Raw genomic sequence first — 88,546 nt, 5'->3', positions numbered from 1 at the left:
GTGGTGGCCTGGGGCCACCACCCCGCAGCCGGGATCTGGAGGAGGTCAGTTCACTTGGTGTCGGTCGCGGTGAGGGTGAACGGGACCGCGGCGCCCAGCCACAGTTGGGTGAGGACATATCGGGTGCCGCTGGGGATGGTGCCGGACTCGTCGGCGGCCGAGGAGGCCGCTGCGCCGAGCAGGCTGCACGATTCGTCGTAGAAGTAGAGGTCGAAGTCGTACGGGGCAACGCTGTCGCTGCTCACCTGCACCTCGTGGGCGCCGTCACCGAAGCTGTCCGGCAACTGGGTGACCCAACCGTCGGCGCCCTGAGCCGGTGCCGCCGGGACCACGCAGGCCGTCTTGAAGGCGGTGGCGGTGACGCCGGTGGCATCGTCAACGGTTCCGGTGGACGGGTTGCCCGTGACGATCACCCCGGTCTCGGTCACCGGGGCGTCCGGCGGCGACGGCGGCAGCGGCTCCACCCCGGTGGCGGTCTGGGAGAAGACCTGCAGTTCGGCGGTCTGCACGTCCGTCTTGGTCTCGCCCAGCGCGCGGTCGGTCCAGAACCGCACGTACTGCGCCTGCACCGGCTGCGGCAGGGTGAACTGCTTGTAGTGCAGGTCAGGGGCGGTCGGCCGAGGCGGCTGGTAGCTGAAGGCGTCCGCCTTGGTCAGGGCGGTCTGCCAGTTCACGCCGTCGGTGGAGGTCTGCAGGGTGAACCCCCGCAGTCCCTCGAATCGGGCCGTGGCGAAGGCGCTGACCTGGATCGACGAGATCTGCGCCGGGGCGGCCAGTTTGACCACCGCGTTCCCGGTTCCCGGGGAGGTCTTCCAGGTGCTGGCCTCGGTGTCGTCGATCAGGCGGGCGGCGCCGGTGGTGGTGGCGGACACGATGGTGGCGCCGTTGGCGGCGGAGGCCAGGTTGGGGGTCAGGGCGAACCGCAGTGCCGAGGTCCTGCCGGCGCTGACCTTGACGCTCGGGAAGGTCCGGGCGCCGAAGCCGTCGGCCGCGATGGTCACCGGATAGGTGCCAGCGGTGATCGGCGCGGAGAAGCCGCCGTCTGCGGACGAGGTTCGCAGCGGCGTGACCCTGGCCTCGAAGACGCCGAACATGATCCGGGCACCGGGGATGGGCTTGCCGGTGGCGGCGTTGACGACGGTGCCGGTCAGGGTGCCGTTGCGGGCCGGGTTCACGTGCTCGTAGGAGGGGATGGGGTCGGTGTCGTCGCCGCCGTCGCTGACGGCGTGCAGGCCGAGGCCCCGCTTGGCGAACGCGCCGAAGACGACGTCCACGAGCGCCGCGTAGTCGGAGCGGCTGTGGTAGCGGTTGTCCAGGGCGGTACGGATGGCGTCGCGCATATCGATGAATGACGGGTCCGCCGGGGACAGCGGCATCGCGTCGGTGATCAGCCGTGCGGCCATCTCACCGCCGGCGGTGTCGCCGTAGCGGTCGGCGAGGGCCTTGCGCATGTCCCACAGGACGGTGGTCCAGATCTCTCCGTCAGAGTGGACCTCGGGGCCGCCGAGGTCGTAGCCGATGTCGCCGTAGCCGGTGGGGTTCTGGTCGTAGCTCCAGTTGCGGATGCCGCGTGCGGTGTTGCCGGTGACGTGCTGGCCGACCACGGCGGTGGTGGCGAGCTTGTTGGCGTAGAGGTAGTTCAGCGCGTACCAGTCGCCCCAGCCCTCGCCCATGGATCCGGACTGGTGGGTGTTGAGCGCATTGTCCTCGCCGCTGACGTACCGGTTGGACAGCCCGTGCGCGTACTCGTGTTCGATGACCGAGGCGTCGAAGTTGCCGTCGGAGTACGGCCCTTCGAAGCTGTCGTTGATCGGTTCCCACAGGAACATGCCGCTCCAGGCGGGGATCCCGTCGGGCAGGGTGAGCATGTAGGCGTTGTCCCGGCCGGTGTAGGTCGGCGCACCGCCGGTGGCCGCACCGGCATGGACCAGCCCCAGCACCGGATCGCCGCCCTGCCCGCCGTTCCCGCCGTTGTTGACCTGGAAGTTGCCTGCGGACTCGGTGAACCCCAGCGCCCGGAACTCGTCGTGGATGCGGTTGTGGTGCCAGAACAGGTTCGTCGCCGCCGGGTTGAGATCCAGGGCGTAGGACGGCGGCACGGACTGACCGTTGCTGCGGGCCCAGTTCGCGGCGTACGCGTAGTTGAACTGCCCGGTGAGGCTCACCGGCCGCGGCCCCTGATCGGCGGGGACCAGGAAGTTCGAGTAGTTGGCGTACGTGTTGGCGTTGTTACCCGCCGTCGTCGGGCCCGCCAGACCCACCAGCCCGGTCGGGTCGACGTAACCCGAGGGGGACTGGGCGGTCGGCCCGAACGACTTGACCACCGGGGCGCCGCCGGCCGGGGCTCCGGGGTAGTTCTCGTAGACGGTGCCTTCGGCGTCGTGCGCCACCAGAGACGCCTGGTACAACGTTTCCCCGGTCGCCGCGTCGACGACGGTGTCCCAGGCCGCGTCAAGGGCCTTGATGAAGAGCACCCGGTAGGCGGGCCGGGCACCGCCCCGGGTCGGGAAAGCCGCCTTCTGCACGTAGGATTCGCCAGCGAACGGCCCCTTGGCGAACACCTGGAAACCGGCACGGTCACCGGCCGGCAGAGCGGTGAAGGCCACCCCAGGTGCGAGCTTGCCGGCCACGCCCTCCAGCGCCTTTGCCGCGGAGAGTTCGTGCGTGCCCAGCAGGCCGCCGCTACGAGCGGAGTTGCCGGCGTAGGAGAGAACCTTGCCATCGCTGGTCACGGCCACGCCGAGGCGGCCACCACGCACCGCCGGCAGGCCCGCGTACGTCTGCGCGAAGTTCACCACGTGCGTGCCGGTACCGACGAGTTCGTGGTTCCGCACCACCGCCAGCGACGCGACGTCCGCCGCGGTGAGGCCGAAGGCGTCACGGTTCGCGTCGATGAACGACCGGGCCACCGAAACGGGATCTCCCGAACGAGGCCCGGTGAGCCAGCCGCCGTCCTTGCGGATCGTCCGAGGCGTACCGAACCGCCCGTCCCAGCTGACCCGCGTACCGGCACCAGCGGCCGTGACCAACTCGCGCGCCGCGCTGAGCTGCCCGTCCGTGGGCCGCACGGACTGCCCGGTACGCCGGACATCAAGCCTGTCGATGGCCGGCGAGCCGATGTCGACGACGGCCGAGGCGGCCGAGGGACTGAGTGTGAGAACCAAGGCGACTGCCGCCCCGAGCGCGAGCGGTCGACGAATACCCATCGGGACTCCTTTGCGGGTTCTTCCTGCCTGCGCCCGTGCCGGTGCTGGCTGCTGTCGCTCTTGACATCGACGGGGACGGCTCGAGCGCAACAGGGACAGACACTGGCGCCGGCACCAACCGCCACTGTCACCAGAATCGTCCCTTCATCGCCGGTTGCTCTGCGTAGGGTCAGGACGACAGTCCGCGGTACGTCTGCCAACGGGGTGATCATGCTGGGAAGGGACAGCGCCCGAGAAGTCACGCCACCAACTGCTGATCCGGACGTGCCACCTGGAGACGGCGGCGAACGCCATCCTGTACCGGCGCGACGGGTGAGCGCGCCACGCAGTTGGGGCTACCCCCTGGTCCTCACGGGCGTGCCGGCGGCGATGCTGGCGGTCTTCGCGTTGGTGGAATCGCTCGACGTACCCCTGCTGACGGATCCGTCCCCGCTGCTAGGCACGGCGGGGCCGGCCGCAGCTGTGGCCTCGGTGGCCCTGCTGCTGGTGGACGTGGCGATGCCTGTGCCCTCGAGCCTGATCATGGTGGCTAACGGAACGATGTTCGGCGTGCTTCCCGGAGCATTGCTGTCCATGATCGGCGGACTCGGGGCCACGCTCATCGCCTTTGGCATCGGCAGACGCGGCCGTGGCATGCTGACCCGGATCACCACAGCCGGACAGCGCGCCCGCGCTGAGGCATTGCTCGAACGCTACGGGCTCCTCGCGGTGCTGCTCACCCGGCCGGTACCGGTACTTGCCGAGACCGTCGCCATGCTTGCCGGCACGTCCAACCTCGGCTGGGGCCGCGTCACGCTCGCCGGGGCCGCAGGAGCCCTCCCGGCCTCGCTCTTGTTCGCCGTCGCTGGCGCTGCCGGGCAGGGAGGCGGGCACAACCTGGTCCTCGGCGGGCTGCTCGGCCTCGCGGCGGCGCCGCTCTGCGCTCGCCTGCTGCGCGCCCACGGCATGCGCGGCCGCCGTAGTGACACGGCAGCAGGTGATGAGCGCCGATGACCCCGGGCGGGCAGCCCGGGACAGGGGCCACAGTCCTGTCGACCACCCACCAGGGGTCGACGACGTAGGGCGCTGGACGCGGGAACCCTCCGCCCTCAGGCGGCAGAGGATGTCAAAGGTCGGCGTGGTAGAGGATGGCCTTCGGCGCCATTTCCAGCAGGTACTCCTGCAGCAGCAGCTGGTCCGTGGTCTTCTCGCGGATCAACGGGAACGTGATGGCGATCGCGTCGCGCAGGCCCACGGCGAGGGCCAACTGCTCCGTGACGGCGAACGCGCCGATCGCGTCCTGGTTGGCCAGGAGCAGTTCACGAAGCTTGCGGTAGCCCCGGCCGCGGGCGCCACCGACGAGACCCTGGGCGGCGCCGGCGAGGGCCCGCCCGGCCGCGGTCACCCGTCCCATCGTGGTACCGCCCGGTCTTTGGCCCCCGGGCCCACCGAACGCGGCGAGCAGATCGGGGATGCAGTCGTGGTGGCGTTGTGCCTGGGCGCGCATGTCGGTCAGGTACCGGCGGATGTGTGGCTCGCCGATCTCCCCGATCGCGCTGTCGAGCAGCGCGCAGAACGCGGACTGGCTGGCCTCGGTCAGGGTGAGCCAGTGGCGTGCGCGGTCGAGGTGTGTGCCCCAGGTCTGCTGGTCGATGTCGATGAGCACGATGCTGTCGGTGGTCATCGGACCGCCTCCCGCGTGATTCGCCACAGGACGCCGGTGCGGGCCACCGACATCATGTAGCCCTCGGTGATCAGGGACACGCCGAAGTCCAGCAGGTAGAGGCTGCGACCGTCGGGGCTGAATTTGCAGGCCACCGGCCTTTCGATGCCGCCACTGCCCTGGCTGGAGGCGGGCCCGGGCTTGTCGTTGGTGACGAAGTCCTCCGCGGTGCCCGCCTGCACGTCGACGGCGATGACCTTGAACCCGTGGTCGAGGTCCTCCGGGTTCGGAGAGTTCAGCGGCGCGAGGGTTCCCCATTCGCAGGCGAACAGTTTCCCGGCGTAGCCGAACGTGCTGGAGGTGCAGAAGTCGATGCCGGTCATGCAGGAGTGGGGTTTCTCCAGGAACGCCGCGGGGCCGGCCCACGCTGGCGGATTCTCGATCAGCGGCTCGGCCGCCTTGCCCTTGCTGGGCAGGTGGTCCGGATGCCAGGCGGGCAGGCCGTCCGCGCAGATCTCCGGGAAGCCGTACCAGTCGGGGGTGGTGACGCTGCCGTGGGGGGTGCGGGCGTTCCGGATGCACCAGATGCGGTCCGGGTCGTTGGCCACGGCCCGTTCGCCCTTCTCCTCCAGGTCGTTGTCGGAGACGTAGAGGTCCCCGTCCGGCGAGAAGGCCATCCCGTACGGGTTGCGCACCCCCCAGGCCAGTAGTTCGATGTCGCTGCCGTCCGGCCGGGCCCGCCAGATGCCGGAACTGCACATCAGCTCACCCCGCACCACCTCGGCGGACTCCGCCGGCACGCCGAACGGTTTGAACGGTCCGGTCCGGGTCAGGAACGGGTACGGCGCCAGCGGATCGCGGCTCCACACGTTGTTCCCGGTCAACACCACATCCTGTCCCGGCACGTCGTGGGCGCGCGGGTGCTTGGCGAGATCGACCGTGAAGCCCTGCGGCAGGACGACCCCGTTCTGCGACACCGAGCCCTGACCGAAGTACATCAGCCCGTCGGGGCCGAACACCGGTCCGCCCGGCTCGTGCCATCCGCCATCGGGCAGGCCGTCGACGATGACCCGCCGTTCGCCGCTGTCGAGGTCGTACCGGACTATCCGGCTGGTGTAGCCGCCCTTGTCCGACACGTACAGGGCACCGTCGTGCCAGGCGACTCCGCGCGGGCCGCCGAGGGTCTCCTCGCCGATCTCGTCGACCTCGCCATCGGGTCGCAGGCGCAGGATCCGCGCCGGTAGGTAGGGGCGCGTTGGCCAGGTGCTGCCCCCCTCCAGGACGAACACGGTGTCGTCGTCGGTCACGTCCAGCCCCGTGGGGAAGGAGAGTCCACACATCACCACCTCGACCCGGAATCCCGGCGGCACCCGGACATCCGCCGGATCCACCCGGGGCCGGGCGGGTGTCACCAGCCGATCCAGCACGTCGCGGGGAGCCGGCGTCGCCGTAACCGTCATCAACATCTCCAGTCGGAATCAATGCCATGCAGGTCCGCCCGCGGTGGGATGAAGAGCCTCAGCTCACCAGCGCCTGAGGGGAGAGCTCCTTGAGCTTGGCGTTGGCCCATCGGGCCTGGCGCAGCGTCTCGGGGTGACAGCGTTGGGCCAGGGCGAGCAGTTGCCGGTCCTTGGCCGCCTGGGCCGCCTGTCCGAGCAGTTCCCAGTCGAGGGAGACCCCGGAGGCGTCGCGGTAGAGCTTTCGCAGCTCGATCAGGAGGAGCAGCGCGGGCTCAGGGCGCCGCCTCAGCAACTTGGCCGTCTTCTGCTGCACCGTGGCGAGCAGGCCGGGCTTACCGTCCACGTCTCGGTCGAGGTTGAGGTCGTAGCGGCGGCCGGTCTCGGCGAGCTGTGTCACGTGCTCCTGCGACCAGCGGGACAGGTCCCGGGCCAGATGGTAGATCTCGTGGTCGCTGGCGTACCGGTCCGACATCCCCATCAGGTCGTGGCCGAGGTCGCTCTCCGACCGGTGCAGTTCTCGGATGACCATCCGTAGTTTGTTCATCGGGACACCCGGCTCACCGTCGTCGCGGTCCGCTCGTCCGCCAGGGCGGCGTCGCCGCCGACGGTCGCCGGCACGTGATCGCCAACGACCGGACGGGAGCCCGTGGTGGTGGGCGCCGACGCGGGAGCGCCGGTACCGCGTCGGACCAGCGCCGCCGCCGCGACGGCGGTCTTGAACAGGGGCTGCTTCGATACCGGGTCCCAGTCCGTGATCGTCAGCTCGTTGGCGGCTCGGCCCTGGCCCTTGCGCGGTCGGGAGCCACCGGCGGTGTCCCAGTAGCCGTAGTGGAAGGGCAGGAACAGCACTCCGGGGCGGATGCCGCTGATGCGCAGCTGGGCCTGGACTGCCCCGCGTGGGGTGGTGATCTCCAGCAGGTCTCCCTCGCCCAGACCCCGATCGGCGGCGTCGCCGGCCGACATCTCGACCCACACCTGCGGTGCCGCAGCCTGCAGTTGGGGAGCGCGCGCGGTTTTGGTGCGGGTGTGGAAGTGGTAGAGCGTCCGGCCGGTGATCAGCTGGAACGGGTACTCGGGACTCGGCAGCTCGTGCGGCGGCAGATACTCGGCTGCCTTGAGGATCGCCTTGCCGTACGGGTTCATCGCCCGGTATTCGGTGGACTCCAGCGGTGCACCGGTCACCAGGTCGCGCCCGTAGCTCTCGCAGTAGTCCGGATCGCCGAAGAAGCGGCCGTCGGCGTAGAGCCGCTCGGTGCCGTTCGGCTGCGCCTCGGTGCAGGGCCACTGGATCCCGCTGCCGTTCCGCAGCTTCGCGTAGCTCAGTCCCGAGTAGTCGCACGGCCGGCCGGCCGAGCACCTCTTCCAGGCCTCGAACGCCGACTCCGGGTCGCTCCACGTGACCAACGGCGCACCGTCGGCGTCGCGCAGCTCGAGCCGCCGCGCGTAGTCGAGGAGAATGTCCAGGTCGGGCCGGGCCTCCCCGGGGGGATCCACCGCCTTCTCCGACAGGTGCACCGTGCGGTCGGCGTTGGTAAAGGTCCCGGTCTTCTCACCCCAGGTAGCGGCGGGCAGCACGACGTCGGCGAGCTGAGCGGTCTCGGACAGGAAGATGTCCTGCACCACGAGAAAGAGTCGCTTCTGGGTGAGGACCGAGCGGATGCGGGCCAACTCCGGTAGCGAGACCGCCGGGTTGGTGCAGGTCACCCAGAGGAAGCGCAGCGAACCCTCCTCCGCGAAGCGCATCATCTGCATGATGTGGCTCGCCGGCGCGTAATGCGGGATGCGGATCGGGTCGACGTTCCACACCCGGGCCAGGTCCTGCACGTGCTGCTTGTTCTCCCAGTTGCGGAATCCGGGCAGGTCGCCGGCGGCCCCGCATTCGCGGGTGTTCTCCGCAGTGGGCTGCCCGTTCATCTGCAACACGCCGCAGCCCGGCCGACCCAGCATGCCGCGGACGATGTGGATGTTGTTCACCTGGACAGCTGCGGCGGTGGCCTGATGCGACTGGTAGAAGCCCTGCAGCACGGTGGAGACCAGGCGCTTCGCGGTGCCGAGCAACTGGGCGGCGCGCCGGATCTCCTCCACTGCGACGTCGCACACGCTGGCGGCCCGCTCCGGCGGGTACTCGCTGACCCGCTGCTGGAGTTCGTCGAAGCCCACCGCGTGCGCCGCGACGTACTCCCGATCCACCCAGCCGTGCTTGATGATCTCATGCAGGAGCGCGTTCATCAGCATCACGTTGGTGCCCGGTCGGGGCGCCAGGTGCACGGTCGCCGCCCGCGCCACCGGCGTCTGACGGGGGTCGACGGCGATGATCGCCGGTGGGTTCGGGCCGGCCAAGCGGTCCAGCACCCTCGCCCAGAGCACGACCTGGGTCTCCGCCATGTTGTGCCCGTACAGGGCGATCACGTCGGCGTGGTCGATGTCGGCGTACGATCCCGGCTGGCCGTCGCAGCCGAACGACTCCTTCAACGCCTCGGCAGCGGTCGCCGTACAGAGCCGGGTGTTGCCGTCGATGTGGTTGGTGCCGATTCCAGCGTGCGCGATCAGGGCGAGGGTGTAGTACTCCTCGAGGAACAGCTGGCCGGTGGTGTAGAAGCCGATGGCGCTGGGCCCCCGTTCGGCGAGGAGTTCGCGGGTCCGCTCGACCACGAGGCCCATGGCGGTGTCCCAGTCGGTCTCCCGGAGCTTCCCGCGCTTGCGCACCAGCGGCCGGCGCAGCCGGTCCGGCGAACCGTTGGCCTGCCAGCCGAAGAGGTCCTTGGGGTCCAGTCGCCCGTGGTTCACCCGGTCGCCGGCTCTGCCCCGCACCCCCACGATTCGGCCGTCGGAGACCGCGATGTCCATGGCGTCGCCGTTGGAATGCAGCAGGCTGGCCGACTGCACCCACCGGTCGACCTGGTCGGGGTCGATCCCGTCGGACAGATAGGTGTCCACCCGGACCGGCCAGGCTTCGCCCGGGCCGTACGGGGTCCGCTCGCCCCACGGTTGCGCGATGCGGTCGACTGCCGCCATGAGGCCACCCGTTCCTTCGTATTGGCGGTGTTTCGTCAGGAAATGTAGCCGTACCGCTGTGAGGGTTGGGGCGTTACGGACGTTTTACTCCCTTTCGCGACGCTTCTGTGCCTATCTCCGGTTTGATCTTCCACGGCTGTCGCCACCCCGCTGGCCGAGTGGGTCGAGGCGCTCGCCCGCAGTGGAGTTCCGCCCGGCTCGCCGCCTCGGCCCACCATGCCCTCGGCCGCCGCCGAGAAGAAGATCCGGCCCCTGCCGGACGGAGGGACGCGGGCTGAGGTAGCCGAAGCGATCTCGGATCCCGGCCGCCCCTACTCCGCGCGTCTCCTGGCGTGCCGGTACGGGTGGGGGTGTGGCATCGGCTGGACGGGCCGTGAGCCGGGTCTGGCGCTCCGTCGTGGCCGCGACGAGGCGGCATAACGCCACACGGGGCGTCCGGCTGCATGACGAAGCCGCCCTGGAGGGCTGCGGGTCGGTCCTGGCGGGCTTGCTCGGATCAACTGACTATGGTTGGTGGCATGATTCTTCGCCACGTGACCATCGACTGCGCCGAGCCGTACGAGCTGGCGAAGTTCTGGAGCGAGGTGACCGGGTGGCCGGTGTCCGATGTGGATGCGCCGGGTGACGACGAGGTGCTCGTCGAGGCACCCTCGCCCGTACCTGGCCTCCTGTTCATCCGGGTTCCTGAGGGTAAGACGGTGAAGAACCGGATTCACTTCGACTGGATGCCGACCGAGCGGACCCGCGACGAAGAGGTGGAGCGCATCATCGCCCTCGGCGCGAAGGTGTACGAGGATCACCGCACCGCTGATGGGCGCGGCTGGGTCACGTTGTCCGACCCTGAGGGCAACGAATTCTGCGTTGAGCGCGGTGAGGCCGAGCGCGGTAGCTGACTGCCCTTCGCCGCCAACTGGTTCGGGGTCGGGTCCTGGCGGTGGGGCCGTTGAGGTAGCGGCCGCAGGATCGCGAAGCCCCGCCTGCTGGCTGAGCCGGCGTAGCGCAGTCGGCACAGCGGCAGTGCCGCAGCCAGCCAGCCGGCCCTCGACGTAGGCGAAGATGCCGTGGTAACGAACGGGTACGGCGGCCAGGGCCGGCCAGTGAGCACGCCTCGCGCGGTCCGTCGTCGTGCGTCCAGCGCCCGGCCTGCCCGGCCGTCCTGGTAGCGACCCTGACAACACCCGTCACGCACGCTTTCGTCGGGGCGGTGGTGCAGGTCGAAGAACATTCCTCGATGCGGTCGAGGACGTCCACCGTGACCACGACGTAGCCGTGACCGCCCTCGCGCAGGACCTTCACCACCTCGTTGACCTGCGCTCTGCCATCCGAACGCACCAGGTGGCACCAATATGACGCCCACCGTGAGCCAAGATGACTTGCCGGCGTGCCACGAGCGTGCCAAGATGGCACCATGGACCTGACCACGTATGTGAGCAACCTCGGACGTGAGTTCGCCACGCTTGCCGAAGCTGGCGGTGAGGAGGCGCGTGCGCTGGTCGAGCGCCTGACCGGGCCGCTCGAGTCGGCGATCCGGATGACGCTGCTGGACGCGCTGTCGGCCGCCGCCGACGAGATCACCCGCGAGCTGGCTCCGGGTTCGGTGGAGCTGCGCCTACGCGGCCGCGATCCGAACTTCGTCGTGACTCCGCCGCCCGCCGAGCCGCTTGAGGTCGCGGCCGGGGACGCTGCGGCGACGATCGTCGGCGCGCCGGACAGCGATCTGCTGTTCGCCGAGGACGGCCCCGCCGCGCGGATCAACGTACGCATGCCCGAGCAGCTCAAGGCCGCGATCGAGGAGGCCGCGGCCAAGGAGGGGCGCTCGGTCAACGCCTGGCTGGTCCGGGCGGCCGCCGCCGGCCTGCAGCGGTCCGATCGCGATCAGCGTCCCGAGCCACGCGGTAGCACGAAACGGACCAAGCAGGGCTTCACCGGCTGGGTGCGCTAGCCGCACCGCACGCTGTTCTCCCACCGTGTCCCCGACCTGCGGGGATGAATCACCTACCCAACCCATGATGCGGGGACAACCATGCCAAAGTACGAGACGCCCGAACCGATTTCCGTCACCCTCGAACTCGGCGTCGGCTACGTGTCGATCGCCGCGAGCGACCGCACCGACACCGTCGTCGAGGTCCGCCCGAGCGACGAGGCCGACGAGTCCGACGTGCAGGCCGCTGCGCAGGTCCGTGTCGACTACACCAACGGCATGCTTCAGGTCACCGGCCCGAAGCGCGTTTTCGACTTCTCCCGCAAGACCAGGTCGGTCGACGTGTCCATCGAACTCCCCAGCGGTTCCCAGCTCTCCGCTCACCTGCAGATGGGCGACGTGCGCTGTGTCGGCCGGCTCGGGGAGTGCCGGCTCAAGACCACCGGCAACGTCCGGCTCGAACGAACCGGCCCGCTGCACCTGCACACGGGGTTCGGTCACATCACAGCTGACCGCATCACGGGCGACGCCGAGATCTCCACCGGCTCCGGCAAGATCCAGATCGGCGAGGTCGACGGCGCTGTGGTGGTCAAGAACTCCAACGGCGACACCACGATCGACGCGGTCGCCGGCGATGTGCGGGTGCGCAACGCCAACGGCGCCATCGACGTCCAGCGGGCCGGCGCCGGCGTCGACGCGAAAACCTCCAACGGCAGCATCCGCCTCGGCGAGGTGGTCCGGGGCTCGGTCGTCCTGGGCACCGCCGCGGGCGACCTGGACATCGGCATCGCCGAGGGCACCGCCGCCTGGCTCGAGGTCAACACCGGGTACGGGCACGTACGCAACCTGCTGGAGAACGCCACCCGGCCCGACGAGACCGACCAGACCGTCGAGGTGCGCGGGCGCACCTCCTACGGCGACATCACCATCCACCGCTCCTGATCCACGTCCGGCCCTGGAGAAAGGGAAACCATGGACATCCAGCAATCCCGGCCGGCGATCGCCGCGACCGGGCTACGGAAGTCGTTCGGCGACCACGTCGTGCTCGACGGTCTCGATCTGCACGTGCCACGGGGAACGGTCTTCTCGCTGCTCGGCGCGAACGGCGCCGGGAAGACCACCGCGGTCAAGATTCTGTCCACTTTGCTCAGCGCCGACGCCGGTGACGTGACGGTCGCCGGGCACGACCTCGCCCGCGAGCCGGACGCGGTGCGCGCCGCGATCGGCGTCACCGGTCAGTTCTCCGCGGTCGACAAGCTGCTCACCGGCGAGGAGAACCTGCGGCTGATGGCGGATCTGCACCACCTCGCCCGGGGCGAAGGCCGGCGGCGCGCCGCCCAGCTGCTCGAACAGTTCGACCTGACCGAGGCGGCCAGGAAGCCGGCCTCGACCTACTCCGGGGGCATGCTGCGGCGACTCGACCTGGCGATGACCCTGGTCGGCAGCCCGCAAGTGATCTTCCTCGACGAGCCGACCACCGGACTGGACCCGCGCAGCCGCCGGGGCATGTGGCAGATCGTCCGCGACCTGGTGGCCGGTGGGGTCACCATCTTCCTCACCACGCAGTACCTGGAGGAGGCCGACGAACTGGCCGACCGGATCGCGGTCCTCGACCACGGTCGGGTGGTCGCCGAGGGAACCGCGGAGGAACTGAAGCGCCGCATCCCCGGTGGACACGTCCGCCTACGGTTCGCCGACCAGCAGGGCCTCGACGCGGCCGTGCGCGTGCTGGGTCAGGCCTCGCGCGACAACGACGCGCTCGCCCTGCGGGTGCCCAGCGACGGCAGCCTGCGCTCGCTGAAGACCCTGATCGGACAGCTCGACGACCGGGCCATCGAGGTCGACGAGCTGTCCGTGCACACCCCCGATCTCGACGACGTCTTCCTCGCCCTCACCGGCAACCCCACCAACGAGAAGGTGACGGCTCGATGAGCACCCCCACCCTCACCGGCCCGGCTCCGGCAAGCCTCAGGTTCCATCCGCTCCGCGACTCGGCGACGATGCTGCGCCGCAACCTCAAGCGCATGCTGCGGTACCCGTCGATGACCGTGACCCTCGTCGGGATGCCCGTCGTCTTCCTGCTGCTGTTCGTCTACGTGCTCGGCGGCACGCTGGGCGCCGGGCTCGGCGGGCCGGTACCCGGCGACGCGGCAGACGGGCGCGCCGCGTACGCCAACTACGTGGCGCCCGCGATCATCCTGATGACCGTGACGGCCACGGTCCAGGGGACCGCGATCTCGATCGCCATGGACATGACCGAAGGCATCATCACCCGGTTCCGCACCATGCACATCGCCCGCGTCTCGGTGCTGACCGGACACGTCCTGGGCAGCATGATCCAGGCGGTGATCAGCCTGGCGGCCGTGATCGGCGTGGCGCTGCTGGTCGGCTTCCGGCCCACCGCCGGGCCGGGCGAGTGGCTGGCCGCGGCCGGTTTCCTGGTGGCGGTGACCTTCGCACTCGTCTGGTTGTCCGTCGCGCTCGGTCAGGCGAGCGGGACCGTCGAGACCGCGAGCAACCTGCCCATGCCGCTCATTCTGCTGCCCTTCCTCGGCAGCGGGTTCGTCCCCACCGACTCCATGCCGGCCGGTCTGCGCTGGTTCGCCGAGTACCAGCCGTTCACGCCGATCATCGAAACCCTGCGTGGCCTGCTGATGGACAAGCCGATCGGGAACAACGCGTGGACCGCGCTCGCCTGGTGCGCCGTCATCGCGCTCGGCGGCTACCTCTGGTCGAAACGACTGTTCAACCGCGAGTCCTGAGCAAGCACCACCCTCCATCGGGCTGGCCCAGATCAACGCGCGGCTGTCGGCCTACCGGGACGCCCTCGGCATGGACGTTGGCCCGGCACCACGCCGCCGGTGGCGGCACCTGGAACCGCTACCTCGGAGGCCGTAACGCCGAACCGTAACTCACCTGCTCATGACGACTTCGATCGCTTACTGTCACGACGTGCCTGCGCCTGAGCTGACCGCTGACGACGACCTCCACGTGATGATCCGCTGCCATGACAACCCGGGAGTGTGCGTCCGGCTGCACAGCCGTTCCTTTCCCGACGAGTACGGCATCGGTTTCGCGGTCGAGGCCCACGCAGAGGGCCTGCACGCCGAACTGCCTGGCGTTGAGGTATGGGTCTGGGACGACGCCTGGCTTCCTGACTTCATCAGTCAGCTCGCCGCCGACTACCGCGGCTGGGCCGGCGAGCGGACCTGGCAGACCAACCACCTCACCGTCCGCGCCACCTTCCACTCCCGCGGTCACGTGGCACTCAGCTGGGACCTTCAACCCTGGGTATCCCGCTCCGACGCCTGGCGAGCGTCGATCACCACCTGGCTCGAAGCCGGGGAGCAGATGAGCAATCTCGCTGCGGACCTCGGCGAGTTCCTACCCATCCCACGCCCGGCCAAGTAGCCGCCTCGGCGTCACCGCGCCGACGACCACGTCATTCTTTGAGCGCCCTTGAAAGTAAGCGAGCGTTCGCTTACTTTATCGCCATGGGAACGCCTCCAGGGCAGGAAGGTCGACGGCGGATGGGGCGTCCTCCGGCCGCCGAGTCCGGCGATACCCGTGCGGCGGTGCTGGACGCCGCGCTGGCGCTGTTCGCACGTCATGGCTTTGCCGGCACCTCGGTTCGGGCGATCGCGCGCGCCGTCGGCCTGAGCGACGCAGCGCTCTACCGACATTTCCCGAGTAAGCAAGCCATTTTCGATGAGGTGCTGCGGCAGGCGGGCGCCGGGCTACTGACCAGCACGCTGGCCGGGATCGATGCCGCACTTGCCGAGCAGGACCCGCCAGCGCTTCTGCGCGCGGTCGCCGAGGCGCTGATCCGGGCCTGGGATGAGCCACGGGCCCGGCAGATAGCCAGCGTTGTCGCGCGGGCGCTCGGCGACACCCACGTCGAAACCATCACCGCGACCATGCAGGTCCGGGACCAACTCGCCGCGCTGTTCCGTCGCTGGATCGACCAAGGGCACGTCGCCTCGGCCAAGGGCTCGCCGGACCAACTGGCCTGGGAGTTGTTCGCGCCGAGCGCGTATGTGCGGCTGCTCTACCTGCACGCCGAAGCGGACGCCGCCACCCGCCTCGCGGGTCACGAACTCGTCCGCCGTCATCTGGAGTTCTTCATCGACACCGTATTCAACGGCACTGATGACAAGGAGACTCGATGAAGGTGTTGGTCTTCGGCGCGTCGGGATCGACCGGCCGACGATTGGTCGATGCCGCTGTCGGACGCCGCCACAGTGTCACGGCGTTCGTGCGAAACCCTGCGGCGTTCCAGAATGGCCAGGGCATCGAGGTGTTCCGCGGCGACGTCGCCGACCGCCATGCCGTCGCCCGGGCAATGCCGGGCCAAGCAGCGGTGCTCTGCGTGCTCGGCGCCGCAACCCCGCTACGCCGCGATCCGACCCTCGTCGCGGGCGTGCGGCACATTACCGAGGCGATGGTCGACGCCGGCGTGCGCCGACTGGTGTACCTGTCGTTTCTTGGCGTACCCGCAGGACGCCACCAACTCAGCGCACTCGGACGGATCGTGGTAGCTCCAGTGCTGCTGCGCAAGGTCGCCGCCGACCACGCCGAGAAGGAGGAGATCATCCAGCGCAGCGGGCTGGACTGGACGATCGTTCGTCCGCCGCGCCTGACCAACGGGCCCAGGACCGGGACCTACCGGCATGGAGAGGCCATACACGCCAGCCAGATCGTGCTGCGGATCTCGCGCGCCGACATCGTGGACTTCATGCTCAGGCAACTCGATGACCTGACCTACCTGCACCGCGCGCCGGCGGTGATGCCGTAGGAGGGCCTAGATATAGCCCTCACCGGGTGCCGCTACGCCGGTGGGCGGGCGGGCGCGGGGGAGGGTGGCTGCGCGTACGAGGGCGTACCGCGTTCGTACTTGGTCAAGGGCTGGGCCTGAAAGGCCCAGCCCTTGACCGTCTCTCCGGACGGCAATCTTGACGCCTGCCGTGAACCTGTCGTCGGGGTTCGAGCCGGAACTACCTGCTCAGCGAAGCGGGATCCCGGCTCGACGAGCGGCTTGCTGACCGCCGAGCACCGGCAGGGAGAGGTGACTGACCTGGGTGTTGACCGTGATGGTCGGTCGCGATGCCAGCGTTTCGGCCGAGTAGCTGCGGTAGCTGCCGACGAGGATGACGCCGATCCGGTTGCCGGCGGAGAAGACGTAGTCCTCCGGCAGCAGGGGAATGCTGATCTCGTACATCTGGCCGGGTGTCATGGGCTCGGGCGCCGCGACCGAGTTGCGGTTCTGCCCGTCGCGGATCCCCTTGGTCACCCGCCATTGCGTGACGTTGGTCGGCCGGTACGCGACGGGCCGGTAGCACCCGTCGTCGAACGGGCTCGACTCGCCGTAGCACTCCTCGGGCAGCGTCGTCTGGAGGATTCCGTCGCCGGTTCGATTGTTCTGCGTGCTCGGTCCATACTCGACGAGCATCGCGCCGAAGTAGGCCCCGTCGAGGCTCGACGACGCGGTCAGGTTGATTTCGGGGGTGCCGGAGATACGCAGGTCCTCGGCCAGCGGCGGGGACAGGAAGGCCAGGCGATTCCCGTTCGGCTGGTCCGGGTTGTTGATCATCGCGGTTTCGAGTTGGCTGGGGTTGTCGACGAATGAACGGGTCGTCGGCGCGCCCCCGGCGGGGGTGAGTGCGAGTTGCCCGGCACTGTCGGCGCCGGGACGCAACCACATGTTGACGTTCCCCGTACGCGGGATCGGCCAGTCGGCGTGCTGCTCCCAGACGCCGACGGACGGTTCCACATCGACCTTCGGCTCATCCATGATTCCGTTGCTGATGCCGTGGAGCCAGTAGTCGAACCAGCGGTGGAGCGTGTCGACCCACACGTCCCGGCGGAAGTCGAACGGATCGATGTGACCGACCCGGCCGACCCACAGCTTGCGCGGGATGTCGTACGTCTTCAGCGCCTGCCAGAACTTGCTGAAGTGGTCGGCCCGGACGTTGTCGTCCTGGATGCCGTGGACGAGGAACACGCTGGCTTTGACGTTCGCGGCGTCGTCCAGGTAGTTCCGCTCGTGCCAGAATGGCGTGTAGTCGCCGTGCTCGTCCCCGTCGTTGGCGCCAATCTCATTCCAGACCGGCGCACACCTGGCTTGACGGGCCGGGTCGTCAGCCGTGATGGTCCGGGCGAGCGACCCGAGGTAGTTGTTGCCACGCGTGACGATGCCGTTGCCGCGGGTGTAGTCGTAGTAGTTGTACGGCCCGGCGATGGGAACAACGGTGGACAGGCCGTCAACGCCGGACACCGCTGCGGCCATCGCCAGCGACCCGTCGTACGACTTCCCGATCATCCCCGACTTGCCGTTGTGCCAGTCGACCACGACCGGATCGCCGTTGGAGTCGTGCGCGTTGCGCCGGCCGTTGAGCCAGTCGATGACTGCCGGTCCGGAGGCGTTCTCGTTTGCGCCCTGAATCGTCGGGCAGCCGGTGGAACCGGCCGTGCCGCTCATGTCGACGAGTGCGACGGCGTAGCCACGGGGCACGAAGTAGTTGTCGTAGAACAGCGGCCAGCGGTCGAGAAGGCCATCACCATCGATATCGGCCTTGAGTTCGGATTCGTTCCCCCGCCCCAAGGTGGCGTAGTACGGACTGTTGTCGATGATGACGGGCACCTTCAGGCCCTGCTCGGTGGCAGCTGGGCGGATGAGGTCGACACGGATGACGTCCTTGACGCCGTCCCGATCGCTGTCGAAGTCGGTATCGACCCAGATCCGTTCGCGGATCGCATCAGCGTAGCCGAACGCCGGCTGGGTGACTCCGCCTTCCACGACGATCGTCGGTGTCTCGACCCGCTCGGCGGCCGCCGGCGCCGTCACGGCTAGCAGCGTAATCGCTGCGCCGACCGAAACGATCGCCCTCATGTTTTCCCTCCTCATCCGGCCCGTGGGCAGCACTCACCCGGCGCGCCGACTCGATTAATATCCGCACGCTACGAAAAGGCCGATTGATCGTCATCAGGCAGATGCACGAAGTCCGTGGCGCGCCGCATAGACATCTGCCGAGACAGGTTGTGGCTCGAAGAAGTCGGCGGCGAGGAGAGCCTCGGCCTGGCAGCGCAGGACGCCGTCCGGCTGTCTGACGTCCGCTCGGGTGCCGGGTCGATGCCGGCGTCGGCGCGGATCTCCAGGGCCGTCGATGCGCCGGTGTCCCATGAGCTGTGCTCCGGTGTCCTACCGCGGCCCCACTATCCTGTGCCGGTGATCAGCACCAGGGTGCGTGTGGCGGTGGCGGCCTTCACGGCCGGGGCAGCATTGGCCGGATGCGCCCGCGAGGGGTCGGACCGCCCGGCGGCCGAATGGAAGCCCCCGGCCGCGACGACGTCGAGCGCCACGGCATCGCCGAGCGCCACCGAGCCGGGCGTGGCCCCGCCGGTCGAGCTGCGGCTGGCTTTCGCAGGCGACGTACACTTCACCGGCCGCACGCTGCGTCTGCTCGACGACCCGCAGACGGCCTTCGGCCGCATCGCGTCGGTGCTCGGCGACGCCGACCTCACCGTGGTCAACCTCGAGACGGCGGTGACGAACCGCGGCACTCCGCAGCCCAAACGCTATCAATTTCGATCGCCGGAAACCGCATACTCGGCGCTCCGCGCCGCGGGGATCGACGCGGCGTCGATCGCCAACAACCACACCCTCGACTACGGCCAGGTGGGGCTGCTGGACACCCTCGACGCGGCGGCGGACGCGAACTTCCCGGTGTTCGGCGCGGGGCGCAACGCCGATGCGGCGTACGCACCGTGGCTGAGCACCGTGAAGGGTGTGCGGATCGCGGTGCTGGGGATGTCGCAGGTGCACGAGCTGGCCACGCAGTGGAAAGCAACGGAAACCCGGCCGGGAATCGCGATGGCCTTCGACGAGGCTCGGGCCGTCGCCGCCGTGCGAGCAGCCCACGATCAGGCCGACCTGGTGATCGTCTTCATGCACTGGGGCGCCGAGGGCAACTCCTGCCCGACGGGGGAGATGAAGACGTTCGCCCGCCAGATCGCCGCCGCCGGGGCGGACATCGTGATCGGAACCCACGCGCACACCCTGCTCGCCGACGGTTGGCTGGGTAAGGCCTACGTGCACTACGGGCTCGGCAACTTCCTCTGGTACGGCGACTCGCACAGCACCGACTCCGGGGTCCTGCGGCTGACCGTGCTCGGACGGACGGTGACCCGCACCGAGTTCCTGCCAGCGACCGTGTCGGGCACCGGGCAGCCCGTGCTCGTGTCCGGCGCCGCCCGGCAGCGGATCGAGGACAAGATCGCCACGGCGAAGAAGTGCACCGGCCTCACGACGAAGCGGCCTTGACGCCGTCACCAAGTCTGCTCCGGCGATTACCACCCAGCGGCGCTCGCCGTGTTGCGTGGGCCGCCGCCGGGTGCACGATCGCCGTCAGTTCCGGGTACAGGTCTTCGCCAGCCGGCAGGCCGCCTCCTCGGCAACGCGCCGCTGCGACTCGGCGAGCTGGGCGTCGGTCAGTGACGCCAGGTCACCCGAAGGCAGCGGCGCGGGCGTGGCGGGAGCCCCCGGGCCGTACTGGGTGCCGACGCCGTTGCCGTTGACGCCGGCGAGGGTGCCCCAGCGGTACGTCGAACCGTCCGCGCGTTGCAGGCAGGGCGGCTTTTCCCCCTTGAGGTCGCCCGTCCCGGCGGCCCGGTAGAGGATGTTCTGGCCGGTGCCCAGCATCGCCACCCAGGCGTTCGGCCCGGGGGATCACCTCGTACACGTTGATGGCCTGCCAGTTCGGGATGTCCTGGTAGCAACTCCACCCGAAGTCGATGGACCCCTCACCCGGAGACCTGTGGCACAGGACACGATCGTCGGCTTGCCGCCCCAACTGCGTGATCATGTAGCCTGACCTGCGTGAACACTGCGCCGTTGCTGGACCGGACCCCGCTCGCGGTCCGTGTCGTCGCCGCGCGCCGTATCTGTTGTTGTTGACGGTCTGACCCCCCGGCCCGCGCCCGTGGCTGCTGCGCCACGCTGCCCGCGCGACGTCATCAACGTCTGATCTGCCCTCATTTGTGAGCCTCAATCACCGCGTCCCGCGCTCGCGCGACGCAGGTTTCGTCTGCCTGGAGCAAGGACATGACCACTCACCGCAGGCCCTCGCCTGGCCTACCCTTCGCCCGCCGGTTGCGCCCGCTCGGCGCGCTCGCGGCCATCATCTCCCTCGCGGTGCTGCTCGCCGCCTGCGGCTCGTCGACGAGCCCCGGGTCGACGGGCGCCGCCGACCCGGACGCGACGATCACGGTCGGTTCGCTGAACGAGCCGACGACGCTCAACACGGTCAAGGGCGGCAACACCGGGCACGCCCAGGTGCTGCTGCGCAACGTCGTCGAGGGGCTCACCGTGCTGACCGACGAGGGCACGGTCGAGCCGCTGCTGGCCGAGTCGTGGGACGTGTCGCCGGACGGCACGGTGTACACGTTCCACCTGCAGCCCGGCGTGACCTTCTCCGACGGCACCCCGCTGAAGGCCAGCGACGTGGTGGCCGCGCTCAAGCGGGTGACGTCCGACGAGTCGACCAGCGCCCGCAAGAAGAACCTCTCGATCATGAAGACGGTCGAGGCGCCCGACGACGCCACCGTCAAGGTCACCCTGTCGACGCGGTCGCAGTCGTTCCTGTTCTACCTCACCAGCACCGGCGCGGCTGTCACCAAGCCCGACGCCGGCAACCCGGAGACGACGGTGATCGGCACCGGCCCCTACACCCTGACCTCCTGGAAGCAGGGTGACTCCATCACGCTGACCCGCAACGACAGGTACTGGGGCACGAAGGCCAGCAACAAGCAGGTGGTGTACCGCTTCTTCAAGGACGCCACCGCCGAGAACAACGCGCTGCTCGCCGGCCAACTCGACCTGGTGACCCAGGTGTCCTCGCCGGATGTGCTCACCCAGTTCGAGAACCGGCCGCAGTTCTCCATCGTGGAAGGCACTTCGACGACGAAGGAACTGTTCAACTTCAACGACGCCGTCGCCCCGTTCAACAACCCCGACGTACGGCACGCCATCCGGCAGGCCATCGACCGCAAGGCGCTACTGACGGCGGTGTGGGCCGACCGGGGCCAGGTCATCGGCTCGATGGTGCCGCCCACGGACCCCTGGTACGAGGACCTGACCAGCATCGACGACCACAACGTGGCCGGCGCCAAGCAGCTGTTGGCCAAGGCCGGGTACGCGAACGGTCTGTCCTTCACCGTCGACTACGTACCGTCGGACGCGGTCACCATCATCGCGCAGGGGCTGAAGGGCCAGCTCGCCCAGGCCGGCATCACCATCACGCTGAACCCCGTCGACGACGCGACCTGGACCGACAAGGTCTACAAGAACCACAACTTCCAGGCCACCATCATGACCCACGTCAACCAGCGCGACCTGGTCTGGTACGGCGATCCGACGTTCTACTGGCAGTACGACAACCCGCAGGTGCAGCAGTGGGTCAGGGACTCCGAGACCGCCGCGACGCCCGACGAGCAGACCGCCCTGCTGAAGAAGGTGGCACGGCAGATCTCCGAGGACGCGGCGAGCGCCTGGCTGTTCCTCGACCCGGCCATCAAGGTCGCCAGCACCTCGGTCAGCGGCTACCAGAAGAACAACACCACGGACAGCTTCCATGTCGCGCCGATCACCAAGCGCTAGGCGATAAGCGTGTTCAGCTACCTCATCCGTCGGGCCGCCTGGCTGATCGGTTCGCTGTTCGTCGCGGGCTCGGCGGTGTTCTTCCTGCTCCGGGTCCTACCGGGTGACCCGGCCGTCACGCTGCTGGCGGTCGGGTCCTCCCCGGACCAGATCGACGCGATCCGGCACCAGCTCGGCACCGACCGGCCGGTGCTGGCGCAGTACGGCCACTGGCTGGGCGACCTGGTGACCGGGAACCTCGGGGAGAGCCTGTTCACCCAGCTGCCGGTGCTCGATCAGATCGCCGGCCGGCTCCCGGTCACCGTACCGCTGGCGCTGAGCGCGTTCGTGCTGTCGATCGTCGTGGCCGTACCGATCGGGGTGTTCGCGGCGGTACGGCGGCGGGGCCTGCTCGGGGTGGCGGTGTCGACGCTGGCGCAGCTGGGCATCGCGCTGCCCGTCTTCTGGGTCGGGATCGTGGTGGTCTGGCTGGTCGCGGTGCAGTGGCGGGCGCTGCCGCCGGGCGGGTTTCCCCGCACCGGCTGGGAGGACCCGGGAGCCGCGCTTCAGTCTCTGGTCCTGCCGGTGGCGACGCTGACCATCGCGCAGGGGTCGGTGCTGGTGCGCTACGTACGCTCGGCGACGCTCGACGTGCTGAGCCAGGAGTACGTGCGCACCGCCCGCTCCCTCGGCTACAGCCTGCCGCGGGCGCTGTGGCGGCACGGACCACGCAACGGCGCCGCAACCGTGGTCCAGATCCTGGGCATCCTGCTGGCCAGCTCACTGCTGGGCACCGTGGTCATCGAGAGCGTCTTCGCCCTGCCCGGCCTGGGCTCCCTGCTGCTGGCCGGCGTGCAGGCCCGCGATCTGCCGATCGTGCAGGGCACGGTCTTCCTCATGACCGCGACCGTGCTCGTGACGGGGCTCGTCGTGGACGTCGTGCAGCGGCTGGTCGACCCGAGACTGAGAGCACGGACATGAGCACACCCTTGGTCGAAGCGGTCGAAACGATCGAGGCGCTCGACACCCCCGCCCGGCGACGCCGAGGCTGGCGCTCGCCGTCGTTCGTGGTCGGCGCGGCGCTGCTGTTGGCGGTTCTCGCCCTGGCGCTGGTGTCGCTGGTCTGGTCCCCGTACGGGCCGGACCACACCGACCCGGCGGCCCGGCTGGCCGGCCCGTCCGTACAGCACTGGGCGGGCACCGACCGGCTGGGCCGCGACCAGTTCACCCAACTGATGCTCGGCGCGCGTACCGCGATGTGGATCGGGCTGGCCTCGGTCGCGGTGGCGTTCGTCATCGGCGTCCCGTTGGGCCTGCTCGCGGCGGCCGCCGGCCGGTTCGCCGAGAACGCCGTCGTCGGCGTGATCGACATCGTGATCGCCTTCCCGACCCTGCTGTTGGCGATGCTGCTGGTCACCGTGTACGGCGCGTCGACCGCGGTCGCGATCAGCGCGATCGGGATCGGCGTCTCCGCCGAGGTGGCCCGGCTGACCCGGATCTCGGCGAGCCGGGTGTTCACCCAGGACTACGTACTCGCGGCGCGTACCTGCGGCACCGGGCCACTGATGATCCTGGTCCGGCACGTCCTGCCCAACATCTGGCACACCCTGCTGGTGCAGGCCGCCCTCGCCTTCGGCATCGCGGTCATCGCCGAGGCGTCGCTGTCGTACCTGGGGCTCGGCACACCGCCGCCCGCGCCGTCGTGGGGCCGCATGCTGCAGGAGGCGCAGTCGACGGTGAGCGTGGCCCCGTGGAACGTCCTGCTGCCCGGCCTCGCCGTCGCCGTCACGGTCGTCGGGGTCAACCTGCTCGGTGACGGCCTGCGGGAAGTCCTCGACCCGCAGCTACGGCAGGAAAGGCAGGCAGCGGACCGATGACCGTCCTGGAGACCACCGGGCTGACCATCACGCTCGACGGGCAGCCGCTCGTTCGCGACGTCTCGTTCGGCCTCGCCGCCCGCGACCGGGTCGGCCTCATCGGCGAATCCGGCTCGGGCAAATCGCTGACCGCGTTGGCACTGCTGGGACTGCTACCGCCGGGCATGCGCACGAGCGGCCGCATCCTCATCGACGGCGACGACCACCTCGGCGCGCCGGACCGGCAGTGGCGCCGGGTCCGCGGCCGCACCGTCAGCATCGTGTTCCAGGAGCCCCTGACCGCCCTGGACCCGCTGATGCCGGTCGGCCGCCAGATCGCCGGGCCGCTGCGGCTGCACCAGGGCCTCAACCGCAGCGACGCCGAGCGCCGCGCGATCGAGTGGTGCGACCGGGTGCACCTGCCCGACCCGGCCCGGCTGGCGCGGGCCCTGCCGCACGAACTCTCCGGCGGCCAACGACAGCGGGTGGCCCTGGCGATGGCCCTCGCCTGCCGGCCCCGGGTGCTCATCGCCGACGAGCCGACGACCGCGCTGGACGTGACCGTACAGGCGCAGATCCTCACCCTGCTCGACGAGCTGATCGAGGAGACCGGCGTGGGACTGCTGTTCATCAGCCACGACCTGCCGGTCGTCGCCGGACTGGCCCGCCACCTCCTGGTCATGCGCACGGGCCGGTTGGTCGAATCCGGCCCGGTCGACGACGTGCTGCGCCGGCCCCGCTCCGACTACGCCCGGCAGCTCGTCGCGAGCGCCGCCAGGGTGACCCGGCTGGCCCGGCCCAGCGTACGCAGGGAGGACCGATGAGCGAACCGATTCTCAGCGGGCATCAGCTCACCCGATGGTTCCCGGGCCGCACCCACCCGGCGCTCGACGGAGTGGACGTCACCGTGCGGCGGGGGACCAGCCTCGGGATCGTCGGCGAGTCGGGCGCCGGGAAGTCCACCCTGCTGCGGCAGCTGCTCGGCGTGGACCGTCCGACCTCGGGCGAGATCCGCTTCGCCGGCCAACCCCTCGACCGGGTCCGACACCGCGCGTTCCGTCGACAGGTCCAGGTCGTCTTCCAGGACCCCCGGTCGTCGCTGAACCCCCGCATGTCGGTCGCGTCGATCGTCGCCGAGCCGCTGCGCTCGCTGCGCATCGGTACGGACCGGGCGGCCCGCGCCGAGCGGGTCGCCGAGGTGCTCACCGCGGTGGGGCTGCGCCCGGAAGACGGACGGCGCTACCCGCACGAGTTCTCCGGCGGCCAGCGTCAGCGCATCGCCATCGCGCGGGCGCTCGCACCGGCCCCGCGGATCCTGCTCGCCGACGAGCCCGTCAGCGCCCTCGACGTCTCGGTCCGGCTGCAGATCATCGACCTGCTCAAGGATCTCGTCGACCGGCTCGGGCTCACGCTGGTGCTGGTCTCGCATGACCTGGCGATCGTCAGCCAGCTGTGCCAGGAGGTGCTCGTCATGCGCCACGGCCGCGTCGTCGAGCGCGGCCCGACCGCGGACGTGCTGACCAACCCCGCCGCCGAGTACACCCGTGCCCTGCTGGCGGCCATCCCGCAACTGCCGCTCGACCTGTTGGAGGAACCGTGACCTTTGTTGATCAGTGGCGGACCTGGCACGCCGAACGCGAGGCGGCCGTGTCGGCGCCGGGCGGGGACCTCTCGCTGACCGGCACTCACTGGCTGGCGGGGCGCACCCAGATCGACGGGATACCCGGCACCTGGTGGACCGACGGAACCGACGTACGGGTGTCCGGCGTCGAAGGCCTGCTCGTCGACGGCGTACCGGTCGCCGACGGCGTGCTGCGCCCCGACCAGCGACTCATGGCGGGCGACGTCGAGCTGAAGATCATCCGCCGCGGCGGCGACCTGGCGGTACGGACGTACGACCCGCACGCGCCGGCGGTGCGCCGGTTCGCCGGCATCGACGCGTACCTCCCCGACCCCGCCTGGGCGGTGACCGCCGAGTTCACCCCGGCCGGCGCCGACCGGACGGTGCGCACCGAACACAGCCACTCCGACCGGCTGGCGGACTACCCGATCGTCGGCACGTTCACCTTCACCGTTGACGGCCAGCACGCCGAGTTGGTCGCGCTGTACACCGGCCACGAGGGCGAAGCGCACATCACGTTCCGGGACGCCACCAGCGGACGCGAGAGCTACGGCGCGGCCCGGTTTCTGTTTCTGCCGCTGCCGGCGACGGCGGGCCCGGTGACGCTGGACTTCAACCGCGTCACGTTGCCGCCGTGTGCGTTCTCCGATGCCTTCATCTGCCCGCTGCCGCCCCCGGGGAACGTGCTGCCGTTCGCCGTCCGGGCCGGCGAGAAGGCAGTGCGTGATCAGCCAGCCGGCCAGGCGCCCCTTTCGGACAGCTGACGAAGGCGGTCGGAGGATCGAGCCGGCCTGTCACCGGTGTTCACGAGTACATCAGGTGCAGCGTCATCCCGGCGTCGGCGTGCGCCAGGTTGTGGCAGTGGTTGGCCCACATTCCGGGGTTGTCGGCCAGGAAAGCCACCTCCCAGACGTCGCCGGGGCGTACGTCGAAGGAGTCCAGCCACAACGGACTCCCGGTCGCCGGCTCTCCGTTGCGGGACAGCACCAGGACGTGATGGCCGTGCAGATGCCACGGGTGCACCACGAGGGATCGGTTCACGATCGTGAACGTGACGATGTCGTCGAGGCGTACGACCTGGGGCGGGATGTCCGGGTCGGCGGCGCCGTTGACGGTGTGGGCGTACCGGGGAAACAGTCCGTGCAGGTCGAGGCCGCGGTCGAGGACGAGGGTGAACTCCCGGTCGAACCGGGACCACGGCACCGGAGAGGCGACGCCGTAGGTGAGCGGATCCAGCACCGGCCACGCGCCGGTCGCCGCCGACACCGCTCCGGTCGAGTAGACGGCCCGTCCGTCGACGAACAGCGCCACCGGCGTGGCGGGCGCGGTGAACACCAGGTCGTAGCGTCCCCCGGCCGGGATCAGCACGGCGGTGTCCACCAGCGGCGTCGGGCCGTTCAGGTCGGATCCGTCGATCGCGGCGACCCGGAACCGGGTCCCGGCCAGGGCGTACCGGTGGGTGGTGCTGTCGGTGTTGATCAGCCGCAGCCGCACGGGCACCCCGGCCCCGACGGGTTCCGTCCTCGGTGTGGGCAGCGGACGGCCGGAAAGGGTGTGCACCGGCACCGTGATGTCGACCCCGGTCACCGGTGCCGGACGCACCACCAGCACACCGTAGAGCCCCATCCGCACGCCGACGTCGGACACCGCATGCGTGTGGTACCAGTACGTGCCGGCCTGATCGGCGCGGAACCGGTAGACGAACTCCTGTCCGGGCAGCACCGCCGACTGCGTCACGCCGGGCACCCCGTCCTGGCTGTTCGGCACGTCGTACCCGTGCCAGTGCAACGTGACGCCCCGCGCGATGTCCCGGTTGCGCAGCGTCACCTCCAGGACGTCGCCGACGGTGGCGGTCAGCTCCGGCCCGGGAACCTGCCCGTTGAACGCCCACGCCGCGACGTCACGGCCGCTCACGCGCACCGTGGTGGTCCCGGCCGTCAGGGTGAACCGCCTGGTCGCTTCGCCCGCGGTCCGCGCATCCCCGGGCTGGTGATCATGCGGTACGGCGGGAGCGGCGCCCGGGGCGGCGGCCAGCCCGGTTCCGGTCACCAGCGCCGCGACCGCCACCACGACGGCCGCCCGGAACACCACCCGGGACGGGCGCGCGCCGAGGACCCGCCACGAGACGGCGGTCGCCGCGACGACCCCGGCCACCGCGAGCAGTCCCGCGCCCGCCGACGCCGGGTAGCCATGCAGGACCGTCACGAGCAGGGCGCCGCTCTCGGCGTACCCGGCGAAGAGAAGCGGGACCGCGACGGACCGGATGTCGGCCCTCGACCACTCCAGCTCGGCGCGTCTGACGCCGCGCCGCGACCTGGAGCAGTCGCCCCGCAGCAGCCGCGGCCCGGCGACGACCACCGCCGCGAGCGACAGTGGGGCGGCGATGAGGACCTTCTCCGCCGCGAACCACCAGCCGGCCCGGGCGAGCGCGGTGATCGTGATCGCGCGGGCGAACGTGGCGAGCAGCGCGAAGGCGGCCAGCCCCAGGGCGAGCCGGCGGTGCCGGGCGGCCGACGCGGCGCCGCCGCCCAGCCACCCGGCGACCTCGAGGACCGCGATCACCAGGTCGGCCGCGAGCAGCGACCCGACGGTCATACCGGCTCTCCTTCCCGGACGGCCACCTGGGTGACGCCGGCCGGCGCCGGTTGGGCCAGCTTCCGCGCCGCCTGGTGGACGCTGACCACGACGTGCACCGCGATGATGCCGTTGAGCGCGTGCAGCCCGGCGATCGTCAGACCGAACGGAGTGCTGACACCCGCCGCGTCGGTGGACGCGTTCGCGAGCATGGCGATGAGCGCCTGCAGGACGACGAGGCCGAGCGGCAGGATCGCCAGCCCGACGAGCCGGCCCGGCGCCTTGGCCAGCACGGCGAACAGGGCGGTGAGCAGGGTGAGAACAGGGATGACCGCCATCCCGGTGACGCTGTGCAGGGCAAACGCGCCCTCACCCGCGGGTTTGGTGAACGCGCCCACGGCGGCGAAGACGAACTGCAGGACGAACGCGACGAGCAGCACAGTGGTGACGATGACGAGGGCCTTGCGCATGGTGACCTCCTACAGATGAGCGGGGGACAGGGCCTGGGCGACGTGATCGGTGGCCGTGATCGCCCCGTACGCGACGAGCCGCACGAGGTCGGCGTCGTCCGGATGGGACAGCCGCCACAGGGCGACGTCGCCCGCCCGGATCGCGCTGGGCGCGAACGCCGCCAGCAGCGCGATCCGCGTCCCGACGCGGTCCGTGCCGGGCAGGTCCCGGATCAGATCGGTGGCCCACTCCGCGGGCCGGGCCGGGTACCGTCCGTCCTCCCATCGCACGGTGGCCGTCACGGTCTGGCGCGCCACGTCGCCCAGGAGCTCGCCGCCCTGCATGGCGGCCCTTTTCAAAGACGCGTACGCGACGCCGACCGGGCTGTCCCCGGCCCAACCCGGTGGCGCCGCCCTGCCGGGGCCGAGGAGCGGGAGGCTGCGGCCGGCCTCCTTCGGCTCCCGAGCCGTCCTCGCGTAGAGCCGGCCCCCGACCGACCGCACCACCGCAGAGCGCTGCAGCCCGCCGGGCAGCAGGTCCGGGTCGAGCAACGCCGAGACGATCCGGTTGACGAAGTGGAAGGCGAGCAGGGTGCCGGTGACCTCAGGCCCGTGCGGGCTGGACCAGTCGGCGGCTACGGGGCTGCGGCTTGCCTCGGCCCAGGCGGCGAGCTCGGCGTACCTCGGCTCCGATGGGGCCTCGCCCCGGGCGATGACCTCGGCCAGCTCGTGCTCGCCGAGCGCGTGCAGCAGCATCACGTGGGCGTCGACGCAGAACCGGCAGCGGTTGGCCCGGGACACCGCCGACGCGACGAGCTCGCGGTCGACCCGGGACACCTCCCCGGCGAGCAGAGCTTCGCGCATCAGCGCCCAGGTCGCGGCCAGCACCTCCGGAACGGCCGAGAGCGCCTGGAAGGTGGGCACCGGCCCGAGGAACTCGTCCCGCAGCTGCCGGTACACCTCCGACGTGAGACCGGTCGCCGCCGACGCCCTCGCGGGAGTGAAGAAGCGGTATGTCATGGGCTCGATGCTCGCCTCGGCGGACGGAGAAAACGTCGTGCCGCCGCAGGCACTTGCCCAACCGCCGATACCGCATCCGCAGTACGCCCCAGCTACCGCAAACGCGGGATGCTCCCTGGCGACGGCCGTTCTACAGTGCGATCATGCGCCGCGATCTGCCGTACGCCCTCAGCGGCCTCGCCCTCGGCGTCCTGCTGCTCGGCAACGCCGCGCTCGCTCCGGACGCCGCACCGGTCCGGGCGACCGACGTCGCCCTGGTCCTGGTCATGGCCGCGGCCCTGGCGGTCTGCCGCCGGAACCCGGTGGTGGCGCTGAGCGTGGTGACCGCCGCCATGCTCGCCGTCCACGTCCGGGTGCACCCCGGGGTGTCCGCCGCGTTCCCCGTCCTCGGCGCGGTCTACGTCGCCGCCTGGCGCGGGCACAGATCGGCCCCCGCCCTGGCCAGCCTCGTCTTCCTCGGCGGCTTCCTGGCCCGCGACATCTCGGTCGCGTCCGCCGACCGGCCCGACCAGCAGATCGCCGAGCGGACCGCCCTGCTGCTGGGCTGGTTTCTGGCGGCCAACGTCGCCGGGCTCGTCGCACGGCAACGCCGGGCGTACCTGAGACAGGTCGAGCAGCGGGCGATCGAGGCCGAACGCACCCGCGAGGAGATGGCGCTGCGCCGCGCCGGAGAGGAGCGCCTGCGCATCGCCCGCGACCTGCACGACTCGCTGACCCACAGCATCTCGGTGATCAAGGTGCAGGCCGGGATCGCCGTGCACCTGGCCCGCAAGCACGGCGAGGAACCGTCGGCCGCGCTGCTCGCGATCCAGGAGGCCAGCAGCGCCGCCATGCGGGAACTACGGGCGACGCTGGGCGTCCTGCGCTCACCCTCCGACAGGGACAGCGTCGGGCTGGCCCGGGTGGGCGAGCTCGCCGAGCGGACCCGGGCGGCCGGCGTACCGGTGCACCTGACCGTCACCGGTCAGCCCCGGGACCTGCCCGTCGAGGTCGACCAGGCCGGGTATCGCGTCGTCCAGGAGGCCCTGACCAACGTTGCCCGCCACGCCGGCCCCGCCACCGCGCAGATCCACATCGAATACGCCCCGGCACAGCTGACCGTCTCGGTGACCGACGACGGCCGGACGTCGCCGGCCCGGCCGGTGACACCCGGGGTGGGCCTGCGCGGCATGCGGGAACGAGTCACCGGACTGGGCGGCACGCTGCATGCCGCCGGCCGCGACGGCGGCGGGTTCGCGGTACGGGCCACGTTCCCACTGGACGGTGCGGCATGACCGAGCGCTTGCGTGAGGTCCAGCCAGCTCAGTCCGCCACGGATCGTGGCGGCTCCGACCGCAGGGAGGAGCCGGCATGATCCGGGTTCTGCTCGCCGACGACCAGGCTCTGATGCGGGCCGGATTCCGGGCCCTGCTCGACGCCGAGGACGACCTGGAGGTCGCCGGCGAGGCCGCCGACGGCGCTTCGGCCGTCGAGCTGTCGCGCCGCCTGCGGCCCGACGTCGTGCTGATGGACGTGCAGATGCCGGGACTCGACGGCATCGAAGCCACCCGACGCATCGCCGCCGATCCCGACCTCGCCGCGGTGCGTGTCCTCATCCTCACCAACTACGGGCTCGACTCGTACGTCTTCGCCGCGCTCCGCGCGGGTGCCAGCGGCTTCCTCCTCAAGGACGCCGACCCCGCCGACCTGCTGCAGGCCATCGCCGTCGTGGCTCGCGGCGATGCGCTGCTCGCCCCGGCGGTCACGCGTACGCTCATCAGCGAGTTCGTCGCCGGACCGCCGCCGGCCGACCGGGCGGCCGGACGCGATGTGCTGACCGCCCGCGAACAGGAGATCGTCGAGCTCGTCGCCCGGGGGTTGGGCAACGACGAGATCGCCGAGCGCATGGTGATCAGCCCGTTGACCGCCAAGACACACGTCAACCGGGCGATGACGAAGCTGCACTGCCGCGACCGTGCCCAGCTGGTCGTGTGGGCGTACGAGTCGGGCCTGGTCACGCCGCGTCGCCGGTGACACCACCTCGCCGTGCGCGGACGACAGCGGGCGTGCCCGGGGTCGGCGCACCATCGACCAGGGCGCTCAATCGGGCGGCGGACTCGTCGGTCAGACGGTAGACGCCCTGGAGGCTGACGGCGCGTTCGAGACGGCCGTTTACGACGTACTTCAAGGTGCGTTCTTCTCCGCGTCGGTTGCGCCAGGTCAGCGTGCCGAGCAGGTCGCCGGGAACGGCGACGTCGAAGCGGACCGGTGTCGCCTCGACATGTACCGGGCTCGCCCCGCATCCACCGGAGCCGAGCATCGCCCACGCGTCGTGGCCCGGATAGGCCGGATCACGCCATGTTGCTGGAGCGGGGCCGCAACAGTCACGCTGGTGCTTGTCGACGACGCGGAGACGGCTCACCACGTAGACCACGCACCGGTTGACGTGCAGCGCGAAGACATCGTCGCCGACACCGACGCTGGTCCAGCTGGGCAGAGACTGGTGCACTCCGCTGAATGCCACCGGGGGGCGTTCGCCGACACGATGTCTGCGGAGCTCCCGGCAGACGTCGTGGGTCCACAATGTGGTGAAGGCAGCCGACATGGCCGTGATCATAGAAGCGACGACTGACAGCCCCGATCCATCGCACGGCGTGCTGCGGCGACGGGATTTGAACCGCGGAAAACCCACCCGCTGCCTGGCGCGTTTTCTGGAGCTCGGTTGGCAATGCACGTGGCGGCCCGGCGAGGTGCGACGCGAGATGAGGGCAGGCACCTGTGTGATCCAGGTCACCGCCTCGCCTCTCACTGGGCCACCCGCCCGACCGTCCACTGTGCGAGTGAGCTGGCCGGATCTGCGACTCCGGCAGTCCGGAGTTTCTCGTCCCGCCGGCCCCGGTCCCGGTGCGCCCACCGCCCGCCTGCCGACGGGGGCCGGTCGTGTCGGTCACTACTGTTAGCGTGCGCTGCGTTGTTGATCGTGGCCAATTCGTCACGATATCTGGCTCTTGCCACTGCGGAGGGTATTCCTGATGGGCTGGCTGCCGGTGGGAGACTCGCACGAGATCTCTCTCGTGGACGGAAAGGTGGCGGCCCGGTCCACCGGCCCACGGGCCACCGGTCGTCCACTGAAGACGCTGCCGAAGGTGCTGCGGGACAACCCCGAGGTGGACCGGTTGCGCCAGCTCGCCCAGTGGCTGGACCGGCACACCGCGGAGTGCCTGGCCAAAGTCGACGCCTGGGTGGTGTCCTCGCTACCGGTGCCGACCGGGCTGCTGGCCCGGATCTGGCCGGATCCGGCCTGGCGGGACGCGCTGCGCGACCTCGTGGTGCTCGGCGACGACCCGGCCGAACCGGGCTTCCTCCGGGACGTCACCGCCTCCGGTGACCTGCGCATGGTCAACCTCGACGGGGAAACCGTCCGGCTCTCGCCGGCCAGCGCCACGCTGCCCCACCCGGTGCGCCTGCCCGACCTCGTCGACCTGCGCGAGTTCGCCGACGAACTGGACGTCACCCAGCGGGTCGAGCAACTGCACCGAGGCACCTGGGGCAAACCCGCCGACCTGAAGGAGCGTGACACCACGATCACCGACTTCCGCGGCACCACCGTCCCCAACCGGCTGGCCGCCCGGGCCGCCACGCTCGGCTTCCGGGTCTCCGGCTCGCGGATCAGGTGCCGGGTCTGGGAGGCCGGCCGCACAGTCGAGGCCGCCATGTGGTTCGACGAGGACTACTGGGACTCGGAGGCGACTCTGGGCGTCCTCTCGTGGTCGGTCGTGGACGGACCGACGCTGCGGTTGACCGAGGTCGGGCCGGTGGCCTGGTCGGAAGGAATGCGGATGGCGACGGCCCTGTCCGGCGCCGTGACCGGAACGGGGAAGAAGGCGTGACCGGGATGACGACCATGTCGGGCGAGGACTCCGCCGAGAGCCTGCTGGCCGCCGGCGCGGTGCTGCCGATCGACACCGCCGGAGCCGGCGACCGGGCGGTGCCCCTCACCGCCCGCACCTACCGGCACCCGGCCCTCGACGACCGGCCGGTGGTCCGCCTGGTCGACGCCGCCCTCGGCGAGGGCGAGGACATCGCCGTCGGGTTCCTCGGCCTGGCACCGGATGCGGAGCCGGCCGTCGTCGGGCTGGGCCAGCGCCGCCCGTTGGCCTTCCCCGAGTGGGTGCTGGTACACCACCCGGCGGACGGCCGGCACGCGTTGGCGGTGGTGCCGGAGTTGCAGAAGCTGGCCAAGCAGGTACGGTCGCGGCCGAAGGCCGCCCTGGACGGGCACCAGAGAGTCGCCGACCGGTTCGCCCGTACGCTGCCGCACTTCCTGCCGACGTTCTTCGAGCAGGCGGCGCGGGTGTTCCTGGCCGCCGGGCAGGACACCTACGCGACGCAGCTGTTCAACAAGGCGCGTAAGGCGGAGGCGCAGCACGGCCTGCCGGTCGACCTGAACCGGCTGGACGAGGTCTACGTGGAGTTCGCGTCGGCCAAGGTGGTGTCCGCGACCGCGTTGGCCGGCTACGCGAAGGAACTGTCCGCCCAGTTGTCGGCCGACGAGGCGCTCGACCGGTTCTGCCGGCTGGCGCTGCGGGCCGCGGCCGCCGGCGTCGTTCCGTCCACCCAGTCAGGGAGCGCGGTGAACCGGCTGGTCCGGACGGCCACCAAGGCCGCCGGCAAGGCCGGCGCCGCCGCCGTCGCCGACCGCGAGGCCGCCTACCTGGCCGAGCTGCTCCGGCTGCCGGTGGCCGCCGAGGCGCCGGCCGGCTGGTGGAAGGCGCACCTGCCGGCGGTGACGGCACTGGCCGGCCGCGACCCGGCGATCCGCGGCAGCCTGCTCGACCTGATGCCCACCGACCGGGACAACCTGGTCACCTGGCTGGGCCTGTTGACCGACACCGGTGCGCTCGCCGGACTGTTCGACCCACACGTCCCGGGCCCGGCCCGCCCACAGGACGGCTCCGTCGGCTGGCTGCGCCGCTTCGTGAGCCGCGCCAACTCCGGCCACTACCGCCGCCGGGTGCCGGAGCTGTATCCACTCGTCGAGCGGATGGCCGACCGGCTACGCGCCGAACTGACCGGCAGCGGCGAGACCCTCGCCGCCGACGGCGACCTGGACCTGCTCGACCTGCTGCTCGCCCTCGACCTGCCGGTGGCCCCGCCGAAGGAACGCGACGCCCTGGACCTGGCGCACTGGGTCGAGGTCGAGGGCGACCGGGACCTGCTCGCCGTGGCCGGCGACGACCGGTTCACCGCGGCCCTGCGCCGGGGCCTCGACCAACTCGACGACCAGCCGCCCGCCCTGCGCCGGATCGTCGAGACGCCGGGCATCCGGCCGTTGCTCACCGACTGGCTGCGGGCCCGGATCCGCGACCGGTTCGCCACCGGGCTGCCCTACCTGCCCGAGTCGGTGGACTGGTTGGGCCGGCTCCCGGTCGAGGCGCTGCGCCTGGTGTTCGACGACCTCGACCGCTCCGGTGACCCCGGCCGGGGCGGCGACCTCGGGCAGACTCTCGGCGTTGACCTCACCGAGCACGTCGCCCGCAGCCTGCGCGGCGGGATCATCGAGGAACTGGGCTGGCCGGACTGGGAGCTGGCCTGGCAGGAGGTGACCGGCGGCGACCACCGGGTGGAGGTGACCCGGCAGGAAGCCTGGCCGTACCTGATCGTGGGCGGGCCGACCAGGGTGCGCGTGCTCGGCGCCGAGGGCATCGTGCTCCGCCACGACCTGCGCATCCCGGCCGGTGACCTGTGGGGCCAGCCGGGCTACCACTACGTCGACGGCCAGTTGCTGGTCTACTGGGAGTCCCGGGCGCTCAGTTACAACCTGCGCGGCTACTGGCACTCGTCGCCCGGCGAGCCGCAGCCCATCCTCGGCGACACCCGCGGCCTCCAACGGCGCCGGAACGAGATCACCCTGCCGCTGCCCGCCGGCGGGCGGACCACCGGCGGCGGCGTGGTGCACGCCGGTGACAGCGCGGTCCCGTCCGAGCTGCCGGTCATCACCGACGGCACCTCCTACTGGGTCTACCGCCACAACGAGGACGACGGCAACTACGGCTGGCACGAGTACGACCCCGCCAGCAACACCCACGGCCGGCGCAGCCTGCCCGGCTTCCTCGGCGACCTCCCGGCCGACGGAAGCCACCTTCAGGAGTCGGCGAGCTGGCTGCGGCCAGCCCTGTCCGGCCGGGCCACACCGGCCGCCGTTCCGGTGGACGGTCTGCTCGGTTGGCGGGTGGTCACCCTGCCGGACGGCTCGGTACGCGGCGAGGACCTGGCCGGCCGTACCGTCACCGTGGCCGCAGGGCAGGAGCCGATCGCGGCGCTGGTGCTGCCCGGCGACGACCGACCGCGAGCCGTCCTCAAGGGGTTCGTCCTGGTTGACCCGGACGGGGTGGTGACGGCTGCCGACGGACCCCCGTCCAGCCGGGCCTACACCCCCGGCATGGTCCCGCTGCCGGGAGAGAAGTTCCTCGGCAACATGCTGCCCCGGGACCCGGCCGGCTCCGCCGCCCTGCGCCGGATGGACCGGGACACCGTCGCCGCGCTGCTCAAGGTAGCCGTCGACGAACGCCTCGCCGTCCTGGCCGAGAAGGCCGCGCGGGCCGCAGCCCGGGCGACGACCCGATCGGGTCTGACCGCGGCCACGCAGGCCATCACCGGCCTGCCCGTCGCCGTCCCGGCGCACCTGGTCGGCGTACCGGCCGGCTCCGCCGGCTCCGGCGCATCCACCACCGGTGCCACCGACGACGAAGACGACAAGGACGCACTGGTCGAGCTGGTCCGCTCGACGTTGCCGGCGGTCAGCCACGACGCGGTGCTGGCCGGGGTGGCCGGGGCGCTGCGGCTGGCCGCCCGGGTCCGCACCGACCTGGACGCGGTGACCGAGCGGCTCACCAGATCGCTGTCCGCCCCGAAGACGGTTTCGCCGGCGGCCACCGCGGCCGGGCCCACCGACAAGCAGCTCACCGGGGCGCTGGACGGCCTGCGCGGCTCGGCCTACGGGGGGAGCAACTCGCCCCAGGTCTTCACCCAGTTCCAGGCGTTCGCCGCCCAGCGGTCCGCCATCACCGGGCACGAACCCGGCGTACGGCTGCACCTCGACGGACCGTCGCTGCCGAACGCTCTGGACTGGTGGCCCCTGCTCGGCGGCGTCGCCGCGGTCGCCTACCGGGCCGTCGCGGCGGTCACCCTCGACGAACACCGGGAGACGCTGCGCGCCCTGCTCACGGAGCTGGACCGGCTCGACCTGAGCACGGCGGCAGAGCCGACCCGGTGGCGCCGGTTCACGCTGCACCTGCTGGACGACGACCTGAACAACCCCGACGGCACTCGCCGGTACCCCAGGCCGGGCATCCTGCCGCTGCCCGACGGGGCGTTCATCGCCGTCCTCAATTCCAGTGGCACGGCCACCGGCTACCTCTTCGACGCGCTGTACCACGACCCGGCCGGCGTGTTCGCCGTGCCCGAGCCATACACGGTGCAGTCCTCGGCTCCGGTCGGCGACGAGCGGCCGGCCGGCTGGCTGGCCGGCTTCCTCACCGAATGGGCGGAGCGCGGCCCGCTGCCCTGGCGGCCGGACACGGCCGAGCGGTTCGCCGAGCTGACCGGCGTCACCGCCACCGCCGCGAAGCTGGTGCTGGCCGGCCTGCCGTACGTGGACTCGGCGCAGACCATCCCGACCGAGCTGCGCAAGGCGCTCGGAGTCAAGCAGGTCGCCGAGGTCAAGGTGGCCTTCGGGATGCTGAACGAGGCCCGCCCGGGGGTCCGGCGGGCCGTGGTCTCGGCGCTGCTGCCGGACGACCCGGCCCGGCTGTGGGCCGACGGCCCGGACGTGGCCGCCGCCGCGGCGGTCTGGAACACCGCCCTGGGGCGCCGGGTGGTGGTGCCCGAACAGCTGCTCACCGAGGCGGTGCGCGCGATCCGGACCGGCTGGGGACCCGCGAAGGCGTTGCCGGCGCTGCTCGACCCGGCCCGTTCGGTCGAGCTGAGCACCGACCTCGCCTTCCAGATCAGGGGCGACCGGGCCCGGCAGGTCGACGGCCGCGCGACGGGCTTCACCGGTGAGGTGCTGCGCTCCACGGTCGCCCTGGCGGCCTGGGTGGCCCACCACACGCCGGTCGGCGACCCGTGCCGGGCCGCGCTGCCGGCCGCGTTGGCCGCGATCCGGGACCGGCTGACCAACCCCGGCCTGCTGCTCGACCTCGACCAGTACGTCTCCCTGCCCACCTTCCGCCAGGTGGCGGGCACCCCGTCGGAGACCGGCCCTGGCTGGGAACGGTACGGCGCCATCGTCCTGGCCACCTCCGACAACCAACCGTCGCCCGCGCTGCGGCCGGACCTGCTCGACGCCGAGGGGACAGACCCGTACCTGCCGGCGCTGCGGCGGGACGCGGCCAAGCCGTACCCGACGGAGGCGGCCCTGCGCCTGGTCCGCGACCCGCGCTTCGCCGCGCTGCTCGGCGATCCGGGGGAGCCGGACGGCGGCGCGCGGGCGGCGGACGGGACCTGGTGGCCGCAGGATCCGACCCGGTCGGTGCCCGACCTGGTCGCCGAGGTGGCCGGGCAACACGGCCTGGGCGTGGACGCGGCGGCGGTGTACCTGATGCTGCTGGCCATGCCGGACCCGACCGACCGCAACACGGCGAAGTGGACCGGCTGGAAGCCGGCCCGGCTGAAGGCGGCCCGCGCCGAACTGGCCGGCAGCGACCTGGTCGTCGAGGCCAGCCGGTCCCGGGCCGGCCGGTCGCTGTTCCTGCCCGGCCCGTGGCTGGAGCGCGGCAGCGGGCAGGCGCCGATCGAGGGCTGGAAGGTCGCCCTGTTCGACCTCGCACCCGACGGTACGGCCGGGCTCGGCGTGACCGTGCCGTTCGAACCGGTCGCCGACCTCTTCCGGCGGGCCTGGCAACGCCTCGGCGACGGCGACCGGCCCCGGTTCGACAACCTGCCCACCGGCGGCACCCACCGCTGACCCCGGCCCGTGGGCGGGGACGCGACGGCCACGCCGGCCGTCGCGCCACCACCCCACCGCCGACCCCTGTCCCGACCACCTGTCCGCACCAGAGAGATCGAGGTACATCAGTGACCGTGACGGAACACGTCCGCCCCACCGCGGCGCCGGAGACCGCCGCCCAGGTCCTCTCCGCCGAACAGCGGTACGCCGACGAGCTGGCCTTCCTGGCCGCGTACGACGACGGGGCCCGGCCACCGGGCTGGGCGCTGACCCCCCGCGTCGTGGTCACCTTCATCCAGGGCAGCGACGGCGAGGCCTTGAAGCTGCCCGCCGATCGGCGCACCGGCCCGGGCGGCACCGAACTGCCGGCCAGCATGACCATCCCGGCGAAGTTCGTCGGTGAGCGGAGCCTGGTCGAGCGGTGCGTGGTCACCCTGGCCGGTGAGCGGGGACTGCTGCTGGTCGGCGAGCCCGGCACCGCCAAGTCGATGCTCTCCGAGCTGCTGGCCGCCGCGGTCTGCGGCACCAGCGCGCTGACCGTGCAGGGCACCGCCGGCACCACCGAGGACGCCTTCCGGTACGGCTGGAACTACGCCCTGCTGCTCGCCCAGGGCCCGACCCCGCAGGCGCTGGTCGACTCGCCGGTGCTGACCGCCATGCGCACCGGCCGGGTGGTCCGGATCGAGGAGGTCACCCGCTGCCTGCCCGAGGTGCAGGACGCACTGGTGTCCATCCTGTCCGACCGGCGGATGAACGTGCCCGAGCTGGCCGGCACCGAGGACGGGCTGATCCGGGCGGTGCCCGGGTTCACCGTGATCGCCACCGCCAACCTGCGGGACCGGGGCGTGTCGGAGATGTCCTCGGCCCTCAAGCGCCGATTCAACTTCGAGACCATCCACCCGATCTCGGACGCCGACACCGAGACCGACCTGGTCCGCCGGCAGGCCACCGCCGCCGTGCAGCGCGCCGGCGCGCCGTACGCAGTGGACGACGCGGTGCTGGACGCCCTGGTCACCGTGTTCCGCGACCTGCGCACCGGTCGGTCGGGCGAGGGCTGGGACGTGGAACGGCCCGGCACGGTGATGTCCACCGCCGAGGCGGTGCAGGTGGCGGTGTCGCTCGGCCTGGCCGCCGCGTACCTGCCCGGCGGGGACGCGCTCGACCTGATGCCCGGGCACCTGCTCGGCGTGGTCCGCAAGGACGACCAGGACGACCACGCCCGGCTGCTCGGCTACTGGGACGGCCCGGTCCGCCGCCGCGCCGAGGACGGCTCGGCGATGTGGCGCCGGCTCTGGGACCTGCGAGAGAGCCTGCGTTGATTGCTCCCCACGTCTAAAGGCGGGGGATTCCTGGCTCAGGCAGCACGGCATCGACTCCGAAGGAGCCAAGGACGTGTCTTACACCGTCGGCACCAGCTCGATTCAAACCTGCCGAGGCAAGGATCACCCTTGCGGCGTTCCGGTCGCGGTCTGCGACGTGATCGCAGGACTCGCAGCGGAAGACTCGTTCGGACAGCACCAGCCGCTGCTTGGCTTCGACCACGTTCAACTGCTCGTCACGATCGACCCGCAGTTCGGCATCCACCGTCTAGTCAAGGCCATCAAAGGCCACTCGTCACGGCTGCTTCGTCAAGAGTTCCCCACGTTGAAAACCCGTCTGCCGACCTTGTGGACCAACTCCTATTTCGTGGCCACCGTCGGCGGCGCAACCCTGGAGGCTGTCAACCGCTATGTCCAGAATCAACGCAACGCCTGAACGCCCGTACCTCCCCACGGCCAAAGCCGAGGGCTTCTCGGGTGCTTCCCGGTGACGACCCTCGCCAGCACGTCGACCGGTGTGGCCCCGCCGGTGGTCGGTCCGGCGGCGGCTGACCCGCGTGCCGTTCTCGACGCGCTCGCCGGTTCGGTCCGGCCGTACCTGATCGGGGTGCGGCATCACAGCCCGGCCCTCGCGGCGGTGGTCCCGGCGCTGCTGGACGCCGCCGGGGCCGAGGTGGTCTGCATCGAGCTGCCAGCCGACTTCCAGGGCTGGCTGCCGTACCTGTCCGACCCGGCTGCCCGGGCCCCGCTGGCCCTGGTCGGCAGCCACGGCGCCGACGGGCCGATGGGCTTCTACCCGTTCGCCGACTTCTCCCCGGAACTGGCCGCGATCCGCTGGGCCCGGCAGCGCGGCGTCGAGGTGATCTGCTGCGACCTGCCGCTGGCCGACCCCGGCTGGACCGCCGACCCGGCCACCGACTCCGACCCGGCCACGGACTCCGAGCCGACCGCCGGTTGCGGCCCCGACCCGCAGGCCGGTGAGCCGGTGCCCGGCCCGCGCCGGTCCGGCTACGCCGCCGCGCTCAGCGCCAGCGGCACCGGCCGGGACGGCGACGACCTGTGGGACCGGGTGGTCGAGGTGCGCGCCCCGGGCTGCCCGCCCGAGGCGGTCCGCCGGGCCGCCCTCGGCGTCGGCTGGGCGATGCGTACCGACAGCGCCAGCGGCGACGGCGTACCGGCCCGGGACCTGGCCCGCGAGCGGCACATGCGCCGGGTGCTGACCGAGGCCGGCGCAGGCGGCCGGCGAGTCGTCGCCGTCATCGGCGCCTTCCACGCCCCGGCCCTGCTCGCCGCCCCGCCCACCGACGCCGCCGACGGTACGGCCAGCACGGCCGGCGGTGCCCCGCCGGACTCCACGGTGGAGGTCAGCAGGCGCCCGGCGTCCGGCCCCGGCGCTGCCGTCCCGGCATCGACCGCCGACGTCGCCGCCGCGCCCACCCGGCCCGTCGCCGGCCCGACCGGCCCGGTCCGGTCCGTGACGACCCAGCCCGGGCCGGCCACCACCAACCGCGGCGGCACGACGATCACCTCGCTGGTGCCGTACGCATTCGACCTGCTCGACTCCCGGTCCGGCTACCCGGCCGGGATCCGTGACCCACGCTGGCAGCAGTCCGTCTTCACTGCCGCCGGCGACCCGGAACTGATCCGGGCCGCCGCCGCCCGGGCGGTCACCGACCTGTGCCGGGAACTCCGCTCGGCCGGGCACACCGCCGGTACCGGCGAGGCCGCCGAGACCGTACGGCTGGCCGGCGACCTGGCCCGGCTGCGGGACCTGCCCGCCCCCGGCCGGGGCGAGGTGCTGGAGGCGGTGACCACCGTGCTCGGCCAGGGTGAACTGCTCGGCCGCGGCCGGGCGCTGGCCAAGGCGCTGGAAACCGTGCTGGTCGGCGCCGAGCGGGGCCGGGTCGCCCCCGGTACGCCACGGTCCGGGCTCGGCCCGGCGGTCGAGGCGGAACTCACCGCGCTGCGGCTACCCAACCCGAACAGCCCCAAGTCCCGCGAGGTCCGGCTGGACCCGCTACGCACTGAGCTGGACGGGCGGCGGGAGATCCTGCTGCACCGCCTCCAGGTCTGCGGCGTCGGCTACGGCGAGCCGATCGCGGTTTCCGGCACCGGCGACGGCGCCGCCCTGACCACCCGCTGGCAACTGGCCTGGACGCCGTCCGTGGCGGCCCGGCTGGACCTCGTCGGCGTACGCGGGGTGACCGCGGCGCTGGCCGCGGCCGGCACCCTGCGGGAGCGGTTCCGCCGGGAAGCCGCCGACGGCGGCCCCACCGCCGCGCAACTGCTCACCGGGCTACGCGAAGCCGCCCGCTGCGACCTGCCCGGACTGGTCACCGACCGGCTCGAGCTGGCCGCCGCGATGCTGCCGGGCACCGCCACGCTGCCCGAGCTGCTGGCCGCGCTGGACCTGCTGGAGGCGTTGCGTCGGGAACACCTACCCGGCACCACCGCCGACAGCCGAGCCCGGGCCACCGAGCTGGCCGGCGTGCTGCTGGACGCGGCGGTCCGCGGGCTGCCCGGCCTGGCCGGCAGCGACGCCGTGACCGACGCCGCCGCACTGGTCGACCTCGCTGTCCGGGCCGGCGAGGACCGGATCGGCCTACGCCTGGACGAGGCCCTCGGCTACCTGGCCCGGGCCGGCTCGTCGCGGATCCAGGGCGCCGCCCTGGCCGCCCGGGTCCTGCTCGACCTGACCGATCTGAAGACCCTCGGCACCCGGGTGGCCGGCTGGATCGACGCGGCGACCGGACCGGACGCCCGGCGGCACCTGCACCGGCTGCTCGGTGGTCTGCTCACCGCGGCGCACCCGCTGTTGCAGTCCACCCCGACCGCGCTGGACCCGCTGTTGGCGCGGATCGAACGGCTCACCGACACCGAGTTCCTGGACCGGCTGCCAGCGCTGCGTGGCGGGTTCGACGTGCTCACCCCGGCGGCCCGGGACCGGCTGCTGCACACCGTCGCCGAACGGCTGGGCGACCGGCTCGACCTGACCCTGTCCGCCCCGCCCGAGCTGCTGGCCCGCTGGGCCGCCGCCGACGCGGCCGGTCGCGCCGCCCTGGTCGCCCGCGACATACCGATCCCGGGCACCCCGACCGGCTCCGCCGACGTCGAACCCGGGCCGGACACGCCGGCCGGCTCCGGCTCCGTCGGCATCGAACCCGGGCCGGACACGCCAGCCGCCCGGATCACCCCGGCGGACCGGTGGCGGCTGCTGCTCGGCCGCCAACCCGACCGGTTGCCGGCCGACGCCCGCCGCTACGCCCGCGCCCTCGACGAGCTGTACGGGACGGGCCAGGGCGAAGGCGTCACCGACCTCGGCCAGGCAGCCGGCGGCGGCCAGGAAGCCTCCTTCCCGACCGCACGCGAATGGGCCGACGAACTCGAAGCGCTGTTCGGAACCGCCGTACGCGAGGAAGTCATCGCCCGGGCCGCCGAGAGCGGCCGCACCGACGTGCTCACCGAGCTCGACCCGGCCGCGGTACGCCCCTCGATAGAGCTGCTGACCTCGGTGCTGTCACTGGCCGGCGGCCTGCCCGAGGGGCAACTGGCCAAGCTACGGCCACTGGTCCGGCGCCTGGTCGAGGAGCTGACCAGGCAGCTGGCCACCCAGGTACGCCCAGCGCTGACCGGGCTGACCAACCCGCGCCCGTCCCGCCGTCCCGGCGGCCGGATCAACCTCGCCCGAACCCTCCGGGAGAACCTGGCACACACGCAACGGCTCGACGACGGCCGGACGGTGGTGGTGCCGCACCGCCCGATCTTCAACACCCGGACCCGCCGGGAGGCCGACTGGCGGCTGGTGCTGGTGGTCGACGTGTCCGGCTCGATGGAGGCGTCGGTGGTGTGGTCGGCGTTGACCGCCGCCGTACTGGCCGGAGTGCCCACCCTGTCCACCCACTTCCTCGCCTTCTCCACCGAGGTGGTCGACCTGACCGACCGGGTCGACGACCCGCTGTCGCTGCTGCTGGAGGTACGCGTCGGCGGCGGTACGCACATCGCCGCCGGGCTGGCCCACGCCCGATCGCTGGTGACCGTGCCGAGCCGCACCATCGTCGCGGTGGTCAGCGACTTCGAGGAGGGCTACCCGCTGGCCGGGCTGCTCGGGGAGGTCCGCACGCTGGCCAACTCCGGCGTGCATCTGCTCGGCTGCGCCGCGCTGAACGACAGGGGAGTGCCCTGCTACTCGGTACCGGTCGCCGAGCAGCTCGTCGCGGCCGGGATGCCGGTCGCCGCTCTCAGCCCACTCGAACTCGCCCGCTGGGTGGGCGACCGCGTACGCGGAGGATCACGTTGACGGACCGCACCCCCACCGTCGCAGACACCGACCGCTTGCCGCCGGTGACACCCCGGGTCGCCGCCGCGGCGGTGGCGGCCCTGCCACCCCGGCTGCACAAGCGGCTGGACGCCACCGTCGAGCGGCTGGCCGGTGTACCGGTCGGCCGGGTCGACGGCGGCATCTCGGTCGACTGCGGCCCCGAGGCCCTGGTCACCCTGACACCCGGACCGACCGGCGCCGTCACCGACCCGCACCAGGTCCGGTGCAGCTGCCTGCTGGCACCCCGCTGCCTGCACCGGACCGCGGTCCTGGTCGCCTGCCCGGTCGCCGACCCGGCCACCCATCCCGATCTGGCGCCCACCGCCGCCGCGCCGTCCACCTCGGACGACGCCACCGGGAGGACCGGGCGGACCGGAAAATCGGCTGGCGCGGCCGCCGGTGGCACCGGCCGGAGCACGGCACCGACGAAAGCCCAACAGGCCGCCGCTGGCGCGCTGTGGCGGGCAGCCGCCGCGGTGCTCGCCGCCGGCGCGCCGGCGGCCGGTGCAGTCCTCCAGGCCGAACTGCTGCGGGCCGCCCACAGCGCCCGGCTGGCCGGCCTGCCACGGGCCGAGAACGCTGCGCTGCGCACGGTCCGTGGCCTACGCGCCCACCGGGGACGACAGAACGGCCACCGGCTGGCCGACCTGGTCGAGGCGCTGCACGACCTGCTGTACGTGGCCGGCCGGCTGGCCGCCGGCGATCCCGACCCGACGCTGATCGGCGTCCTCCGCCGGGCCTACCAGCCCGACGGCACGCTGGAGGTGTACGGCGTCTGCCGGGAACCGGTGATCAGCGCGACCGGATACGCCGGGGTGGTCACCCACCTGGTCGCCGCCGACGGCCGTCAGCTCTCCTTCGGCGATGTGAAACCGGGCGGCCCGGACCGGGCACGGGACTGCGCCCGGGCGATCAGCGAGATGGGCGCGGTCGCGGTCAACCACGCCGTGCTGGCTCGCGGCGGCCTGCGGATCAGCGGCACCACCGTCTCCCCGGACGGCCGACTCGGCGCCGGCAAGGGGGTTCGGGCCACTCCGCTCACCGGGACCGACTGGGCCACCGGACCGCTGGCGCAACTGTTCGCCCGCCCGCTCGCCGAGACGGTGACCGCCCAACTCGCCGTGGACGACCCGGAGGACCCGGCCCGGGCCGGAACCGCGCTGGTCGGCTGCGACCTGATGGTGGTGGGTGCCGTCGGCGACCAGGTGCTGGCCCGCGAGCTGGCCCCCGCCATCGACGCCTCGGACCGTGCACAGGTGCCGGACGGGCCGATGATCCGGCTGGTGCCGGTCAACTCCCATCCGATGCTGGCCCACGTGGCCAACCTGCGGCGGCTCGCCTCCCGACCGGGCCTGCGGATCCGCGTGGTCGGCCGGCTGGACCCGGACCGGGCCAGCACGCTGCACCCGCTGGCGGTCGGCCCGGTGCCCGGTGCCGCCACGACGCTACGGCTGCCGGCAGACTGGCACGGCCGGGCGGACCTCGGCTACGACGAGATCCAGGGCAGCCACCTACCGCCGCGCGACCCAGCCGTGACGACCCCACCGGTTCTCGCCCTCGGCGCCGACGCGGTCACGGAGTCCCCGCTGTGGCGGGTCCGCCGGTTGGTGGAGCTGGCCGTCTCCGGCGGCCGCCGCGCCGTCGCCGAGGCGGCCCGCGGCGACGGCGCAGGGCTGCCGGGTCCATTGCGCCGCGCCGGCTTCACCACCGCCGCCACGGTGGCCGCCGCGCTCGCCGACGAGTCCGACCGGCGCGGCCGGGACGTGTTCGGCCGCCGTACCGAACCCGACCCGGACCGGTACGCCTGGGCGTGGCTCGCCGTGACCGCCCACCTCGCGGCCACCGAGCGGGAGCTGATCCGGTCCTCCTGGACCGCCCCGCCCGTCGGCTGACCCGCCGGAATCCGGGGTCACCGAGCCCCGGGCCAGTAGGTGGCCGGCCAGGTGCCCGTGGCCCTGACGCGGACCACCCGCGCCGCGGCGCCTGCCCGAACCCGGGCGGGCGCCGCGGACTTCACCGGCCCGCCGCCGCGGCCCGCGACCGCCATTCCCGAGCGAGGATGGCGAAGACGAGCTGGTCGGCCCACTCTCCACGGAACAGGTAACTCTCGACATGGTGTGCCTCGCGGCGCATGCCGATCCGGGTCATCAGGCGGGCGGAGGCTTCGTTGCGGGCGTGGCACCGGCCGTAGATCCGGTGCAGCCCCATCTCGCTGAACCCCCAGTCCAGCAGCGCCGTGGCGGCTTCCGTGGCCAGTCCGCGGCCCCCATGGTCGGGATGGAAGACGTACCCGAGTTCAGCCGTGCGATGAAGCTGGCTGCGCCAGACCAGCTCCACGTTCCCGATCACCCCGGCATCGATGGCCACGGCCAGGGTCAGGCAGTCGCCCTCGGCGCGCAGCACGTCCTCGCCGGCCATTGCGGCCACCGACGCCCCTGACTCCTCCCGGGTACGCGGCCGGGCGTCGAGCATCCAGCGGACGACATCGGGCCGACACTGGTATGCGTGCACGTCGTCGAGGTCGTCCAGCGTGACCGGGCGCAACGTGAGCCGCGGGGTGCAAATCGGGTACGTCGGCCGGAACATCAGGCGATCCTAGGCCTTGACCGACGAGCCCCGGGCGGACCAGTGGCATTCAGCGCGGTTCACCGAGAATTACTGGAACCGGGAGCTTCATGCGGACAGAACAAGGTGTGAGCGCAACACTGCGAGCCCGAATTCGGGCGGGGGACGCTGCCGCCTTCGGGCAGGTTTTCGACGAGCATGCGGCAGCCGTCTACCGGCATGCGGTGCGGGCCGACGGCCACACCTTGGACGCGGAGGACGTCGTGTCGCTGACGTTCCTGGAAGCGTGGCGGCTCCGCGTCACGCTGCGGCCCGACGGTGACAGTCTGCTTCCCTGGCTGCTGGGCATCGCGACGAATGTGCTGCGCAACCGACGCCGTGCGACCCGACGGCATCGGGCGGCGCTGCTGCGGATCCCGCCGGCTGCCGCTGTCCCAGATGTCGCCGACGAGGTCGTCGGCCGGATGCACGATGCGCGGCAGTTGGCCGCAGCCGCGGCAGCACTACGTCGGCTACGCAGGGCCGACCGGGAAGTGTTTCTGCTCTGCGTGTGGTCGCAGCTGGACTATGCATCCGCCGCCGAGGCCCTCGGCATACCCGTCGGCACGGTGCGTTCCCGGTTGTCGCGGGCCCGCACCCGGTTACGCGCACTGGTCGACGTGGAGCTGTCCCGCGCGGAAATTCGGAACCCGGCCCTGCGGCCAGGCCAGGGGCAGAGCGGGCCGCACGGCAACGCTCTGCATGAGGCAGGAGGTTCACGATGACCACGCCACCCCGTGAGACCGAAGTCAACGACCTCGGCGAGCTGATCACGCTGCTACCACCGCCGGGCAATCCGCGCCTGCCGGAGGGCCGCCTGAAGGACCTGAAAGGGCACGTCATGAGCGAGATCCAGCATGCGACCGTGGTTCCGCCGCAGGTCCGGGGCCGCCGCCGGCTGCTCATCGCCGCGTCGGCCGCGACGAGCGTGTTGGCCGCGGCGCTCGCGGCCGGTCTTGTCGTGCACCCGTGGGATCGGGCAGGCCAGCCGGCGCCGATCATCCAGGTGCTGCAGGGCGATGCGAGCGGCGCGACAGCGTTCTTGAACCGGGTCGCGCTGGCGGCGGCCGCAAAGCCGCAACAGCCGGTTGGGGCGGGTCAGTACATCTACATCAAGAGCCGGGTCGCGTACTCCATTCTCAGCGACGACTCACGCCGGCTGGATGACCTGCACGACCGGGAGATCTGGATCCCACAGTCACCTGGGGGCCGCGGCGCGCTGCGCGAGGCTGGGCGGCCATCGGATCTCGGCATCACGGTGTCCAACGAGGAGATGGTCGACCTGCCGAGCGACCCGGACCTGCTCCTCGAGAAGATCTACGCCGACACCCGAGGGCAGGGCAACAGCCCGGACGGCGAAGCCTTCACCGCCATCGGTGACCTTCTGCGTGAGTCGCTCATGCCACCGAAGATCAGTGCGGCCCTCTACCGGGCGGCGGCCAAGATCCCAGGGGTAGTGCTCGTGCCGGACTCAGTCGACGCCGCTGGACGCCACGGTGTCGCCGTGGCACACGTCGAGTTCGGCGAGCGCACCGAGTGGATCTTCGACAAGACCACCTACGAGTACCTCGGCGAGCGCAGCTACCTGGTCGAGGACACCAGCGACGGCAAGGCAGGCATGCTCACCGCCACCACCGCCGTCATCACCCGGGCTGTGGTCGATCGGGCCGGACAGCGCCCGTAGCGTCTCAACGGGGGAGCGGCGTGATGGAACTGCAGATTCGGCTTTTGGGCCCGGTGGAGGTCTTCAACAACGGCCAGGATGTCACCCCCGGAGGGGCCAAGCGGCGGCCGGTTCTGGCGGGGCTGGCCCTCGCGGCGAATCGGCCCGTCTCCCTGACTCGGTTGGCCGGCATGGTGTGGTCCGACGTCCCGCCGCCCTCCGCCGTGGCGGTTATACGGAGGGCAAATCCCAAACCATGGCAGATCGCTGGTTTGGCTGGTGGTGGTGGTGACAGATTTCGTTCAGGCTGGTGAGAGCCTGCCAGATGAACGGCGGACGTCCGGCCTGAGGCTGTCGGCGTAGACGCGCCCTTGCGGAGAGCGGCAGGGCGGGCATGTCCAGAAGGTCATCAGGTCTGCCCGCCCTGCCGCCGGCTGACCGCGCCCGAGCGATATCGGGGATCCTCGACCGGCCTCGGGCTGCCTGGCGCGATCAGCGTTCAGGGGTGCTTTCGCTGGACCTGCTCGAAGTGAATCTCGCGGATGAAGCAGTCTCGTGGTTGGCTGACCGCGAACAGCACGCAGTCGATCACCGACCGCGCAGTGAGGTCGGCGTTCGCCTGTCGGGGCCCATCCTGGACGAAGTCGGGCGGAAACAGCGAGATCACCCGGATCCCTTCCGGCCGGAGCCGGTGCGACAGGATCTCAGCGAGCCCGGCGTGAGCATGTTTTGCGGCGTAGAACGTTGGATGCGCGTCCGAACGGCGGTGCCCCACCTCACCGCACGCGGAGATCATGTTGACGATGTCGGGCCGCGACGATGCCCGCAGCAGCGGCAACAGATGTTTGGTCAACAGGGCGATGCCGGTCCCGCCCGCAGCCATCACGCTCTCGATCTGGTCGTCCGAGACGTCTTCCAGGTCGTCGCCGTCGATGTAGGGTGCGCCATTGTTGATCAGCACATCGAGGTGCTTCGTCCGGCCGGCCACGGCTGCGGCGAACGCGCGCACCGAGTCCGGTACGGCGAGGTCGCAGTGAAACGCCTCAGCGTGACCTGCTCCCCGCTGGCTGATCACACCCGCGACATGCTCGGCCGCTGCCAGGTCGCGGGCCGAGAGGAAGATCTGTGCCCCGCGCTCGGCGAAGGCTTCGGCCAGCAGCCGTCCCGTGTCGCGTGCGGCGCCGGTGATAGCGACGCGTAGTCCACCAAAGTCCACGGCCGACAGTGGAGCATCTCAACTCGGGTTGAGGTCAACCGCCGAGGAATTGGTCAACAGACGTCGTCGAGGACGGCGGACAGCACCGCGCCGGCGTGCTCCGCGAGGAAGTGGTGGCCGCCGGGAAAGACCCGGATGCGTACCCGGCCGGTGGTCTCCGCCTGCCACGGCCCGACGTCGGCCGGGCCGGTCTGGTCGTCGTCGGTCCCGACGTAGGCGTACACGTTGCAGGTCAGCGGTGGCCGGGCGGGCGGCTCGTATCTTTCGATGAGCGCGACGTCCCCGCGCAGTGTGGCCAGGAACATGGCCCGGTACCGATCCGACTCCAGGACGCCGGCCGGCACCCCGCCCTGTGCCCGCAGCGCCGTGACCAGCTCGTCCTCCGTCGGCTCCGGCCGGCGGGTGCGTCCGAAGAAGAGGGTCGGGGCGCGGCAGGCCGCGGTGACCAGCGCCACCGGCGCGGGGAGGGCGCGGTCCCGCAGTTCGTGGGCGAGGTCCCAGCCGATGAGGGCGCCCATGCTGTGCCCGACGATGCACAACGGCCGGTCGAGCAGGGGTGCCACCGCGTCCGCGAGCGCGCCCGTCACGGGCGCCATGTCGGTGGACACCGGCTCGGCCCGGCGCAGTCCGCGTCCGGGCAGCTCCACGGCGACCACCTCGACGGTGGGTGGGGCGAGCCGGCTCCAGGTGCGGAACTGGCCGGCCCCGCCCCCTGCAGGCGGCAGGCAGACCAGGCGCATGGCCGCGGCCGGACGCGGCCGCCAGGTGACCAACCAGTCCGCGCCCGGTGGGACCCTGTTCAACGCCCGTCGCGGTCCTCGTGCGCGGCGGCAGCCCCGGTCACCCGCCCGGGGGCTGGTTCGATGTCGACCTCGATCTCCTTCTCGCAGCGCCGTCGCAGCTCGGCGAGGGAATCCTCGTCCGGCGCGTGCAGGATGACCGAGGCGACGCGGTCCATGGACCAGCGCAGCTCACCGACGTACGAATGCGGTTCCACGTCGACCAGCAGCTCGTGCACGGCGGCCGGGGCGTCGGCCGGGAGCGGCCGAACCGGTTCGCGGGCGACGGTGGTGACGAACCAGTTCGGGCGTACCCCGTCGAGGGCGCTGCGGACGTCGGTGAGCCGCCCGACGCGCTGCGGTAGGAAGATCTGCTCGGCCCACCGCCGTACCCGCGGGGTGGGCAGCGGCCTGTCGAGCAGGGCGGCGAGCAGGATCCGTTCCAGCGACACTCCGGTGGCCAGCTCCCACAGGGTCGGGATGCCGTCCCCGCCGCCGCGTGCCGCGGCCTCGATGAGCCGGACCTGCCCGTCGGGGGTGCGGCGCAGCTCCACGTGGGTGACTCCGGTGCGGACGCCGAGCCCGCGGAGGACCTCGGTGGCCGCCGCGCGCAGGTCCTCATGACGGTCCTGGTCCGGGGTCACCCGGTGGCCGATCTCGACGAAGAAGTTCCCGTCGTGCTCGGTGGTGACCTTGGTGGTGACCCCCTGGAACAGCACCTCGCCCTCGTGGAGCACGGTCTCGACCGAGTACTCCTCGCCCTCGACGCGCTCCTCGAGGAGCAGCGCCTGGCCGGGGGGAGCGGCGGCCAGGTGCGCGGCGAGGGCCTTCGGCGAGGACAGCGAGGTGACGCCGAAGGAGCCGGCCTTGTCCACCGGCTTGCAGACCACCGGCAGGTCGAGGTCGGCGGGGTCGACGGACGCCCGCTCGTCCGGCAGGACCAGCCGGTAGCGAGGGCTGAGCGAGGGCAGCAGCGTACGTTGCAGGAACTTGTCGGCGGAGGCCCGGGCGGCCCGGTGGCCGGGCCCGGCGACGTCGAGCACGTCCGCCACCAGGGCGGCGAGCGGGAGGTACTCGTCCACCAGGCTGAACACGCCGAGGATCTGGTACGTGCGCGCCGCCCGCACCGCGTGCCGCAGCATCCGGTCCTGGTCGCCGGGGGCCACCGCCCAGCACTCCTCGACCGCGGCGAGGTCCTCGCTCTGCCCCGTGTCGCGCAGGTGCATCATGATGCGCGCCCGCGGGTGGCCCGGATCGGGAGTCACCGCGAGGACCCGTACGCCGGCCGCGTTGGCGGCGCGCAGGAAGCCCGGGAACCGGGTGTTGAGGCCGAACATGAGGATGATCGCGGGTGTCATCTGCTTTCCCCTGTCGCGAGATGATTCGGGATGGTGGATCGGCCGGTCAGTGCACGGTGACCGGTTCCGCCCAGTCGATGGCCACCGGCAGGCTGCGGTAGCCCTGGATCAGGTTCGAGCGGGTCGGGACGACCGGCCCGGCGAGCCGTACCGAGTGGGCCAGCCGGGCCAGGGCGACGGCCAAGCGGGACAGCTCCATCCGGGCCAGTTGGGCGCCGAGGCAGTGGTGCATCCCGTGGCCGAAGCTCAGGTGCGGGTTGGCCGGGCGGTCCCAGCGGAAGACGTCCGGGTCGCCGAAGACGGCCGGGTCCCGGTTCGCGGCGGCCAGCCAGGCCACCACGGCCTCACCCTCCCGGATCGGTTGTCCGCACAGGACGGTGTCCGCGGTCGCCACGCGCAGCACGTGCATGCCGGGCGACACCCAGCGGATCAGCTCTTCCACCAGGGACTTCACCGTCGGGTCGGCGCCGCGCGCGGCGGTGAGCAGGCCGGGCACCTCGGCGGCAGTGTGGAACACCCCGCAGACCAGGTGCCGGGAGGTCTGGTTGCCGCCGATCAGCAGGTTGTAGCAGTTGGCGAGGACCTCGTCCTCGGACAGTTCGCCGGTGCCCAGCAGGGCGCTGACCAGGTCGTCGCCGGGTGCCTGCCGGCGCTGGGCGATCAGGTCGGCGAAGAAGAGGAAGATCTCGGTGTGCGCGTCAGCGGTGGCGGTCGCGGCCGAGTCGCTGTCCGGGCTGGCGAAGGCCACGTCGGTCAGGTGGATCAGGTGGTCCCGGTCGGACTGCGGAACCCCCAGCAGTTCGCAGACGACGGCGGCGGGCAGGACGGGGCCGATCCGCCGGGCGACGTCCACCGTGTCGGCGTCGGCGGCCTCCGCCAGCAGGCGGGCCACCTCGGCGTCGATGAACCGGCCCAGCCGTTGCAGGGCGGCGGGCTTCAGGAAGCGTCCGACGACCCGGCGCAGCCGGCGATGGACGTCCCCGTCGGTGGTCACGATCATCTTGCCGCCGCCGCGGTCCGGATGGCCACGGTCGAACCCGATCAACATGCCGTACTCGGACGTGTAGGGCGCCCCGGGGCTGAGCACCTGCTGGCAGGCGCGGTGGGAGAAGACCGACCAGAAGCCGGACGGCGACCAGCCGGGGCCGGAGTACACCGCCTTGTCCTCGGCGACAAAGCCGCGCCACCGGGCGAAGCGATCCGGACTGACGTAGAGGTCGGGATCACCGAGATCCATTCGCGCCTCCCTCGGGCGGCTCGGCCACGCGGTACGGCGCAGCGGGTTGCGCTGTTCGGGCGGAGGTGGGGTGCGGGACGGCGCTCTCACCGTGGCACGGCTCGGTGTCGACCCGCACCGGGAGGGTGCCCAGCCCCTGCAGCTCGGTCGACCGCAGCGGCGCGCCGGCGTCCACGGCGACGACCCGGTACGGCAGTGCCAGGAGCTCCGCCACGGCGACGCCGGCCTGCAGGCGGGCGAGGTGCTCGCCGAGGCACTTGTGCCGGCCCCGTCCGAAGGAGAGGGTGCCGCGGGGGGAGGGACCGGAGGCCGTGCTGTCCAGCTGCCCGTGCGCTGCGGAGGTCAGCGACAGCAGCACGACCTGCCCTGCGGCGACGATCCCGGACGGGCACGTCACGTCCTCCGTGGTCCACCGCAGCGCATGCCGGATCGGCGGTTGCCGGCGCACGATCTCCTCGACCAGCGCGTCCGGGTCCACCGGCTGGCCCGCTTCCCGCCGGGCCAGGGCCCGCGCCAGCGCCCCGGCGGTCAGCGCGGTGGTCTCCTCGGCACCGGCGAAGAACAACGCCTTGACGTTGTCCAACACGTCGAGTTCGTCGAGGCTGGATCCAGTGAGCAACCCGGTGAGCCGGCGGAGCACCGAGTCGGCGGGCAGCGACTCCGGCGCGGCGAGCAGCTCCGCCAGGTAGCGCCGGAAACCGCGCACGGCGTCGTTCGCCGCCCGGATGGTCTCGGGATCCGGGTGGTGGGCGGCCGCCTCCAGCCTGCGGATCCAGGGCAGCACCTCGTCGAGCTCCCGGTCGGTCAACCCCACCAGGTGGCAGTTCACCCGGTAGGGCAGCGGCCCGGCGAGCACGCGTACCAGGTCGTCGGTGGGCTGCAGATCAGCCAGCAGCTCCCGGCAGACCTGCCGCACGTACTCCCGCCGGCCGGCCACGGCCGGGGCCGCGTACAGGTCGGCGAGCGCCCGGCGCAGGTCCGTGTGGACGGGCGGCTCGCGGCTGAGCAGCGCGCGGGCCACCGAGTCGGCCAGCGCACCCCGCCGCCCACGCCGGGCCGCCCGGTGCGACGGGAACTCGGTCACGCAGGCCCGGTCAGCGAGCAGCGCCGCGACGTCGACCGGTCTGCTGACCAGGATCCGGCCGTCGTCGAGGCGCAGGAACGGCTCGTCGGCCCGGAGCGCCGCCAGCACCCGTTCCGGCTCCGGATGGAAGTAGAGGTCGGCCAGGCTGGTCACGAAGGCACCGCGATCCAGACGAAGTGCTGGGCGGAGGAGTCGAACGGGCGGCGGTCGTACCCGCCGTAGACCTCCTTGAGGGTGAACCCGGCGCCCTGGAGCAGACGGCGCAGCTCCCCCGGATAGCGGAACGTCATCTCGTGCACGACGTGCCGGCGTTCCACCACGACACCATCGTCGTCGAGCACCTCGATGATCCGGCGGAGGGTGGCCAGCTGCCGCACCGGGTCCGCAAAGCTGTAGTTCCACACCACCGTCCGGCGTCCGTCCTCGGCGACGAAGTCGTCGACCAGCTTCAACTGGTGCTGGCTCTGGGCGAGCTCCTCGAAGCGGGGCACCGGCATCGCCGCCGCCAGGACCCCGTCCGGCTCCAGATGGGCCCGGACGGTCTCGAGGGCCGCGAACAGATCCTCGTCACTGTGCATGAAGGCGAGCGACTGGCCGCCGATCACCACCGTCCGGAACCGCCGGCCGAGGCGTATCGTCCGGATGTCGCCGAGCACGAGCTCCACCTGCTCGTCCAGCCCGTGCCCGGCCCGCCGTTGCTCGCACTCCCGGAGCATGGCGGGGGAGTTGTCCACGCCGACCGCCGATGCCACCTCCCGGGCCAGCGGGAGCAGCAGCCGACCGGTGCCCGAGGCCAGCTCCAGCAGCGGGCCACCGGAATCCCGTACGACGTCGAGGAAGAAGCCGACGTCCTGCTGGGTCAACCGGCGACGCAGGTGGTCGTGGATCTCGGCTTCGCCGGCGTACGCGTCAGGTCCGCTGGTCATGCGCGGGTCGCGCTGGTCCACTGCCATCCGTCGTTCGTCCTCCCGTGTCCGGCGTGTCGGCTGTGCCCGCCCGCCTCGGCCCGCCGGCGCGGCCGGGCGCGGCCGGTGATCGTCGATCAGGTCGCGGTGAGGCGCCGGAAGGCGGTGCGCAGCTCGACCGGCTCGCATCCGCGCTGCGCCTTCGTCACGTCGTCGCCCATCCCGTACACCACCTCGCGGACGCCGAGCAGCGGTGCCCGCCCGGCGATCTCGTAGAAGAGCACCTGGAAGTGACTCTCGCTCGCGTACGGGGCGTCGTAGCGGGTGCCGGCCACGCTGCCGACCAACGTCTCGCCGTCGCGGAGGAAGAGCGAGAAGGCGGTCATCGTGCCCTCGTGCGTGGCGGTCGCCAGCAGGGTCCGCTCCGCCCCGAAGCAGTCGAGCACCCGCCTGAACAGCTGGCGCGCCCCCTCCTCGTGCTGCGGGGTGCCGTACCGCCGCGCGTGCGCCATCATCAGCTCGACCAGTTCGGGCTCGTCCGTCCCGAGCGTGCGGACCTCAATGCGTACCGGCAGCTCCGCGAAGCGCCGCAGTTCCCGGCCGACGTTCTTGCGCTGCCGGCGGCTGGGCAGCCCGGCCACGTAGCCGTCGGGATCCTTCCAGTCGACCGAGAGCACCTGGCAGCCACCCAGCGGCACGGTGTCGAACCCCTGGGCCGCCAGCGCGTCGGCCAGGAGCCGGCTGGCCGGCGTCAGGTAGGGCACCACGACCGAGCGCGCCCCGGCCGCCGTCGCCCAGCGCAGCAGCGCGTCGACGAAGGCGGCGACCTCCGCCGGGTCCCCGGCGCCGGGGCCGGCCACGGCGGTCTCGTACTCGGGCGACATCAGCAGGACGCTCGGCAGCACGTCCTCGGGGGCCAGGCCCGCCCAGGGCCGCGCCGGTTCGGGCCGGCCCGGTGGCCCGTCGTGTAGCAGCCGGTACGGGTCGGCGAACCGGCGTGCGGTGACCGTGTCGAGCACCGTTCCGACCGTCCCCACCACGGGCCGTCCCGCCCGGTGCAGGGTGAACGTCCGCAGCGGGCCGGGCAGCCGGCCCGGCTCGTACGCCAGCCATTCGGGCTTCAGACAGCGCGGACCGGCCGCGGTGAATGCGGCCCAGCCCGGCGGCAGGCCGTCGGTCACGGTGAGCGGAGCGTCCGGCATCTCCCACCCTCCCGCCTCGGCGATCCGTTCAGCTGACAACGACCTCCTCCTTCACTGCGGGGGCGAGCTGGAGGCGACGGACGTCGCGGACGGTGCCGAGGATGAGGCAGGCCACCACGACCACACCCGCGAACAGCAGCAGCGAGCGCGTGACACCGATGCCGGCGGCCACCGGCGCCGCGGCGAGCTGTCCCACCGGGACCGCGGCGAGCGACGCGAACGCGTCCCAGGAGTAGACGCGGGCCAGCCTGTCGTCGGGGACCTGGTTCTGCACCGCCACGTCCCACGCCACGCCGAACTGCTCCATCGCCAGCCCGGACAGGACCATCGCCACCACCAGGACGACGAGGCTCGGCCGGAGCGCCAGCGCGAGCATCGGCAGCGCCTGGGCCACGAGCAGGAGGGCCGGCCAGCGCAGCGGGTGACGGGGCTTGACGTTTGCCGCGAGCAGTCCACCGGCGACCATGCCGCCCGTCTGCGCCGCGAAGATCAGACCCCAGCTCGCCCGCCCCACCGTCCCGTCGGCGACGGTCGGCCCGAGGACCAGCATGCCCGCCGCGAAGCACATGTTGACCAGCAGCATCTGGAGCGAGAGGACCCAGATCCAGGTCCGGCGGGTGAACTCCTGCCAGCCGTCCAGCAGGGCGCGCAGCGGTCGCGGCGACGGCCCGCCGGCCGCCGCCGCCTCGACCCGGATCAGGGCGAAGCAGAGGCCGGCGAGCAGGAAACAGCCCCCGTCGATCGCCAGACCCCAGCCGGGTCCGACCGCGGCGACCAGGATACCGCCGACGGCCGCGCCGCCGATGGTGGCCGCGTTCACCATGATCCGCAGCAGGGCGTTGGCCGGGCGCAACCGGTCCGGCGGCACCGTCTGCGGGATGAGCGCGGAGGACGCGGGCAGGGCCAGGCCCGCCGCCACTCCGTTGACCATGGCCAGGGCCACCACGACCGGCAACAGCGCCCGGTCGGTGAGGATCAGCACGGCGATGGCCGCCTGCGCGGTGGCGGCCACCACGCTGGTGCCCTGGAGCACCACCGATCGAGGCAACCGGTCGGCCAGCACCCCGCCGCCCAGCAGCATCAGCACGTTGACGAGGGAGCGGGCGCCGACGACCAGGCTCAGGCCGCCCACGCCCCAGCCGGCGTCCAGCACGGCGAAGGCCATCGCGAGGGGCGCGATCGTGTTCCCGGTGATCGACAGCGTCCGGGCGGTCAGCATCCAGCGGAAGTTCGCCGACCGGAGCGGACTCAGCACGCCGGGCCGTCCGCCGTCGAGGCGGTCGAAACGGTCCGCAGCGACCGGGGCCGCATGTCGGTCCAGACCCGCGCGACGTGGTCGAGGCACTCGTCACGGCTGCCGTGGAACCCCGCGTCCCACCAACCGTCGGGCACCGGTCGGTCCGCCGGCCAGACCGAATACTGCTCCTCGTCGTTGAGCACCACGCGGTGCTCGCCGCTGGGGGTCGCCATGCTGCCTTTCCTCTCCTCTCCCGGGTCCGTTCGCACCACGCCGGTCACGGTCCGCACGCCGGACGCGTCGCCACCGGTGCCGCCGGCCCGGGTCCCCGCGCCGGGTCGGCACCGACGGCGTCCGTCAGCCAGACCGCCATGGCCCGCGAGATCTCGGTACCGGCCGCGGTCAGGCCGGGCCGGTAGGTGAACCGGGCCCGGTAGCCGCCGTCCGCGGTGGGCCACAGCGCACAGCCGAGATCCGTCATCGACCGGGACGGGTCCAGCCGCAGCCCCACCGTCCGGCAACCGGGCAGCGGGAGTTCCGGTACGTCGTGCGGCTGCACGGTGAACATCAGGCGGTACCGGGGCCCGGACGCGGTCGCCGACGGCCGGGACAGCCGGACGACCTCGTCGATCGTGACGTCCTGGGCGAGGAACGCCCGGCGCAGGGCCAGGTGGGTGTCCCGGGCCTGCTCCGCCGCCGTTGCCGGCCCGGGTCGCAGGCGTACGCAGACGGTGTCGATGAGGCAGGTGACGGCCCGGTCCAGCAGTTCGTCGCCGCGCTTGGTGACCGGCACGCCGACGCCGAAGTCCCGGCTGCCGGTGACCCGGGCGACGGCCGCGGCGAACCCGGCCAGCAGGACGGCCAGCCGGGTGCCGCCCACCCGCCGGGCCAGTTCGTCGACGCCGGCCAGCAGCTCCGGCCCGATCGGCACGTCACGGGTCCGCACCGGCCCGTCGTCGTCCATCGGCGACGAACCGTCCAGGGGCAGCTCCGGCAGGTCGGCCAGCTCCCGCTGCCAGAACCGTCGCTGTTCGTCGAGGGGTACGACGCCGAGCCGCTCCCGGTACCGCCGGACCGTGCCGGCCAGGGTCGGGGCGGGTGGCAGCCTCGCCCGGTCGCCGGCCAGGCGGGCGGCGTAGCCGGCGGCCAGCTCCGCCACGGCCACCCGTTCCGCCTCGACGTCCCAGGCCACGTGGTGCACGACGAACGCCACCAGCGTCCGCGGGGTCGCGGCGTTCGTGACCAGGACCGCCCGGCAGACCTCCCCGGCCTCCGGTCGCAGTGGACGGTCCACCGCCGCGGTCACCACCCGCAGCGCCGACGGTTCGTCGGGCGTCGGCGGCAGCCGGCGTACGGGTGGGTCCGAGGTCGCCCCGGTGGGGTAGGCGGCCGCCTCGGCCAGCGAGTACCGGGCGCGCAGCGCCTCGTGCCGGTCGACGAGGTCCGCAACGGCGGCGGCGAAGGCCCGCTCGTCGAAAGGCCCCGCCACCCACCAGGCCAGCGCGCAGTGCGCCACCGCGTCACCGACGAGTTCGTCGGCGAGGAGGAAGCCGGCCTGCATGGGCAGGAGCGGGACCGCACCGGGGCCGGCGGGGTCGGCGTCGGGCGCCCGCCCGGACGGGGACGCGTCGTCGAGCCAGGCGGCGATCGCCGTGACCGTCGGTCGGCGCAGCAGCTGCGACACCGGCACCGGTCGGCCGAGGCGCTGCCCGAGCCGGGTGCAGACCCGGATCAGGTCCAGCGAGGTGGCGCCCGCCTCGACCAGGTCGTCGTCGGGGTCCGGGGTGTGCCCGCCGAGCACCGCGCGTAAGGCCGCCGCCACCGCGTCGAGGTTGCCCGCCGAGGCCCTCGCGGCCGTCGCGTCCAGTGTGGCCGTCGCGCCGGGCGGGACCGTCGGCCCGGCGGTCGTGGCCGCCGCCAGCGCCGCACGGTCGAGCTTGCCGTTGGGCAGCATGGGCAGCGCCGGCAGCCGCCGTACCCGGTGCGGCACCAGGTGCGCGGGCAGTCGCCGGGCGAGGCGGTCCCGTACGATCCGCTCGTCGGGCCCGGGCGCCGGGTCGGCCGTGTAGCAGGCGACCAGTTCGGTGCCCGTCCCGGTCTCCACCGGGACGACCGCCGCGCGGGCGACGCCCGGCACCGCGTCGAGGGCGGCCTCGATCTCCTCCGGCGCGATCCGGTGCCCGCGTACCTTGACCTGCCGGTCGAGCCGTCCGACGTAGTGCAGGATCCCGGTAGGAGAAAGGTGGCCCAGGTCCCCGGTGCGGTACAGCCGGCGCGGCCGGCCGTCCACCGTCCGGACCACGAAGCGCTCGTCGGTCGCCGCGCTGTCGTCCAGGTAACCCAGGCCGAGGCGGGGCCCGCCAACACAGATCTCCCCGGTGCTCCCCGCCGGGCAGGACTCGCCGTCGGGCGACAGGACGTGGACCTCGGTGTCGTTCACCGGCCGGCCCAGCGGGATACCGCCCGGCGCGTCGCAGTCGGCCGGCGTGATCCGGTGGGTGGTGACGAAGACGGTGCACTCCACCGGCCCGTACCCGTTGGTCAGGGTGGCGTCCGGGTGCGCTCGCAGGAACCGGCGGACGTGCTGCGGGGAGAGCCGCTCCCCACCGATGACCAGGTGCCGGAGGCCGGCGAAGGCGCCGAGGTCCTCCTCGACGACCACGTTGAACAGGGCGGCCCCCAGCCAGGCGGTGTTCACCCCGTGTCGGGTGACGGCCCGGCGCAGCGTCGCCGGGTCGAGGTGCGGGCCGTCCGGCAGCACCGCGACGCCCCCAGCCAGCAGCGGTCCCCACAGCTCCAGGGCGAACGCGTCCCAGGAGGCGGGGGCGCCCAGCGGCATGACGGTGCCGGCGTCCAGCGGGAGGAAGCCGCAGTCGCGCACCAGGCGGGTCAGCGCCCCGTGCGGTGAGACGCTGGCCTTCGGCTCCCCGCTGCTGCCCGAGGTGAAGAAGACCTGGGCGGCGGAGCGCTCGTCGACCGGGGTCTCCGGCGCGCCGTCGGCGAGCGCCGCCCAGCCGGGCAGCCCTCCGTCGGGCAGCACCACGGGCGGTGCCCCCGGAGGAGCCACGGCGGCGTCCGTCAGCACGAGCGGGCCGCCGAGCCGCCGGCACAGCGCGCGGATCCGCGCGTCCGGCCAGTCCCGGGAAAGAACGGAGTACGCGGCCCCGGCCTTGAGCACCCCGAGCAGTACGGCGACCAGCTCCGGGGAACGGGGCAGCAGCACGCCGACCGCCACGCCGGGCCGCAGGCCCTGCTCGCCCAGCCACGCCGCCACCCCGTCCGAGGCGGCGTCGAGTTCCCGGTAACGGACCGTACCCGCCGCACCGGCGAGGGCGACCGCTTCCGGGGTCCGGCGTGCCTGCGCGGCGAACCGACCGTGGATGGTGAGCGGGTCCACCGTCAGCCGCCCGGCAGTTCGGCCGGCACGACGGCACCGGGCGCGGCGTAGAGTTCACCGGCCGACCAGACGTAGCGGGTGCCGCCCCACTCGGCCGCCGACGCGACGTCCGGGAAGAATCCGCTGCCGCGCAGGTTGGCGCTGGTGTTGCAGAGCACCGGCACGCCGGTGTGCCGCTCGTAGGCCGCCAGCACCTCCGCCAGCACCGGATCGGCGTCCGCCGAGACCGTCTGCAACCGGGCCGTCCCGTCCAGGTGCACGATGGCCGGCACCCGCTCGGCCCAGCCGGGCCGCATCCGGTGCTCGAAGAGCATGTACGGGTCCGGGCTGCCGGGCGCAAAGACCGTAGGTGCCCGGTCCTCGAGGCAGATCGGGGCCACCGGCCGGTACGCCTCCCGGCCCTTGAGCTCGTTCAGCCGGTCCTTCATCTCGGGGCGCACCGCGGGCGCCAGGATGCTGCGGTGCCCGAGCGCGCGCGGGCCGACCTCGGCCCGCCCGTCGACCACGACGACCGGCGCCCCGACCTCGGCGAGCAGCCGGGCAAGCTCCGCCGGGGGGCAGGACACCGCACGCCAGCCCGCCGGCGGGCGGGCCGGCCCGGGCTCGGCGCCGGCGTACACGCTCCACCGCACGTACGGGTCCGTGGTGGTCCGGGCGCGGTGGGTCATTGCCGCGCCGATCGCCGACCCGGAGTCGTTGGGGAACGGCGGGACCCACACGTCCCGGAACAGTCCGCTGCCGCGCAGCCGGCTGTTCCACTTGATGTTCAGCGCGCAGCCGCCCACCAGGCACAGGTTGCCGGCGGCCGGCTGGCTCAGCTGAGGAAGGACGGCCCGGAACGCGTCGACCAGGGCCTGCCCCAGGTAGTTCTGGAAGCCGGCGATAAGGTCCGCGTCGGACAGTCCGGGCACCAACCGGGCGCGCTCGTCCAGCAGCCTGCGGGCGAGCAACGCGCCGGAGTCGATCCCCATCGCGTCGAACTCGTCGAGAAGCTTGTCGAACAGCGGGTTCAGGTCGCGTTCCTCGGTGGCCAGACCCGCGTACGCCATCGCCTTGCCGGCGACCGCCGACGGCCGGGTACGGCCGTACCGGCGCTGCTCGGCCCGGAACTCCTCGCGGAACGCGTCGAACTGCCCGGCGAACTCGGCGAACGCGTTGCCGTAGATCGGTAGGAGCGGACCGTGGTTGACCACCCGGACCGGGTCGGGATGCACCTCGTAGAGCAGCGGCAGCATGCCGCCGTCCCAGACCAGCACGACGGCGGGCTCACCGGTCCGGGCGAAGGGGCTGGTGCAGTACGCCGAGAAGAGATGGTCCGTCGCGTGGTGGTAGCTGTGGTAGGAGTGCCGCTGCCCGGCCAGGGCGAGCCCGGACAGCTCGTACGGCTGTGCGGCGTCGTGGGTGGCGGACCGTTCGTGGTAGGGGGCAGCCGCCAGGGTGAGCGGCCCGTCCGGGCCGTGCACGGAGAGCTCGGCGAGACCGTCCGGGGTGCTGGCGTGCCAACCGTCCACGACGAACACGTCCACGTCGGCGGGCCGGCAGCCCGCGAGGTCGAGGAGGCGGAGCACGCCGTCCAGCCGGTCCAGGCTCTCGTGCCGGCGGTTGTTGTCCAGCTTCTCCATCTCCAGAGAGGTGACCAGGCGGTCCCCGTCCACCAGCGCCAGCGCGCCGTCGTGGGTGAGCTTCAACCCGCAGATGATCATGCCTGCTCCTCGGTGAGACCGGCGCCCGCGTGGAGCGGGCCGCGGATCGCGTTCGCCGCCTCCGCCACCGACCGCCCGCCACCGGCGGCCACCAGCGCCACCGCCCCGGGCAGCGCGTCCCGCACCGCCCGGGCGTACGCCGGCGCGACGTCGCGCGGGTCGGCCAGGACCTCCACCCGGTAGCCGGCGCCGTCCTCGTTGAGGATCACGGCCATCGGGACACGGGTCTCCGGGGCGGCCACCCGGACCGGCTCGACGATCGCGCCGTCGAGCTCCAGCGTCGGCTCCGCCAGATCGACCAGGTTGAACACCAACTGGGTGTACGGCGCGCGGGAGCGGCGCCGGCGCGGCGGGCGCACCTCCTGCACGATCCGCTCGAACGGCACCGCCTGGTGGGTGATGGCGCCGACCACCCGCTCCGCGACGCAGGCGACGTACTCGTCGACCGACTGTTCGTCCCCGACGGTCAGGCGGATCGGCAGCAGATGCGCGAAGAGGCCGATGACGGCGCCCGCGGCCGGTCCCCGCCGGCCCGCGTTCGGGCAGGACACGACGACGTCGTCCACCCCGGCCAGCGCCCGGATGACCAGACCGTACGCGCTGAGCAGCAGGACGAACGGGGTGCGGCCCCGGTCGCGTGCGGCGTCGCGCAGCGCGCCCGCGGTCACCTCGTCGATGGTCCCGGTGACCTCGACCGCGGCCGTGGCCGCCAGGTCCGGGTCGCCCGCGGGCAACTCGACGGCGGGTGGCGCGTCCCGCAGCGCCTGCCGCCAGTAGGCGATCTGCTCGTCCAGCTCGCCGTCGGCCAGGGCCCGCTGCTCCCGCCACACCACGTCGCGGTACCGGTGCTCGAGCGGCGGCAGCGGCGTCGGCCGTCCGTGCCGGCGGGCCCGGTAGCAGGCGGCGAGCTCGTCGACGAAGATCCCGGCCGACCAGCCGTCGAACACGATGTGGTGGACGGTGAACAACAGGACGGCCCGCTGCGGGTGCGTCACGAGCACGTCCAACCGCAGCGGCGGGCCGGCGGCCAGGTCGAACGGGATCTCCCGGTGTCGCCGCAGCCAGCGCTCGACGTCCTCGTCCGAGGCTCCGGGGTCGTCCGTCACGGCCGGGACGATCTCGACCTGGTCGGCTTCCCGCACCACGCACCGGCCGCGGTCGGAGTGGAAGGTCCAGCGCAGGGCGTCGTGTCGGCCGACGACGTCGTTCACCGCGTCCTGGAGGGCGGCCAGGTCGAGGCCGCCCCGCACCGAGAAGGCGAGCGCGCTGTTGTAGTCGGAGCCGCCGGGGTTCATCTGGTGCAAGAGCCACAGCTCGCGCTGGGCGGGCGACGCCTCCGCGCCGACCGGGGGCGCCGGCTCCTCGCGCCTCGTCCCGAGTTCCCGTTCCACCACCTGCGCCAGGTCGCGGAGGGTACGGGCGTTGAACAGCGCGCGCAGCGGCAGCCGGGTGTGGAAGGCCTGCTCGATCCGGGCCATCAGCCGCGCCGCGAGCAGCGAGTATCCGCCGAGGGCGAAGAAGCTGTCCTCGGGCCGGACCGACTCCCGGTCCAGGATCTCGCACCAGAGCGCGGCCAGCCGGTCCTGCACGCTCGCGGCGAGGGCCCGCGGCAGCTGGTGCCGGGCGCGGGGCGGCGGGGGAAGCTGCCGGACCGCCAGCTTGTGGTTGGGCAGCAGCGGGAGGGAGTCGACGCGGACGTAGGCGGCCGGCAGCAGGTGGCTGGGGAGGGTACGGGCGAGCGCCGCCGCCACGGTGTCCTCGGGGACGTGGCCGACCAGGTACGCGACCAGTTGCAGCGTGCCGGGCACCACGTCGTCCCGGGCGATCACGGCAGCGTCGGCCACGCCCGGCACCCGCCGCAGCGCGGCGCTCACCTCGGCGGGCTCGACCCGGTAGCCCCTGATCTTGACCTGGTCGTCGGTCCGCCCCGCGAACTGCACCTCGCCCGAGGGCAGGCGCCGCCCGAGATCCCCCGTGCGGTACATCCGCCCCCCGTCGGCCGCGAACGGATCGGGCAGGAAACGGTCGGCGGTGAGCCGGGGCTGCCCGAGGTAGCCGCGGCCCACCTGGGGACCACCGAGATGGATCTCCCCGACGTCGCCGTCGGGCACCGGCCGGAGCTGATCGTCCAGCAGGTAGAGCCGGATCGTGGGCAGCGGCCGGCCGATCGGGAGCACCGGCTGGTCGCGGTCCGCGTCCGTGACCAGGTGCACGGTGGCGATGGAGGTGCACTCGGTCGGTCCGTAGTGGTGCACGAGCTGGTTGTCCGGGCCTGCGGCCCGCCGGGCCGCCGCGCTCTCGGCCGCCTCGCCGCCGAACCACAGGCGGGGCGTCCGGCGGGCCTGCTCCGGGCGGACCTGCACCAGTTGGTGCAGCAGCGAGCTGGTCAGCGGCAGCACCGTCAGGTCGGCCTCGGCGACCTCGTCGTACAGGTGCCCCACCGAGCGGAGCGCCTCCTCGGAGGCGAGCCACACCGTGGCGCCGGCGGCGAGCGCACCCCAGACGTCCAGCAGCACCGCGTCGAACGACGAGCTGAGCACGTGCGCGACCCGGTCCTCCGGGCCGTGCCGGAGCAGCTCCTCGCCGGTGAGCAGGGTGAGCACGTTGCGGTGGCTGAGCACCACCCCCTTCGGCTGCCCGGTCGAGCCGGAGGTGTAGAGCACCATCGCGGCCTGTTCGGGGAGCACCGGGGCCAGGTCGTCCGCGCGGGCCGGCCTGGCGGGCTCGCCGTCGATCGCCACCACCAGCCGGTCGGGCGGCAGGACGGCGCGCGCGGCGGCGTCCGCGAGCACCACCGGGCAGCCGCTGTCGGCCAGCAGGTGGGCGATCCGCTCCGCCGGGTACGAGCGGTCGATCGGCAGACAGGCGGCGCCCGCCTTGAGCGCCGCCAGCATCGCCACGACCAGGTGCGGCCGCCGCGCGGCGCAGACCGCGACGACCGCCTCCGGCGCGGTTCCCAACCGCCGCGCCAGCTCGTCGGAGCGGCGATCGAGTTCGGCGTACGACAGCCGCTCGCCGGCGCCCACCACAGCGGTGGCGTCCGGGCGGCGGGTGGCCTGCCGGCTGACCCACTCGTGGATGGTCCCGGCGTGGGCTGTCTCCTCCTGTGGCACGGTCACCTCCGGTCTCCACCCCGGTCCGGCGTGAGGTGGAAGATCTTCGAGTGCGGCGGCAGCACCAGGTCGTACTCGTGGCGCACCCGCCAACCGGTCTCGTCGAAGACCTCGTACCACTGGTCGAGGGTGGGCAGATCCTGGCCCATCAGCGCGTGCACGTGTTCGAAGCCGAGGGTGAGGATGGGCAGGTCGGTCCCGGGCACCCGCCCCGACCGGTAGGTGTCGCAGAGCGCGAACGAGCGCAGGGCGGGGAAGGCCCGCCGCAGATTGTCCAGCACCCGTACGCAGCGTTCCCGGGGCCAGAAGTCGTGCCCCATCAGGAAGCTGCAGACGAAGTCCACGTCGGCGAACTCGGGGCGGTGCTCGAGGTCGTGCACGTCCGCCTCGATGACGATCGCCCGGTCGGCCAGGCCCGCATCGACCAGCCGCGCGCGGGCGAGCGCCACGGCCGCGGGCGCGACGTCGATCCCGATCGCGGTGGCGTGCGGGTGGCGGCGCAGCGCGCTGATCAGGCGGCTGCCGCTGCCGCAGCCGACGTCCACCATCCGGGTCGGCGGATCCCGGTCCAGCATCGCGTCGAAGACCGGATCGATGAAGCGGGCGCCGAAGTCGGCCGTACCGATGCTGATTCTCGTGGCGTCCCGCTGGATGAAGCGACCGTGGCGATTGGCGGTGCGCCCGACCGCGCCGGCCGTACGCAGCAGCTCGCCGCAGCCGCCGAGCAGCCAGGTGAAGAAGCCCTTGGTGGCGTGCACATCGGCGAAGCTCGTCGTGCCGGTGACCTTGTCGCCGGCGACGGCCACCACCCCGGCGCTGGCGAGCGCGTCGGTGACGGCCCGCAGCGACGGCGGGTGCAGGTCGTGCTCCTGGGCGTACGCCTCCCGGTCCACCGTGCCGTGTTCGGCGATCGCGTCGAGCAGGCCGAGCTCGTCCGCCGCCGCCACGGCGAACCCGCCGATCGAGTCGTTGAACAGCCGGGCGGAGAGGCTGCCGGCGGCGCCGACGCCGGGCGGCAGGCCGGGGAGGGCGGCAACGGACGCCGTGGTGCCTCGGGGCTCGTGCACGGTCACACCTTTCGCAGCGCGGTCGTCTCGGCCATGGTCAGCCCGCCGGTGTCTCGTCGATGAGCAGCGCCAGCTCGCTGAGGGACTCGCAGTCGAAGATCTTCCGCAGCGGCACCTCGACGGCGAACACGTCCTCGATCGCCGCGGCCAGCTCGGTGGCCATCAGGGAGTGGCCACCGAGTTCGAAGAAGTCATCCTGCGGCAGCACCGCCGGCACCTGGAGCAGGTCCAGCCAGATCTTCGCCAGCTGCGCCTCGGTGGGCGTGAACCCCGGGTCGTCGTTCGCGGAAGGGTCGGCCGGCCCGGCCCGGTACGCCCCGAGCAGCGCCGACAGGTCCGGCTTGCCGGACGCGAGGCGGGGAATGGCCGGCACCCGCAGCACCCGCGGCACCATGGGCCGGGGCAGCCGGTGGGCGACGAGCTCGACGGTCGAATCCTCCCCGTCGGGCACGGCGCCGGCCACGAAGGCCACCAGACGTGGCCCGTCGCCGTCGTCGACCGCCGCGACGGCCACCTCGGCCTCGGGGCACGCGGCCTGGACCACGGTCCGGACGGCCTCCGGTTCGACTCGGACCCCGTTGACCTTGACCTGGTCGTCGGTGCGGCCGACGAAGGCCAGCGACCCGCCGGGCAGCCGGCGGACCAGGTCGCCGGTGCGGTAGACCCGGCCACCGGGAGCGCCCTCGGGGTCGGGCCGGAACCGGTCCGCGGTCGCGCGCGGGTCACCGAGGTAGCCGTGGGCCAGCCCGGCTCCGGTGATGCCCAGCTCCCACACGTCCGGATCGTCGCCGGCTCGGCCGGCGGCGGGAAAGAACCGCAGCCCGGTGCCCGGCGCCGCCGAGCCGATCGGCACGACCGACCCGACCTCGGCGCCGTCCACCTCGAAGCAGGTCGAGTCGACGCACGTCTCGGCCGGCCCGTACTGATTGAAGATCCGGGCCGGCGTGCGCGGCCGCAGCCGGTCGAGCAGGTCGCCGTCGAACTGCTCGCCACCGATGAACAGGTACCGCAGCCCGGCGAGGGCGTCGGCCGGGGCCAGCCGCAGGAACGCCCGCAGCACCGACGGCACGAAGTGCGCGGCGGTCACCCCGGTCCTGGTGATCAGGTCGGCGACGCTGCGCGGGTCGCGCTGGCCGAACTGGTCCGCGATCACGACCCGGCCGCCGTACGCGAGTGGGGCGAGCATCTCCCACCAGGCGAAGTCGAACGTCGGGTCGGCCTGCCAGAGCACCCGGTCGTCGGCGTCGAGCGGGTACGTCCGCTGGCCCCAGCGCAGCCGGTGCAGGATCGCCCGATGCGGCACCCCGACCCACTTCGGTGCCCCGGTCGAGCCGGAGGTGTGACAGACGTAGGTCAGCTGCTCGGGGTGCAGCGCGGCCGGCGGGCCGGCGGGATCGCCGCCGTGCCGGGCGGACGCGGTCACGTCATCCCCGGTCAGGCTCGCCACCTGGCCCATCGCGCCGAGGTGCGGCCGCATCGCCGGATCGGCCAGCACCACGGGCCGGCCGGCGTGCAGCAGCCCGAGGACCGCGACGAGGCACTGCCGGCCGCGGGCCAGCTCCACACTGACCGGTTGCCCCGGTGCGACCCGTCCGGCGACGTACCGGGACACCGCGCCGGCCGCGCGGGCGAGCTCGCCGTAGCTGAGCGTGCCCCCGTCGTCGGTGAGCGCGGCGGCGTCCGGCGCGGCCCGCGCCCATCGGAAGAAGTCGCTGACGACGTTGTCCGGTCCTGGGATCACAGCGCCCTCACGATCTCCTCGAGAGCGTCCAGCGCCGTCTCGATCTCCGTCGGGGTGTTGTAGAGGTAGGCCGACAGGCGCAGCACGGGACCGCCGGCCAGGTGGTCGACCAGTGGCTGCGCGCAGAGGTGCCCGGAGCGGCACATCACTCCGTACGAGTCGCTGAGCGCCCGGGCGACGTGCTCCAGGCGCGCCACGCCCTCGATGGCCACCGAGACGATGGCCGAACGGTCCAGCGACGCGTCGCCCCCGATCACGGTGAGCCGGGGGGACGCGGCGCACGCGTCGAGCAGCATCCTGGCGAGCGCGGAGTCGTGCGCGGCGAGTTCACCGAGGCCGACCCCCTCCAGGTAGTCCACGGTGGCGCCGAGCCCGATGACGCCGGCGATGTCGGGCGTGCCGTACTCGAACCGGTGCGGCACCCGGCGGATCCGGGTCTCGTCCAGCGACACCCAGTCGACGGTGCCGCCGCCGATCGCCGTCGGCCGGAGCTGCTCGAGCGCCTCCAGCCGGCCGCAGAGCACCCCGACGCCAGCGGGACCGCACATCTTGTGGGCCGAGAACGCGATGAAGTCGGCCCCCAGGTCGCGGAAGGCGTTGCCGCGGTGCGGTACGTACTGGGCGGCGTCGACCACCACGAGCGCCCCGGCGTCCCGGGCCTGCTTCACCATGCGCTCGACCGGGGGACGGACCCCGGTGACGTTGGAACAGGCGGTGAGCGCCACCACCCGCGGCTCCCGGCGCAGCTCGCGTTCGTACGCGTCCAGGTCGACCTCGCCGGAGGGCAGGACGGGCACGGTCCGCACCGACGCGTGCGCCCGCCAGGGCAGCAGGTTGGAGTGGTGGGCGTCGAGCGTGGTGACCACGGAGTCGGCGGGGGTGAGCCCCAGCCCGCCGGCGACGAGGTTCAGCGCCTCGGTGGTGTTCCGGACGAAGACCACCTCGGCGGCGCGGGCGCCGAGGAACTCGGCCACGCTCAGCCGGGCGTTCTCGTACCGGTCGGAGGCGAGCTCGGACAGGTAGTGCTTGCCCCGGTGGATGTTGGCGCCGTTGCCCCGGTAGTAGTCGGCGACCGCGTCGATCACCTGCTCCGGCCGCAGGGTGCTGGCGGCGCTGTCCAGGTACACGATCGGCCCGGCGTCCGGGTCCCGCAGCGCCGGGAAGTCCGCGCGTACGTGCTCGAGGTCGGGCAGCGTCATCGCGGGCCGCCTCCGATGCCCGCGCCGAGGCAGGACAGGAACTTGCCGGTGCGGTCGGTGGCGATGTACTCCACCTGCTCGACCTCGACCTGAGCGTCCGGCCCGAGCGCCGCGACGATCCGCTCGCGCAACGCGGCCCCGGTGGCGGTGCCGTCCGTCCCCTCGGCGGGGACGTAGCTGAACCGGAACCGCCGTGGGGAGCGCTGCTGCATCCGGTAGAGGACCACCCCCGGATCCGCTCCGACGAGGTCGTCGAACTCCTTGGGCGACAGGCCGCGGCCGTCGGGCAACGCCAGGTGGTGCACGGCGCGGCCCTCGTGCCGGACCGCGGGGAACGGGCTGCCGCACGGGCACGGTGGCAGCCGCCGGTAGAGGTCGCCGGTGCGGTAGCGGACGTGGGGGAGCAGCCGGTCGCGCAGCGAGGTGGCGACCAGCTCGCCCACACCGCCCTCCGGCACCTCGGCGGCGGTGGCATCCAGCAGTTCCATGAAGAAGGTGGCGGTGTTGAGGTGCAGGACGCCCCGTGGGCACTCCATCGCCACCCAGCCCAGCTCCGACATCGACACCACCTCGGCGACCGGGATCGCCGGCGCGAGGGCGGCCACGACCTGCCGCCGGGCCACGTGGGTGGCCAGGGTGTACGTCAGGATCACCGCGCTGACCGCCGGTGGCGGCAGGGCGCGGGCCCGGTACTGGCGGAGCAGGAAGGCCAGGTGGGTGGCGTCGGTGTAGAACCAGTCCGGCCGGTGGATCCCGACCTCCTCGATCGCCTGCTCGACCATCGACGGCCGGGTGGCGAGCAGGTCGTGCCCCACCGGCAGCACCAGCGTGCCGTCGCGCAGGGTGCGGCTCTCCATGGTGGTCAGCGGACTCGCGCACTCGACGTCGGAGCAGTTCGGGGCCGCGTACCGAGCGATCCGCTGGGACCGGGCGCGGAGCAGGCGTCGCTTCAGCTCCAGGTGGACCGAAGTGGTGTCCGCCATCCGGCGCGCCAGGTCGTACGTGTGCGCCGCGGTGGTGAGGCGCTGCCCCCCGGTGCCCGAGCTGTGGCTGATCAGTACGTGCTGCTCGGCGGAGAGCGGGCCGGCCAGCGCGACCACCCCGGCGGGGTAGTTCGCCCGGTAGAACTGCTTGTCAGTGAGGGGCAGCGACCGGAAGTCGGCGAGGTCGGCGAGCCCGTCGACGTCCACGCCGGCCCGGTCGAGCAGGCCACGGTAGGCGGAGGCGTGCCGGTACGCGTACCGTGCCTCCGCCAGGGCCAGGTCGAGCCGGTTCGTGCGGACACGCGCCGGCGTGGTCGTGGCCGGTCCGTCCTGCCCGGGCCGGGTCGCGGTGGTGCCGGCCGGTCCTAGGTCCATCGCACGACCGTCTTCTCGTCGACGAAGCCGAGCAGGCTCGCCGCGGTGGCACGGAACTCCTCGTGCCGTTCGACCGCGTGGATGTGGCCGCTGTTGAAGATGTAGAGGTCACCGGGGCGGACGTCGAGGCGCAGCCTTCGGTGGGCCTGGAGGGCCGCCGGCGGGTACGGGCCGCCGTCCACCGTGGTGCCGAACCGTGCCCGGGTGGCGTCGTCGGGGACCACGTTCCAGATCAACAGCCCGCCGCCGCCCCCGTTGGCCAGGCAGAGGTTCACCGCGCAGATGCCGTCCGCCGCGGCGCCGATCTCGAATCCGTCCTGGCGCGGGTCCCGGCACTGCGCCGCGTCCTCATGGGGGACGAGCGCGAACTCGCCGTCGGACACCCAGGTCCGGACGAGACCGCGACAGCTGTCGGCCCCGTCGAGGGTCGCGGGCCGCAGCGTCACCCCGGCGTCGGCGAGGTGCTCGTCGAGGTGTGACCAGAACCGCCGCCAGGGGCTGCCCTCGAACTCCAGCACGCGGGCGACCTCACCGGCCACCTCCGCGGACTCGGCGAGGTAGCGGGCCGGCGGCTTGTGGTAGTGGTAGGCGCCCAGGTATTCGCTGGGGGCCTCGGTGTCGCGCCGGCGTACCGCGGGTGACGCCCGGAACCGGGCGAGGATCTCCGCCACCTCGTCCTGGGCGGCGTACCCCCGGAGCACGGCGCCGAGCCGTCGACCCCGCAGGACGTCCTCGACCGGGCCGAGGCCCCGCTCGGCGCTGTCGTGCACCCGGAACGCCCCGTCGCCGCCGGACCGACCGGTGACGACCGCCGCCGAGGAACTCATCGGTCACTCCTTCCGGCTGTGCACAGGGCGCCGACCGGGGCGCGCCGGTAGTCGACGGGTGACCATGGGTCACTCCCGACTCAAGCTATTCGATCTCGATGACCTGTCAAGGGAGGCCGGCAGGGTGCCGGCCGAACGGATGTCCAACATGGAAAGCCCGGCTCTGAGTCATAGTGGCCTCATAGGGAAAACGTAAAAATGGCCTAGGTCCGGTGGTCGGTCGAGCGCCCGGCAAAGGGGATCCCGCCAACGGTTCGCACGGCCCCCGCGGATCGGCGTGGGCGCGTATCGTGTCCACCGTGGTGCTCGGTGAGTGATCGCCGGGATACCAGGTGCGACCGGGTCCGGCTGGTCACCGGAGGTCGGGAACGGGGGAGGACCGCATGGACTTTCGGCTCCTCGGGCCAGTGGAGCTGCGCCGGGACAACCGGCCGGTGGGGATCGGCGGGGTCAAGGCGCGGACCGTGCTGGCGTCGCTGCTGCTGACCCACGGTTCGGTCGCCTCCGACTCCTGGCTGCGCCGCATGCTCTGGGGTGACGAACCGCCGTCGACCGCCTACGCGCAACTGCCCACCTACATCTCCGGGCTGCGCCGGGCCTGCGGCGACGCCTGCCAGATCGTGCGCCAGGTGCCGGGGTACGTGATCCACGTCGATCCCGAACGGCTCGATCTCCTCGCGTTCCGGGCCCTGGCCGAACAGGGGCGGGACCAGTTACGCGGCGGGTCGATCGAACGCGCCGCCCACGACCTGCGCGCCGCGCTCGCGCTGTGGCGTGGCCCGGCCCTCTTCGGCGTGACCGACCACCTGATCGACGCCGCCCGGGCCCGGCTCGAGGAGGAGCGGCTGAGCGTGCTGGAGGAGCGCGTCGAGGCGGATCTCGCCCTCGGGCGCCACGCCGAGCTGGCGCCGGAGCTGACCTGGCTGCTCGGCGAGCACCCGCAGCGGGAGCGGCTGCGCGCGCAGCTGATGCGCTCCCTGTCCCACAGCGGGCGACAGGCCGAGGCGCACAGCGTGTTCCAGGAGGGGCGCCGGCTGGCCGAGGCGTCCGGCGCCGACCCGGGGCCGCTGCTCACCGACGCGTACGAGCTGCTCATGTCCGGGCAGTCCGGCACCGGCGACGGCGCGCCGGCCGAGCGGACCACGGCCCTGCTCGGGCGGCCGGCCCCGATGGTCCGGGCGGCCCTGCTCGCCCGCCCCCTGGCCGGCCCTCCGGCCGAGCTGCCCGCCGCGCCGTACCATTTCGTCGGCCACGCGGCCGAGCTGGACCGGGCCCGCGCGCAGCTGCGCGAGACCGGCGGGGGATCGGCGTCCCATCGGCCCGCCGGCCTGCTGGTGACCGGCATGGCGGGCGTCGGCAAGACGGCGCTGGCCCTGCGCGCGGCCCACCTGGAGCGCGACCGGTTCCCCGACGGCCAGCTCTACGCGGATCTGCGCGGCAGCGGGAGCGACCCGGCCGATCCGGCCGACGTGCTGGTGGCCTTCCTGAACTCCCTCGGCGTGTCCGCGCGGCTGATGCCGCCGCCCGAGGAGCGCGGTCGCCTCTACCGCACCCTGCTCGCCGGTCGCCGGGTCCTGGTCTTTCTCGACGACGCCACCGAGCGTCAGGTCCGCCCCCTGCTGCCCGGCCAGCCGGAGAGCCTGGTGGTCGTGACCGGGCGGGCCCGGATGGCCTCCCTGGACGGCCTGCTCCCCCTCGATCTGGGGACGCTGACCCACGCCGAGGCGGCGGAGCTGCTGGGTCGCCTGATCGGTGTGGAGCGCTGCGGCGCGGAGCCGGAGGCGACTCGGAGCATCGTCAAGATCGCCGGCTGCCTCCCGCTCGCCGTCCGTGCCGTCGCGGCGCGGATCGCGGCCCGCCCGCACTACACCCTGGCCCGTTTCGTCCAGTGGTGCATGACCGGGCCGGACTGGTTGCGCCGGCTGCGCGGGGACCACCTCGACGTCGAGCGGACGATCATGTCCGGCTACGAGACCCTCGACGAGCCGGCCCGCCGCATGCTGCGCAGACTGAGCCTGCTCAACAGGTCGACACTGGAGCCCCGGCACGGGGCGGAGGCGCTGAACCTCCCGGTGGCGGCGGCCGAGGAGCTGATGGAGTCTCTGGTCGACGCCCGGCTCCTGGACGCCGTACCGGCCGACCGCGGCACGACCTATCGTTTCCACCGCCTGGTCTGGGAATGCGTGCGACTGCGGGCGTCCGCGGAGGAGCCGAAAGCGGGCCGCTCGGCCAACGCCGAAATCAGGGCGGCGTGACGCCCGGCCGCTGGTCGCATTGTCGCGCGCCGGGCCGTGCGCCCCGGCGACGAATTGCGCCGACCCGCCACGACGTTGCCCGCTGCGGAATCGAGCCGCGACACTGATCGACGGGGTGGCGTCGTCTGGGCCGCTCCGCTATCGTTGGCGGCGAATTGGCCGGGTCGGCTATCGACGTTGGCACCCAATCTCTCGGAAAGCTGAATTGAGCGGAGGCGTCATGTCCGAGGTGGGCACTCCGACGATCAACGAAATCTTCGCCGCGATGCGCGACACCGAAGTATTCGCTGAGCTCATGGAGACCTACGAGCTGACCGAGGACGATCTACTGGCCCGAGTACGCGTATTCTCGCACCGAATAACGGAGGCGCTGGAGTCACGTCCGTGGCAGTGACGACAACCCCCGCATCCCGACGACTTCCCCGCCACTTCTGGCTGCTCTGGGTCGGCACCTTCGTCAACCGGGCCGCCACGTTCGTCGCGCCGTTCCTCATGCTCTTCCTCACCGGCGAGCGGGGGCTGGCCGCCACCACCGCCGGTGTCGTGCTCGCCGTGCAGGGCGGCGGGCTGGCCCTGTCCAACCTGATCGGTGGATGGTTGGCCGACCGCTGGGGCCGGCGCAACACCATGCTCGCCGGGCTCAGCCTGACCGCGGTCATCGTGCTGATACTGCCCGAGGTACGAAACCTCTGGCTGGTCGTGGCGCTCGTCGGCGCCCTCGGCCTCGTTGCCGACCTGCACCGCCCCGCGCTGAACGCGCTGGTGGCGGACGCCGTCCCGGAGGAGGACCGGACCCGGGCCTACAGCCTGCTGCACTGGGCGATCAACCTGGGCATGTCCGTCGCCATGGTGGGTGGCGGGGTGCTGAGTGAGATCGGATTCGCCTGGCTGTTCCGGTTCGACGCGGTCGCCACCGCCGCGTTCGCGGTGCTGATCTGGCGTCTGCTGCCCGCCGGGCCGGAGGTGGCGGCGGCGCCGAGCGCCGACGCGTCCTCGGCCGTCGACTGGTGGCGCAACGGCCGGCTGCTGGCGTTCGTGTCGATCACGGCCGTCGTGTTCGGCATCTACTTCCAGAACTACGTGACCCTGCCGCTGGCGGTGACCGCGACCGGCCTGACCCCCCGGGATTTCGGCGTGATGCTCGCGGTCAACGGGATCGCCGTCGCGGTGCTCCAGCCCCTGCTCGCGAACCACCTCGGCCGGCTCCGCCCGAGCGGCGCCCTGGTCGGCGCGTACCTGCTGATCGGCGCCGGCTACGGCCTCGTCGCCATCGCCGGAGACCTGCTCAGCCTGGCCGGCACGGTGCTGCTGTGGAGTCTCGGCGAGATCGTGCTGGTCGCCGTCGGGTCGGCGTTCGTGGTCGCCCTGGCGCCGGCCCACGCCCGCGGTCGCTACCTCGGCGTGTACGGCGCGGCCATCGCGTCGTCGGCGGCCGTCGCCCCGCTGGCCGGCACGACGATCTACGCCTGGAACAGCACCGTCCTGTGGGTGGGGTGCTTCGTGTTGACCCTGATCGCGTCGGTGGTCCAGCTCATGCTGCGTCCCGCGGCGCCTGCGGCGGCCCCCGAAACGGTCGGTCCGCTCGTCACGGTGGAGGAAAAGGCATGACGGTCAGGACCGGTCGACGCATCGCCGACCTGGCGGACGACTGGGCGAGGACGATCACGCACGACTCGGTCCTCACCCTGCCGGAGTGGCTGGCCACCGACGACGAGGGGCGGGACGGGGAGACGCGTTACCTCCTCTCCGGCGAGAACGGCCAGGGTGCGGGGCTTGTCGCCAATCCGATCGCCGCCGGCACGTTCCCGACCAACGACCCGGTGGCGCTCCTGCTCAGCTCTGAGCTGGAGCCGGGCGGTGAGGCGGGTCTGGTCGCGCGGATCGGCGACCTCCGCGCCACGCTCGCCGACGACCTGGCGAGCTGCTACCCCGTCGCGGTCTCCACGCTGCCCGGGGGATACCTGCCCGGGCTGGTCGGCGACCTCCGGCCGGAGAACGTCCGGCTGCTGCTCGACGGGCTGCAAAAAGCCGCCTCCGACTGGGGGTGCGAGGCCGTCTCCGTGCTGCACGTGCCCGACGGCAGCCCGCTCACCGGGGAGCTGCGGCGGCGAGGCTTCGTGGGTGCCGCCTTCCTGGCCCAGGCCCAGCTCGACCTCACGGCGAAGGACTTCGACGAATACCTCGCCGGCCTGCCCAAGCGCCGCCGGAATAAGATCCGCCGCGAGCGCCGCGAATTCGCCGAGGCGGGTTTCACGGTCCGACTCGACGACATCGGCCGGCGCAGCCGGGAGATGGCCGAGCTGCACGCGGCGCAACTGCAGAGCTACGGCTACCACCAGGTGACCGCCGAGCGGTTGCAGGGCCTGATGGACCGGATCGAGCGGCACCTGGCCCCCTGGTGCCGGATCCTGGTCGCCGAGCGCGACGGCGAGCTGGAGGCGTTCGCCCTGGCCTACGAGTACGCTGGCGAGCTGCACCTCAAGATGACCGGCTTCTCGGCGTCCGCGCAGGAGCACTTCGGCTACTTCGCCATGTCGTACTACGCGCTCATCGAGTACGCCCTCCAGGCCGGAGTGCACACTATCGTCTACGGTCCGCTCACCTACCACGCCAAGGTGGTCCGGGGCTGCGCCCTGTCGCCCCGCAGCAGCTACCTCCTCGTACCGGAGCCGCTGCGGGAGCGGGTCGCTCAGCTGGCTGAGCTGATCGACCGCCACAACCGGGCGGTGTTCACCGCGATGGGCACTGGCGACCGCTGACCCTCAGGGGCGGATCTCGAACAGGCAGACCGGGGTGCCGCCCAGGGCCTCGTCGTAGTCGACCTGCCCGAGCCGTAGCAGGTGGTGCAGCAGCGCGGGCGCGTCCGGTGGTGCCGGCGACCAGCGGATCCCGCCGTTGACCGGGATCTCCCGTACGCCCAGCCCACGCAGGTGGGCCGACGTCGCGGGGTTCGGGACGGCGAGCAGGCCGCGACCGCCGGGGCGCAGCACCCGACGTACCTCCGCCAGCCCGCGCTCGCCGCCGCGCTCCTCGGAAATTTGGTAGGCGCCGTGGGACACCACGACGTCGACCGAGGCGTCCGGCAGCGGCAGCCGGTCGAAGCCACCCTCGAGCAGCTCGGCGTCCGGCACCGTCGCCCCCGCCAGGGCCAGCAGCGGCCGGCAGGGGTCGATCCCGATCAGCCGCGCGGCGTGACCCGCGAGGTGGACCAGCAGCCGGCCGCTCCCGGTGCCCACATCGGCGACGTCGAGTCCGCGGAACTGCTCGGGTGGGAACATGTCGTCGAGCGGCGGCTGCTGGAGCGCGGAGAACTGCTCGTACACCTCGGGGTGGCCATGATAGGCCATCTCCCAGAAGTACACGGTGGTCACCGCGAGCTGCGCCTGGAAGATCTCCGTGCGGCTCACCGGCTCGTCGCCGTACGCGCGCACCTCGGCGGCGAGGCCGGGGTCGATCGAGTCCAGCACGTGCGCGGCGACGTCCGGCGCGGCCCCGCGGAGTGCCCGGGCGAGGGTGCGGACGTCGAGGCCCTGGGCGGTCGGGTGGAACCAGCGGCGGAGGTAGTCGGGTGCCAGGTGCCGCAGGTCGTTGACCCAGAGCAGCGCGTCCGACCGGGGCGCAGCGACCGGGACCGGTTCCCAGATCGTCGTGGTCATGCGTAGCACCAGAAGTGAATCATGTGCACAGGCGTGTCGCTGGTCCGTTCGGGCACCGCCTCGCGCCACCGGGCGCGTAGGTCGAAGAAGGAGAAGGAGTTGAAGGTCAGCGGCACCGGGAGGGTGCGCCCGTCGTGGCCGTAGAGCTCCAGCACGAGGCCGTCGTCGCCGGACGTCAGCGGCAGGTGGGCGGTCAGCACCCGCTCAAGCCGGTTCTGGTGGTGGGCGCCGATGAAGTCGCCCCGGTCGAACCGGCGAATCATGCAGCGGATCTTGCCGAGGGAGTATCCGGTGGCCGACCGGACGAAGTCGAGCAGGGCCTTCATCTCGTCCACCGTGAACGGGCACGTCTCGTCCAGCCGCCGCTGCCCGTCCCGGTAGGACCAGGTGCGGGTCGTGCTGAACCGGTAGTAGCGCTGCGCCCGGGGAGCGGCCTCGTACTCCCGGTGGTCCACGTGCCGGCCGCGGGTCTCCGCCCAGCCCTCCTCGTCGTTCGGCATGAGGCCGTACTCGACGAAGTAGTCGGTGCGGCGGGCGGCGTCGGCGGCGATCTCCGCGGCCCGGTCGGGGTGCAGGAAGTCGTCGATGACGACCAGCTGCCAGTCGTTGTCCAGGAACGTCCTGCGCGCGTCCGGGGCGCTCCGCACATGGCGGTCGACGATGAGGCTCACGGCCACAGCCCGCTGTAGCTGTGGGCCCGGGCGACCCGTCGCGAGCGCCCCGGCTGCAGCTGCCCGGCCCGGTGGATCGTGTCCGTGGTGAAGGCGATCATCGTGCCCGCCGGTGCGTGCACCGGGACGCCGCGCAATGCCAGGAACGGCTTGAAGTGGCCGAACAGGGTGTAGAACAGATCGTCGGTGAAGGAGTCGAAGACCCGGATCCGGATCGAGTTGTAGTCGCCCGTCCGCAGCCATTCGCTCGTCCGGACCTGGGCGCCCTGGTGCTGCGTGCCCGGAATGATCTCGAAAGCACCGTTGGTCTCGTCGACGTCATCCAGATAGACGAGGAACTTCAGGGACCGGATCTCGTCGAAGTGGTAGCCGATGACCTCGTCGCCCGGACGGTAGTCGTTGGTGAGGACCACGTGCCGGTTCACCGTGTTCGGGACGCCCAGGTAGCCGTCGGCGACGGCACGCATGAAGGGATGGCGGAAGGTCTCGTACGTCGCCGGCTGGCTCTCCGCCAGCTCGGCCAGGCCGTACTTGAGGTGCTCGCCGGTGCTCGTGCGGCCGTACGCGCGGGACAGGTCCTTGCCGGTGTCGGTGAGCTCCTCCGGTTCGGCGTCGACCGTGGCGAAGGCGCTGTCGAACTCGGCGGCGACGGCCGCGACCCGGTCGGGGCTCAGCCAGCCCGGAAGCACCGCCACCCCGTGGCGCTCCAGATTGGACACCGTGGCGTCGACGTCCGGGCCGTGGACGGTAAGGTCGTCCAGGGAAACCCGACCCGCACGTACTGTGTTGATTTCCATGCCACCCCCACGGCAGCGCCGCTGCGTCGTCAAGGAGTCGTTCGGACGCGCTCGAAGCTAACACCGTGATTCGGGTCGATCAAGCAGTTGACGCGGTACTCCCGTCGATTCCGGGGTGCTGGTGGAGCAGTGATCGGCTGTTCTATGGCTGGCCTAAATTTTCTCTATGATCAACCATTGAAACAGGCATGCAAAATGTATTTCCCTGCTCTGTCGTCGTTTCCGACCCTATGTCGACCGTGATTGTCTTGTCGTGCGGGAGAGCGCTTTGCTAGCGTCGCGTCGACGCTGCGACCGCGGCGTTTCCAGCCACCGCAGAGGAGTTGGTATGAAGACCGATCTCGATGTGGACGCCGAAGTCCTGCTCGAGGCGCTCAACGACGGCGAGAAGGCCAAGGCTCTCATGGCGGAGCGCGGTTGGACCGAGGACGACCTGGTCGCCCGGGCCGAGGCGCTGAACAAGTCGCTGGTCGAGTCGATGGCCTCGGTCAACGTCGTATGACCGGGTGCTCGCACTGGGCCTGACCTGATGGGGAGAGGTGGTCACATGCCGCAGGGCGGCCTGCTGTCCGACGCGATCCGGCGCCTGCAGACGACGACGGAGGCGGACTTCCGAGCGACCTGCGTGGACATCCTGTCCGCGGAGGTCGACTGGGCGTCCGTGGTACGCGACCACCTCGCCTCAGTCACCGACGACTCGCTCGTGGACGGCACGAGGCGGATCTTCGTCGAGGGCGTCGAACCCAAGACCCTGCTGCTGCACGACGAGCCGGGCCGGTTCCGGCTCGTGCTCAACCACTTCGACAAGGCGAGCTTCCTCGCCCACCAGCGCGAGGGCCGTATCACACCGCACTACCACCACTTCGACTTCGCCACCCGGGTGATCGGGGGGAGCTACCACCACCTGCTGTTCAGCAACAGCGGGGACGTGGCGCGGCCGAAGCTCGCGCTCCGTCACCGGACCCGGGACGATGCCGGCCACGTCTACGTGCTCCCCTGGGACGAGTTCCACTGTGTGCTGGCGCCGGAGCCCGACACGATGTCTCTCCAGATCCGCAGCCCGGCCCGCTGCGTGCCCAACCGTCGGCCGCTGGCCACGACCGCGAAGGAGCTCCTGGTCGCCCGCGACGTAGCGCTCGGCGCCCTGGACGCGCTGCCGCCGGCCGCGGTGTCCGGCCAGGTTCCCGAGTTCGCCCAGTGCTGGCTCTGACCGCCGTCGGCCCCTGTCGCCGACCCGGCTCCGAGGGAGATCAGTGACATCAAGCGTCGACACCGCCCCGTCCATGGCGGTGCCGGGCAGCGCCCGGCACCGTTCCCGCGACGCCTTCCGCCGGTACGCGGTGGAGGTGCTCGGGAGGATCCTCGACCACGCCGTGCTCACCGTGGGCGACCGGGAGGTGCGGCCGACCGGCGTACGCGTCAGATCCCACTCCGGTGACCGCCCGGTGGACCCGGTCGAGCCGGCCGGAGACCTGTCGGCGCCGATCGACGGGCAGCTCGCGGCGCTGGTCCGGATCACCGTACCTCGGGTGGCCGGGGAAGCCCGTTGGACGGCGCGCTGGCGCACCTCGACGGGGGAGGTCGGGGAATGGGCCCTGCCCGCCCCACCACCCTCCGACGACTTCACCTTCAGCTACCCGGTGCCCCCGGAGCCCGGTCCGGTCGACCTCACCGCCGGCCCCGCGGAGCTCTACGCCGCGACGCTCGGCGTCCTGCTGGACGCCGTCGAGCTGGTGGACGGCAACGAGCCGCTGCTCGTCGACGGCCTCCGGGTCGGCCAGCGGCATGTCCCGCTCCCGCCCGTCGAGCCCGAGACCCACCCCGACCTGGGGGGTCGCCTGGAGCTGCCGGGTGGCAAGCTCCAGCCGCTGCACACCGTCGCCGCCACCGAACCGGCGATCGTCGCGGTGGCCCGGCACTGGGCGCTGCTGGCCTCGCTGCTGACCGTCGAGCCAGATCCGCGCCGGCTGCCGATGGCGGGGGACGCCCCGGACGGCCGCATCACCGGCTTCACCCTTCGCCACCTGTCCGGCTGGCTGATCGACTCCGAGTGCCATCCGTCCGAGATCTATGAGTACCTGGCCCGCGTCTGCAACGTCGCCTGCCAGTTCTGCTACCTCTTCGGCAACCCCGACGACCTCGCTGTGGCGCGCGGCAAGAAGGTCATCGCGCAGGACGAGATCGACACCCGGCTGCGCTACTTCGACGTGACGGGCGGTCAGACCCTCTTCAAGTCACAGTGGGAGATCAACGAGTTCCTCGTCGACCCCAAACTGCCGCAGGTGCTGCGGACGCTGCGCGCCGCCACCGACAAGGAGTTCTACTTCATCACCAACGGCAGCCCCCTGCTGCCCCGGGTCATCGACCTGCTCGACGAGGTCCGCCCGGTCACGTTGGTCATCTCGACCAACACCATCGACGCGCCGCTGCGCCAGCAGGTGATGAACGAGCGCCGCACCCAGACCGAGACCGCGTTGAGCTGCCTCGAGCGTCTCTCCGAGCTCGAGATCCCGTTCGGGCTCAGCTTCGTCGCCACGCCGGAGTTCCCGGTCGAACGGCTGGAGGAGGCGCTGGCGAAGATCGAGCCGCTGCGGCCGGCGATGGTGCGCGTCAACCTCCCCGGCTTCACCCGGGCCCATCCCTACAACCTGCCGGCCGACATGGAGCGGCGGTGGGAGCAGTCGGCGCGCGACATCGCCGGCCTGCGCGAGCGTTACCGCACCCCGATCGTCATCATCCCGAGCGCCTTCGAGGCCAACACCCTCTTCGCCGACCCGCACGAGGCGCGCATCGCCGGTGCCGTGCCGGGGTCGCCGGCCGCGCACGCCGGCTTCCAGCCCGGTGACGTGGTGGAGAAGATCGGCATGTTCACCATCTCGTCCCGGGCCCAGATCCAGTCGCTTGTGATGACCCTGCGCCGCCCGGCGGCGGTCGTGGTCCGGCGCGGCGACCACCGGATCGAACTCACCCTGGACCCGGACGCACCCACGCAGTACCCCTACACCGGCCACCTGATCGGCAAGTACGTCGTGCCGTACGGGCTGGTCGTCGCGCCCTCGCTCAGCCTCGGCGACGCCCGGGTCATCGATCATGCGATCGAGACGACCGGCGCGCAACGGCCGTGGCTGCTCACCTCACGGCTGATGGAGGTGCAGGCCCGCAGCTTCATGGCCCGCTGGCTCCCGGAACGGTCCGAGATGATCCACTACGTGGTCGTCGCCAACGAGTACCTGGGCGGGAACATCCAGGTCCTGGACATGGCCACGGTCGGTGACCTGCACCGAGCGATCCGGCTGGACATCGAACGCCTCGGTACCCGACCCGACCTCATCCTGCTGCCCGGCACCGGCTTCAACCAGGAAGGGCGGGACATCGCCGGGCGGCACTGGGGTGACCTGGAACGGGCACTGCGGATCCCGGTACGGCTCCTTGACGTCACCACCCAGTTCCTCTTCTGAGGAAGGCGAGGTCCACCGCATGCCCCTCACCGTGACGCTGGTCCGGCCACCCGTCGACGTGCTGCACAAGTTCTCCAAGCCGGTCGAGTGCCTGGCGCTCGGCTACCTGGGCGCGGCAGTGCGCCACGCCGGGCACGACGCCTTCCTGGTGGATGGCATGGCCGCCGACTGGTCCGTCGAGGAGACCGCACGACGGATCCTCGCCACCGCCCCCGACGTGGTCGGCTTCACCGTGGTGCTCAACCACCTGCCACCTCAGGTCGAGGCGATCGCGGAGCTCCTTCGCGCCGGCGGGTTCGACGGGCCCGTGCTCGTCGGCGGGCACGCCGTGTCGTTCTTCCCCGAACGCGTGCTACGGGCGACCCGCGCGGTGGACGCGGTGATCTGCGGCGAGGGCGAGTTGCCCATCCAGGACATCGTCCGCGCGCTCGCCGACGGCCGGCCCTGGCAGGACGCGCCCGGGGTCACCTCCCGGAACGGTGACGCCATCCGGCGCAACGGGGTGAAGCGCCTCGACGACCTGGAACTGCTCGCCCACCCGGCCCGGGACCTCACCGCCGACATCATCGACGCGGACGGTCTCGCCGCCATGTCGACCAGCCGGGGCTGTTACGCCCGCTGCAACTTCTGCAGCATCCCCCGCTTCTACGGCCTGGAACGCGGCGGCAAGGGCCTCGCGTCCGGCGACTGGCTGGGCCGGGACCCGGCGAGCATGGCCGCCGAGGTGCTGGACCTGCACGAGCGCTTCGGCCTGCTGGAGCTGCTCATCGTCGACGACGAGTTCTTCGGCGGCGACCCGGCCGGCGTCGAACGGGCGTTGCGCTTCGCCGACCTGCTGGCCGCCGCCCGGTCCCCGGTCGCCCTGGCGCTCTCCTTCCGCGCCGAGAACGCCGAACCGGAACTGCTGGCCCGGCTGCGCGCCGGTGGCCTGCGGCACTGCTTCATCGGGCTGGAGTCGGGCGTCGACAGCGACCTGAAGCTGTACGGCAAGGCGCACTCCGCCGAGCAGAACCGCAGGGCCGTGCAGGTGGTGAAGGACCTTGGCCTGTCCTTCCAGCCCGGCTTCATGATGTTCCACTACGACTCCACCATCGACCAGCTCAGGCGCAACATGGCCTTCCTGCGGGACATCGGCGAGTGCAAGCCGGTCACCGTGAACAGTTCGGTGGATCCGCACTTCGGCACCCCGCTGCTGCGGGTGATGCGCCGGGAGAACGTGGTGGACGACCACGGCACCTCGATGACCATGCGGTACAAGGACCCTCGGGTGGCGGTCGCCAAGAGCATCGCCGAGGAGGCGGCCCTCGGGTTCCAGGAGTTCATGAACGTGATCGCCGGGATCCAGTCGGCCATCACCTACGAGTGGCGTCGGCCGGTGCCCGGCCGCCGGCCCGACGTGCAGGCGACCATCGACGGGTTCGAGGCACGGGTCAACGACGGCTTCGTCACGGTCGTCGAGGAGGCGCTCCAGGCGCTGGACGGCCCCGCCGACCCGCGAGACGTCCAGGAGGCGGCCCGGGAACGGTTGGCAAGCGTACGCCGCGAGCTGTCCGTCGGGCGGTCGCTGCTGATGCTCTTCCTTCAACAACGGGAGGGCGGGGTCGCGTACCGGACCCAGCGGGACCTGATGGCGGCCCAGGGTGTCGCCCCCTGAACCGGCGCCCTGGGCGGCACGGGTCGTCCTCGGCACCTGGGGCATCAGCGGGTCCGTCGGCACCGACACGGGCCCGGCCGGCTACCCCGACGTTCCCGCTGCCGAGGTGGACGCCGTGCTCGACACCGCGTACGCGGCAGGGGTGCGGTGGATCGACACAGCGCCGGCGTACGGTGGGGGCGCCGGCATGCGACGGGTGGCGGACTGGCAGCGGCGTCGCGTCCTCCGGTGGCACGTGGTCGTCAAGCCGGGGCGCCCACCCGGCCCGGCGGGCCCCCGATCGGAGATCGACCTCGCCTCGATCCGGGCCGAGCTTGCCCGGCAGCCGCTTCTCGAGCCGGCGGCGGTGCTGGTCAAGGACCCGCCGGCGGCGGCGTTCCGGGACGGGACGCTGCTCCGGCTGATCGGGCAGCTGTACGCCGACGGGCATCCGGTCGTCGGCCTGGCCACCCACCGACTCGACCTGATCGCCCAGCTCGGCCCGCCGCCGGTGCCCGACGCGGTGGTGCAACTGGAGTACCACCTGCTCAACCGGATGGTCGCCGGGCCGGCGGCGCGCAGCGCGGCGGCCGCCGGGTGGCGGGTGTGGGGGATGCAGCCGCTGGCGTACGGCTTCCTCGGCGGTCGCCACCACGCCGGCACGACGTTCGGTCCGGACGACTGGCGCTCCCGCATGCCCATCGCCGTACGCAGGGCGTTCGACGCGGGGGTACGCGGGCTGCGCTCCTGGCTGCCGGCGTGCGCGGTCGACCGGCCACCGGCGGAGGTCGCACTGGCGTGGTGCCTCGCCGCGCCGGCCCTGGACCGGGTCGTCGTGGGTCCCCGCCGCGTCGCCCACCTCGACACCCTGGACGGCGCGTGGTGGCTGGCGACGGACCCAGAGTTCGTCGACTTCGTCACCGCTTTTGGGAATCCGGTCGCCGGGCCGGCCGCCGGCTGACCCGGCCGCGTCGCGGAAGGCCATCTGGGCGGCCAGTTCGGGCGGCAGGGGCAGAAGGTGTGGTGGCTGACGGCGGGACCTGACCGGGCCGGCCCCGCGTGCGGGGCCCCCGCACGCGGCGCCGGCCCGCATGAGTCTGACCAGGCGTCCAGCGCTGGGTCAGCCCTTGTGGGCTTGCCGCCAGTCGCGCACCGCGTCTCGCATCCTGTCGAAGATCGCCAAGGGCGGTCCGGCGAGCATGTTCGCTACCGGCGACTCCCCGGCTGCCGGGTGCGGGCGGGTCGGCGCGATGGCTTCCGCGGCACGGATGGCACCAGCCATCCGGCGCAGGGTTTTCGGGTCGGTGTTTCGGCGCAGCGCCGGGAACTCGTCCTGCTCCTCGTGGGTGGCATGGGCCACAACCGCCTGCTCGAACTCGGCGAACTTGGCGTCGAACCCTGGCGCGTCCACGCCGAGATCGTACAGATCGGACAGGACGTGCTTGGCCTCGTTCTCCTCGTGCAGGCGGGCGTCGACCACGGCGTCGCTGGCGTCGTCTCGAGCGGCCGGGTGCACGACTTCCTCCTCGGCGCTCTCGTGTATGGCGAGGAGGCGGACGAGCTGCTGGAAGGCCTGCTGCTTCTGCTCGCCGTTCTTGGCCGCCTTGACCTGTGCGAACAGCGACTTGATCTCGGTGTGCTGGTTGAGCAGCAGGTCGATGACGTCCTGTTTCTGGGCTGTGGCCGTCACGGTGGACCTCCCGGGTGTCGACGTTGGGATGCTGGTCGGGTACCCGGCGGTACGGCACGTATGCGAACCGGTCGCGGCTGGCGGCACGACCGGCGGCGCACGGGATGTCCGAGTGGAGGGCACGATGGCCGGAAACGAGCGGGTCAAGAAGATTGCGATTCGTCGTACTGCTGTCGCCAGCGGTCGATGAGTGCCGGTAGCTCGGTGGCCATGTACCGGTAGAAGTCACGCATCTCGCCGAGACGCCGGCTGCCGACACTGTTCACCGATCTCTCCGGCGGTCATGGTCGGTGTCGAACCAACAGCAACGCCGCGAGGACCCTCGCGACGCTCTTCTGCATCCCGGCCCTGGGCCGTTGTCAGGGCGAAACTCGGTTCACTCCAAGCTTTCAGAAATCCCTGAAAATATGACACTCTCAGCCGACGCGGACCGGCGCGAGCGGATGGGCATTCTGCCCGAGCTGGCACGGCGGCACATCACTCCGGACGAGATGACGTAGATCAAGCCCAACGGGCGACGCCGATTCTCGGTGCCCGGCCCGACCGTACGGGCCATGCTCGGTGACCGTCGCGCCTGCCGACAGGGTCCGGCTGTTTCTGCGTGACCTGCCGCTGCGGCTCGCTGCCTTCGCCCCCGTCAGCCACCTGATGCAACGTCGGCTCCAACTCAGGGAGCACTGACCAGGAGTGTTTACGGACGGCGGGCCTCAGTGGAGGATCTTGTCGAGCATCGCGCGGGACGTCTGCTCGTATTTCTCCTGGTCCCAGTCGAAATTGTTCAGGTTCACGGTGTAGCTGCCGGTCTTGCTGATCACGACAGTCTCGGCCTTGATGTCCTTCACCGCGATGTAGCCCTTGTCGATGTCTTGGAGCTCGGTCACCCGCGTGAAGGTCTCCTTGGCAGTTTCGCGCTGGCCGTCGTAGGTGAGGGCGCCAGTGCTCGCGGTCGCCATGGTGATCGTCACGAAGGCGATCCCTTCCTTGTCCCGCCACAGGCAGGGCCCGTCGTCGTGCATCGCCTGCCCGACCAGTTCCGAGACCTGCGTCGCGGTGAAGGGGCATTCGGGCACCGTCTCGTTGGCTCCACCGGTGTCGCCGGCCCCGGCCGCCGAGGAGCCGTCCGACGGCGAGCCGTCGTTGGTCGCCTCGGGTCCCGTACCCCCGCACGCGGTCAGGGCGAACAGGATCAGGCCCGCTAGCGGGGCAAGCACACGGCGCATGGGTTCTCCTCGTGGAAGCAGAGTGCCTGATCATGCTCCCCTGCCCATGGCCTGACGGTCATCCGTGGCAGCACTGAAGACGCATCCCGCTCGCCGCCAGACGTGCCAGTCCTCGATGTATTTTTCCGGCGGCGCCCCGCTCCTCTACGAGTAGTCAGCCTTCCAGAGAAGGGGAGCACATGAGAAGCATGCGACTGCTGGCGGGTGTCGCCGTCGCGGTGGTGGCCGCCGCGATGGTGGCCGCGCCGGCCAACGCGGCCGAAACCGTTGCGGCCGACGAGGGCCGGGAAGGGACCGAGGCGGCGATCCTCGCCTACAAGACCGTGTACCCGAAGATCTCCGACAACGCCGCCATGGTCGCGGCCACCCAGCAGGAGACCCGCAAACAACTGCACGAGCGGCTGGCGGAGAGCCCCCAGACGTACGGCGGTGGCTACTTCGACCCGATGCCCGGCATCACCTACGTGGCGCTGACCACCAGGGATGCCGCCGACCGGGCCGTGGAAGCCGGTAAGTCACTCGGCCTCGCTGTCGAGGCCCGGGTGGTCAAGTACAACTACGACGAGCTGGAGCGGTTGGCCGACTCGGTACGCGAAGGCACCGACGAGCTCGGCAAACTGGCCCGGGGCCGGGTCGGCGTCGAGGTGAGCAGCAACTCGGTGACGGTCGCCCTGACCGGGGAGGAGGCGGCCAGCCTACCGAAGGACGCCGTACCGGACTGGGTCACCATCGTGCCGGCGGCCACGGAGGAGATCGAGGACGACGTCTGTACTACGCGCGCCAACTGCAACGACAGCCTGCGCGGCGGGCTGGTGATCAGCCGCCCGGGCGGCGGCTGCTCGCTCGGGTTCACGGCCCGCAGCAGCGGCATCCGCTGGGCCCTGACCGCCGGCCACTGCGGCAGCGGCGCGGTGAGCAACTGGTCCACCGCCGGCACGCCGATCGGCCCGCTGAGCCCGGTCAACTCGATCGATTCCGGTCCCGTCGACGCCTCGGCCATCCAGGTCACGAACGCCAGGTATGCGGAGGACAAGCTCGGCCGGATCGCGATTTCCGGCTCGGCCTGGGTCCCGGTGAGGGGCTGGGCGCGCACCATGTCCTTCATCTGGGTCGGCGACGTCGTCTGCGTCTCGGCCCGCTACGCGGCGCCCGCCACGTCGGGCAACCCGTGCGGCGTGGTCACCAACACCAGCGACGCGGCCGTGCGTGGCCTGGTCCGGTACGAGGGGTACGACCCGTGCCCCGGTGACAGCGGAGGCGGCGTCTACTGGCTCCCGTCGTCGGGTCAACGGTTCGCGTTCGGCCTGCACAGCCGAAGCACGGCGGGGTGCAACAAGACGCCGCGAAAGGCCTGGTTCAGCGCGCTGCCGAGGTTCTGGCCCGGCCTGACGTACGACCTCGCCTGATCTGCGGTAGCTGAGGCACCAGGTGGTGCGGGGCGGCGTCGGCGGTCCGACGCCTCCGTGAGGGTGCCGGTCTTGTCGAAGCAGAGCACGTCCACGCGGCCCAGCGC

The 88,546-nt window shown here is 72.1% G+C and carries 71 protein-coding genes and 1 pseudogene; 37 read left to right on the top strand and 35 right to left on the bottom strand.

The annotated features are described in order from the left end of the window. Positions 1-50: 50 nt before the first annotated feature. Positions 51-3,206 carry a M36 family metallopeptidase gene (locus ABZ570_RS07920; protein ID WP_358058578.1) on the bottom strand — a complete coding sequence of 1,052 codons (3,156 nt, stop codon included), beginning with the start codon at positions 3,204-3,206 and terminating at the stop codon, positions 51-53. 312 nt (positions 3,207-3,518) lie between these two features. On the opposite strand from ABZ570_RS07920, the gene ABZ570_RS07915 reads away from it, so the two are divergent. After that, positions 3,519-4,199: a VTT domain-containing protein gene (locus ABZ570_RS07915; RefSeq protein ID WP_358058575.1), complete on the top strand. Its 681-nt coding sequence runs from the start codon at positions 3,519-3,521 to the stop codon at positions 4,197-4,199. A gap of 112 nt (positions 4,200-4,311) precedes the next feature. Here the strand turns inward: ABZ570_RS07915 and ABZ570_RS07910 are convergent, their stop codons facing one another. The 4 genes from ABZ570_RS07910 to ABZ570_RS07895 are packed head-to-tail and all read right to left on the bottom strand — an operon-like array spanning position 4,312 to position 9,323. After that, complete coding sequence (locus ABZ570_RS07910; protein ID WP_358058572.1) at positions 4,312-4,869, bottom strand: hypothetical protein; 558 nt, start codon at positions 4,867-4,869, stop codon at positions 4,312-4,314. Continuing rightward, positions 4,866-6,308: a hypothetical protein gene (locus ABZ570_RS07905; protein ID WP_358058569.1), complete on the bottom strand. Its 1,443-nt coding sequence runs from the start codon at positions 6,306-6,308 to the stop codon at positions 4,866-4,868. The genes ABZ570_RS07910 and ABZ570_RS07905 overlap by 4 nt, the downstream gene beginning before the upstream one ends. 58 nt (positions 6,309-6,366) lie before the next feature. Continuing rightward, positions 6,367-6,852, bottom strand: coding sequence for a hypothetical protein (locus ABZ570_RS07900; RefSeq protein WP_358058566.1), 486 nt, complete (start codon positions 6,850-6,852; stop codon positions 6,367-6,369). Then, positions 6,849-9,323 (bottom strand): nitrate reductase, encoded by a 2,475-nt coding sequence (locus ABZ570_RS07895; protein ID WP_358058563.1) that lies wholly within the window; start codon positions 9,321-9,323, stop codon positions 6,849-6,851. Before ABZ570_RS07895 ends, ABZ570_RS07900 begins: the two co-directional genes overlap by 4 nt. Positions 9,324-9,841: 518 nt before the next feature. Here ABZ570_RS07895 and ABZ570_RS07890 point away from each other — a divergent pair. The 8 genes from ABZ570_RS07890 to ABZ570_RS07855 all read left to right on the top strand — a co-directional run bounded on the left by ABZ570_RS07890 (position 9,842) and on the right by ABZ570_RS07855 (position 16,039). Further along, the gene (locus ABZ570_RS07890; protein ID WP_358058584.1) at positions 9,842-10,216 is read left to right on the top strand and encodes a VOC family protein; all 375 of its coding nucleotides are present in this window, start codon (positions 9,842-9,844) and stop codon (positions 10,214-10,216) included. A gap of 515 nt (positions 10,217-10,731) precedes the next feature. Then, on the top strand, positions 10,732-11,265 hold the full coding sequence (locus ABZ570_RS07885; protein WP_358058560.1) for a ribbon-helix-helix protein, CopG family: 534 nt from the start codon (positions 10,732-10,734) through the stop codon (positions 11,263-11,265). An 81-nt stretch (positions 11,266-11,346) separates the two neighbouring features. Then, a complete protein-coding gene (locus ABZ570_RS07880; RefSeq protein ID WP_358058557.1) occupies positions 11,347-12,186 on the top strand; it encodes a DUF4097 family beta strand repeat-containing protein in 840 nt (279 codons plus the stop codon). 30 nt (positions 12,187-12,216) lie between these two features. Further along, positions 12,217-13,176 carry an ATP-binding cassette domain-containing protein gene (locus tag ABZ570_RS07875; RefSeq protein ID WP_358058554.1) on the top strand — a complete coding sequence of 320 codons (960 nt, stop codon included), beginning with the start codon at positions 12,217-12,219 and terminating at the stop codon, positions 13,174-13,176. Further along, positions 13,173-14,006, top strand: a complete 834-nt coding sequence (locus ABZ570_RS07870) for an ABC transporter permease (RefSeq protein WP_358058551.1) — start codon at positions 13,173-13,175, stop codon at positions 14,004-14,006. Before ABZ570_RS07875 ends, ABZ570_RS07870 begins: the two co-directional genes overlap by 4 nt. 232 nt (positions 14,007-14,238) lie before the next feature. Continuing rightward, complete coding sequence (locus ABZ570_RS07865; protein ID WP_358058581.1) at positions 14,239-14,655, top strand: DUF6228 family protein; 417 nt, start codon at positions 14,239-14,241, stop codon at positions 14,653-14,655. Between the two features lie 119 nt (positions 14,656-14,774). After that, positions 14,775-15,413, top strand: coding sequence for a helix-turn-helix domain-containing protein (locus ABZ570_RS07860; RefSeq protein WP_358058548.1), 639 nt, complete (start codon positions 14,775-14,777; stop codon positions 15,411-15,413). After that, positions 15,410-16,039 carry an NAD(P)H-binding protein gene (locus tag ABZ570_RS07855; RefSeq protein ID WP_358058545.1) on the top strand — a complete coding sequence of 210 codons (630 nt, stop codon included), beginning with the start codon at positions 15,410-15,412 and terminating at the stop codon, positions 16,037-16,039. The genes ABZ570_RS07860 and ABZ570_RS07855 overlap by 4 nt, the downstream gene beginning before the upstream one ends. 207 nt (positions 16,040-16,246) lie before the next feature. Here ABZ570_RS07855 and ABZ570_RS07850 read toward each other — a convergent pair whose 3' ends face one another. After that, positions 16,247-18,133, bottom strand: coding sequence for a CocE/NonD family hydrolase (locus ABZ570_RS07850; RefSeq protein ID WP_358058542.1), 1,887 nt, complete (start codon positions 18,131-18,133; stop codon positions 16,247-16,249). A 240-nt stretch (positions 18,134-18,373) separates the two neighbouring features. Between ABZ570_RS07850 and ABZ570_RS07845 the strand changes: the two genes are divergently transcribed. Continuing rightward, positions 18,374-19,564 carry a CapA family protein gene (locus ABZ570_RS07845; protein WP_358058539.1) on the top strand — a complete coding sequence of 397 codons (1,191 nt, stop codon included), beginning with the start codon at positions 18,374-18,376 and terminating at the stop codon, positions 19,562-19,564. A gap of 84 nt (positions 19,565-19,648) precedes the next feature. Here ABZ570_RS07845 and ABZ570_RS07840 read toward each other — a convergent pair whose 3' ends face one another. Continuing rightward, complete coding sequence (locus ABZ570_RS07840; protein WP_358058536.1) at positions 19,649-19,942, bottom strand: hypothetical protein; 294 nt, start codon at positions 19,940-19,942, stop codon at positions 19,649-19,651. Between the two features lie 402 nt (positions 19,943-20,344). Here ABZ570_RS07840 and ABZ570_RS07835 point away from each other — a divergent pair, with 402 nt between their 5' ends. The 6 genes from ABZ570_RS07835 to ABZ570_RS07810 are packed head-to-tail and all read left to right on the top strand — an operon-like array spanning position 20,345 to position 26,118. Then, the gene (locus ABZ570_RS07835; RefSeq protein ID WP_358058533.1) at positions 20,345-21,898 is read left to right on the top strand and encodes an ABC transporter substrate-binding protein; all 1,554 of its coding nucleotides are present in this window, start codon (positions 20,345-20,347) and stop codon (positions 21,896-21,898) included. A gap of 9 nt (positions 21,899-21,907) precedes the next feature. Beyond that, positions 21,908-22,858, top strand: a complete 951-nt coding sequence (locus ABZ570_RS07830; protein WP_358058530.1) for an ABC transporter permease — start codon at positions 21,908-21,910, stop codon at positions 22,856-22,858. Further along, positions 22,855-23,754, top strand: coding sequence for an ABC transporter permease (locus ABZ570_RS07825; protein WP_358058527.1), 900 nt, complete (start codon positions 22,855-22,857; stop codon positions 23,752-23,754). Before ABZ570_RS07830 ends, ABZ570_RS07825 begins: the two co-directional genes overlap by 4 nt. Then, positions 23,751-24,557, top strand: coding sequence for an ABC transporter ATP-binding protein (locus ABZ570_RS07820; protein WP_358058524.1), 807 nt, complete (start codon positions 23,751-23,753; stop codon positions 24,555-24,557). Before ABZ570_RS07825 ends, ABZ570_RS07820 begins: the two co-directional genes overlap by 4 nt. After that, on the top strand, positions 24,554-25,333 hold the full coding sequence (locus ABZ570_RS07815; protein WP_358058521.1) for an ATP-binding cassette domain-containing protein: 780 nt from the start codon (positions 24,554-24,556) through the stop codon (positions 25,331-25,333). Before ABZ570_RS07820 ends, ABZ570_RS07815 begins: the two co-directional genes overlap by 4 nt. Continuing rightward, positions 25,330-26,118 carry a DUF1684 domain-containing protein gene (locus ABZ570_RS07810; RefSeq protein WP_358058518.1) on the top strand — a complete coding sequence of 263 codons (789 nt, stop codon included), beginning with the start codon at positions 25,330-25,332 and terminating at the stop codon, positions 26,116-26,118. Before ABZ570_RS07815 ends, ABZ570_RS07810 begins: the two co-directional genes overlap by 4 nt. Before the next feature lie 40 nt (positions 26,119-26,158). Here the strand turns inward: ABZ570_RS07810 and ABZ570_RS07805 are convergent, their stop codons facing one another. Genes ABZ570_RS07805 through ABZ570_RS07795 form a run of 3 tightly spaced genes read right to left on the bottom strand, consistent with a single transcriptional unit; the run spans position 26,159 to position 29,397 of the window. Then, positions 26,159-27,949 carry a multicopper oxidase family protein gene (locus ABZ570_RS07805; protein WP_358058515.1) on the bottom strand — a complete coding sequence of 597 codons (1,791 nt, stop codon included), beginning with the start codon at positions 27,947-27,949 and terminating at the stop codon, positions 26,159-26,161. Next, a complete protein-coding gene (locus tag ABZ570_RS07800; RefSeq protein WP_358058512.1) occupies positions 27,946-28,398 on the bottom strand; it encodes a DUF6220 domain-containing protein in 453 nt (150 codons plus the stop codon). Before ABZ570_RS07800 ends, ABZ570_RS07805 begins: the two co-directional genes overlap by 4 nt. Before the next feature lie 9 nt (positions 28,399-28,407). Beyond that, complete coding sequence (locus ABZ570_RS07795; protein WP_358058509.1) at positions 28,408-29,397, bottom strand: carboxymuconolactone decarboxylase family protein; 990 nt, start codon at positions 29,395-29,397, stop codon at positions 28,408-28,410. Between the two features lie 143 nt (positions 29,398-29,540). On the opposite strand from ABZ570_RS07795, the gene ABZ570_RS07790 reads away from it, so the two are divergent. Beyond that, a complete protein-coding gene (locus tag ABZ570_RS07790; protein ID WP_358058506.1) occupies positions 29,541-30,671 on the top strand; it encodes a sensor histidine kinase in 1,131 nt (376 codons plus the stop codon). 76 nt (positions 30,672-30,747) lie between these two features. Then, the gene (locus ABZ570_RS07785) at positions 30,748-31,410 is read left to right on the top strand and encodes a response regulator transcription factor (protein WP_358058503.1); all 663 of its coding nucleotides are present in this window, start codon (positions 30,748-30,750) and stop codon (positions 31,408-31,410) included. Here ABZ570_RS07785 and ABZ570_RS07780 read toward each other — a convergent pair. Further along, positions 31,391-31,981 (bottom strand): hypothetical protein, encoded by a 591-nt coding sequence (locus ABZ570_RS07780; protein ID WP_358058500.1) that lies wholly within the window; start codon positions 31,979-31,981, stop codon positions 31,391-31,393. The two genes, ABZ570_RS07785 and ABZ570_RS07780, sit on opposite strands and share 20 nt — an antisense overlap. A gap of 427 nt (positions 31,982-32,408) precedes the next feature. Between ABZ570_RS07780 and ABZ570_RS07775 the strand changes: the two genes are divergently transcribed. The 3 genes from ABZ570_RS07775 (at position 32,409) to ABZ570_RS07765 (ending at position 39,645) form a co-directional block, all read left to right on the top strand. Next, positions 32,409-33,266 carry a DUF4132 domain-containing protein gene (locus ABZ570_RS07775; RefSeq protein ID WP_358058497.1) on the top strand — a complete coding sequence of 286 codons (858 nt, stop codon included), beginning with the start codon at positions 32,409-32,411 and terminating at the stop codon, positions 33,264-33,266. Next, positions 33,263-38,344 (top strand): hypothetical protein, encoded by a 5,082-nt coding sequence (locus ABZ570_RS07770; RefSeq protein ID WP_358058494.1) that lies wholly within the window; start codon positions 33,263-33,265, stop codon positions 38,342-38,344. The genes ABZ570_RS07775 and ABZ570_RS07770 overlap by 4 nt, the downstream gene beginning before the upstream one ends. Before the next feature lie 110 nt (positions 38,345-38,454). Beyond that, entirely contained in the window at positions 38,455-39,645 is a 1,191-nt protein-coding gene (locus tag ABZ570_RS07765) for an AAA family ATPase (RefSeq protein WP_358058491.1), read from the top strand. 13 nt (positions 39,646-39,658) lie between these two features. Here ABZ570_RS07765 and ABZ570_RS07760 read toward each other — a convergent pair whose 3' ends face one another. Beyond that, the gene (locus ABZ570_RS07760) at positions 39,659-39,844 is read right to left on the bottom strand and encodes a zinc ribbon domain-containing protein (RefSeq protein WP_358058488.1); all 186 of its coding nucleotides are present in this window, start codon (positions 39,842-39,844) and stop codon (positions 39,659-39,661) included. Positions 39,845-39,862: 18 nt separating this feature from the next. On the opposite strand from ABZ570_RS07760, the pseudogene tnpA reads away from it, so the two are divergent. From tnpA to ABZ570_RS07745, 3 genes and pseudogenes are all read left to right on the top strand, one after another. After that, positions 39,863-40,081 (top strand): annotated as a pseudogene (gene tnpA / locus ABZ570_RS07755) (IS200/IS605 family transposase); the annotation flags it as partial. Positions 40,082-40,132: 51 nt separating this feature from the next. Then, positions 40,133-43,942, top strand: a complete 3,810-nt coding sequence (locus tag ABZ570_RS07750) for a DUF5682 family protein (RefSeq protein WP_358058485.1) — start codon at positions 40,133-40,135, stop codon at positions 43,940-43,942. Further along, a complete protein-coding gene (locus ABZ570_RS07745; RefSeq protein ID WP_358058482.1) occupies positions 43,939-45,855 on the top strand; it encodes a hypothetical protein in 1,917 nt (638 codons plus the stop codon). Before ABZ570_RS07750 ends, ABZ570_RS07745 begins: the two co-directional genes overlap by 4 nt. Positions 45,856-45,976: 121 nt before the next feature. Here ABZ570_RS07745 and ABZ570_RS07740 read toward each other — a convergent pair whose 3' ends face one another. Beyond that, on the bottom strand, positions 45,977-46,549 hold the full coding sequence (locus ABZ570_RS07740) for a GNAT family protein (RefSeq protein WP_358058479.1): 573 nt from the start codon (positions 46,547-46,549) through the stop codon (positions 45,977-45,979). A 107-nt stretch (positions 46,550-46,656) separates the two neighbouring features. On the opposite strand from ABZ570_RS07740, the gene ABZ570_RS07735 reads away from it, so the two are divergent. The 3 genes from ABZ570_RS07735 to ABZ570_RS07725 are packed head-to-tail and all read left to right on the top strand — an operon-like array spanning position 46,657 to position 48,544. Further along, positions 46,657-47,292: an RNA polymerase sigma factor gene (locus ABZ570_RS07735; protein WP_358058476.1), complete on the top strand. Its 636-nt coding sequence runs from the start codon at positions 46,657-46,659 to the stop codon at positions 47,290-47,292. Further along, the gene (locus ABZ570_RS07730) at positions 47,289-48,251 is read left to right on the top strand and encodes a CU044_5270 family protein (RefSeq protein ID WP_358058473.1); all 963 of its coding nucleotides are present in this window, start codon (positions 47,289-47,291) and stop codon (positions 48,249-48,251) included. Before ABZ570_RS07735 ends, ABZ570_RS07730 begins: the two co-directional genes overlap by 4 nt. Positions 48,252-48,274: 23 nt before the next feature. Next, positions 48,275-48,544: a hypothetical protein gene (locus tag ABZ570_RS07725; RefSeq protein ID WP_358058470.1), complete on the top strand. Its 270-nt coding sequence runs from the start codon at positions 48,275-48,277 to the stop codon at positions 48,542-48,544. 185 nt (positions 48,545-48,729) lie between these two features. Here ABZ570_RS07725 and ABZ570_RS07720 read toward each other — a convergent pair whose 3' ends face one another. The 17 genes from ABZ570_RS07720 to ABZ570_RS07640 form a co-directional block, all read right to left on the bottom strand. Continuing rightward, on the bottom strand, positions 48,730-49,446 hold the full coding sequence (locus tag ABZ570_RS07720) for an SDR family oxidoreductase (RefSeq protein ID WP_358058467.1): 717 nt from the start codon (positions 49,444-49,446) through the stop codon (positions 48,730-48,732). A 53-nt stretch (positions 49,447-49,499) separates the two neighbouring features. Next, the gene (locus ABZ570_RS07715; RefSeq protein WP_358058464.1) at positions 49,500-50,249 is read right to left on the bottom strand and encodes an alpha/beta fold hydrolase; all 750 of its coding nucleotides are present in this window, start codon (positions 50,247-50,249) and stop codon (positions 49,500-49,502) included. Continuing rightward, positions 50,246-51,583 (bottom strand): ATP-grasp domain-containing protein, encoded by a 1,338-nt coding sequence (locus tag ABZ570_RS07710; protein ID WP_358058461.1) that lies wholly within the window; start codon positions 51,581-51,583, stop codon positions 50,246-50,248. The genes ABZ570_RS07715 and ABZ570_RS07710 overlap by 4 nt, the downstream gene beginning before the upstream one ends. 46 nt (positions 51,584-51,629) lie before the next feature. Continuing rightward, on the bottom strand, positions 51,630-52,820 hold the full coding sequence (locus tag ABZ570_RS07705; RefSeq protein WP_358058458.1) for a cytochrome P450: 1,191 nt from the start codon (positions 52,818-52,820) through the stop codon (positions 51,630-51,632). Further along, complete coding sequence (locus ABZ570_RS07700; protein ID WP_358058455.1) at positions 52,807-54,057, bottom strand: hypothetical protein; 1,251 nt, start codon at positions 54,055-54,057, stop codon at positions 52,807-52,809. The genes ABZ570_RS07705 and ABZ570_RS07700 overlap by 14 nt, the downstream gene beginning before the upstream one ends. Beyond that, on the bottom strand, positions 54,054-54,857 hold the full coding sequence (locus tag ABZ570_RS07695) for a class I SAM-dependent methyltransferase (protein WP_358058452.1): 804 nt from the start codon (positions 54,855-54,857) through the stop codon (positions 54,054-54,056). Before ABZ570_RS07695 ends, ABZ570_RS07700 begins: the two co-directional genes overlap by 4 nt. Positions 54,858-54,946: 89 nt before the next feature. Further along, a complete protein-coding gene (locus ABZ570_RS07690) occupies positions 54,947-56,050 on the bottom strand; it encodes a GNAT family N-acetyltransferase (protein WP_358058449.1) in 1,104 nt (367 codons plus the stop codon). Beyond that, positions 56,040-57,266 carry an MFS transporter gene (locus tag ABZ570_RS07685; protein ID WP_358058446.1) on the bottom strand — a complete coding sequence of 409 codons (1,227 nt, stop codon included), beginning with the start codon at positions 57,264-57,266 and terminating at the stop codon, positions 56,040-56,042. Before ABZ570_RS07685 ends, ABZ570_RS07690 begins: the two co-directional genes overlap by 11 nt. Further along, positions 57,260-57,481: an MbtH family NRPS accessory protein gene (locus ABZ570_RS07680; protein ID WP_358058443.1), complete on the bottom strand. Its 222-nt coding sequence runs from the start codon at positions 57,479-57,481 to the stop codon at positions 57,260-57,262. Before ABZ570_RS07680 ends, ABZ570_RS07685 begins: the two co-directional genes overlap by 7 nt. 44 nt (positions 57,482-57,525) lie before the next feature. After that, positions 57,526-60,645 (bottom strand): amino acid adenylation domain-containing protein, encoded by a 3,120-nt coding sequence (locus ABZ570_RS07675; RefSeq protein WP_358058440.1) that lies wholly within the window; start codon positions 60,643-60,645, stop codon positions 57,526-57,528. A 2-nt stretch (positions 60,646-60,647) separates the two neighbouring features. Then, positions 60,648-62,348, bottom strand: a complete 1,701-nt coding sequence (locus ABZ570_RS07670; protein ID WP_358058437.1) for a carbamoyltransferase N-terminal domain-containing protein — start codon at positions 62,346-62,348, stop codon at positions 60,648-60,650. After that, the gene (locus ABZ570_RS07665) at positions 62,345-65,467 is read right to left on the bottom strand and encodes an amino acid adenylation domain-containing protein (RefSeq protein WP_358058434.1); all 3,123 of its coding nucleotides are present in this window, start codon (positions 65,465-65,467) and stop codon (positions 62,345-62,347) included. Before ABZ570_RS07665 ends, ABZ570_RS07670 begins: the two co-directional genes overlap by 4 nt. Continuing rightward, positions 65,464-66,528 (bottom strand): class I SAM-dependent methyltransferase, encoded by a 1,065-nt coding sequence (locus ABZ570_RS07660; protein WP_358058431.1) that lies wholly within the window; start codon positions 66,526-66,528, stop codon positions 65,464-65,466. Before ABZ570_RS07660 ends, ABZ570_RS07665 begins: the two co-directional genes overlap by 4 nt. Positions 66,529-66,565: 37 nt before the next feature. Continuing rightward, positions 66,566-68,269: a non-ribosomal peptide synthetase gene (locus tag ABZ570_RS07655; RefSeq protein ID WP_358058428.1), complete on the bottom strand. Its 1,704-nt coding sequence runs from the start codon at positions 68,267-68,269 to the stop codon at positions 66,566-66,568. Further along, positions 68,266-69,468, bottom strand: a complete 1,203-nt coding sequence (locus ABZ570_RS07650; RefSeq protein WP_358058425.1) for a cysteine desulfurase — start codon at positions 69,466-69,468, stop codon at positions 68,266-68,268. The genes ABZ570_RS07655 and ABZ570_RS07650 overlap by 4 nt, the downstream gene beginning before the upstream one ends. Beyond that, positions 69,465-70,826, bottom strand: a complete 1,362-nt coding sequence (locus tag ABZ570_RS07645; RefSeq protein WP_358058422.1) for a phenylacetate--CoA ligase family protein — start codon at positions 70,824-70,826, stop codon at positions 69,465-69,467. Before ABZ570_RS07645 ends, ABZ570_RS07650 begins: the two co-directional genes overlap by 4 nt. Further along, entirely contained in the window at positions 70,817-71,653 is an 837-nt protein-coding gene (locus ABZ570_RS07640) for a hypothetical protein (protein WP_358058419.1), read from the bottom strand. Before ABZ570_RS07640 ends, ABZ570_RS07645 begins: the two co-directional genes overlap by 10 nt. A gap of 383 nt (positions 71,654-72,036) precedes the next feature. Between ABZ570_RS07640 and ABZ570_RS07635 the strand changes: the two genes are divergently transcribed. The 4 genes from ABZ570_RS07635 to ABZ570_RS07620 all read left to right on the top strand — a co-directional run bounded on the left by ABZ570_RS07635 (position 72,037) and on the right by ABZ570_RS07620 (position 76,667). Then, complete coding sequence (locus tag ABZ570_RS07635) at positions 72,037-73,908, top strand: AfsR/SARP family transcriptional regulator (protein WP_358058416.1); 1,872 nt, start codon at positions 72,037-72,039, stop codon at positions 73,906-73,908. Positions 73,909-74,128: 220 nt separating this feature from the next. Beyond that, entirely contained in the window at positions 74,129-74,302 is a 174-nt protein-coding gene (locus ABZ570_RS07630; RefSeq protein ID WP_358058413.1) for a hypothetical protein, read from the top strand. Further along, positions 74,293-75,516 carry an MFS transporter gene (locus tag ABZ570_RS07625; protein WP_358058410.1) on the top strand — a complete coding sequence of 408 codons (1,224 nt, stop codon included), beginning with the start codon at positions 74,293-74,295 and terminating at the stop codon, positions 75,514-75,516. Before ABZ570_RS07630 ends, ABZ570_RS07625 begins: the two co-directional genes overlap by 10 nt. Then, a complete protein-coding gene (locus ABZ570_RS07620) occupies positions 75,513-76,667 on the top strand; it encodes a GNAT family N-acetyltransferase (RefSeq protein WP_358058407.1) in 1,155 nt (384 codons plus the stop codon). The genes ABZ570_RS07625 and ABZ570_RS07620 overlap by 4 nt, the downstream gene beginning before the upstream one ends. 3 nt (positions 76,668-76,670) lie before the next feature. On the opposite strand, the gene ABZ570_RS07615 is transcribed toward ABZ570_RS07620, so the two are convergent. The 3 genes from ABZ570_RS07615 to ABZ570_RS07605 are packed head-to-tail and all read right to left on the bottom strand — an operon-like array spanning position 76,671 to position 79,032. Beyond that, positions 76,671-77,564, bottom strand: coding sequence for a class I SAM-dependent methyltransferase (locus ABZ570_RS07615; RefSeq protein ID WP_358058404.1), 894 nt, complete (start codon positions 77,562-77,564; stop codon positions 76,671-76,673). Continuing rightward, the gene (locus tag ABZ570_RS07610; RefSeq protein WP_358058401.1) at positions 77,561-78,235 is read right to left on the bottom strand and encodes a hypothetical protein; all 675 of its coding nucleotides are present in this window, start codon (positions 78,233-78,235) and stop codon (positions 77,561-77,563) included. Before ABZ570_RS07610 ends, ABZ570_RS07615 begins: the two co-directional genes overlap by 4 nt. Beyond that, a complete protein-coding gene (locus tag ABZ570_RS07605; protein ID WP_358058398.1) occupies positions 78,232-79,032 on the bottom strand; it encodes a phytanoyl-CoA dioxygenase family protein in 801 nt (266 codons plus the stop codon). Before ABZ570_RS07605 ends, ABZ570_RS07610 begins: the two co-directional genes overlap by 4 nt. Positions 79,033-79,360: 328 nt before the next feature. On the opposite strand from ABZ570_RS07605, the gene ABZ570_RS07600 reads away from it, so the two are divergent. Genes ABZ570_RS07600 through ABZ570_RS07580 form a run of 5 tightly spaced genes read left to right on the top strand, consistent with a single transcriptional unit; the run spans position 79,361 to position 85,084 of the window. Next, the gene (locus ABZ570_RS07600; protein ID WP_358058394.1) at positions 79,361-79,534 is read left to right on the top strand and encodes a hypothetical protein; all 174 of its coding nucleotides are present in this window, start codon (positions 79,361-79,363) and stop codon (positions 79,532-79,534) included. 45 nt (positions 79,535-79,579) lie between these two features. Then, on the top strand, positions 79,580-80,242 hold the full coding sequence (locus ABZ570_RS07595; RefSeq protein ID WP_358058391.1) for a hypothetical protein: 663 nt from the start codon (positions 79,580-79,582) through the stop codon (positions 80,240-80,242). A gap of 43 nt (positions 80,243-80,285) precedes the next feature. Continuing rightward, entirely contained in the window at positions 80,286-82,490 is a 2,205-nt protein-coding gene (locus ABZ570_RS07590; RefSeq protein ID WP_358058388.1) for a radical SAM protein, read from the top strand. A 19-nt stretch (positions 82,491-82,509) separates the two neighbouring features. Continuing rightward, positions 82,510-84,144, top strand: a complete 1,635-nt coding sequence (locus tag ABZ570_RS07585; protein WP_358058385.1) for a radical SAM protein — start codon at positions 82,510-82,512, stop codon at positions 84,142-84,144. Beyond that, positions 84,131-85,084 carry an aldo/keto reductase gene (locus tag ABZ570_RS07580; protein ID WP_358058382.1) on the top strand — a complete coding sequence of 318 codons (954 nt, stop codon included), beginning with the start codon at positions 84,131-84,133 and terminating at the stop codon, positions 85,082-85,084. The genes ABZ570_RS07585 and ABZ570_RS07580 overlap by 14 nt, the downstream gene beginning before the upstream one ends. A 159-nt stretch (positions 85,085-85,243) precedes the next feature. Here the strand turns inward: ABZ570_RS07580 and ABZ570_RS07575 are convergent, their stop codons facing one another. Beyond that, the gene (locus ABZ570_RS07575; RefSeq protein WP_358058379.1) at positions 85,244-85,813 is read right to left on the bottom strand and encodes a hemerythrin domain-containing protein; all 570 of its coding nucleotides are present in this window, start codon (positions 85,811-85,813) and stop codon (positions 85,244-85,246) included. A 707-nt stretch (positions 85,814-86,520) separates the two neighbouring features. Further along, positions 86,521-87,033, bottom strand: a complete 513-nt coding sequence (locus ABZ570_RS07570) for a hypothetical protein (RefSeq protein ID WP_358058376.1) — start codon at positions 87,031-87,033, stop codon at positions 86,521-86,523. 179 nt (positions 87,034-87,212) lie between these two features. On the opposite strand from ABZ570_RS07570, the gene ABZ570_RS07565 reads away from it, so the two are divergent. Then, positions 87,213-88,439: a S1 family peptidase gene (locus ABZ570_RS07565; RefSeq protein ID WP_358058373.1), complete on the top strand. Its 1,227-nt coding sequence runs from the start codon at positions 87,213-87,215 to the stop codon at positions 88,437-88,439. The last annotated feature ends 107 nt before the right edge of the window (positions 88,440-88,546 follow it).

Origin of the sequence: Micromonospora sp. NPDC007271, from assembly GCF_040634005.1 — a bacterium.
Taxonomy (GTDB): domain Bacteria; phylum Actinomycetota; class Actinomycetes; order Mycobacteriales; family Micromonosporaceae; genus Micromonospora.
The sequence above is the reverse complement of the archived record's forward strand: the minus strand, read 5'-3'. Positions and strand labels throughout refer to the sequence as shown.

What these genes read in the sequence shown, in the direction of transcription:
- ABZ570_RS07920 (WP_358058578.1), bottom strand. Translation starts at nt 3,206, where the DNA reads ATGGGTATTCGTCGACCGCTCGCGCTCGGGGCGGCAGTCGCCTTGGTT.
- ABZ570_RS07910 (WP_358058572.1), bottom strand. Translation starts at nt 4,869, where the DNA reads ATGACCACCGACAGCATCGTGCTCATCGACATCGACCAGCAGACCTGG.
- ABZ570_RS07905 (WP_358058569.1), bottom strand. Translation starts at nt 6,308, where the DNA reads ATGACGGTTACGGCGACGCCGGCTCCCCGCGACGTGCTGGATCGGCTG.
- ABZ570_RS07900 (WP_358058566.1), bottom strand. Translation starts at nt 6,852, where the DNA reads ATGAACAAACTACGGATGGTCATCCGAGAACTGCACCGGTCGGAGAGC.
- ABZ570_RS07895 (WP_358058563.1), bottom strand. Translation starts at nt 9,323, where the DNA reads ATGGCGGCAGTCGACCGCATCGCGCAACCGTGGGGCGAGCGGACCCCG.
- ABZ570_RS07890 (WP_358058584.1), top strand. Translation starts at nt 9,842, where the DNA reads ATGATTCTTCGCCACGTGACCATCGACTGCGCCGAGCCGTACGAGCTG.
- ABZ570_RS07885 (WP_358058560.1), top strand. Translation starts at nt 10,732, where the DNA reads ATGGACCTGACCACGTATGTGAGCAACCTCGGACGTGAGTTCGCCACG.
- ABZ570_RS07880 (WP_358058557.1), top strand. Translation starts at nt 11,347, where the DNA reads ATGCCAAAGTACGAGACGCCCGAACCGATTTCCGTCACCCTCGAACTC.
- ABZ570_RS07875 (WP_358058554.1), top strand. Translation starts at nt 12,217, where the DNA reads ATGGACATCCAGCAATCCCGGCCGGCGATCGCCGCGACCGGGCTACGG.
- ABZ570_RS07870 (WP_358058551.1), top strand. Translation starts at nt 13,173, where the DNA reads ATGAGCACCCCCACCCTCACCGGCCCGGCTCCGGCAAGCCTCAGGTTC.
- ABZ570_RS07865 (WP_358058581.1), top strand. Translation starts at nt 14,239, where the DNA reads ATGATCCGCTGCCATGACAACCCGGGAGTGTGCGTCCGGCTGCACAGC.
- ABZ570_RS07860 (WP_358058548.1), top strand. Translation starts at nt 14,775, where the DNA reads ATGGGGCGTCCTCCGGCCGCCGAGTCCGGCGATACCCGTGCGGCGGTG.
- ABZ570_RS07855 (WP_358058545.1), top strand. Translation starts at nt 15,410, where the DNA reads ATGAAGGTGTTGGTCTTCGGCGCGTCGGGATCGACCGGCCGACGATTG.
- ABZ570_RS07850 (WP_358058542.1), bottom strand. Translation starts at nt 18,133, where the DNA reads ATGAGGGCGATCGTTTCGGTCGGCGCAGCGATTACGCTGCTAGCCGTG.
- ABZ570_RS07845 (WP_358058539.1), top strand. Translation starts at nt 18,374, where the DNA reads ATGCCGGCGTCGGCGCGGATCTCCAGGGCCGTCGATGCGCCGGTGTCC.
- ABZ570_RS07840 (WP_358058536.1), bottom strand. Translation starts at nt 19,942, where the DNA reads ATGCTGGGCACCGGCCAGAACATCCTCTACCGGGCCGCCGGGACGGGC.
- ABZ570_RS07835 (WP_358058533.1), top strand. Translation starts at nt 20,345, where the DNA reads ATGACCACTCACCGCAGGCCCTCGCCTGGCCTACCCTTCGCCCGCCGG.
- ABZ570_RS07825 (WP_358058527.1), top strand. Translation starts at nt 22,855, where the DNA reads ATGAGCACACCCTTGGTCGAAGCGGTCGAAACGATCGAGGCGCTCGAC.
- ABZ570_RS07820 (WP_358058524.1), top strand. Translation starts at nt 23,751, where the DNA reads ATGACCGTCCTGGAGACCACCGGGCTGACCATCACGCTCGACGGGCAG.
- ABZ570_RS07815 (WP_358058521.1), top strand. Translation starts at nt 24,554, where the DNA reads ATGAGCGAACCGATTCTCAGCGGGCATCAGCTCACCCGATGGTTCCCG.
- ABZ570_RS07805 (WP_358058515.1), bottom strand. Translation starts at nt 27,949, where the DNA reads ATGACCGTCGGGTCGCTGCTCGCGGCCGACCTGGTGATCGCGGTCCTC.
- ABZ570_RS07800 (WP_358058512.1), bottom strand. Translation starts at nt 28,398, where the DNA reads ATGCGCAAGGCCCTCGTCATCGTCACCACTGTGCTGCTCGTCGCGTTC.
- ABZ570_RS07795 (WP_358058509.1), bottom strand. Translation starts at nt 29,397, where the DNA reads ATGACATACCGCTTCTTCACTCCCGCGAGGGCGTCGGCGGCGACCGGT.
- ABZ570_RS07790 (WP_358058506.1), top strand. Translation starts at nt 29,541, where the DNA reads ATGCGCCGCGATCTGCCGTACGCCCTCAGCGGCCTCGCCCTCGGCGTC.
- ABZ570_RS07785 (WP_358058503.1), top strand. Translation starts at nt 30,748, where the DNA reads ATGATCCGGGTTCTGCTCGCCGACGACCAGGCTCTGATGCGGGCCGGA.
- ABZ570_RS07780 (WP_358058500.1), bottom strand. Translation starts at nt 31,981, where the DNA reads ATGTCGGCTGCCTTCACCACATTGTGGACCCACGACGTCTGCCGGGAG.
- ABZ570_RS07775 (WP_358058497.1), top strand. Translation starts at nt 32,409, where the DNA reads ATGGGCTGGCTGCCGGTGGGAGACTCGCACGAGATCTCTCTCGTGGAC.
- ABZ570_RS07740 (WP_358058479.1), bottom strand. Translation starts at nt 46,549, where the DNA reads ATGTTCCGGCCGACGTACCCGATTTGCACCCCGCGGCTCACGTTGCGC.
- ABZ570_RS07730 (WP_358058473.1), top strand. Translation starts at nt 47,289, where the DNA reads ATGACCACGCCACCCCGTGAGACCGAAGTCAACGACCTCGGCGAGCTG.
- ABZ570_RS07725 (WP_358058470.1), top strand. Translation starts at nt 48,275, where the DNA reads ATGGAACTGCAGATTCGGCTTTTGGGCCCGGTGGAGGTCTTCAACAAC.
- ABZ570_RS07710 (WP_358058461.1), bottom strand. Translation starts at nt 51,583, where the DNA reads ATGACACCCGCGATCATCCTCATGTTCGGCCTCAACACCCGGTTCCCG.
- ABZ570_RS07705 (WP_358058458.1), bottom strand. Translation starts at nt 52,820, where the DNA reads ATGGATCTCGGTGATCCCGACCTCTACGTCAGTCCGGATCGCTTCGCC.
- ABZ570_RS07695 (WP_358058452.1), bottom strand. Translation starts at nt 54,857, where the DNA reads ATGGCAGTGGACCAGCGCGACCCGCGCATGACCAGCGGACCTGACGCG.
- ABZ570_RS07680 (WP_358058443.1), bottom strand. Translation starts at nt 57,481, where the DNA reads ATGGCGACCCCCAGCGGCGAGCACCGCGTGGTGCTCAACGACGAGGAG.
- ABZ570_RS07670 (WP_358058437.1), bottom strand. Translation starts at nt 62,348, where the DNA reads ATGATCATCTGCGGGTTGAAGCTCACCCACGACGGCGCGCTGGCGCTG.
- ABZ570_RS07650 (WP_358058425.1), bottom strand. Translation starts at nt 69,468, where the DNA reads ATGACGCTGCCCGACCTCGAGCACGTACGCGCGGACTTCCCGGCGCTG.
- ABZ570_RS07645 (WP_358058422.1), bottom strand. Translation starts at nt 70,826, where the DNA reads ATGGACCTAGGACCGGCCGGCACCACCGCGACCCGGCCCGGGCAGGAC.
- ABZ570_RS07640 (WP_358058419.1), bottom strand. Translation starts at nt 71,653, where the DNA reads ATGAGTTCCTCGGCGGCGGTCGTCACCGGTCGGTCCGGCGGCGACGGG.
- ABZ570_RS07635 (WP_358058416.1), top strand. Translation starts at nt 72,037, where the DNA reads ATGGACTTTCGGCTCCTCGGGCCAGTGGAGCTGCGCCGGGACAACCGG.
- ABZ570_RS07630 (WP_358058413.1), top strand. Translation starts at nt 74,129, where the DNA reads ATGTCCGAGGTGGGCACTCCGACGATCAACGAAATCTTCGCCGCGATG.
- ABZ570_RS07620 (WP_358058407.1), top strand. Translation starts at nt 75,513, where the DNA reads ATGACGGTCAGGACCGGTCGACGCATCGCCGACCTGGCGGACGACTGG.
- ABZ570_RS07615 (WP_358058404.1), bottom strand. Translation starts at nt 77,564, where the DNA reads ATGACCACGACGATCTGGGAACCGGTCCCGGTCGCTGCGCCCCGGTCG.
- ABZ570_RS07605 (WP_358058398.1), bottom strand. Translation starts at nt 79,032, where the DNA reads ATGGAAATCAACACAGTACGTGCGGGTCGGGTTTCCCTGGACGACCTT.
- ABZ570_RS07600 (WP_358058394.1), top strand. Translation starts at nt 79,361, where the DNA reads ATGAAGACCGATCTCGATGTGGACGCCGAAGTCCTGCTCGAGGCGCTC.
- ABZ570_RS07595 (WP_358058391.1), top strand. Translation starts at nt 79,580, where the DNA reads ATGCCGCAGGGCGGCCTGCTGTCCGACGCGATCCGGCGCCTGCAGACG.
- ABZ570_RS07585 (WP_358058385.1), top strand. Translation starts at nt 82,510, where the DNA reads ATGCCCCTCACCGTGACGCTGGTCCGGCCACCCGTCGACGTGCTGCAC.
- ABZ570_RS07570 (WP_358058376.1), bottom strand. Translation starts at nt 87,033, where the DNA reads ATGCGCCGTGTGCTTGCCCCGCTAGCGGGCCTGATCCTGTTCGCCCTG.
- ABZ570_RS07565 (WP_358058373.1), top strand. Translation starts at nt 87,213, where the DNA reads ATGAGAAGCATGCGACTGCTGGCGGGTGTCGCCGTCGCGGTGGTGGCC.